The 115,343-nt window shown below is 55.9% G+C and carries 99 protein-coding genes, 2 other RNA genes, 2 pseudogenes and 1 riboswitch (1 of these 104 running past the window's edge); of the genes and pseudogenes, 34 read left to right on the top strand and 69 right to left on the bottom strand.

The genetic code is table 11. The features are described from left to right. Window positions 1–14, top strand: the 3' end of a protein-coding gene (locus FHS21_RS17445; protein WP_183663329.1) for a hypothetical protein. 181 nt of this gene lie to the left of the window's left edge; only the last 14 of its 195 coding nucleotides appear in the window; its start codon lies beyond the left edge, outside the window; its stop codon occupies window positions 12–14. Between the two features lie 1,146 nt (window positions 15–1,160). Here FHS21_RS17445 and FHS21_RS17440 read toward each other — a convergent pair. The 6 genes and pseudogenes from FHS21_RS17440 to FHS21_RS17420 all read right to left on the bottom strand — a co-directional run bounded on the left by FHS21_RS17440 (window position 1,161) and on the right by FHS21_RS17420 (window position 7,297). Beyond that, window positions 1,161–2,492: a sigma-54-dependent transcriptional regulator gene (locus tag FHS21_RS17440; RefSeq protein WP_183663507.1), complete on the bottom strand. Its 1,332-nt coding sequence runs from the start codon at window positions 2,490–2,492 to the stop codon at window positions 1,161–1,163. Continuing rightward, window positions 2,482–3,933 (bottom strand): sensor histidine kinase, encoded by a 1,452-nt coding sequence (locus FHS21_RS31375; protein WP_183663327.1) that lies wholly within the window; start codon window positions 3,931–3,933, stop codon window positions 2,482–2,484. Before FHS21_RS31375 ends, FHS21_RS17440 begins: the two co-directional genes overlap by 11 nt. Next, window positions 3,930–4,826: a substrate-binding domain-containing protein gene (locus FHS21_RS17430; RefSeq protein WP_183663325.1), complete on the bottom strand. Its 897-nt coding sequence runs from the start codon at window positions 4,824–4,826 to the stop codon at window positions 3,930–3,932. Before FHS21_RS17430 ends, FHS21_RS31375 begins: the two co-directional genes overlap by 4 nt. A gap of 161 nt (window positions 4,827–4,987) precedes the next feature. Next, a pseudogene (locus tag FHS21_RS30740) lies at window positions 4,988–5,080 on the bottom strand (EamA family transporter); the annotation flags it as partial. Window positions 5,081–5,082: 2 nt separating this feature from the next. Next, entirely contained in the window at window positions 5,083–5,466 is a 384-nt protein-coding gene (gene crcB / locus FHS21_RS17425; protein ID WP_183663323.1) for a fluoride efflux transporter CrcB, read from the bottom strand. A 10-nt stretch (window positions 5,467–5,476) separates the two neighbouring features. Then, window positions 5,477–7,297 (bottom strand): DUF190 domain-containing protein, encoded by a 1,821-nt coding sequence (locus FHS21_RS17420; RefSeq protein WP_183663321.1) that lies wholly within the window; start codon window positions 7,295–7,297, stop codon window positions 5,477–5,479. A gap of 89 nt (window positions 7,298–7,386) precedes the next feature. Further along, a riboswitch (Fluoride riboswitch) is annotated at window positions 7,387–7,463 on the bottom strand. A 189-nt stretch (window positions 7,464–7,652) separates the two neighbouring features. Here FHS21_RS17420 and FHS21_RS17415 point away from each other — a divergent pair. Further along, a complete protein-coding gene (locus tag FHS21_RS17415; protein WP_183663319.1) occupies window positions 7,653–7,916 on the top strand; it encodes a helix-turn-helix domain-containing protein in 264 nt (87 codons plus the stop codon). A gap of 68 nt (window positions 7,917–7,984) precedes the next feature. Here the strand turns inward: FHS21_RS17415 and FHS21_RS17410 are convergent, their stop codons facing one another. The 4 genes from FHS21_RS17410 to FHS21_RS17395 all read right to left on the bottom strand — a co-directional run bounded on the left by FHS21_RS17410 (window position 7,985) and on the right by FHS21_RS17395 (window position 12,328). Continuing rightward, window positions 7,985–8,422 carry a hypothetical protein gene (locus FHS21_RS17410; protein WP_183663317.1) on the bottom strand — a complete coding sequence of 146 codons (438 nt, stop codon included), beginning with the start codon at window positions 8,420–8,422 and terminating at the stop codon, window positions 7,985–7,987. A 98-nt stretch (window positions 8,423–8,520) separates the two neighbouring features. Beyond that, window positions 8,521–9,003, bottom strand: coding sequence for an Xre family toxin-antitoxin system antitoxin (locus FHS21_RS17405; RefSeq protein WP_183663315.1), 483 nt, complete (start codon window positions 9,001–9,003; stop codon window positions 8,521–8,523). Between the two features lie 363 nt (window positions 9,004–9,366). Continuing rightward, window positions 9,367–11,958 (bottom strand): AAA family ATPase, encoded by a 2,592-nt coding sequence (locus FHS21_RS17400; RefSeq protein WP_183663313.1) that lies wholly within the window; start codon window positions 11,956–11,958, stop codon window positions 9,367–9,369. Between the two features lie 22 nt (window positions 11,959–11,980). After that, complete coding sequence (locus tag FHS21_RS17395; RefSeq protein WP_183663311.1) at window positions 11,981–12,328, bottom strand: DUF6634 family protein; 348 nt, start codon at window positions 12,326–12,328, stop codon at window positions 11,981–11,983. A 373-nt stretch (window positions 12,329–12,701) separates the two neighbouring features. On the opposite strand from FHS21_RS17395, the gene FHS21_RS17390 reads away from it, so the two are divergent. Continuing rightward, window positions 12,702–13,010: a helix-turn-helix domain-containing protein gene (locus tag FHS21_RS17390; RefSeq protein ID WP_312879894.1), complete on the top strand. Its 309-nt coding sequence runs from the start codon at window positions 12,702–12,704 to the stop codon at window positions 13,008–13,010. 154 nt (window positions 13,011–13,164) lie between these two features. Here FHS21_RS17390 and FHS21_RS17385 read toward each other — a convergent pair whose 3' ends face one another. The 7 genes and pseudogenes from FHS21_RS17385 to FHS21_RS17355 form a co-directional block, all read right to left on the bottom strand. Next, a complete protein-coding gene (locus FHS21_RS17385) occupies window positions 13,165–14,610 on the bottom strand; it encodes a tyrosine-type recombinase/integrase (RefSeq protein ID WP_183663307.1) in 1,446 nt (481 codons plus the stop codon). A gap of 211 nt (window positions 14,611–14,821) precedes the next feature. Next, window positions 14,822–15,340 carry a hypothetical protein gene (locus tag FHS21_RS17380; protein ID WP_210283557.1) on the bottom strand — a complete coding sequence of 173 codons (519 nt, stop codon included), beginning with the start codon at window positions 15,338–15,340 and terminating at the stop codon, window positions 14,822–14,824. A gap of 37 nt (window positions 15,341–15,377) precedes the next feature. Further along, window positions 15,378–17,363, bottom strand: a complete 1,986-nt coding sequence (locus FHS21_RS17375) for a site-specific integrase (RefSeq protein ID WP_183663303.1) — start codon at window positions 17,361–17,363, stop codon at window positions 15,378–15,380. After that, the gene (locus FHS21_RS17370; RefSeq protein WP_183663301.1) at window positions 17,363–20,614 is read right to left on the bottom strand and encodes a hypothetical protein; all 3,252 of its coding nucleotides are present in this window, start codon (window positions 20,612–20,614) and stop codon (window positions 17,363–17,365) included. Before FHS21_RS17370 ends, FHS21_RS17375 begins: the two co-directional genes overlap by 1 nt. 1,561 nt (window positions 20,615–22,175) lie before the next feature. Next, entirely contained in the window at window positions 22,176–23,111 is a 936-nt protein-coding gene (thyA, locus tag FHS21_RS17365) for a thymidylate synthase (protein ID WP_183663299.1), read from the bottom strand. 163 nt (window positions 23,112–23,274) lie between these two features. Then, window positions 23,275–23,802: pseudogene (locus FHS21_RS17360) on the bottom strand (thymidylate synthase); the annotation flags it as partial. Window positions 23,803–23,941: 139 nt separating this feature from the next. After that, complete coding sequence (locus FHS21_RS17355; RefSeq protein ID WP_183663297.1) at window positions 23,942–24,253, bottom strand: DUF2853 family protein; 312 nt, start codon at window positions 24,251–24,253, stop codon at window positions 23,942–23,944. Window positions 24,254–24,398: 145 nt separating this feature from the next. Here FHS21_RS17355 and ssrA point away from each other — a divergent pair. The 3 genes from ssrA to FHS21_RS17340 all read left to right on the top strand — a co-directional run bounded on the left by ssrA (window position 24,399) and on the right by FHS21_RS17340 (window position 25,686). Further along, window positions 24,399–24,756, top strand: a transfer-messenger RNA (tmRNA) gene (ssrA, locus tag FHS21_RS17350). A 122-nt stretch (window positions 24,757–24,878) separates the two neighbouring features. Continuing rightward, a complete protein-coding gene (locus FHS21_RS17345) occupies window positions 24,879–25,232 on the top strand; it encodes an ArsR/SmtB family transcription factor (RefSeq protein WP_183663295.1) in 354 nt (117 codons plus the stop codon). Next, complete coding sequence (locus FHS21_RS17340) at window positions 25,213–25,686, top strand: SRPBCC family protein (protein ID WP_112530036.1); 474 nt, start codon at window positions 25,213–25,215, stop codon at window positions 25,684–25,686. Before FHS21_RS17345 ends, FHS21_RS17340 begins: the two co-directional genes overlap by 20 nt. Before the next feature lie 89 nt (window positions 25,687–25,775). On the opposite strand, the gene FHS21_RS17335 is transcribed toward FHS21_RS17340, so the two are convergent. Beyond that, the gene (locus tag FHS21_RS17335) at window positions 25,776–26,984 is read right to left on the bottom strand and encodes a multidrug effflux MFS transporter (RefSeq protein WP_183663293.1); all 1,209 of its coding nucleotides are present in this window, start codon (window positions 26,982–26,984) and stop codon (window positions 25,776–25,778) included. Window positions 26,985–27,198: 214 nt separating this feature from the next. Between FHS21_RS17335 and FHS21_RS17330 the strand changes: the two genes are divergently transcribed. From FHS21_RS17330 to FHS21_RS17310, 5 genes are all read left to right on the top strand, one after another. After that, the gene (locus tag FHS21_RS17330; protein ID WP_183663292.1) at window positions 27,199–27,897 is read left to right on the top strand and encodes a TetR/AcrR family transcriptional regulator C-terminal domain-containing protein; all 699 of its coding nucleotides are present in this window, start codon (window positions 27,199–27,201) and stop codon (window positions 27,895–27,897) included. Window positions 27,898–28,369: 472 nt separating this feature from the next. Beyond that, window positions 28,370–28,945, top strand: coding sequence for an SspB family protein (locus FHS21_RS17325; protein ID WP_112530042.1), 576 nt, complete (start codon window positions 28,370–28,372; stop codon window positions 28,943–28,945). Window positions 28,946–28,952: 7 nt separating this feature from the next. Further along, a complete protein-coding gene (locus tag FHS21_RS17320) occupies window positions 28,953–29,165 on the top strand; it encodes a DUF4169 family protein (protein ID WP_112530044.1) in 213 nt (70 codons plus the stop codon). After that, window positions 29,162–29,392 (top strand): ribbon-helix-helix domain-containing protein, encoded by a 231-nt coding sequence (locus tag FHS21_RS17315; protein ID WP_112530046.1) that lies wholly within the window; start codon window positions 29,162–29,164, stop codon window positions 29,390–29,392. Before FHS21_RS17320 ends, FHS21_RS17315 begins: the two co-directional genes overlap by 4 nt. Before the next feature lie 97 nt (window positions 29,393–29,489). Next, window positions 29,490–29,996: a VOC family protein gene (locus FHS21_RS17310; protein ID WP_246411078.1), complete on the top strand. Its 507-nt coding sequence runs from the start codon at window positions 29,490–29,492 to the stop codon at window positions 29,994–29,996. A gap of 5 nt (window positions 29,997–30,001) precedes the next feature. Here the strand turns inward: FHS21_RS17310 and FHS21_RS17305 are convergent, their stop codons facing one another. From FHS21_RS17305 to FHS21_RS17280, 6 genes are all read right to left on the bottom strand, one after another. Beyond that, window positions 30,002–33,814 (bottom strand): AsmA family protein, encoded by a 3,813-nt coding sequence (locus tag FHS21_RS17305; RefSeq protein ID WP_446686528.1) that lies wholly within the window; start codon window positions 33,812–33,814, stop codon window positions 30,002–30,004. Window positions 33,815–33,944: 130 nt separating this feature from the next. Further along, on the bottom strand, window positions 33,945–35,354 hold the full coding sequence (locus tag FHS21_RS17300) for an FAD-binding oxidoreductase (RefSeq protein WP_183663288.1): 1,410 nt from the start codon (window positions 35,352–35,354) through the stop codon (window positions 33,945–33,947). A 121-nt stretch (window positions 35,355–35,475) separates the two neighbouring features. Further along, on the bottom strand, window positions 35,476–35,850 hold the full coding sequence (locus FHS21_RS17295) for a DUF2185 domain-containing protein (protein WP_112530052.1): 375 nt from the start codon (window positions 35,848–35,850) through the stop codon (window positions 35,476–35,478). 8 nt (window positions 35,851–35,858) lie between these two features. Further along, window positions 35,859–36,809 carry a hypothetical protein gene (locus FHS21_RS17290; protein WP_112530054.1) on the bottom strand — a complete coding sequence of 317 codons (951 nt, stop codon included), beginning with the start codon at window positions 36,807–36,809 and terminating at the stop codon, window positions 35,859–35,861. Window positions 36,810–36,892: 83 nt separating this feature from the next. Further along, window positions 36,893–37,768: a dienelactone hydrolase family protein gene (locus FHS21_RS17285; RefSeq protein WP_112530056.1), complete on the bottom strand. Its 876-nt coding sequence runs from the start codon at window positions 37,766–37,768 to the stop codon at window positions 36,893–36,895. Between the two features lie 45 nt (window positions 37,769–37,813). Next, window positions 37,814–38,725, bottom strand: a complete 912-nt coding sequence (locus FHS21_RS17280; protein WP_112530058.1) for a DMT family transporter — start codon at window positions 38,723–38,725, stop codon at window positions 37,814–37,816. 146 nt (window positions 38,726–38,871) lie between these two features. Here FHS21_RS17280 and FHS21_RS17275 point away from each other — a divergent pair, with 146 nt between their 5' ends. Continuing rightward, window positions 38,872–39,342, top strand: coding sequence for an Lrp/AsnC family transcriptional regulator (locus FHS21_RS17275; protein ID WP_112530060.1), 471 nt, complete (start codon window positions 38,872–38,874; stop codon window positions 39,340–39,342). An 18-nt stretch (window positions 39,343–39,360) separates the two neighbouring features. On the opposite strand, the gene FHS21_RS17270 is transcribed toward FHS21_RS17275, so the two are convergent. Together FHS21_RS17270 and FHS21_RS17265 are read right to left on the bottom strand one after the other, a co-directional pair. Beyond that, window positions 39,361–39,894 carry a glyoxalase superfamily protein gene (locus tag FHS21_RS17270; protein ID WP_112530062.1) on the bottom strand — a complete coding sequence of 178 codons (534 nt, stop codon included), beginning with the start codon at window positions 39,892–39,894 and terminating at the stop codon, window positions 39,361–39,363. A gap of 191 nt (window positions 39,895–40,085) precedes the next feature. After that, the gene (locus FHS21_RS17265; RefSeq protein ID WP_112530064.1) at window positions 40,086–42,422 is read right to left on the bottom strand and encodes a glucose/quinate/shikimate family membrane-bound PQQ-dependent dehydrogenase; all 2,337 of its coding nucleotides are present in this window, start codon (window positions 42,420–42,422) and stop codon (window positions 40,086–40,088) included. A gap of 267 nt (window positions 42,423–42,689) precedes the next feature. On the opposite strand from FHS21_RS17265, the gene FHS21_RS17260 reads away from it, so the two are divergent. Then, entirely contained in the window at window positions 42,690–45,137 is a 2,448-nt protein-coding gene (locus tag FHS21_RS17260) for an ATP-dependent helicase (protein ID WP_112530066.1), read from the top strand. A 1-nt stretch (window position 45,138) separates the two neighbouring features. Here FHS21_RS17260 and FHS21_RS17255 read toward each other — a convergent pair whose 3' ends face one another. The 3 genes from FHS21_RS17255 to FHS21_RS17245 all read right to left on the bottom strand — a co-directional run bounded on the left by FHS21_RS17255 (window position 45,139) and on the right by FHS21_RS17245 (window position 47,216). Beyond that, window positions 45,139–45,807: an N-acetylmuramoyl-L-alanine amidase gene (locus tag FHS21_RS17255; protein WP_183663287.1), complete on the bottom strand. Its 669-nt coding sequence runs from the start codon at window positions 45,805–45,807 to the stop codon at window positions 45,139–45,141. Window positions 45,808–45,913: 106 nt separating this feature from the next. Further along, complete coding sequence (locus tag FHS21_RS17250; RefSeq protein WP_112530070.1) at window positions 45,914–46,396, bottom strand: CreA family protein; 483 nt, start codon at window positions 46,394–46,396, stop codon at window positions 45,914–45,916. Window positions 46,397–46,583: 187 nt separating this feature from the next. Continuing rightward, window positions 46,584–47,216: an LbetaH domain-containing protein gene (locus FHS21_RS17245; RefSeq protein WP_112530072.1), complete on the bottom strand. Its 633-nt coding sequence runs from the start codon at window positions 47,214–47,216 to the stop codon at window positions 46,584–46,586. Window positions 47,217–47,411: 195 nt separating this feature from the next. Between FHS21_RS17245 and FHS21_RS17240 the strand changes: the two genes are divergently transcribed. The 9 genes from FHS21_RS17240 to FHS21_RS17200 all read left to right on the top strand — a co-directional run bounded on the left by FHS21_RS17240 (window position 47,412) and on the right by FHS21_RS17200 (window position 56,166). Further along, window positions 47,412–47,816: a hypothetical protein gene (locus tag FHS21_RS17240; RefSeq protein ID WP_112530074.1), complete on the top strand. Its 405-nt coding sequence runs from the start codon at window positions 47,412–47,414 to the stop codon at window positions 47,814–47,816. A 334-nt stretch (window positions 47,817–48,150) separates the two neighbouring features. Then, complete coding sequence (locus FHS21_RS17235; protein WP_183663285.1) at window positions 48,151–48,744, top strand: SCO family protein; 594 nt, start codon at window positions 48,151–48,153, stop codon at window positions 48,742–48,744. A 151-nt stretch (window positions 48,745–48,895) separates the two neighbouring features. Further along, entirely contained in the window at window positions 48,896–49,780 is an 885-nt protein-coding gene (locus FHS21_RS17230) for a 50S ribosomal protein L11 methyltransferase (RefSeq protein WP_183663282.1), read from the top strand. 84 nt (window positions 49,781–49,864) lie between these two features. After that, on the top strand, window positions 49,865–50,935 hold the full coding sequence (locus FHS21_RS17225) for a hypothetical protein (protein WP_112530080.1): 1,071 nt from the start codon (window positions 49,865–49,867) through the stop codon (window positions 50,933–50,935). Then, window positions 50,932–51,630 (top strand): hypothetical protein, encoded by a 699-nt coding sequence (locus FHS21_RS17220; protein ID WP_183663280.1) that lies wholly within the window; start codon window positions 50,932–50,934, stop codon window positions 51,628–51,630. The genes FHS21_RS17225 and FHS21_RS17220 overlap by 4 nt, the downstream gene beginning before the upstream one ends. A 251-nt stretch (window positions 51,631–51,881) precedes the next feature. Next, window positions 51,882–52,511, top strand: coding sequence for a hypothetical protein (locus FHS21_RS17215; protein WP_158482267.1), 630 nt, complete (start codon window positions 51,882–51,884; stop codon window positions 52,509–52,511). Window positions 52,512–52,632: 121 nt separating this feature from the next. Beyond that, window positions 52,633–53,160 (top strand): hypothetical protein, encoded by a 528-nt coding sequence (locus FHS21_RS17210; RefSeq protein ID WP_112530086.1) that lies wholly within the window; start codon window positions 52,633–52,635, stop codon window positions 53,158–53,160. A gap of 259 nt (window positions 53,161–53,419) precedes the next feature. Beyond that, on the top strand, window positions 53,420–54,040 hold the full coding sequence (locus tag FHS21_RS17205) for a hypothetical protein (RefSeq protein ID WP_112551049.1): 621 nt from the start codon (window positions 53,420–53,422) through the stop codon (window positions 54,038–54,040). 284 nt (window positions 54,041–54,324) lie between these two features. After that, window positions 54,325–56,166, top strand: a complete 1,842-nt coding sequence (locus FHS21_RS17200; RefSeq protein WP_112530199.1) for an aminopeptidase P family protein — start codon at window positions 54,325–54,327, stop codon at window positions 56,164–56,166. A 7-nt stretch (window positions 56,167–56,173) separates the two neighbouring features. On the opposite strand, the gene FHS21_RS17195 is transcribed toward FHS21_RS17200, so the two are convergent. Both FHS21_RS17195 and FHS21_RS17190 read right to left on the bottom strand, forming a co-directional pair. Continuing rightward, window positions 56,174–56,467, bottom strand: coding sequence for a branched-chain amino acid transport AzlD family protein (locus FHS21_RS17195; protein WP_112530090.1), 294 nt, complete (start codon window positions 56,465–56,467; stop codon window positions 56,174–56,176). Next, window positions 56,467–57,213, bottom strand: coding sequence for an AzlC family ABC transporter permease (locus FHS21_RS17190; protein ID WP_112530092.1), 747 nt, complete (start codon window positions 57,211–57,213; stop codon window positions 56,467–56,469). Before FHS21_RS17190 ends, FHS21_RS17195 begins: the two co-directional genes overlap by 1 nt. Window positions 57,214–57,363: 150 nt before the next feature. Here FHS21_RS17190 and FHS21_RS17185 point away from each other — a divergent pair, with 150 nt between their 5' ends. Beyond that, window positions 57,364–57,708 (top strand): cupin domain-containing protein, encoded by a 345-nt coding sequence (locus FHS21_RS17185; protein WP_112530094.1) that lies wholly within the window; start codon window positions 57,364–57,366, stop codon window positions 57,706–57,708. Between the two features lie 196 nt (window positions 57,709–57,904). Here the strand turns inward: FHS21_RS17185 and FHS21_RS17180 are convergent, their stop codons facing one another. The 3 genes from FHS21_RS17180 to ligA form a co-directional block, all read right to left on the bottom strand. Continuing rightward, window positions 57,905–60,175, bottom strand: a complete 2,271-nt coding sequence (locus FHS21_RS17180; protein ID WP_112530096.1) for a TonB-dependent hemoglobin/transferrin/lactoferrin family receptor — start codon at window positions 60,173–60,175, stop codon at window positions 57,905–57,907. Window positions 60,176–60,390: 215 nt separating this feature from the next. Further along, window positions 60,391–61,095 (bottom strand): DUF2461 domain-containing protein, encoded by a 705-nt coding sequence (locus tag FHS21_RS17175; protein ID WP_112530098.1) that lies wholly within the window; start codon window positions 61,093–61,095, stop codon window positions 60,391–60,393. Further along, window positions 61,092–63,236, bottom strand: a complete 2,145-nt coding sequence (gene ligA, locus FHS21_RS17170; protein WP_112530100.1) for an NAD-dependent DNA ligase LigA — start codon at window positions 63,234–63,236, stop codon at window positions 61,092–61,094. Before ligA ends, FHS21_RS17175 begins: the two co-directional genes overlap by 4 nt. Window positions 63,237–63,268: 32 nt before the next feature. Here ligA and FHS21_RS17165 point away from each other — a divergent pair, with 32 nt between their 5' ends. After that, window positions 63,269–63,805: a hypothetical protein gene (locus tag FHS21_RS17165; protein ID WP_158482268.1), complete on the top strand. Its 537-nt coding sequence runs from the start codon at window positions 63,269–63,271 to the stop codon at window positions 63,803–63,805. A gap of 19 nt (window positions 63,806–63,824) precedes the next feature. Here FHS21_RS17165 and FHS21_RS17160 read toward each other — a convergent pair whose 3' ends face one another. The 4 genes from FHS21_RS17160 to FHS21_RS17145 form a co-directional block, all read right to left on the bottom strand. Continuing rightward, the gene (locus FHS21_RS17160) at window positions 63,825–64,280 is read right to left on the bottom strand and encodes a hypothetical protein (RefSeq protein WP_183663278.1); all 456 of its coding nucleotides are present in this window, start codon (window positions 64,278–64,280) and stop codon (window positions 63,825–63,827) included. 451 nt (window positions 64,281–64,731) lie between these two features. Then, window positions 64,732–66,411 (bottom strand): DNA repair protein RecN, encoded by a 1,680-nt coding sequence (gene recN, locus FHS21_RS17155; protein WP_183663276.1) that lies wholly within the window; start codon window positions 66,409–66,411, stop codon window positions 64,732–64,734. A 77-nt stretch (window positions 66,412–66,488) separates the two neighbouring features. Next, on the bottom strand, window positions 66,489–67,325 hold the full coding sequence (locus tag FHS21_RS17150; protein WP_210000402.1) for an outer membrane protein assembly factor BamD: 837 nt from the start codon (window positions 67,323–67,325) through the stop codon (window positions 66,489–66,491). Between the two features lie 269 nt (window positions 67,326–67,594). Next, the gene (locus tag FHS21_RS17145; protein ID WP_112530110.1) at window positions 67,595–67,984 is read right to left on the bottom strand and encodes a tautomerase family protein; all 390 of its coding nucleotides are present in this window, start codon (window positions 67,982–67,984) and stop codon (window positions 67,595–67,597) included. Between the two features lie 24 nt (window positions 67,985–68,008). Between FHS21_RS17145 and FHS21_RS17140 the strand changes: the two genes are divergently transcribed. Beyond that, window positions 68,009–68,830, top strand: coding sequence for a LysR substrate-binding domain-containing protein (locus FHS21_RS17140; RefSeq protein ID WP_210283556.1), 822 nt, complete (start codon window positions 68,009–68,011; stop codon window positions 68,828–68,830). 6 nt (window positions 68,831–68,836) lie between these two features. Here the strand turns inward: FHS21_RS17140 and lpxC are convergent, their stop codons facing one another. The 24 genes from lpxC to FHS21_RS17020 all read right to left on the bottom strand — a co-directional run bounded on the left by lpxC (window position 68,837) and on the right by FHS21_RS17020 (window position 93,601). Continuing rightward, complete coding sequence (gene lpxC, locus FHS21_RS17135) at window positions 68,837–69,796, bottom strand: UDP-3-O-acyl-N-acetylglucosamine deacetylase (RefSeq protein WP_112530114.1); 960 nt, start codon at window positions 69,794–69,796, stop codon at window positions 68,837–68,839. A gap of 261 nt (window positions 69,797–70,057) precedes the next feature. Beyond that, window positions 70,058–71,737: a cell division protein FtsZ gene (gene ftsZ / locus FHS21_RS17130; protein ID WP_112530116.1), complete on the bottom strand. Its 1,680-nt coding sequence runs from the start codon at window positions 71,735–71,737 to the stop codon at window positions 70,058–70,060. A gap of 66 nt (window positions 71,738–71,803) precedes the next feature. Continuing rightward, window positions 71,804–73,126 (bottom strand): cell division protein FtsA, encoded by a 1,323-nt coding sequence (gene ftsA / locus FHS21_RS17125; protein WP_112530118.1) that lies wholly within the window; start codon window positions 73,124–73,126, stop codon window positions 71,804–71,806. Then, entirely contained in the window at window positions 73,123–74,064 is a 942-nt protein-coding gene (locus FHS21_RS17120; protein WP_112530120.1) for a cell division protein FtsQ/DivIB, read from the bottom strand. Before FHS21_RS17120 ends, ftsA begins: the two co-directional genes overlap by 4 nt. Continuing rightward, a complete protein-coding gene (locus FHS21_RS17115; RefSeq protein ID WP_112530122.1) occupies window positions 74,052–74,978 on the bottom strand; it encodes a D-alanine--D-alanine ligase in 927 nt (308 codons plus the stop codon). The genes FHS21_RS17120 and FHS21_RS17115 overlap by 13 nt, the downstream gene beginning before the upstream one ends. A gap of 219 nt (window positions 74,979–75,197) precedes the next feature. Further along, window positions 75,198–75,536, bottom strand: coding sequence for a type II toxin-antitoxin system HicB family antitoxin (locus tag FHS21_RS17110; RefSeq protein WP_112530124.1), 339 nt, complete (start codon window positions 75,534–75,536; stop codon window positions 75,198–75,200). After that, window positions 75,533–75,814, bottom strand: a complete 282-nt coding sequence (locus FHS21_RS17105) for a type II toxin-antitoxin system HicA family toxin (RefSeq protein ID WP_246411077.1) — start codon at window positions 75,812–75,814, stop codon at window positions 75,533–75,535. The genes FHS21_RS17110 and FHS21_RS17105 overlap by 4 nt, the downstream gene beginning before the upstream one ends. 51 nt (window positions 75,815–75,865) lie before the next feature. Continuing rightward, window positions 75,866–76,840, bottom strand: a complete 975-nt coding sequence (gene murB / locus FHS21_RS17100) for a UDP-N-acetylmuramate dehydrogenase (protein WP_112530128.1) — start codon at window positions 76,838–76,840, stop codon at window positions 75,866–75,868. Window positions 76,841–76,886: 46 nt separating this feature from the next. Next, entirely contained in the window at window positions 76,887–78,287 is a 1,401-nt protein-coding gene (murC, locus tag FHS21_RS17095; protein ID WP_112530130.1) for a UDP-N-acetylmuramate--L-alanine ligase, read from the bottom strand. Then, window positions 78,284–79,411 carry an undecaprenyldiphospho-muramoylpentapeptide beta-N-acetylglucosaminyltransferase gene (gene murG, locus FHS21_RS17090; protein WP_112530132.1) on the bottom strand — a complete coding sequence of 376 codons (1,128 nt, stop codon included), beginning with the start codon at window positions 79,409–79,411 and terminating at the stop codon, window positions 78,284–78,286. The genes murC and murG overlap by 4 nt, the downstream gene beginning before the upstream one ends. A gap of 3 nt (window positions 79,412–79,414) precedes the next feature. Beyond that, on the bottom strand, window positions 79,415–80,572 hold the full coding sequence (gene ftsW / locus FHS21_RS17085; protein WP_112530134.1) for a putative lipid II flippase FtsW: 1,158 nt from the start codon (window positions 80,570–80,572) through the stop codon (window positions 79,415–79,417). Beyond that, window positions 80,572–81,975 (bottom strand): UDP-N-acetylmuramoyl-L-alanine--D-glutamate ligase, encoded by a 1,404-nt coding sequence (gene murD / locus FHS21_RS17080; protein ID WP_112530136.1) that lies wholly within the window; start codon window positions 81,973–81,975, stop codon window positions 80,572–80,574. The genes ftsW and murD overlap by 1 nt, the downstream gene beginning before the upstream one ends. Window positions 81,976–81,984: 9 nt before the next feature. Beyond that, window positions 81,985–83,067: a phospho-N-acetylmuramoyl-pentapeptide-transferase gene (gene mraY, locus FHS21_RS17075; RefSeq protein ID WP_112530138.1), complete on the bottom strand. Its 1,083-nt coding sequence runs from the start codon at window positions 83,065–83,067 to the stop codon at window positions 81,985–81,987. A gap of 24 nt (window positions 83,068–83,091) precedes the next feature. Next, window positions 83,092–84,525, bottom strand: a complete 1,434-nt coding sequence (locus FHS21_RS17070; protein WP_112530140.1) for a UDP-N-acetylmuramoylalanyl-D-glutamyl-2,6-diaminopimelate--D-alanyl-D-alanine ligase — start codon at window positions 84,523–84,525, stop codon at window positions 83,092–83,094. Beyond that, window positions 84,522–85,991 carry a UDP-N-acetylmuramoyl-L-alanyl-D-glutamate--2,6-diaminopimelate ligase gene (locus FHS21_RS17065; RefSeq protein ID WP_112530142.1) on the bottom strand — a complete coding sequence of 490 codons (1,470 nt, stop codon included), beginning with the start codon at window positions 85,989–85,991 and terminating at the stop codon, window positions 84,522–84,524. Before FHS21_RS17065 ends, FHS21_RS17070 begins: the two co-directional genes overlap by 4 nt. 67 nt (window positions 85,992–86,058) lie before the next feature. Next, complete coding sequence (locus tag FHS21_RS17060; RefSeq protein ID WP_112530144.1) at window positions 86,059–87,798, bottom strand: peptidoglycan D,D-transpeptidase FtsI family protein; 1,740 nt, start codon at window positions 87,796–87,798, stop codon at window positions 86,059–86,061. Next, window positions 87,798–88,256 (bottom strand): cell division protein FtsL, encoded by a 459-nt coding sequence (ftsL, locus tag FHS21_RS17055; RefSeq protein WP_112530146.1) that lies wholly within the window; start codon window positions 88,254–88,256, stop codon window positions 87,798–87,800. The genes FHS21_RS17060 and ftsL overlap by 1 nt, the downstream gene beginning before the upstream one ends. 3 nt (window positions 88,257–88,259) lie before the next feature. Further along, the gene (gene rsmH / locus FHS21_RS17050; RefSeq protein WP_112530148.1) at window positions 88,260–89,267 is read right to left on the bottom strand and encodes a 16S rRNA (cytosine(1402)-N(4))-methyltransferase RsmH; all 1,008 of its coding nucleotides are present in this window, start codon (window positions 89,265–89,267) and stop codon (window positions 88,260–88,262) included. Beyond that, window positions 89,267–89,725 carry a division/cell wall cluster transcriptional repressor MraZ gene (mraZ, locus tag FHS21_RS17045; protein WP_112530150.1) on the bottom strand — a complete coding sequence of 153 codons (459 nt, stop codon included), beginning with the start codon at window positions 89,723–89,725 and terminating at the stop codon, window positions 89,267–89,269. Before mraZ ends, rsmH begins: the two co-directional genes overlap by 1 nt. Window positions 89,726–90,112: 387 nt before the next feature. Further along, window positions 90,113–90,546, bottom strand: an RNA gene (gene rnpB, locus FHS21_RS17040) — RNase P RNA component class A. A gap of 91 nt (window positions 90,547–90,637) precedes the next feature. Beyond that, window positions 90,638–91,387, bottom strand: a complete 750-nt coding sequence (locus FHS21_RS17035; RefSeq protein ID WP_112530152.1) for a lytic transglycosylase domain-containing protein — start codon at window positions 91,385–91,387, stop codon at window positions 90,638–90,640. A 213-nt stretch (window positions 91,388–91,600) separates the two neighbouring features. After that, window positions 91,601–92,365, bottom strand: coding sequence for a peptidoglycan recognition protein family protein (locus FHS21_RS17030; protein ID WP_112530154.1), 765 nt, complete (start codon window positions 92,363–92,365; stop codon window positions 91,601–91,603). Next, window positions 92,352–93,071, bottom strand: a complete 720-nt coding sequence (locus FHS21_RS17025; protein ID WP_112530156.1) for a J domain-containing protein — start codon at window positions 93,069–93,071, stop codon at window positions 92,352–92,354. The genes FHS21_RS17030 and FHS21_RS17025 overlap by 14 nt, the downstream gene beginning before the upstream one ends. Before the next feature lie 152 nt (window positions 93,072–93,223). Continuing rightward, complete coding sequence (locus FHS21_RS17020) at window positions 93,224–93,601, bottom strand: hypothetical protein (RefSeq protein ID WP_112530158.1); 378 nt, start codon at window positions 93,599–93,601, stop codon at window positions 93,224–93,226. Window positions 93,602–93,840: 239 nt separating this feature from the next. On the opposite strand from FHS21_RS17020, the gene FHS21_RS17015 reads away from it, so the two are divergent. Together FHS21_RS17015 and FHS21_RS17010 are read left to right on the top strand one after the other, a co-directional pair. Beyond that, entirely contained in the window at window positions 93,841–97,476 is a 3,636-nt protein-coding gene (locus FHS21_RS17015) for a hydantoinase B/oxoprolinase family protein (protein ID WP_112530160.1), read from the top strand. 2 nt (window positions 97,477–97,478) lie between these two features. Further along, window positions 97,479–97,991, top strand: a complete 513-nt coding sequence (locus FHS21_RS17010; protein WP_112530162.1) for a GNAT family N-acetyltransferase — start codon at window positions 97,479–97,481, stop codon at window positions 97,989–97,991. 9 nt (window positions 97,992–98,000) lie between these two features. On the opposite strand, the gene FHS21_RS17005 is transcribed toward FHS21_RS17010, so the two are convergent. Further along, window positions 98,001–99,917: an LTA synthase family protein gene (locus tag FHS21_RS17005; RefSeq protein WP_183663273.1), complete on the bottom strand. Its 1,917-nt coding sequence runs from the start codon at window positions 99,915–99,917 to the stop codon at window positions 98,001–98,003. A gap of 273 nt (window positions 99,918–100,190) precedes the next feature. Between FHS21_RS17005 and FHS21_RS17000 the strand changes: the two genes are divergently transcribed. Both FHS21_RS17000 and FHS21_RS16995 read left to right on the top strand, forming a co-directional pair. Next, window positions 100,191–101,444, top strand: coding sequence for a BtaA family protein (locus FHS21_RS17000; protein ID WP_183663271.1), 1,254 nt, complete (start codon window positions 100,191–100,193; stop codon window positions 101,442–101,444). A gap of 4 nt (window positions 101,445–101,448) precedes the next feature. Beyond that, window positions 101,449–102,105, top strand: coding sequence for a class I SAM-dependent methyltransferase (locus FHS21_RS16995; protein ID WP_112530168.1), 657 nt, complete (start codon window positions 101,449–101,451; stop codon window positions 102,103–102,105). A 3-nt stretch (window positions 102,106–102,108) separates the two neighbouring features. On the opposite strand, the gene FHS21_RS16990 is transcribed toward FHS21_RS16995, so the two are convergent. Continuing rightward, on the bottom strand, window positions 102,109–103,131 hold the full coding sequence (locus FHS21_RS16990; RefSeq protein WP_158482269.1) for a Tle-like phospholipase domain-containing protein: 1,023 nt from the start codon (window positions 103,129–103,131) through the stop codon (window positions 102,109–102,111). 669 nt (window positions 103,132–103,800) lie between these two features. Between FHS21_RS16990 and FHS21_RS16985 the strand changes: the two genes are divergently transcribed. Genes FHS21_RS16985 through FHS21_RS16970 form a run of 4 tightly spaced genes read left to right on the top strand, consistent with a single transcriptional unit; the run spans window position 103,801 to window position 108,923 of the window. Next, the gene (locus FHS21_RS16985; RefSeq protein ID WP_112551053.1) at window positions 103,801–104,976 is read left to right on the top strand and encodes an acyltransferase family protein; all 1,176 of its coding nucleotides are present in this window, start codon (window positions 103,801–103,803) and stop codon (window positions 104,974–104,976) included. 13 nt (window positions 104,977–104,989) lie between these two features. After that, on the top strand, window positions 104,990–106,096 hold the full coding sequence (locus FHS21_RS16980; protein WP_112551054.1) for a glycosyltransferase family 2 protein: 1,107 nt from the start codon (window positions 104,990–104,992) through the stop codon (window positions 106,094–106,096). A 6-nt stretch (window positions 106,097–106,102) separates the two neighbouring features. Beyond that, on the top strand, window positions 106,103–107,137 hold the full coding sequence (locus FHS21_RS16975; RefSeq protein WP_112530175.1) for a glycosyltransferase family 2 protein: 1,035 nt from the start codon (window positions 106,103–106,105) through the stop codon (window positions 107,135–107,137). 4 nt (window positions 107,138–107,141) lie between these two features. Next, window positions 107,142–108,923: an ABC transporter ATP-binding protein gene (locus FHS21_RS16970; protein WP_112530177.1), complete on the top strand. Its 1,782-nt coding sequence runs from the start codon at window positions 107,142–107,144 to the stop codon at window positions 108,921–108,923. A gap of 91 nt (window positions 108,924–109,014) precedes the next feature. Here FHS21_RS16970 and FHS21_RS16965 read toward each other — a convergent pair whose 3' ends face one another. Then, window positions 109,015–109,674: a sugar transferase gene (locus FHS21_RS16965; RefSeq protein ID WP_312879893.1), complete on the bottom strand. Its 660-nt coding sequence runs from the start codon at window positions 109,672–109,674 to the stop codon at window positions 109,015–109,017. 548 nt (window positions 109,675–110,222) lie between these two features. Between FHS21_RS16965 and FHS21_RS16960 the strand changes: the two genes are divergently transcribed. Then, on the top strand, window positions 110,223–110,660 hold the full coding sequence (locus tag FHS21_RS16960) for a hypothetical protein (RefSeq protein WP_162701928.1): 438 nt from the start codon (window positions 110,223–110,225) through the stop codon (window positions 110,658–110,660). Window positions 110,661–110,696: 36 nt separating this feature from the next. Here the strand turns inward: FHS21_RS16960 and FHS21_RS16955 are convergent, their stop codons facing one another. From FHS21_RS16955 to FHS21_RS16940, 4 genes are all read right to left on the bottom strand, one after another. Next, the gene (locus FHS21_RS16955; RefSeq protein ID WP_112530181.1) at window positions 110,697–111,353 is read right to left on the bottom strand and encodes a response regulator; all 657 of its coding nucleotides are present in this window, start codon (window positions 111,351–111,353) and stop codon (window positions 110,697–110,699) included. Beyond that, the gene (locus FHS21_RS16950) at window positions 111,353–112,744 is read right to left on the bottom strand and encodes a sensor histidine kinase (RefSeq protein WP_112551055.1); all 1,392 of its coding nucleotides are present in this window, start codon (window positions 112,742–112,744) and stop codon (window positions 111,353–111,355) included. Before FHS21_RS16950 ends, FHS21_RS16955 begins: the two co-directional genes overlap by 1 nt. A gap of 437 nt (window positions 112,745–113,181) precedes the next feature. Further along, window positions 113,182–113,697, bottom strand: a complete 516-nt coding sequence (locus FHS21_RS16945) for a Holotricin-3 precursor (RefSeq protein ID WP_112551056.1) — start codon at window positions 113,695–113,697, stop codon at window positions 113,182–113,184. 583 nt (window positions 113,698–114,280) lie between these two features. Continuing rightward, complete coding sequence (locus FHS21_RS16940; protein ID WP_112530187.1) at window positions 114,281–114,781, bottom strand: hypothetical protein; 501 nt, start codon at window positions 114,779–114,781, stop codon at window positions 114,281–114,283. Between the last annotated feature and the right edge of the window lie 562 nt (window positions 114,782–115,343).

The raw sequence follows: 115,343 nt of genomic DNA, 5'->3' as shown, positions 1-115,343 counted from the left end.
TCACCAGCATCTGATTTGTCGGAAAGGCCCCAGTCTCGTTGCTTAGCGCCGTACAGCGGCGGAGGAGCATGGCAATCGCTTCCGCAGTCGACCACTTATCGAACGGTACAAGGGCAGTGACTTTGAGATTTGTACGGACAGCATCGGCGCGCGCCGATAATTCAACCAATCGCCTCCGATGCCCAAAGCACTCGTACGTTTGGATCCAGCCTGCGGGCCAGTCGCAAACGAAGCTTTCGGACGTATCGGCATCGAGACGGAGATGATTTTCCTATGGCATGCCGGATTAGTCAGCGCCAACGCGAGCGAGACGGAACCAGTTAAAATTCTCGCTGTTTCCGTCATCGACAACGATGAAACCCAGCTGACGAACCTGACAAAGAACGCGTCATGCCTGCAGCTCCTCCCCTCGAACCGCGCCGCAAAGATGGCACGTTCTAGGTGAGTTCAAGTAAAATCACAAAAGTAGGGACACGGCTTGAGGTGTTATCCCGATTTTAGGTCGTGGACTGACCTTGCTCGTGAATTGCCACCGAGGCTGTCTAGTTACTTTGGCTACCTCGTTCCGCAGTGATGGTGGCTTGTGATGGCTGCTTTTAGGCTGCATAGTCCGGGATTGAACGCAACGGGAGGATTTTATGGGCGGGAAAAGACTGGTGGCAGGAGCTACGGAACATAATATCGGCGGCGCTGGAGCCGGTGCAGCAGTAACTGCGACCGTTCAACCACCTTCAGGAGTTAATATGGCACAGGCCACTGTGAACGTAACGACTGCAGGAGGTGGCAATACCAACGCACAATTGCAGTTTCCGGGACAACCGAGAAGATTTACAGCTGTAACCAGTTTCAACAACGTCGGACCGGCCGATGTTCTTATAACCTGGTAACAGACCAGCGCCCCTTTTACGGAGGCGGCAATTGTGGTGCGGCGACATTGGTTGCCTGTTCCGCGTATCGCGGCGTATCAGTCGATATGCACTTCCGCCGATATTTCGTAGTCGGAAGGTTCATATGACCGAGCCCCTCACGTGAAGGCTTGGATTCGTTTATTTCAGAGAGACACAACATGGTCAGATCCACTGCGGACCTAGCTGTCCATATAGTACCCCAACCTTGACGCAGCGCGTCACTACTCGGTTACCGATGCTCAGCGGTGTTCGCTAGCGCTCCTTCGGAGCCATTCCAAAGCGGGCCATCTTTTCCCACAATGTCGTTCTCGAAATGGCCAGCAGGGTTGCGGCTTTCGAAATCTGGCCACCCGTTTGACCGAGCGCGCGCTCGATCTGCCGCTTTTCCGCCGCATCCCGGACGTCAGACAAGGGAGTGAAGCCCGTTGATGCCTTTGCGTCGCTGCCCTCTGGGAACAGATCGGCCGGCATGATCCATTCACCGCGGGCCAAAGCAGCAGCGCGCTCGACCCTATTGCGGAGTTCACGCACGTTTCCAGGCCACGGATGAGAGATAGCTGCGTCCTCGGCCAAGGAGCTGAAGCCGCGGATATCGGTATCGGTTCGTTGGGTTGCCTCATCAAGGAAATGATCCATCAATCCGATGATATCGTCCAAGCGTTCCCGCAATGGGGGAATCTCCACCGGAAGGACAGAAATTCTGAAATAGAGATCGTCGCGGAAATGGTTGCTCGGTGATTTGACGTTCAAGGTTCGGTGGGTCGCAGATACAATTCGGGCGTTGAACTGTACCGTCGCCTCGCCGCCGACACGCGTGAAGGTCCTCTGTTCAATCAACCTGAGCAGCTTGGCCTGAAGCCCCACCGACATGTCGCCAATTTCGTCGAGGAACAGTATCCCATTTCCTGCTCGCTCAGCGTAACCCAGGTGTCGCTGGGTCGCTCCTGTAAATGCACCTTTCTCGTGACCGAAGAGTTCGCTTTCCATCAGTTCGGCGGGAATGGCAGCGCAGTTGACCGCGACGAACGGTTCGTTTGCGCGGTTGGAGACATCGTGGAGAAATCGCGCGGCCACCTCCTTGCCCACGCCTGTTTCTCCCGTGATGAGGACCGGAAGATCGTTGTTGGCATAGCGGCTCAATATACTGGCCACATTTCGCATGGCTGAGCTGATGCCAAGCGCGGTTGGGTCCGCCGCCGAGGAATGATGCGGACGGCATCCCGTGCTGATGCGTCTGAGAAAGTCATCCATCGCGAACGGCTTCGTCATGAAATCGACAGCGCCGTAACGCATGAGCCGCACTGCCTGATCGATCTCGCCATAGCCCGTGATAAACATGAAAGGCGGAGTGCCGGATAGTTTGGACAAGCTCTGGAATACAGCTTCTCCGGACACGTCCGGCAACTGGATGTCACAGATGACCAGATCCAATGTCAGCGGCTGTGTCTCGATGGCGGCAATGGCTTCATTGCCCGATTTCCACCAGATTACGTTCCAGCCCTCGAGTTCCAGTCGCTGGACAATGGACTCGCCCATGATCGGATCGTCTTCGACAAGCCCAATTCGGGCGAAATCAGGCAGCATTTGCATGCGCAACGGTTCCCTGTTGATGGAAGACAAGACAAATTCTGGTGCCGGTCGAAAGGCGCTCGATAGTGGCAGATCCTCCGAGTTCGATTAATATCTGCCGAATGACCCAAAGACCCAATCCTTGCCCCGGGTTCATTTGATTCCTAAGATCAAGGTTGGTCAACATCGGTGATAGAGCATCGCTGATGCCGGCCCCCTCGTCCGTCACCTCGATCTTCAGGGATTCCGAGTTTGACGTAGCCCCAAAAGACACGCAGCCCTTTTCCGGCGTTGCTGCAATCGCATTCAGCATGAGATTAAGCGCAGCCTGTCGGATGGGACCGGCCGGCACGGAAAAGGTCCCGTCAAAATCGACCTCCCAAACGAGCTCCTGTTGTTTGCGCCGAAGTTCCGGCAAAGCCAATATTTGAATGTCGTTGAGGTCGTCGCGGCTGAGCCTGGTCTGGGACCGTTCGTATTTGTAGGTAGCCAGCATCGCCTTCACCACGTCCCGGATCCCGATTAGACCTCGTTCTATTAGCACAAGTGAGGTTTCCCGCACGCCCGGTTTCGACCCATGGGTTTTGAGCGTGTCGATCGCGTTGAACAGCCCACCCAGCGGGTTGTTGATCTCATGTGCCATCGAGGAGGACAGCCTGCCCAGGCTCGCCAGTTTTTCCTCTTCCGCCAGCCGGCGTGCGAAATCGCGCTGCTCGTGCTCCGACTTGACCAGTTCATTGAAACGATGGAAGAGCCGCGACACTTCAGGATCGCCTTTGGGAATCTCGCTGTTGTCGATCAAACTGATCATGCCCCCGGAGGAGTTCCGCATGTGGTTCTCGAGCGTCCGAATGGGCCGGATCATATAGCTCACCAGCCAGAAGCCGCCCGCTGCGAAAAGGCCCGCCAGGACACCGTTGGTGATGAGCAGCGTGACGAGGACATTCCGCCGCTCGCCCATCAGATGGGATACGTCGAGAATTGTGAAGATCGTCCCGACCTTCTGCCCCTGATAGAGCAGGTCTCGCCGCACGAACCCTTCCATCGTTTTTTGGTTCACCTCGACCATGCGGGAGCGGAACTGGTCCAAGAACTCCTGCGGCAATTGCGAAAACGACGGGCGGTTCGCGGGATGGTTGGATGCGATAACGCTCCCGTCGGATCCCGTGACGATGGTTTCCTTCAAATCGAGCGAGGCGTAACTGGAAGCCGATCTGTCGAGAACGTCGAAAACTTCCCAGACATCGCCCCGCATAATCGACGGCAGGATCGAGGCGCTCACTCCGTCCAGATAACTCTCGACCAGCCCTTGAAGGTTTCGCTCCTGCATTTCCGACAATCGCCTCAGCACCTGGTCGGAGATCACCGCACTTATAATGATCATCAACAGGGCGACCAGCAGCGGCACTCTCAAAGCGACCCGGCTCGACGTCACCCGGTGGAGCCACGTCGTCACGTTGCGGCTCTCACGATCGCCATCTTCGCGGCGATTTTATCGAACAGCGCTTCGTCCTCAACAGCAAAACCATCCAACTTCAGCATGCTTAAGATCATCCTGCCCTGTTCATCAGTCTTCATATCAACCAAGGCGGCTCTCAGCTTTGCAATTCGGGCATCTGAAGCCAGCAGCTTCGGCGACGCGATGGGAGGAAAGCCCAGCCACTCAGAACGACGCACAATCTTGGTTTGGTTGACCAACTCCGGTTCGAGCTGGCGCATGACCTCCCACACGTAACCGTCAACGCTGCCCGATTGTGCGAGACCGCGCGCAACTGCGCGAATGACGTTCCTATGGCCGTAAGTGAAGAAATAACGTGAAAAGAAGTTGCCTTTTCCCAATCCATTTTCCGTCAATAAAGCTTGCGTGACCAAGTACCCTGAGTTCGAATCCGGATCGGAGTAGGCATGGATATCACCACGCAACTGTTTCCAGTCGTCCACCTTCCGATCGTGCTCTGCAATGATGTACGACTGGTACAACGGTTTGCCTCGCCAAATCGGTGTCGCGACAAGGTCGAGAGCGGAGCGGAACTGAACAAACGGATAGCCGCATATCCATGCGGAATGGATCTGGCCGGAGACCAATAGTGCAGTGATCTCTTGGTAGGTCCTCCGCGTGACCAACTCGACCGGAGCGTTGAGTCTCGCCGAAAGATAAAGCTGCAGATTTCGCAGAAGTTCGAGGTCGTTTGAGAGGAAGACTGGAGTCAAGCCGAAGCGGAACGTATCCGCTTGGGCACGGAGCACTGCGGGAAAAGCCAAGGCGGCGATCGCGGTGAGACTACCCAAAACTATTGACCGCCTCGCAATGAGGCCAGTCCGTTTGTAACGGAGCTTTTCTGCGGGCATGCTTCCTCCCTGGAACGACCCTCAGCGCACATTACCCGATGCCACGAATAATTTCGCCGATATTTTGCAGCAGCGATTTCGGCGTCTACAGCAGAGATACTAACCACTAGGCGGCGGCTTCGTGCTCCTGCTGTGCTGCAGGACCACACTTCCTTCGCCGCATCGACGCCGACCTTCGCGAAAATTGCCGTCAGGGCCGCAAATCCCGCCGCAAGTAGCGCCCAGAGCGGCCAACTTGCCAGTAAGCTCTTCATGCTCAGCTCCTTTGTCCGCTGAAGCGGATCATCGACAATCCAATAAAAAGGCCTACCATCAACGCGACAAGGGACAGCGCCACGTAGACGGCCGCCATTCCCCATTGTCCGCGCTCCCACAGACTGACTGCATCGAGGGAGAAAGTCGAAAACGTTGTGAAGCCGCCAAGAAGTCCGGTCGTCATGAACAGGCGGAGTTCCTGTGGTAGGCCGGAGCGCACCACGAAGAACTCGGTCAGCAATCCCATGATGACAGAGCCGAGAACATTGACCGTCAAAGTGCCGAAGGGAAAGCCATAGCCGAATAGCCGCGCGGCTCCAGTGTTGACCGCATGGCGCAAGACGCCGCCGATGCCCGCTCCAAAGAATACGACGAGGTAGATCATTCCCATCTCCTCAAAGCGCAGCTTTCCTCAACGCATCTTCCGTGGCGATCTCGTGGCCCAGGATATCCCAGTGCTCAATGTGTTTGTATATGATCACCTTGTACTTCAGCAGCTCCCCATGCGTGCGGCAGAACTCTTCGAGCTGTTCCCGATCCGCTATGAGTTCGACGCACATGGTCAGGTCCGGATTGGGTATCTCGAAGCCCTCGTCCTGAAGCTTGCCGCTGTTGGAATAGCCGAAATGGGTATGATGAGCGACGGCGTTCATGATGCCAGCGGCCTTGGCCTGCATTACCAGCTCCTGGTAAAGCGGTTTGCCGCCTCCGAACCATCCGTCCTTGCCGACCGCCTTCTCGCGTGGCTTGATGTAGATGCGGACCATCCCGACTTCGCGGGAGGAAAGCTTGTGACTGGTCATGACGAGTGGCCTTTCTTGAAGGTTTGCGGTTGTCCGGATCGGGCGCAGCCTTACGCGGTTTATGAGGTCGCCCATGGCCTGAGCGTTCATGTCGCGCATGTGGCGAACGGAAATGTCCAGGGGAATATCGTTTGCGGCGGCCGTCTTCGGAACGCCGACACGCTGCGAGAGATAGATGCTGGAATGGCCGCTGCAGAGATAGGCGACGAAGCAGGCGACCGCGATATAGACGGAGTCCGTGGCCCCGAACAGTTCGATGCCCATGATCAGGCAGGCGAGCGGCGTATTGGTAGCGCCTGCGAACACCGCCACGAAACCGAGACCCGCAAACAGGTCCGGCGGCGCGCCCAGGACCCCGGCGAGCGCACTTCCGAGTGCCGCGCCGATGAAGAAGAGTGGCGTGACCTCGCCACCCTTGAAGCCTGCGCTCAGGGTGACGATGGTGAACAGCCCTTTCCAGGCCCAGCTCCAGTAGTCGGTATGATCAGGGCGGAAGAACCCAACGATCGTCGCGTCTTCCGGATTGGGAGACCAGACGCCGAGGCCGAGATACTCTGTGGTTCCGAGATAGTAGACCAGGCCAAAAAGGATGGCGCTCGCCAGCACGGGCCGCAGCGGCGCATAAGGCAGGATAGCCTTGTAGGCCGACGAGGCCAGATGCGAGAGTTCCGCGAAGAAGTGCGCGGCCAGCCCGAAGGCGAAGCCTGCAATTACCACCTTGAGCATCAGAAGCGCGTCGAGATGGAAACCGATTCCTTCGCCGACGCCGCCAAGATAGCCGATGGAATACTGGACGTGGCCGATACTCCAGGCATGGCAGGTCCAGTCAGCGACGACAGCCGCGAGCAGCGCGGGAAGCAGCGCCTCGTATTGCATCCGACCTATCGTGAGCACTTCCAGCGCAAAGACCGCACCCGCAATCGGAGTGCCGAAAACCGCGCCAAATCCAGCCGCAATTCCTGCCATCAGCAGTATGCGGATATCGGCAGGCGTTAGCTTGAACACCTTGCCGAAGGCACTGGCAAGGCTGCCGCCAAGCTGGACGGCGGTTCCCTCGCGCCCTGCCGATCCGCCGACCAGATGTGTCAGAACTGTAGTCACCAGGATGAACGGAGCCATGCGCAGCGGCACGCCGCCGCCCGGTTCATGGATCTGATCGACGATGAGATTGTTGCCGCCTTCGGCAGTCTTGCCGAATTTGGCATAGGCCCAGACCATGGCAAAGCCCGCGACCGGCATGAAATAGATCAGCCAGGGGAACTCGAAGCGCAGTTCTGTTGCCCTGTCGAGGCTCCAGAGGAACAGGGCGACGAGCGAGCCAACGGCAATCGCCATCGGAACGACGATGACGATCCAATTTGCAAGACTGCGGATTTGCTGAACACGAAGGCCGAAAATCGAAGCGAGCGTCATGCGTGAGACGCTCCGTCGAATACAGCAATCCAATGGAAAGACGATAGAAAATGAATTTTAGACACGACTCTACTCCTGCGCATGGTTAGCGTTGAGTAGGAGTCATCAGCTTCATCAAGGAAGCAGTTTGGCTTGATGCCCGGCAGAATCCATTACCGCGAGTAATCGATATGTCATCCCCTCCGGGTTTGTCAACGTCTCCCGCATCAGCGCGTCCACAGGCATCTCTACTTCGCCCTCGCGACGATCAACGAGACAACGTGGGGCTGGGACAGCGCTTACATTTCTGTTCATTGTTCGGTGACTAAACGTCTTACTTCTTTCCGCAATCGGGAACCTGTGAGAGGTTATTGGCATGTTCGCACCGTATCAACTTATCCGCGCAGCCAGGGTTGCGCTCGATCTCAGACAAGACGAATTGTCGGAACGGGCCGGCGTCAGCACCCGAGCCGTCCGACAAATTGAGAACGGATACCCGGTTGCCAGAAGCACCATGGAACAGGTGCAGGGTGCGCTAGAAGAAATGGGCGTCACGTTCGTCAGGGGCGGCAAGGGCTATGGCCCGGGCATGCGATTGCCGACTTCTATCGTCGCGAGGCAGAAATTTAACCCCTGTTGATCGCGATGCGACCGAGCCGACGATGATGGCAACGACCTACTCTTGAATGCTTAAGACTCCAATGTTGCCTATCTACCCCTCAGGATGGAAGCAAGAGCATTAGACTCGTGAAAATTGAACAGATCGGAGTACGTTGTTTGCGTGTCGTCGCTTGTAACCTGAATGTTTCTGACGCCATCTTGCTCAATATCGATCTCCAGCGAAATCTCAAAGGGTTCAGCAGTCTGAAGGTCAATGTTGTTGAATACGGATTTGATTTCTTCCCCAGCGTAATCTTCATCGATTGACGCGATGATTTCGTTCAAGCCTAGATCACCCCAGCGAATGAGCAAGATGACGTCATCTTGCATGAGGCAATGATGCATTTCACCGAAAATAGGTTCAGAAAATAACTTAATCAATTCAGTCCTCCCCGGGCAGACGTTCGTTTCAACAGTTGTACATTCTAGAGATTGTCGAAACAAGCGGCTGACTTCGATGGTGGGCGATCCGATAGAAGCGAACATGGCATCGTGAGATTCCGTGCGGTCGGGAGCACCTCGACGATGAGGGACCCTCCTTGATCCAGGCGTTGTGTGAGCTGCTAAAATGCCTCGCAACGCAATCACGCGTACACGCCATATTCAAGTCGCTCCAAGAAATCTTCGACAAGCCCAGCACCGACTGCCGTTGCCAACAAATCGATGGGACGACGTTGGTTTAGGCCGGTTGTCGGGTGTTCCATCCACCTCTCCGCCTCAGCTTGCGACCCAAACACAACCGTCGCTCTAGAAAGTATTACGGCGAACTTCCACGCGCGACCGCTCTGCGCTTGGTTCAGCGGTTTCGGGGAATACTTGTGCCGCCGAAACGTCAGCAAAGTCATTCCGACGACCTTTTCAAGGACTGCCGTTTTGTGGATGACTGAGAGGTTGTCGATCAAATGGGTCAGAGCCGCAAGGGGCAGTCCCTGCAGGAGCATTTCATGAACGTCGAGCGCTTCATCCAGGGAGTGTTGAAGCACCTTCTTGCCGCCAAGCAGTGCTGTAGCACGGTGCATTTCCACAGCACGGTTACTGTCAGGTTCATTCTTTGCGAAGGCTGCCATCGGTCACTCCGTCATCTGTCGTCTGTTTTCGGACTGCCGACCCCGGAAATCTCAACGGTCCACCGACGTCTAACGCTAGCCACGATATGGTAGTCAAAGTACCGGATCGAATGTGTATCAGCATTAGACAACTACGATATCAATGGTGCGAGTTAAGGCTTCCGGAGAAGACTTCATCACTTATAGTCGCTCGGCGAGCAGGAAGAAGCTGTTGATCCGTGGTGCCGTGATCCTGACGCAGCCGATAACGGATCGCCAAAGCAATGGAGTCGGGCCGCCCCGGCATTCGGCATCCTCGTCTGGCCACTCTTGTCTTTCAGCATCGGATGCGACGTCCACCGGGTTGCCCAGTAGTCAGAACGTTTAGGAGACGATCAGACCATCAAGCGTCTTGCCCAGGATCGCACCCTCCAGGGTTTCATGCACCAGAAGCATATCAGCCAGTCCCTTCACCGCGTCCTTGTTTCGTCCAATCAGTTCCTTGGCGATCTGGTAACAAGCCTCAAGACGCTCGTTCACGGCAAACGCGATGTCCTGACGGCCCGCCAGCAGGCTGAATGGCTCGATTGATCCGAGGTATATCAGCGAGTTTTGCGAATTGAAGCCGTATGACGTTTCCAACGTACAGGCCAGTTCCGTGGCTTTCGCCAGATCACTTTCGAGGCCGCCCCCCGACCCGCGGCTTACGCTTCCCAAAATCATCTCCTCGGCCGCGCGTCCCGCCAAACAGATGACGATTTTATCGCTGATCGATTGGAGAGTGAGATCCTCTATGCTGCTGTCGTTTGCCCTTAAATAGGCCCTGCCATCCTTTCCATTGAGGGTGATTGTCGTTATCGCTTTGTTACCCAACGCGAGACAAGCAATGGCATGCCCTGCTTCGTGGACGGCGGAAATCTGCTGCGACACAGGTTGCCGTTTTGGTTTGCCCTTGACTAACATCGCCTCCACGTCGGCGAAAACCAACCGTCGTTTGTCGCGGCGCGCGACCCCTCGGGCTTCGCGGACAATTCGTTCGATATCTGCACCCGTCATTCCGCTGGCCAAGCTCGCCAGCCGTCTAATACCTACCCCCTGGCGATAAAGGTCTTGGGCATTCGGATTTTGTTCGACACTATTGCCAGGAGAGAGATCTGGCTCATTCGGGATATCTCCAGAAACATGAAACCGCAGAATTTCAGCGAGCGCGTCGATGTCAGGCAAAGGAATCGTGACTTGTTTTTCAAGCCGACCCGATCGAAGCAAGGCTGGGTCGATCGCGTCCGGCTTGTTCGTCGCCCCGACAATAATAACGCCTGTGGATTTCACCGTACCGTCGAGGAGCTCCAACAGCCGGGTGATGACATTGTTCCAAAAGTCGGATGACTCCTTATCACCGGATCGGCGACCGCCAATGCCATCGGTTTCGTCGATGAACAGAATGCAGGGCGCTGCGGATTTTGCCTCGACAAACGCTGCTCGCATTCGCTCCAGCACATCGCCGAGATGTCCCGCTTCCAGCCAGATGCCGACCGACGTTGCATAGAGTGGAATGCCGAGAGAATTGGTCAACGCCTTGGCGAAGAGTGTCTTTCCTGTTCCCGGTGGTCCGCACAGGAGAATCCTTGATAACAAATCAGTCCAAGGAACTTGTCCTGCTTGCCACTGGTCAAGATCTTTCTTCAGATTCATTGCCCAGGTTTTCGCGTCACCGTATCCGGCCAAGGTTTCGATGGTGGGAACGGCATCGTTTGCGTCTGATCCTAGCTGGGGTTGAATGATCTCCGATCCGGAATGGATTGGCTTTCTATGGTTGCCCGTGAATACTTGTCCGGTTTTCGGGATTTGCGCAGGTCCCGAAGTCCCCGATGAATCTGATTTCAGAGGTCCATCGCCGGCGCGGGAAAGGGCAAGTTCTTTCAAGATTGCCATTGCGCGATCGGGTGCGATGCCCGGGCGGATCGCCAGCGCCAGATCGGATAATGTCAACAATGTGGAAGATCGGTCGCCCAATGCCTCATGCGTCGGCATCCCCAGTACGAAGCCAATTGTGTCGTGGACAATGGAAGCCGTGAGAGGGCCCGTCGCCAAACACAGGTGCGAAGCCGGAAGCATGCGTTCCGGCAGTAGTGCTGTTGCTTCCGTCACGCCAAGGACTGGCACGCCAAGTTCTGCGGCCCTACCAAGTTGCCAGTCGGCGAGCTCCGCATATTTCGGATCGGTTTCACTGCCAAGGAACGTGATCACCAGCCGCTTGTTTGCTACCTCTTTAGGGAACACGAACTCGCCGCGCTTGCCTATCGTGGTTCCATCGAAAGTCACGACCGATGGAGGCCCGAAAATCCCGCGTTTCAGCAGCGAAATGAAACTTCGCTCGAATCCTTCGACGCCGCCGAAAACGCCCACAATGAGTCCTGGTTCTGAAAGCATTGCGGTAAGCTGAGTGAATGGGAGACCTAACTTTTCGATCGTCTCGGTAACCAGAAGGATCGTTGCGACATCGACAGGACTCAGCAATCGCCCGGCAGTACGAATGCGGTGAAGGACGGAAGCGTTTTGGGCCGACAGTCCGTATTCCGGCTGCGATCCTCTCCGCTTCACAATTGTTGACATATTTCCAGTTTGGTCATCCCGCCCATGCGATCCCGGGCGGTAGCCCGTAAGTTTTTTGGTTCCGACATCGGGCTCGATCCAAGTGCCTGTCCAGGCTTGACTATCCAGCAATTCAAGTTCGTCAAGTTCCCGAGCCGCCACGCATTTATTTTGATTGGCATTGAAGCCACCGAGGAGCGATTCTAACTTGCGCAATCCTGCCTCTGGAACCGCCGTGCAGGAATGGAAGAAACGCACTTTGAATCCCTCGACGAATTTGTCTTCCTCTTGAATGAACCCGGCATCGATCGTGACCTGGATTGACCGGTGCCAAGCCTCGTGGCGCAAACGTGCCATCACGTAACGGAACAGTCGGTTTTCCATTTCGAATCCTTGAGAACTGAATTTATTGAAGCGGTCCACCATCGTCGATTTTTCGGCCCAGCCGGTACCAGCGCGACTGGGTCCGGGCCAAACTGGCGCTTTCCGAAAAGAGCACGAGATCGGACGTAATGATCGGTCTACCTTCGCCGGTGAGCTTTGGGTGGCCGGTGGAAAGCCCCATCAGGCAGGGCACGGTTCTGCTTGCGAGTTGCCAATAGTCAAGCAAGGGAGCGTCAATTGAGTCCAGGCTCTTACAGAGGCGCGCAAGTGAAACCCTCCACAAATCGTCGATCAGTTGCTCATATCGTTGGATTTCCTGTCCAACGGCATTCATATCCGTCTCACCCTTGTTGAGTCCAAACAGAAGCATTGCTGAATCCTTTCGTTCAATTTGGTCGTGCACATCGTTGGAAAAATCTGAATGACCATCTACGAACCCAGCATGCGTCAGACCGAAGCGAGATGAGCGCATCCCGCAGTTCTAGAACGGAGCGTCGGCGAGCATGCTCAGGCTGGTTGCCTAGCGAAAAAGACAACGGATCACGGCGTAAGGATTCGAGTCGTTTGAGTTCGACGCTCAAGACCGAGGGATCAGTAAGGGTGGCACCAAATTGAACGGCCATTCGTCACCTCCGTGTTGGGGCTTCGATTTAGATCCTACGAATCAACCCATCAGACATAGACCGAAGAATTCATTCAGATATGCATTCAGTACGTGATTCGCTCCAAAAAGTCCATTGTATATGCATTATGCATATTTGTTGACATCGCATTCAAAGGATTCGCCATATGCCTTCATGGATTCCACACATGAGATAATGATGTCTCTCAGAGCCGCGCGTGCCCTCTTAGGGATTACTCAAGATGAATTGGCGGAACGCACGGGTGTTGGTCGCAACATCCTTCAACGAATCGAGAATGGAAAATCGGTACCGACTGCTCAAATTGACGTCATTCGATCCTACATGGAAAAGCGCGGCATCGTTTTTCTGGAATCGTCCGTAGAGCATGGACCAGGAGTCGCACTTCGAAGACTTCAGGCACCGCTTTAAAGGCTGAAGGTTGGATACCCTTTTGAGCGGTGTAAGCACTCGACAATGTATAGAGTTGAAAAGGCAATGGACTTATTGAATCCGCGAAGCACGTCCAGGGTGGATTTCAATAGGGCGTTAAATTTTTCGAGGGCGATTCAAAGGATGGTCTCGGCTAATTGCCGATCTGCTCCAAACTATTAGCTATCTGGCGCAACATACTTGCTGCATCCAGGAATTTCCCCTCACCCAATAACCTGTCCGCCGTCGCGAGATCTCCACTGTGTTTGATGCGTTTGCCAAGTTGACGGGTTAACTGCTGGAGCGATCGTTCTCGGCTCTCGGTAGAACGAGGTTCGATCTTGCCATCTTTTGTTATACGGCGCTGCAAAATCTCATTCAGATATGGACGCAAAGACACTAGGTGTGTATGCCCCATCAACTGCTGCGCCATAGTTAAGATTGTTTCCTGCCAACTCGACATTGAATCGACGCTTTGACCGGTTTCAGCTAACAGATCCAATTGCCGCTCAATGACTTCCGTGATGTAACGCGCACGCAGCCGATGAATATTAGCTTTTTCAATTTCAGCCTCACGGAAAAACTTTCCGCAAATTCTGGTTGCACTGTCCGTCGTGAGGACGCCTCCTTTCTCCGAAAGGAACACGAAATCCTCCTCTCCGGACATCTTCCGGACTCTCGTGGCCACAATCTTTGCCCGCTCTTCGTCGTGATACGCGAAGTCAAGCGTTCGCAGCACCAGATCGGCCGGTACCCGGAGCTGACTCGGGCCTCGATTTTTGCGCAGCACAGTTATTTCTACGTAGCGCGGACCGTCGTCACCCCAAAGGTCCCCCAGCTCCGCTTCAGAGGGAAGATCACTAATCTTCACCTGCAGTACTTCACTGACGCGTGCACCGGTCTCCAAAGGCCACGACATAATGAGGCTGTTGCGTGCGCTATTTCGCGCATGCGATTCCGTTCTAAGGAAGAGACGCTCAATTTCTATTGGAGTAGGCGTGTGCCGCATACCATAGCTACTGTGGTTGCCTGGTTCGATCAGGGTAGAGACCCAACGAATGTAGGTCTGACCATGTGGCCCGTTTGTCAGTATTTGACTGCTTGATATCGGGAAATCATAATCCCTCATATCGTCCGCATATTCATGCTTCGAAGCGAGCTGGACATGGTTCTTCAGACGTCCCTGCGTTTCCGCCCACACAAAAAAGTTGTAGACGGTCGAGATGCAATCATTTCGGCGGCGCAGTTCCGTGTCGGCATTTGTCATCGTGTTCTGCCAGGCCAATAGTACATCGTCGTTGACGCGGTCGTATGCCAAGCCCTGGGCCCGCTGGATGCGCCGAAAAATCCGGAGTTTTTTAGCTACCTCTTCGGCGCTCGAATAGGCTTGCTTCCTTATTACGACAAGATAGCGCAGATAGTCGGAAACCCATTCATCCAGATGATCATGCCAAATCAAAGTCGGTATAACGTAAACGCGGCCTTGAATGGACGCTTCCGACGGCAGAATGATACCGTTGATCTTTCTTTTGAATGGGACCACATTAGCATCGCCATGTAGTTTGTGGGTTTCGTTTCGAAACTCTTCATCAAAATTCATAAGATGCTCTCGTTCCCACTGAGCCAATCTGCTGTGCAGGCCGAACCCGTCAGTTCTGAAGGTGCGCGGCCCATCTTTTCGGCAAACCACTGCCTTAGGCGGAAATGGTACACAGGAGCACCTACGCGGTTGCGTGTTCTCAGGCCCCCGTGAAAGCGTTTCAAAAGTTGACGGTTCTGGAGCGCAGCCGGGGGCGTGGCTGCTCTGGACATCATTCGACTACTCGTAGGGGATTGCTTTTGTTGCTTAGCTCCCGCTTTAACTTCGCTAAGCTTTGCGCCAGCTGTTGATTTTCCTGATTAAGCCTCTTTGAATCTTGTCGCTCAACAACGAGATCACGCTGGATACTCTCCAAAGCAAATCTCGTTTCGTGCCATTGCTTGGTGATTTGCTTCAGCATCTCCTTGTACTGCCGCGATTCATCCTCTGCAGCGAGACGCCTCGCCTTTTGGGACTTATAGACTCTGGGGGAAATATTCTTTGGGGGTCCAAGCTTTTTGATAAGTGCATTAATTTCTCTAACAGCGGCACCATAAACTGGATGGGTAGTGGTAAAGTCTCGCTTCGAACCAACTTTAACTATTCCAAGTGACTCGTTGCTCCAATTCCGCGCCTGGTTAAGGGATTTCGGGTAATCGACACCCGAGGGGACCCCGGCAACAGCCCATTTACTGAACAAGTCCCTCAAGGAGGTCAGACGATCGGCGACGGAAGATGTGCAAGTGTTCATTTTCAAATTCTGCGGTTGCCTCGACATCGCTCTGCCCTCACCTGATCCCCAGACTTCCACGGAACGCGCTCAATTGTACGATATTGGCAGCTTGTAGCTCGCCAAATATCGTATACTCATGATTGTCCGCCACCCTCATCGCCTGCAGTTCCTCGTCGATGTAGGCCAAATTCTCTGCGGCGATCAGCGCCCAAGGACAGCTCGGGCAGACTGTCGGACCGGCGGCTGAAAAATCGGGCCCGATGGCATTCGCTTCAAATCCGGCAATTTTTCTGCACGCCGCCTTGTGACAGCCGTGAAGGTTGTGGGGGCAACTGCACGTGACCCAGGGTTTGGGGGTAAGGACGAGCTGGTTCTTTTTCATCGACCGCATAACGATCCTGGCCATGCGTTCCGGAACGATGATTATATTGTCGGAGAACTTCTGTTTGAGCCGCTGGACAAGTTTGGTTAGTCGGTCCCCCATTGGGCCCGTGTAAACCGTACGCCCATCTACTAGATCCCGAGCAATCTCGATCTGAAAATTCCATATTTCTCTCGTCCAGACGCGCGCGTTGTCAGGGTCCAAAGTGACGTAGTCGTTCGTCATCTGGAGATTGAAATGCCTTAGATGATGGGCCAAAGTTTCCTTCTTGCCTTTGTAACGATAAATAAAGAGAACAGCAAAGAACCTCCGGAACTGGCGCGTGGTCCAGTGCCACGGAAGTGTCTCGTTTTTCTCGTTAGTGTATTCATGGGCACCGACGAGTTTTGCGAAGTCGTTGAGTCTGCTCTCAGGCTTAAGCGATGTCCGTCGCCTCGCAACCGGATCAAGATATTCAAAGAGACTCATCCCGGGGTCTTCGAAATTACCAGTATCCAATGAACAGAGTATCTGTACTGCGCGGGCCACAATAGAAGGTATCGGTATCCATGTGCGTCGGCGATCCGTCTTCTCGATGTAGACCTTCATCCACCATCCGTAATCGTTGTTGCCGGCGATGCAGTCCCGCTCAAGCATCTTGATCTCCTCACGCCGGCGAGCAGTGAAAGCTGCAATCAGGATGTAGCAAGCGGTAACGAACGTTTCGATGCGAGCACGCATCGCTTGAGCTTCTGGTCTCTTCGACGTTTCGCGATTATCGACGTCAAGAAGAGTCTTATAGCCTGTTTGGATAGATTCGCATTGGGTCGCCACTATCCGCACACTCTCTTCCAGAAGCGTGAGAACCAGGTCAGGGGGAGCAATTGGGGTCCGTTCAGTCGTGCTGCCAAGGTCTTCGGCTTTTTTCGCAGGTCCCTCGGGAAAGGGCCGAAAGCCGATAGTTGGGGCCACTATGAAATGTCGGAGCGCATAAAGCGCGTCAAACAGCATAGTAACAAGTTGGATGTTTTGGATCGTGATTGGCCGCTCCTTCATGTCGGCCACTGAGGCGAGAAGCTTTCCGTTCAACCTTGCCGTGGCGACTAGAAGCTCGGATTTGATCTCCTTCCTAGCCCAGGTGGACGGAAGGTGGAATGCAGTGATAGCCTCCCTCAAGTCCAACTCTTCATTTTTTATCAATGAACGTGGCACGTGTTGCCACGTCTGATATTCTGCAAGCTTCTCCTTCAAACTTTTCGATGCTCGCGTCAGTCCGTCTACTCCGAATGCGGCGTCCTCGCAGATCAATTCAATATCGACTGCCGTAAGATCAGCAAAGGAACTGAAACCACGAGCGGTGAGGCCGTAACAAGCCCGTATGATTGCATCACCGTACTGCTTGTGGCGATATGCGTCGTCTATCCTGGTGTAGTTCCCCGCCCGGATCCAGAACAACAGTTCTTTCGCGCTCGCGCATAGATCCCTGTGCTCGATCAACGAGCGGCCATCGGCCATCCTGACATCGAACGAGACGGTTTCATCTTTTCCTTCGCCCGCACCGTCAGCAACAACCCAGATGTGGTCTGCATATGCAGATCGCAACCAACTTCGCGTGCGATCCTCCAGTTGGATTGCGGAGGAGTGCTTGGCATTCAACGCGTGACTAAGTTTGACCGGCATCAGAATAACCTCATTGGTTGGAAACCTGGGGTGGCCATTGTCAACGCGGCCAGCTCCGAGGCGGCGCGCCAAACCTGTCGGTGGGACGAACGCATTTTTACCTCAATGGCATCCACAAAGCACAACCAGGGAAGCCAAACGGCCGCCCATCTCTCAGGATGATCCCGTATCCAATCCCCTTCGACGGCGCGAAGGGAATGCTGCCAAATTTGTAAGATTGCGATATCTTCCTTCCTTGCAATCACGATGAGTTGTGGACAGTCGTTCCAACAATCGACCGATTTGCAAAGGCTGCCCTCATTGCCTGGCCGCCCCATCCGATTGGCGCATATGGTCCCCAAGCCAGTCTTCATCACGGCTTCGATCCTGCGCTCGAACCCCGCGGGGGACACGCCAAGAAGCTCATGCGCCTCTTTTACATTTCGGATGACAGCTGTTTCGAGGGAGTGCATGAAATGCCGAATGTTAACGTCATGGAGAAACTGATAAGGCAGCTTGTTTGTGTATTCCTGATTCACGTTTTCGGTGTGCTGCCCGATTGCGATCGAAAGCCGGGTACGCCCATCGGTTTCCAGTGCCGCTTTTAGTAAGATGGATGGTCGAAGCATATTTGGCGTGATGCGAAGTTCTGACAACTCGGGGATAGAAGCGATCAGACGCTTGAACTCGCTTCGATAAGTCCATTCCTCAAGTAGTTTGAAGCCGTCGCCCTTGCCGCCATTGCAAATGAAGAGCTGGGACGCCTGCGGTCCTTTTATGATCCGCCTAACTTTTTCGAAGGCCTGTTTTAGCCACTTCATTCCTACAATTGCCTGACCTCGATCTTCCAGTATGGAAAATATTGGTTTGCCCCTTGCCCTTGATTTGTACCCGGTAACTTTGCTGTGGTGCGGCTCTTCGGAAGTTTCGAGACAGTCATGATATAGACCGCGGCCAACCGAAATGTTGCTGCCTGATGCCAAGAGATAGAGAGTCAATGTTGCGGAAACCGCCTCAGAGGAAGGCGTCAGATAGGATTGGAGCAATCGTACTCCTCCGTACTCCAACGCCCGTTTGCTAAAAAATTGTCCCACGTCACTGTGAGAGACTCGGTAAGTTGGATAGAGATAACCATAGCGCTGAGCCACAACGGCCAAAAGATTCGCGATCCCTTGGTCCGGATGGGTACTCCCAGACGGAAAGTGCTGTCGCATCAATGCTAGGCGATCATGCTTATTGATACTGGTGCTGCGAAGCAGTTTTTCCCAATCAGCACCCGGATCGCGACCGCGCCCAAGTAGCGATCTGCCAACCTCCAAAGTTCGACGCGCTGACGCGACAATCCGCGCAGCGGCGGTTTCGATCGCCTTCAGGCGGCGGTCGAGGATGCGAATAATAACCCTTGCCGGATCTTCGCCTGCGGTGAACTGCTCTGTCTGCAATTCTAATCGGAGAACGCGGCTGAAATCGCTCTGATCTTCTGAGGCAATTTCAACCTCATACAGTTTTGCTGCTTGCTCCAGCATAGAAGTCGCAAAGTGCAGATAATCATCAACATGAGACTCAGAGCGTTTACGACTTGAACTTGGTGTGAGTTCGGCTATCGAACGGAGGTGGTGCTTGTGGTCCTTACGAAATTTGATGAGGGGCAAGCTAAGGACCGGAACAACGCCGTCGTTGCTCAGATGCTTGATTACAGCATTGGTGGAGGACACATTCGAGTTTCGGCTGAGCACGTTCTTGTAATGGGCGGCGAGATGGTCGCGATATTCTTGTGTTACGATTGTCCACTCACGCATGAGAGTTTTGGGAGAGACATAAGCGTTTAATCCATCGCGTAAACTGCGACATGCGGTCGAGCTACCGCTCGCCAAGAAAGCGAAGAGCTTGAGAAGTGAGGCAAAGTGCTTCTTGGCCGATGGCTTCCCTTTAGTGCGGAAGGCGCGTTCAAAGCTGGCCTTCATCCGTAGTACAAGTTTGAATGGCCAGCCCTGTTCTGTGAAGACGATGAATTTGAAAATCTGGCCGCCTATTGTGCAGATTAGAGGATCGAGTTCGCGCTGTTTCTGGAGTGCGTTCTCTGCCGCAATGATCATTTCGATATAAGGCGATCGAGCTGCGGTACCAAGCGGCAGGTTCAAAGCCCTCTCTATGGCCTTCCTATTTATGGTGCGCCCGTCTTTCCCCACAGGTGGATTCCGAAGCAGAGCTTTCAATTTGTTCAAATTTGCCGCGACGGCGCTATGTTGATAAAAGGTGTCCCGCACAAGCTGGTCATATTCATTGACAAGCTCAGCAACCCTCGGATAGCGAAGCAAAGCCAAACTGTTTTTTGGAAAATCAAACTGTTGGAACAGTTGGCCACGACTGATTTTTCCGTCGCGTATTTCAAGCGACCCGTCTGCAAGAGCTTCATCCAGCCATAGGCGCATAGCTGGTATTTTTTTTTCGTGGACGGACTCCTTGCCACCGATCGCTTTTTCGTAATCCTTAATGATTGTCAGATACGGAACCATCGCGCCTTTATGCACACCAGTTCGTTCGGCAAGCACTTTCCGGCTGATATTTCCCCCTCTGCTTCGCTTGATCCAACCAGCGGTGATTTGACGGTTCAGCACGTCCACGATCGTTGCGGCATTACTTTTCGACGGATAGTGCTGATGCTTTGAAAGTTCCGGATAGAGCGCGATTACATCATTGCCCGCTTTGTCGAGTGGCCCTTTCAAGTGCGGATTGGCACCAAATCGAAGATTGGGAACCGTTTCCAATGGTTCCACAATGAACAGGATCGCCTCATAGTCGGTTAGTATCTCACGCTCAAGGGTGATTGCCGATTCGGATACGCCAAGTATATCAGCAAAATTCTTCCTGCTTATTTTGGTTGGTGATCGTCGGCTCCTCGGAACTCGCCCGCGCTCAATGCACTGGTTCAACTCGGCGACAAGACGTGCTCTTATAAACTCTTCACGATAGGACTGATGTTTTGCGAGTGATGGGAACCGCGTTTCAATTCCCACTACGCCATGCGGCAGAGTTGCAGAAGATGTCGTTTCCGCCTTCGAGAGGTTTTCACTTCTAGTATGTGCTGCTCTAGCCGGTACAGCTGTGACAGACGGATCGGCCCCACTTAAAGGAGGGGGTGAATTAGGTTTCTTCCCCGACGGCAGCTTTAATGAAATTTGTCGCTGGTGATCAAGTTCGCTCTCTTCTGGTGGAGCGATATCAACCGTTCCGCATGGATTTGCATTTTCTCCGGACTTCTTTCTGGACATTTGAATCACCACCTGCGCTTGAACAAGTGCGACGATGAAACAAGGCAGCATCTCCGATCAAGATAGGCCGAAAATGGGAAATTCGGGTCAATCGGCCGAAAAACGCGGTCCTCCAAGGACTCGATACCGCTAAAAAGGATTCATTTGCGGTACTAGCCAAGGGAGTCCTTAAACTGGACTCTCAATTTTTTTTTGCTGCAAGACCCAAAACTGTGGATAACTTTTTGAGTTGACGTCCTCAGGTTGTAAAATCAAGTCAATGGACGAGTAGCTCACCACGAGTATACGAATCAGAACTCCTGAAGTTGGGGACTTCTGTGCTTTCAGTTTGAAATCGTGGTTATTCAGACTACAGACGGTTTCACGAGATTGTCTCGAAGTGCGTCCATCGGGACGTCGTTCTCGACCAGTTGGCCGGGAAGTTGCCGGAATGCCCCGGCGCTGCTCAACCTCGATCTCTACGAGGCTCTCACCGAAGTCAAGGGATTTCGCCGAGCAGATGTACGAGTTCAGTTGCAGCTAAATAAGACTTAATGTGTCAGTGATGCAATGCCACCGGATATCAGCCTCTATTGACGGCACCACCATGATGAAGCGAAGGTCAATGCGTCTGTTCGCATCTCTTCCGGACAGAGCATCGTTTGTTTGGATTGGCCGACCTTCTCCATATCCAGCAACGGACAGACCAAGCTGACCTTGTCTGTTCGCATAGAACACCAGATCAGGTTCTTGTTGCGTCATCAGGCCATAGATTGAAGCTGCTCGCTTCGCACTGTGGTCCATATTAAGATTGTCCCCACCAAGATGTCCCTCGACCTGAAGGGCATCGATTAGGGCATAAGCATCGTTGCATTCAGTGCTAAATGCAGCCTGCAGGCCAAGAGAATAAGCATCCCAGCCTCTTGTCGAGTATTTGAGCTATTAACCTCATTCTCGTTGCCCCGGTAGAGGTCGGGATATCGCGTCCGGATTGGAAAACCCCGCACCCGACAACTGCAGAGCATCGAAGTTGGCACTTATCGGGACATCCAACCCCTTTATCGACCGTCGATTTCATCTCGCAGTCCGCTAAGGAGTTTCTTTCGTGTTTCTGCAACCGCGGAATTGTAATTCTCCATTGGGCTACCCAGCGTCAAATGAAAACGTTGTCCAATACTTCTGCCTGAGTAGGGGTTATATGTCCCATTTATAAATCGTCGCCATCCACTGAAAACGCTCACGCGCGTGCCAGCCCTACTTTTATGTTGTGAACCGTCCAACGGTGCAGCGAAGCTGACAGAGTTTGGAGAAATACCTCTGCCCTGTGGAGGCTGCACCTTCCGCGTTTTGTCGCAGAACCGCAAGGCGCGTCATCAAGTGTTTTCAGAAACCGTTCCGTGCGCCGGAAATCTCACCCCTGCCCGACTTTCTCGCTCTTTTCGCTTCCCGCGCTTCCGGACCACGGAATCCCTTATTTTTAGCGCCTGCCGTCTCTCTGCCTATTCCGCGTGAAAGACCCAGCGATCGTTTAAACTCGCGTTGCGGGTCATCAATTTGAGCGAAGCACCTTGTTGGCAACGATTTAGACTGCGACAGGTGCTTCAATCGGGGGATATGGATCGTAATCCGTGACTTCAAAATCTTCGATGCGATAGTCGTCGATCGAGGCGGGATGCCTCAGAAGACGCAGCTTCGGAAAGGGGCGAGGCTCACGGCTGAGTATCGTCCGAGCCAAATCAATATGATTGAGGTAGAGATGCACATCGCCTCCAACCCACACCAACTCTCCCGGAGTCATATCGACCTGCTGGGCGACCATATGCACGAGAGCAGCTTGCTGGGCGATGTTGAATGGGTTTCCCAAACCAACGTCACAGGATCTTTGCCCAACCAGCAAGGAGAGCTCACCGCGAGATCCACCCCCCAGGGCATCTCTCCCTTCATCAAGCTTACTCGCATAGAACTGGTACGTCATATGGCAAGGGCTAAGGGCCATCTGATCCAGTTCCCCAACATTCCAAGCGTGAAACAACATCCGGCGGCTCGTGGGATTCGACTTCAACGTCTGAATGACATTCGCAATCTGATCGTGCTCAATACCATGAGTATCGACCCACCTACGCCATTGTTTGCCGTAGACGGGTCCAAGGTCACCCCATTTGGCAGCAAACGCTTCATCCGAGATTATCGTGGATTCAAATTCTTCCTGTGAAATGTTTTCACCGGTGGCTTTCCGATATTTATCTAATGGCCAGTCAGTCCATATCCGTACGTTATCCTCTAACAGCGATCGGATGTTCGTTTGGCCCGTAAGGAACCACAGCATCTCCTTTATCGCAGTTTTCCAATATACGCGTTTGGTCGTGTAGACTGGAAAGCTTCCATCCGTCAGATCGAAACGCATCACTGCCCCAAATGTCGAAAGGGTTCCGACTCCCGTCCGATCAATTCGTCGGTCCCCTCTTTCAAGTAGATGCTCGAGAAGGTCTAGATACTGGTATTCGGGGTGACGGGCCATTCGAAATCCCTGTTGTCCAAAAAGATAGTCCGACAGTAACAAGAGTGCGGCGCTAAGCTAACACCAATCGTGAACATTGAGGTACTGGTACCACTGAAAAACGCTTGAATATCTTTCCAATACAGGCACTTAAAGCAAAAGGTACACGTCGCATGTCGGAAAAGAAGGGTACCCCCAGGAAAATATCCGCCGACCGCTGGTAGAGCTGGCACGAGAGCTTGCCATCGGCCACATAGAACTGGAACAGGCAATGGCAGGGCGGCAGCGCCATCTCATCGACCAAGGCCGGATTCCATGCCGAGACGATCAAACGTCTTGAATGAGGATTCTTGCGTATCTGATTCAAAAGATTCGCAATCTGGTCGATATGCCGGCCATCCGGAGCCGGCCATGAGCGCCATTGAGCACCGTAGACGGGACCGAGGTCGCCGTTCTCGTCGGCCCACTCGTCCCAGATCGTGACGCCGTTTTCCTTGAGATAAGCGACGTTCGTGTCGCCCCTCAGGAACCACAGAAGTTCATAAATGATGGATTTCAGATGCAGCTTTTTCGTCGTCAGCATCGGAAAACCGGCTGCCAGATCGAAACGCATCTGATAGCCGAAAACGGACCGCGTACCGGTACCGGTGCGGTCGCCGCGATCGGCGCCCGTATCGAGCACATGCTGAAGAAGATCGAGATAAGTGCGCATAATTTCTTTTAGCAGATTCGGGCTACGAAACACTTAAACTTGTGCGTGATCCACAGGACCGCGCCAATGAAATTCATGCACGCAATGAAAAATCCCCGGTGATTCGCCGGGGATGATTCGGATTTGCCGATTAAAATGGTCAGAGCTTGCCGAGTGCGCCGAGGGCCTTGGCGGTCAGGTAATAAAAGGTAACGCGGCTTTTTGAGCTGTCCGCCTTCATGGCCGTGCACACGGATTCGATGGCGGCATCGGCCTTGGCCGTATCTGTGAGACCGAGCTTCTTTTCGACCCAATTGGTGCGAACACGCTTCAATTCGTCCGGATCTGTGCAGGAAACCAGCGAAGAATCCCTGTTGCGCAGAGCAATTCCGAGATGTTTGACGATTTTCGCGACAGTCGCTTCATCGGCAGCCGCATCGTAATGACGAACATCCTTTAGATAGTCACTCATCGAAAAATCCCCTGATTGCTAGGCTCAATGCGTGGCATTGCAACCTCCCTGACAATGAAGACATCGCACAAACTGGCAGATGCATGAGGCGATGGCTCTCTAGACACCCTCGAAACATTCCCCAGCATCAGTTCCAAGTCAATCCACTCTTTCAATTCGGCTAAACAGCTCTTATATAAGGACTGCTGGCTTCGGCCAGCTATGGTGATAAACGGACGATGTAATAAGCTTATTGGACCCGGGGGCGGTACCCGGCGCCTCCACCACAACGCAGCTGGTTTCGCTGCTTTGTGGCGGGGGCGAAATAGGATCGACAAGAGTGTAAAGATCGAACTTTTGCCCGGCATTGTACCACCGTTATCGGGCTAACCTAGTAGTTGCAAACGACAACTATGCGGAAGCACGTCTCGCCGCTTAATGCGGTGCGATAGCTTCAAATCAAGTCCTAGGGGTTCGCACTTCTAGGCGGGGTTCGGAGGCACCTGGCAACAGAAGCCTTCACTTCTCCCCTCCCATTCATTTCGCTTCCCTCGCCCCTTCCGCTCAGCCTCAAGCAAGGCTTGACGCTCCCTTTATTGCGGCGTATAAAACCAAACAGTTAAATAACTGAATGGTTCAGCATAGAATGACACCTAATCGTCTCGACAATATCTTCTCGGCACTGGCAGACCCGACACGCAGGGCGATCCTGGCACGTCTGGCGCTGGGCACGACCTCGGTGACGGAACTCGCCGAACCGTTCCGCATGTCCGGACCAGCGGTATCGAAGCATCTCAAGGTGCTCGAACGTGCCGGACTCATCATTCGCGGCCGCGAGGCGCAATGGCGTCCATGCAGTCTCGACGCGGCGCCGCTCAAGGAAGTGAGGGACTGGCTCGAACATTACCGGCGTTTCTGGGAAACCAGTTTCGACCGGCTGGAAGAATATCTGCAGGAGGTTCAGACAAATGGAGATAGCGATGGCACAGACCAACGTTGAAACGAACGCCTCAGCCGGTCGCGTTCTGACCATAACGCGCATCTTCAGCGCGCCGCCCGCGCTTGTTTTCGATGCCTTCTCAGACCCAAAACGCATGTTGCAATGGCTCGGCCCGCGCGATTATCCGGCAAGCTACGTTGAATCGGACATGCGGGTTGGCGGCACGTGGCGCGCTTGCCTCGATAGCCAAGCAAGCGGCGAGAAGCTGTGGCACGGTGGCGTTTATCGCGAGATCGTGCCGGGCAAGCGCCTGGCGTTCACCTTCGCCTGGGATCAGGCGGACGGTCGGCCAGGCCTCGAGACGCTCGTCAAGATCAATTTCGAAGATCAGAACGGCAAGACACTAATGACATTCCAACAGAGCGAATTCGATACGCCTGAAGATTGCGACGGTCACCGGGAAGGCTGGAACAGTGCCTTCGATCGGCTGGAAGAGCTGCTCGCGCAGGACTGACATATCTCCCGATCAAACATTCGACATGAAAAAGGCCCGAAACGATGTCCCGGGCCTTTCTCTTTGCATCTGATGGAGGATCAGAGTTCCTATTCTGCGGCGGCTTCCGCCTCGACAACGCGGCGGCGAGCGATTGTTGTCTGCGTGACGATCAATGCACCGACGGCGCAAAGGGCAATGCCTGCCGCCATCGGCAAGGCGGTGCCGTCGAAGAACGCGCCGGCGATACCCATGGCGACAGCGGCGGTAACGAACTGCAGCGTCCCCATCAGTGCCGATGCCGTGCCGGCGATTTCGCCGTGATCTTCAAGCGCAAGCACACCGGTTGTCGGAAGAACAAGGCCGAGGAAGCCATAGCCGATGAAGAGGAAGGTCGCCATGACCGGCAGCTGATTGAAGCCAAGGCTCATGACGACGACCATGACAACCATGGCCAGCGAAAAGCCTGTCACAGCGTTGCGCATCACGCGAACGAGGCCATAACGAGCCCCGAGCCAACCCGTCAGCTGCGAGACAGCAAAGAACGATACCGCGTTGATCGAGAAGGCAAAACTGTACTGTGTCGGCGTCAATCCGTAATGATTGATCAGCACGAAGGGCGAGTTGGCCAGGTAGACGAGAAAGCTGGACAGGCCAAGACCACCGATGAAAGTGAGCGTCAGGAAGTTGCCGTCCTTAAACAGCAGGCGATAAGCTGCCATGGCGGTGCCAAATCCGCTTTCCGAGCGGGCTTCCTTAGTCCGTGTTTCTGTCAGCTGCGTCGAGAGCAGGATCAGACCGAGAAACGCAGCGATCATCACCGCCCAGAATACGCCGCGCCAGCCAAAAAGGACGATGACGGCACTGCCTGTCAGCGGAGCAAGGATTGGCGAGATACTAAAAACCAGCATCAGCAGCGACATCAGCCGTGCGGCCTGTACGCCCGTATGCATATCGCGAACGATAGCGCGGGGGATAACCATGCCAGCGGCGCCGCCAATGCCTTGAAGGAAGCGGAATGCGATCAAAGTCTCGACATCGCTCGCCAGCGCACAGCCGATGCTCGCAACGGCGAAAAGTCCGATGCCCATGTAGAGCGGTGCCTTGCGCCCCCACATATCTGAGATGGGCCCATAGAAAAGCTGGGCAACCGCAAATGGAATGAAGAAGGCCAGAAGGCTCATCTGCACGGCATTGTTTTCCGCGCCGAGATCCTGTCCGATTGAAGGCATCGCGGGAAGATACATATCGATCGCAAAGGGACCGATAGCTGTCAGAAGGCCAAGGATGAGGGCACTGCGAAAGAAGGAGCTCGTCATGATGGTGGTCTTTCAGAAAACCGCGGCGCAAAAACCGGATTGTCTTCGCGCCAGCTCTCGGAGGGGTTCAAACTGATTTTCGGGGGCCGATATGAGTGCGCGAGCTTGGGAGGATAGCGCATCAACACGGCAAAGTGCTGTGTCAACAAATTTGGACACAAATGTCAAACTAGACACTGTTGTCTAAAACGTCAAGACGCATTATCTTCAGTTCATGAAAAATCGCAACGAACCAAGAGCCGGAATGGGCCATACCCAGCGCGGTCAATGCGCAAAACGCATTTCAATATTGGATGCCGCCGCCGAGGTGTTTTGTCGTGAAGGTTTTTCAGGAGCGAGTATCGACGAAATTGCCGTAGAGGCCTGCGTTTCCCGCCAGACCATATACAACCACTACCGTGAAAAGGAAACTCTGTTCACCGCGGTTGTCGAGGATGTCATGGACCGTGCCAACGCCATGCTGTTTTCGATATTATCAACCTTTCCAGACAAGTCGGATCATCTTGAGGACGATCTGACAGCCTTTGCCATTCGCTTCACAAAAAATTGCCTGTGCAATCAGGATGGCAAATTCCTGCGCAAGCTTGTGCAGTCCGAGGGCGAGCGTTATCCGCACCTCTTTGAAACATGGCGCCAGCATGGCCCGGGCAAGATCGGCACGGCTCTGGGCGCTCTTTTTGCACGCCTCAGCCACAAAGGTGTGTTGCGTATCGACGATTTCGACCTTGCTGCCCGCCAGTTTCTTGCCCTGGTCAACGCCGATCTGCAAATGATCACGCTGTTCGGCGGTACGCCGACCGATGAACAATTTGAAAGTGCTGCGCGCAACGCGGTGCAAACTTTCATCCGCGCCTATGCAGGGCCTGCGAGCGAGGCGGCGCCGCGAACACCTGCCCTTGCGGTCGTCAGCTAGGTCGTAAACTCATAAATCTGATGGAAATGGTAGGAGGCCATTTGTTCGGGTACGAGGAGCAAAGGCAAAGGCAATGTCTATCCATTGTCGAGCCTTTGCGACGATGTTGCCGGGCAAATGGACCCTATCCTGCGGACGCCGAAACGGCTGCAAGCTGCAATGTCGAACCGCTCGGCCGGGGGAAAGACCCCGCCCTTCACGCTTCTCCTCGCATCTTCTTGCCGTTTCAGGCGCCATTTCTACCAAATTTATGAGTTCACGACCTACCTACTGAAGTTGATATTTCATCTTAAAATTCGCCGCAAACGACGTTTAAATTGTATTTTACGTTCGTCAATTTTTCCGACGAACGTTAAATTTTTTTGTGCGGCAGACAAGCGGTCGCAATTCCGCTAGCCATGCGCCATAATGGGTAAATGATGATAGCCATCTCCGCTTGACAGGGAGGGGTGAATCCATGGGATAAGAGTGCATGCCACAAGATATGATCCGCTACGATATACTTGCCCAGGAAGCGCTTCGCGGCGTTATTCGTAAGGTGCTTGGCGAAGTCGCCAAGGCGGGTCTTCCCGGCAACCATCATTTCTTTGTCACTTTTCTAACCGGTGCGGCAGGTGTTCGCATATCGTCGCGTCTGCACGAAAAATATCCGGAACAGATGACGATCGTTTTACAACATCAGTTCTGGGACCTGCAGGTTACCGACGTGCTTTTCGAAGTCGGGCTTTCCTTTGGCGATGTACCCGAACGTTTGGTCGTCCCCTTCTCGGCGATTCGCGGCTTCTACGACCCGTCAGTGAATTTCGAACTGGAATTTGATGTCGAGGTCGAAGAGGCAGTTGGCGATAATGATCAAGGCATAACCAGCATTACTCCGATCCCCCAAACCGACAAGCCCAAGCTTGCAACGCCCAGCGCCAAGCCGAAGCCACCAGTGAAAACGGTGAAAAAGCCGGTCAAGGCTGGCGACAAGCCGGATACTGAGGGGAGCGGAGACAAATCCACCGCATCCGTGGTGTCGCTGGATTCTTTCCGCAAGAAGAAATAGCTCGGCTATGGCCGAGATCGTCAATCTTCGACTGATCAAGAAGCGCAAGGGCAAGGAGGCTGCGGAGAAGACCGCAGCCGAAAACCGGGTCCTGTTCGGACGGACCAAAGCCGAGAAGCAATTTGACCGGGAAGCCAATCGCAAGAAAGCGCGCTTTCTTGACGATCACCGCCTTGAAACAAACCCCTCCTCCACAGAAGACGATACGGACGGCAAGTGAGCGGTGTCCGCAAACGTTCGGTCACCATTCGTGGACACCGCACGAGCTTTTCGCTCGAAGACCCTTTCTACGACATCATGATTTCGATCGCGACCAGCCGCGGCATGACGCTTGCGGGCTTGATTGCCGAAATTGACGAAAGCCGTGATCGCAGCTCCAACCTGTCATCGGCGTTGCGCATCTATGTGCTGGACTGGGTGAGGAACGACAACAATAAGCGGCGATAGCCACCTGTTTTGACTCATCAATCGCTTGCGGAAAAAAATTATCCTGCCGTGTCGGAACGGCAAGCCCTCATTCGTCTTACAGATAGTGCAAACCGCTATGAAAGGGAAAGCGATGCCTGCCAAACAAAAGATCACCCCCTGCCTTTGGTTCAATGGAAACGCCGAAGAGGCAATGGATTTTTACATGTCCATCTTCGAGGACAGCAAAATTATCAATAGACTCAACTGGGGCAAAGAGGGGGGAAGCAAGGAAGGCTCGCTGCTCGTCGCCACTTTCCAGCTTGCAGGCCAGGAATATATTGCCTTGAATGGGGGGCCGGAATTTCAATTTTCCGAGGGTATTTCGCTGTCCATTGACTGCAGTACCCAGGAAGAAGTGGATAGACTGACCGAAAAACTGACGGCCGATGGCGGGCAAATTCGCCCCTGCAGCTGGGTCAAGGACAAATTTGGCCTGTCATGGCAGATCGTTCCTACCATTCTTCCCGAGATGCTGCGGGACAAGGACCAGGCGAAAGCCGACCGTGTCATGGCAGCGATGATGAAAATGTACAAAATCGACATCCAGAAGATCAAGGACGCATATAACGGCACCAGCGATTAATGGCGTTACTGAATCTTCGGGTCCAGGGACTTGGGCTCGAGCGTTTTCAGGAACTCATCGACTGACTGCTTGTCGAGCGCACCAGTGCCCTGCGGCGCCGCTGCAGCGCCACCCGGTCCGGGGGGCGTTTGCGGCTGTGGCGCGGCGGGGGCTGGTGCCGGTTGCGATTGTTCGATCGCTTTTTGTGCCGCCTGCTCGGCTGCACGTCTTTCCGCTAAAGCCCGCTGCTCTGCGGCGAGCCTTTCAGCTTCGGCGCGTTCAGCAGCTGCACGTGCTTCCTGTTCGGCCTTGAGCCGGGCTTCTTCGGCAAGCCGCACACGCTCATTCGCGCGGGCCTGATAGAGTTGGACCTCGCGGCGCAGACGCTGCTTTTCGACAAGCGCGGCCTGCATGGTTTCCACGCGCTGTTGTTCGCGCTCCAAGGTGCGCTGGGTCAGGAACTGTTCAAGCGGCTGCCGGTTCAAAGCCAATTTTGGATTGTCCAGTCGACCGGCCAGACTGAACTCGACAAGCGGGTCGGCTCCAGCAACCACGGCCTTGCCAGGATCGAAGGTAAAACGCCCTTGCGATGCAATACTCATGTCGGAAAAATTGAGCCGCAGATCGGCGGCCAGCGTTGCGGCTTCGCTTTGAAGCTGGAATGTCGAGGTCCGCGCCATGCCGCCGGCAATCGTGAAGGCAAATTCCGCAGTGCCGGCATTGAACGTGCCCTCATGCAAATATTTGCCAATCGTGGCAGTCACAGCAGCGGCGGCGACCGGTCCCTCCATCGCGTCCGCCGCTTGGAGGATCGGCTTCAACGCGCCGGGGTTGATTGCGTTGATCGCAAGATCGGCGACAGAGACCACGCCCGAACCGGCGACAGATTCCATCATCTCGGCAATCGACGTACCAGTCGCATTGACAGAGGCCGATATCTTCGCCTTGCCCTTCAGCGGCGTCTGGTCCTCATCGGGCTTGTAGAGGGCCTCGAGAGCCGTCTGGTCGAGCGTAAACTGTCCGGTCGCCAGACCTGTACCGCTGGTATTGCGCAATTCGAACATGCCGTGGACCTGGCCGCCAAGCAGATCGCCTTTTACATCGTCGAGACGAAGCGAGCCGTCTTTCAGGGTAGCAATCGTCTGGAATTTGCCCATCGTGCCAAGAATCCCCGCCGGGGCTTCCGCAGCATTGACTTTCACGTTGAAATTCACCGGGAAAAGCGGTGCGGCCGCGAAGTTCTCCGTCGGCCAAATATTGCGACCTTCAGTTCCGAGCGCATTCGTGCCCAGCATGAATTGCGCCAGTGACGGAAGGTCGAGTTGAGCGAGCGTCAGATCGCCTTGCGCCGCCGGTATACCGTTCTCGACATCGAAGCCCAGTCGGCCAGCGATCTTCCTGCCGCTCACTTCGCCGTTCAAATCGGGCAAGGTCAGTTTACCCTTCGAAAGCTGGAAACTGCTTGCGATGTCAACGGGCATGCCATTGCCAAAGCCGGGCAATGAATAACCTGCCGTTGCGATATAGGATTCGAGATCCGCTGCCTTGATCGAGGCACGGCCCTCGCCGCTTAGCTCGCCGCCAATGTCCCGAAAACTGCCGTCGACAAGCGCCTGTCCATCCGAGGACTTCAGCGAAAGCTGTGTCTGCAGGCCATCCTTTTCATTCCCCTTCAACGCGAGGTCGGCCTCCAGCTCACCTGCCATGCCGAGTGGCAGCGCAGGAAGTCCTATCAATGCCATCAGCGTCTCCGCCTGTGCGCTACGCGCATCCATCGTCAGCTCGAGCGAGCGCAACTTGTCAGCGTTTTCCGTGGTCGTACCGGAGAGGGTTACGTCCATCCCTCCGGTTTTACCGGCCGCGCTTAAAGAGAACTCGGATCCGCCTTTGCCATGCAAAGTGTTTGCAATGACATTGAGATTGGTCTCCTCGAAGAGACCCGGAAACCGGGCGGCGTTCTCGCTCAAGGTCGTGATGAACGGGAAATCCGGAAACCGGGTAGCCATAGCCGCAACAAAGGGGGCGAGATTGTCGGAGAGAATGGTGGAGTCGAGCGAGCCTGAAGGTTCGGCCTTGAAGGGTGCAAGCTTGCCGGTCGCGGTTATGGTGGTACCTGCAACATTACCGATTGTCAGCCGATCGATATCGAAAACGCCGTCGCGCAGGCGGAAAGCTGTGTCCAGAGTTTCTGCCACGAGCCGGTCATGTGTGACGGGGCCCGCTTTAAGATGCACATCGAGATCCTCGCCGCGCAACTGCGGCGAACCGTTTGCGGATGGCGTTCCAGTATTGCCGAAGATCGCCGCGAAAGCCTCCAGCGCATCGGCATCGAGCGCCCCGCCCTCAAGCGTCAGTTGCGTCAGCGGCAGGGACTCTCCTTTGGCGCTGCGTACCAGCGAGCCTTTGAGCGATGCGCCGCCAAGTGCCAATTCCAGATTGTCGACCTTCTGCAACTCGTCATGCAGGCTCACATCACCGGAAAAACCGGCTCCGGGCAAGCGCCGGATCGACTCGTCAACGGAATCCGTCAGCCATGCGGCGAGCCCCGAGGGCTGACGTGATGCAATCAGCAACCGCCCGTCGAAACCAAAATCGTCCCCAACCTGCAATGTGCCCTTGGCTTCGAACTGGGTTCGCCCCGGTAGTTCCGCCTTGACCTGGTTGATCTGCCAAGCCCCGTTCGACGGCGCCGCGTCGATCGTCACCGAGCGGATCGTCGTGTCACCTGCAACGATCGCTGGAAGTTTGAGATCGATCGTACCGGGAACAGTTGGTATTGGCAGTTGATCCATCAGACGCCGGAACACACCCATCCGTTCAGATGCGGTGGCCGGTTTGGGCGTCGTGCCTTTGGCTTGTTCATTCTGATTGGCAAAGGTGACCTGCTGTCCGTCCGCCTTGATTTCAAAATGCGGATCATTGCCGTAATCGAAGAGCGCGTTGCCATTGACGATGTAGGGATCATCGACGGTCCCCTGCTCCATGCGAAATTCGGGGATGTTGATCTTGGCGTGATCGGCTTCAAAACGCCCGGTGACGCGAACGCTGGAAAGCAACGGCTTTTCGGTTTTCCCGGCAGTCTTGACACCGTCGGCGGCAGCCACCTCGTCAGCCGAACGAATGTCGATATTGCCGGCATATTTCAGCACGCCTTCATTCACGGTCAACTCGCCGTCGGTCTCGAATGCCGCCGGAATGCGGTCCGGGGAAACGCGTGCATGAACATTCAGCGTGCCATCGGGCTTCACAGCCCCCGTTGAAGCGGAGACAGCTGTCTTTGCGCCGTTGAAAAACAGCGTTCCATCAAATTTCCAGGGCCCGGAAAGGTCGGTTGCCGACAATGACGCGTTGAGGTTTCCAATCGTCCGGGTGGTTCCTGTCGAGGCATCGCGAATGACCACCGAGCCATCTGTGATGCGCATATCCTCCAGCCTGACCTGCGCCGAATGGAAAGGGGGACGGGGACGGATCGCCCAGTCGATGACGCCGTTCTTGTCGATGGCCACCTTTGCCGTCGGCTTATCGATCCGCATGTCGAAGATCAGGATTTCGCCGCGCACGAATGGCGCAAGTTCGGCGTCCATCGAAAACTTCTCGATCGTCATCACCGGCTCGGAACCGGGATCACCAACCTTGACATCGGAAAACGTCACTGACGGAAATGGCAGAAGCCGCGCGCTGGCGCTGCCTGCGACTGTCACGGGCCGCCCGAGCAGCGCCGAAGCTTCTCGCTCGAAGGAGGAACGGTAACCGGCCCAATCGACAAAGTACGGCACAACCAGCGCCGCAGTCAGCACCAGTACCAGTAATCCGCCGATAAATACGAACAGGCGTGCCAGTGTCCTACTCCGATCGATACGTGCCGGGCACCATAAGCACCAGTTTTTGGCGGCGGCAAGACATGACAGTCTTTCTGGTCAATTTGCAACGCTCACACAATGGTTTAGCGCTAGGAATCAATTCGTGAGCCTAAAGGCGTAAGATCTTGCCGGGATTCATGATATTGCCCGGATCGATTGCGCGCTTGATCGCTTCCATCACATCGACAGCACCACCGAGCTCTGCCCGAAGGAACTTGATCTTGCCCTGGCCGATGCCGTGTTCACCCGTGCACGTTCCATCCATCGCGATCGCCCTCAAATTGAGACGCTCGACAAAGGCCTCAACCTTCTGGATCTCGGCCGGGTCTTTCTCGTCGAACAGCACGAGCACGTGGAAATTACCGTCGCCGGCATGACCGACGATCGGCGCTATCAGCCCGCTCTCCTCGATATCCTTCTCGGTCTCGACGATGCATTCCGCCAAGCGCGAGATTGGCACGCACACGTCAGTCGAAAGCGACTGTTTTCCAGGCGCGAGCGTCATGCAGGCGAAATAGGAATTGTGGCGCGCCGACCAGAGCTTCTCACGCTCTTCTGCATTGGCTGTCCATTTGAATTCACCGCCGCCATTGGCAGCGGCAATTTCACCGAAGAGTTCCGCCTGCTCGGCCACGCTGGTTTCGCTGCCGTGAAACTCGAGAAAGAGATAAGGTGCAGGCTCATAATCCAGCTTGGAATAGGCGATAATCGCCTGCATTTCGAGCTGATTGACCAGTTCGATGCGCGCGACGGGAATACCCATCTGAATCGTCTCGATCACCGCATTGCAAGCGCTTTCAAGATCCGGAAACGCGCATATGCCGCCGGAAATTGCTTGCGGAATGCCATAGAGCTTGAGCGTCAACTCCGTGATGATGCCGAGCGTGCCCTCCGACCCAACGAGGAGACGCGTCAGATCATAGCCTGCCGATGTTTTCTTCACCCGCTTCGACGTGGTGATCAAGCGTCCGTCCGGCATCACTGCCTTCAGTGCCAGCACGTTCTCGCGCATCGTGCCATAGCGCACGGCATTAGTACCCGAAGCGCGCGTCGCCGCCATGCCGCCGAGGCTGGCATTCGCGCCGGGATCGATGGGGAAGAACAAACCCGTGTCGCGCAGATATTCGTTGAGCTGCTTGCGCGTAACCCCTGGTTCTATAACGACATTCAAATCTTCGCTGTAGACCTTGAGAATGCGATTCATACGCGAAAGATCAATGGAAATGCCGCCGGCTGGCGCGTTGACATGGCCTTCAAGGGAAGTGCCTGTTCCAAACGCGATCACCGGAACGCCCCATTCGCTGCACAGGCGCACTATTTCCTGAACATCCTCGGCGGACTCAACGAAAACGACCAGATCCGGTGCCTGGTTGGGCACGTAACTCGTCGTATGCGCGTGCTGTTCGCGAATGGACTTGCCCGACTGCGCATTATCGCCGAAGCGTTTCTTCAGAATAGAAACGACCGTCGCGATACCGTTTTCGTTGCGTAGCAAAGCGCCCGCGTCTGCCAATGCCATTCCAGTTCCACCCTTCAATATACGTCTTCCACGCGTGCATTTTCGGGGAATGCACACGACTTGTCCAGTTGTAACTCTGTGTGATTACCGTGACGACTTCCCGCATGCGAAAAGGCGGGATCTAATTGTCGTCGTCATCCTCGTCATCGTCTTCGCCCGGCTGCCAATCAGTGACGGGGATGAAGCGTTCCTGCTCACCGGTCTTTTCAAACACACTGCCGACAGGAGCGTCCAGAAGCGGAATGATACTGGGATCGTAATTGGCGATGGTATTGACCTCGAAGATGCCGCTGTTGTCCGGGTCTTCCATATAGTCGTCGCTCTCGAAACCGGAGAGAAACCGCCAACCGCTATCCATCTCGTTGTCAGGATCCTCGCGGTACATGAAGCGTACCGGATAGCCATCGATCGTGATCGTATCCGTCGCAATGCAACCGCCATAGTTGCGGATCAATGGCCGTATCTCGTTCTTGGTGAGTCGGTAGCTTTTCTCCATAGCTAATTTTAGTTGATCGTCAGGGATTTGGCTAGTTTTCGAAAACGATCGGAAAACTTGTCCTTCTCGCTGCTCCGCACGATCAGGATGGCGCGCACGTAACGGCTTGTTTCAAAACGAGCAATTTGCGCGACGTACAGCGCATCTCCGCTGGCAGCATCCTTGGCACTCCCGTCGATCTCGACCCATTCCGCGCCATTTTCTTCAGAGCTCGTCTCGTTGTCCGACTGCACATCCTTGATGCCAGTCAATGAGGCGAATGCCTGTTTGGCAAAGGACATTCGCGCCGGCGCTTCCGGTGCAGTATTGAGATTGGACGCAATGATGATGATGGGCTGCATCGAGTTTGCCGCGACATCATTCGGACCCTCGGTCAAAAGAAAAGTCGCCCCTGCTATCACGCGCACCGGGCGAAATCCGGCCGTATCGGACACCTTGAACGGCAAGGCGGCGACCTGCTCGTCGAGGCTTGGCGGGTTGCGGATCGTGATCGTGCGCAGGGCGGTCTCGACATCCGCGTCCGACAAGCCTCCCTGGACGCCGTCGGGTATTTGTACCGTCACCATGGCAGTTGTCGTCTTCGCACCGACCAGGACCACCCATTTCCGGTATTTGATCCCGGCCGCGACCTGGCTGCCGCGAATGAGTTTTGAGACCACAGCGCCTTCGACAGGCCAATCTTCCGGTTGGCCAGCCTCGATACCGGTCGCGCGCAGACCATCGGGATTGAATTTTGCCGCGAGCTCCGCATAGGCGTCCACCGGCAGTTCCGTCAGAACGATCGATGTACCTTTGGCGGCATCTTCGAACCCGCTGAAATTGGTAGACAGGACCAGACCGGGAGGAGGCACAAGCCCGACACCCGAACCGCCGGGAAAAACCCGCTCTTGTGCAAGTCCCAACTGGACGCTTGCCAGCATAAAGAGCGCGAGGCTCAGGATCAGGGTAACAATTCGCATCGGGTCATTCCTTCTTTCAGCAGAAGTAATGGCCTTAGAACGGTCCCGCAAGCTTTTGGTTTCCCTTTTGTTTTTCGTACTCCTCACGCCAAATTCTTCTGGAAGAACGCTACCGTCCGGCTCCAGGCGAGATCCGCCGCTTTCTTGTCATAGCGGGCTTCGGACGTATCATTGTTGAAAGCGTGGTTCGCGCCATCATAAATATGGATCTCGAAACTCTTGCCGTTTTGTTCGAGGGCTTTCTTGTAGGCATCGATACCTGCATTGATCCGCGTATCGAGACCGGCATATTGCAAAAGCAGCGGTGCCTTGATTTTGGCGACGTCTTCGGCTTTTGGCTGCCGGCCATAATATGCGACCCCGGCGCCGAGATCGGGTGCGTTGACGGCAAGATCATTGACCATGCCACCGCCCCAGCAAAAGCCGACGACGCCCACTTTGCCGGTGGTCCCTTTGTCCTGCTTGAGATATTCGATGGTTGCAACGCCTTCTGCAATCGCAGTTTTTGAATCCAGCGCTTGGATCATATCCCGCGCCTTGTCCTCATCGCCCGGCGTTCCGCCAGATGCGGAAAGCAGGTCCGGCGCCAATGCGACAAAACCTTCGAGCGCCATGCGGCGGGCAACGTCACGAATATGCTCGTTCAGGCCGCGATTCTCATGGATGACAATAACAGCCGGGAGCTTGCCCGAGCGTTCTGCCGGGCTTGCCCGATATCCCTTGATGTCTCCTGCGGATGACGAAAAAACGATGTCCTTGGTGCGAAGCCTTGGGTCATCGACCGCAATGATTCCGGCTTGCGCAGCGTTTGCCGCCAGCATAGGGGCGATGACGGCGGCAGCAGCCCCGGAACCTGCAAGCTTGGTCAACTTTTCCATGAAGGCGCGGCGATCAAGCGACAGGTGAGTATATTCGTCGTAGGCCTCGACCATCGCTTGGGTGATTGTCGGCTTGTCCATAACTGTTTCCTCCAAACGTGGAGGACGAGGCGCGTGTCCCTCGCATCAGCCCTTGGCTCGATGCGAAAGGATACCGGTTGAAAGGGCAACGCCAAGTCCGGTGATAAGTGCTGCCACAATCTCCCAGACGCCGACCGGCTCGTCAAGGAATATGGCACCGCCAAGGGCAGCCAGAACAGGCGTCAGTGCACTGAAGGCGGCTGCCTGGCTGCCACCAAGGGAACGGACGGCGATGCCATAGGCCAACATCGCGGCAAGACCCGACAGGACACCCTGGCTCAGGAACTGCAAACCGAGCTCAGGCAGTGGAACCTCGAGAATCGTGGAGCCGAAGGTGAGCGCGAGGCCAACGTGAATGAGGAAAGACCAGACCGCGATCAGCGCACCGCCCTGCAGTGCCGTCAAACCGGACCGCTTGAATGCATGGGTATAGCCTGCCCACAGTAAGGCACCAAGCGGCAGGAAGACGAAGCTGACCCACGTGATTTCATGACTGTTGAGGGCAAGCACGAGAAGGATGGCAAGACCGGCGACAATGGAGCCAAGGCCCAGCCAGCGCGTGAGATCCGGCCGTTCGCCGAAGACAACGACACCGATCAGTGCAGCAGCAAGCGGCATGGAGCCGCCGAGTAGAACACCGACGGCCGAAGCGGGCGTCGAATGAATGGCGAAGGTGGTGACCTGAAAGAACAGCGCACCAGCACCACAGACCATGATCGTCAGAAGGGCGAGCGGAACATCGCGAGGGATAAGTCCCGTCTTCAACCACACCGGTGCGAGGACCAATGCCGGAACACCGTAGCGGATGAGGCCAAGATCGATCGTGCCGAGATGCGTGCCGCTACTGTGGCGGGTGGCAATGATCCACGTCGCCCAGATGAAAACGGTGACCAGCGCACCCGCATAGCCTGTGGCGAGGGAATTGGATTTCCTGAATTCTGGACTGAGAGCAACCATCGGAACTTCCTTTCAAAAATGCCCGAACATCTTCGGTTGAAAGTCAGGATAGCGCCTATGGCATGAGCATGTCCTTGCAAGTTGATGCCACCGTTGATACGCTTTCAGCAATATTCAGTAAGTTAAACAGAAGTATGAGGCCGTTTATGCCAAATCTGGATAAATTTGATATTGGAATACTCGAAGCGCTGCAGGAGGACGCACGGGCGACCAATGTCGAGATTGCAGAGAAGGTGAATCTTTCGCCCTCACCTTGCCTGCGCCGTATCCGCAATCTGGAAAAGGCCGGAGTCATCCGCGGTTACCGCGCTGATATCGACCGCAAGGAAGTCGGTCTCGGCTTGACGGTGTTCGTGGAAATCAAGGTCGGGCAGCACAGCCGCGAAAATTCCGACGCGCAACAGGCGGCGCTCATTGCCATGCCGGAAGTGACAGCTGCATTCCTCATCTCCGGAACCGCGGATTTTCTCGCCGAGGTGGTTGTCGAGGATCTGAGCGCCTATGAGCGGTTCCTCACTGAAAAGCTGTTGTTGCTTCCTGGCGTTGCGGACATCCGTTCGAATTTCGCCATTCGCACCGTGAAAACGGGAGCTCCTTTAAAGCTCCCGCAGAGATAATAGATCTGTCTCGTCAGACTACTCGCAGAACGAGATACGATTGCTGAAAGGATCGATGACCATCACCTCAAGTCCCCAATCCTGCTGTTCAATACCGGGCTTCATGAAGCGGTAGTCTTTCGAGTGAAGTTCTTTATGCAGCGCATCGATGCCATTCATGCGGACGAAGACGCGAGCGCCCGGACTGGCGTCGCCGGAATGCTCGCTGAGATGCAAGGTGAGTCCAGAGCGCGAGACCTGACAATATAGTGGGAAATTATCGCCGAAGCGATGTTCCCAATCGAGCGTGAACCCGAGGAAATCAAGGTAGAATTCCTTGGCCTTGGCCACGTCGAAAATCCGCAGGATCGGAATAGCCGGGCCAAATGAAACGGCGGCATTCGTCGTTGGCGACTCATTCTCGATCTTCGCGGCAAGCACGTTCCAACTGTCGAAACCGAATCCCGCCGCGACGAGTTCCAGCCCCTCGCTGTGGGAGATCTCGATATTCTTTTGCTTGAGTGCCTGGCGCAACGACTTGGCGATCGCCTTGGCGTCATTGAATGTACGCATCGTTTTTCCTTCGCATCCGGTGAACGAGGAAAGTCAGTGCCCGCATTGCCGACCCGTTCACCTATCAAAGGATGAAACGACGTTTTTGTACGATACATTCACCTTGAGCCGTGGGGCCCGCGAGCGGCCGGCTGCATCTGCCGCCTCAATTGTTAGAGGCGGTTTGAAGCGCAGTCAATCCGGCCTATACCCTACTTCGGCAGGGTATAGGCGATGACATAGTCGCCGGGTTTTGTCCCGACAGAACCGTGCCCGCCGGCGACCATGACTACATACTGTTTGCCGTTCAAAGCGAAGGACATGGGCGTCGACTGGCCGCCTGCCGGAAGGCGTGCCTCCCAAAGCTGATTGCCGTTCGTGACATCATAGGCGCGCAGATAATCATCCACAGCAGCACTGAGGAAAGCGACGCCGCCGGCGGTGATCATAGGACCGCCAATGCCCGGAACGCCGACCTTGAACGGCAATGGCAGCGGCGACGAATCCCGCACTGTACCATTCCGGTGCTTCCAGGTGACCTTGCCGGTGCGCAGGTCGGCCCCGGCCACATAGCCCCATGGTGGAGCCTGGCAAGGCAGGCCGAGCGGCGAAACAAAGGGTCCCATGATGACCGCATAGGGTGCGCCTTCATTACGATTGAGGCCCTGCTCACTGCCCTTGGTATTGTCGCCCGGCGGCGGAACATCGGCACGCGGAACCAGTTTTGAGGTAAAGGCAAGATAGGTCGGCATGCCGAACATGATCTGGCGCCCGGGATCGACAGCAATGCCGCCCCAGTTGAACACGCCGAAATTGCCCGGATAGATCAGCGATCCCTGCAGCGATGGCGGCGTGTAACGGCCCTCGTAGCGTAGCTTGAGGAACTCGATGCGGCATGCCAGCTGGTCGAACATCGACACGCCCCACATATCCTTGCCCGTCAAACGCTGCGGTATGAAGTTGAGAGCAGATACTGGCTGTGTCGGAGCGGTATGATCCCCCTCGATGGCACCTGTCGGCGCCGGGACTTCCTCTATCGGCAGGATAGGTTCGCCGGTACGCCGGTCGAGAACGTAAATGTCGCCCTGCTTGGTCGGCCCGACGAGTGCTGGAATGGCGCCCGTTGCGGTATTGATATCGAGGAGCGTCGGTTGCGCGGGAACATCCATGTCCCAGAGATCGTGATGAACCGTCTGGCGTACCCAACGCAATTGCCCGCTGTTGAGATCAAGCGCAACGATCGACGACGAGAACTTCTCGACATTTTCCGACCGTCCCGCACCAAGCTGGTCCGGCGTCTGGTTGCCGAGCGGAACGAACAGCAGTCCTAGTTTTTCATCGGCACTTGAAACCGACCAGCTGTTGGGCGAGTTGTGGGTATAGGTCTGGCCCTCCGGCAAGGGCGTCGTCACGTCGGGATTGCCTGAATCCCAGTTCCAGATAAGCGCGCCTGTATTGATATCGTACGCACGAATGACGCCGGACTGCTCATGTATCGAGTAATTATCATTGACCGCACCGCCGACAATAATCTTGCCGGCAGCGACAACAGGCGGCGAAGTAGAATAATAATAGCCCGCCGGATCGTATGGCATGCCCTTTTCAAGATGGAGGGTGCCTTTGTCGGCGAAGGAGGGGCAGATCTGGCCGTTTGCCGCATCAAGCGCAATCAATCGCGCGTCTGAGGTCGGAAGATAGACCCGTTCGGCACAAGGCTGGCCGGGCTGCAAAGCCGGGTCCGCATAGTAGGAGACGCCGCGGCATGTCTGGTGCTGGCGATCGGGATTGAGCCCGACATTCGGGTCGAACTTCCACTTTTCCTTGCCGGTTGCTGCATCGAGCGCGATGGCCCAATTGTGCGGCGTGCAGATATAAAGCGTGTCGCGCACTTTCAGTGGCGTTACCTGATAGGTGGTTTCACCGATATCATCGGGCAGTTTCACATCGCCGGTCTGGTAGGTCCAGGCAACCTGCAAACTATTGACGTTGTCTGGCGTAATCTCTTTCAGCGGCGAATAGCGTTGGCCATAGGGTGTGCGACCATATTGGTGCCAATCGTCGGCGGGAACGTTGCCGCCAAAATCAGGCTCGGTTGCGATAACCTCCTCGCTGAGTTCGCCCGTGATTTGCTTCGGATCCCCCATCATGGAGTAGCCGGCAACAACAAGTGCGGCGAGAACGGTGAGCAGCAGAGGAACGGCCGGACCCCACGACGTCCGCTGTGCGTCAGCGCCAGTATTCAGGCCAAGGCGAATCCACGGCGTCAGCAACCATAGCCCGAGCAGGATGATGACACCGCCGCGCGGCGCGAGCTGCCACCAGTCAAAGCCGATCTCCCAGATAGCCCAGCCAAGCGTAGCGATCACCAGGACCGCGTAAACGAGTAACGCCGAGGCGCGTTTCCGGAAGAGAAGATAGGACGTAATCAGGAAAGCCAGCCCAGCGAGGATATAATACCAGCTGCCACCAAGCACCGCGAGCCAGACCCCACCAGCACCCAGTGCCGCACCGATCAGGAGGAAAACAACGGCTGTCAGAGTGATTGCCATGGGGCGGGAGTCCTTTTCCAAGCTCAATCAGGATCGAATGATCTCTGACATGCGGCTGCGAACGTGCCGGCGGTTGTCAGGGTGTGCTCAAGTCAAAGAGTCGTCTCAATCAAAATGGGTATGCCGTAAATCCAAAGGACGCAATATCGCTTGGCGTATATTTCAACTTCAAGTTTAGGTGTAGAAGATTGTGCCTAAGCCTCGCCGTTCTCTTTTTGTATCGCATTTTTCTGGTTTTTCGGTACCGAATCACTACATTGGGTTCAAATGTCCGGATTACCTGACGATATGCCGTTTTTCGACGAAGCTGATGTGCCACCGCGCCAGCCTTCGGGTATAGCTGCACGCGCCATGCAAGCGCGTGGAGCGCCACCCTACCTGAGCGGGCTCAATCCTGAACAGCGACTGGCGGTTGAAACGACGGAAGGTCCGGTGCTCGTCCTGGCTGGTGCCGGTACGGGCAAGACGCGCGTTTTGACCTCCCGTATTGCGCATATCCTTTCGCTGGGCAAAGCCTGGCCAAGCCAGATCCTGGCGGTAACCTTTACCAACAAGGCCGCCCGTGAAATGAAAGAGCGTATCGGCGTTCTGGTTGGCGGTGCAGTCGAGGGCATGCCATGGCTCGGCACCTTCCACTCGATCGGCGTCAAGCTGCTGCGGCGTCATGCGGAGTTGGTTGGCCTCAAGTCCGATTTCACCATTCTTGACACGGATGATGTTGTTCGCCTGATCAAGCAGATCATCCAGGCCGAGGGCCTCGACGACAAACGCTGGCCCGCCAAGCAGTTTGCTCTCATGATCGATGGCTGGAAGAACAAGGGCCTTGGCCCTTCCGAAATACCGGAAGGCGATGCGCGCGCCTTTGCCAATGGCAAGGGGCGCGAGCTTTATAGCGCCTACCAGAACCGCCTGAAGACGCTGAACGCCTGCGATTTCGGCGACCTGCTCTGCCATCCGATCCGCATGTTCCGCGCCTATCCGGATGTGCTGAAGGAATATCACGCCAAGTTTCGCTATATCCTTGTCGACGAGTATCAGGACACCAATACCGCGCAATATATGTGGCTGCGGCTGATCGCGCAGGGTTCGAAGAATGTCTGCTGTGTCGGCGATGACGACCAGTCGATTTACGGCTGGCGTGGCGCGGAGGTAGACAATATCCTGCGCTTCGAGAAGGATTTTCCCGGCGCGGTTGTGATCCGGCTGGAGCGCAACTACCGCTCGACGGCGCATATTCTTGGTACCGCCTCGTTCCTGATTTCGCACAATGAAGGCCGTCTCGGCAAAACCCTCTTCACCGATGCGGCCAATCCTGAAGATGCGAAGGTCAATGTGCATGCCTCCTGGGACTCGGAAGAGGAAGCACGCGCCGTCGGCGAAGAGATCGAGCAAGCCCAGCGCAAGGGCCACAATCTCAACGACATGGCGATCCTTGTGCGCGCCTCTTTCCAGATGCGCGAGTTTGAAGACCGTTTCGTCACGCTCGGCCTGAACTACCGGGTGGTCGGCGGCCCGCGGTTTTATGAACGTCTCGAGATCCGCGATGCGCTGGCCTATTTCCGCGTCGTAGCGCAAGGCGCTGACGATCTCGCGCTGGAACGCATCATCAACACGCCCAAGCGCGGCCTCGGCGAAGCGGCAATCCGGCAGGTGCATGATTATGCACGGGCCCGCGACATCAGCATGCTCGACGCGGCGGCCGACCTCGTCCAGACGGAAGAGCTGAAGCCCAAGCCGCGCTCAGCGTTGCGCGAGGTGGTGGAAAATTTCCAGCGCTGGCAGGGGCAGATCGACACGACCCCGCATACGGAGCTCGCCGAGAAAATCCTCGACGAATCCGGCTACACGGCCATGTGGCAGGCGGATCGCTCCGCCGAGGCACCGGGCCGGCTGGAAAACCTGAAAGAACTGATCCGCTCGATGGAGGAATATGAGTCGCTGCGCTCTTTCCTCGAACACGTCGCGCTGGTCATGGATGCCGAGCAGAACGAAAACCTCGATGCCGTGAATATCATGACGCTTCACTCGGCCAAGGGCCTTGAGTTTGAGACGGTCATCCTTCCAGGTTGGGAGGAAGGCCTGTTTCCGCACCAGCGCGCGCTGGATGAAGGCGGCCGCTCGGGCCTCGAAGAAGAACGCCGCCTCGCCTATGTCGGACTGACGCGCGCCAAGAAGAACCTGCATATCTGGTTCGTTTCAAACCGGCGTATCCATGGCCTGTGGCAATCGACGATCCCTTCCCGGTTTCTCGAAGAGCTGCCGGAAGCGCATGTGGACGTGGTGGCGGGCGGCGATAGCTACGGAGGGTATGGCGGCCGAGGCGGCGGTTACGGTCAATCGCGCTTCGACCGCGCCGACCCATTCGAGAACACCTATTCAACGCCTGGCTGGCAACGCGCCCAGCAAAACCGCTCCGACGCGACACGCAACAACTGGGGCTCGCGCTCCGGCGCAAAGGTGGAGCGTATCGGCTACGGCGAAACGGATTCCGTCCTCGGCGCAGGGCGCGGTTCAGTGAAGGGTCGCACGATCGATGGCGAACTGGTGGCAAAATCCGTCAGCGAAACGCCCTCGAATTTCGACGTGGGCGACCGCGTGTTCCACATTAAGTTTGGCAATGGCAATGTCTCATCGATCGAAGGCAACAAACTGACGATCGATTTCGACAAGGCCGGGCAAAAGCGTGTGCTGGACAGCTTCGTGAAGGGGATTTGAGCTATCGCTCAGTCCGTTGCAGCATCCGAGTACCATTGATTCTCTTAAATTCGGCCCCGCCCTTCACGCTCGCCTTGAACATTTCCATGTCCCAAGCCGGACCCGGATCGGACTTTCGGCCAGGGGCGATATCGTCATGACCCATGATGTCCTCGATGGCATATTCGCGGCAGATGGCTTGCGCTATGGCAATCACGGTCTCGATCTGCGCGGTGGTGAAGACTTCCCAGCCGCAATCGGGCACACCGAACTTATGGCGGGCTTCGATGACTTTCGAGCCATCAACGGCCACTCCGGTCCACGACACCCAGCCTCCAGAACGCTTGTTAAGCGGCCCCCAGTTTTCGATTTCTATGCCGATAGCGGAACTGTTCAGCCCCGAATATTTGATACCGCCCTTCCCCGTCCACTGGCTCTTGCCGGCCTGCCAGGCCACAACATTGAATGGCACGCATTGCGTGACTGGCCCATCGCGGCGGACAACGAGATGTGCCGAAACATTGGCTGCTTTTTGCGAAAAATACTTGGCGATATCCGCGTCCGGACCGCTCGCGGTGTAGTGAATGATCAGGAATCTGGCTTTCAATTCGCCGCCAATATTAGGCGAACCGATGAAATTCACATTCGATGTAGCCGTGCCGAGCCTGTGGTTTTTAATGCGAAAACTCATGATCAAACCCTTCAAATAAAAGCCCGATCCATCCTGCATGATATAAGATTAAATTCCTATTAGCCAATGGTATAAGATTATTTACCAATCGCGAAAGCCAGGATGATTACTCCGGCTTGCCTTTGGACCAGCTGACATTCCCCGCAAAGAGCGGGATTGTCGAGATCGAGGTTTTGGCCGAGCCATCCTGAACCTGCGTGGCATGGGCAAGATAAATGAGCGTGTTGTTGGCCTTGTCGTAGATGCGCGTAATAACGAGCTTCTTCCAGATAAGGCTGGTGCGCTCGGAAAAAACCCGCTCGCCACCTTCGCCCAATTCGATATCAGCGATGGTTATAGGACCGGTCTGCTGACAGGAAATCGAGGCATTGGACGGATCCTCGAACCAGTTGCCTTTCTGCAGCCGGTCGATCATACCCCGCGAGAACGACGCGAGATGGCAGGTAACGCCTTGCACCTTCGGATCGGTTACCGCATCAATGACGATATCATTGCCGAGCCAGTCGACACCGACCTTGCCGACTTCTTCGGCGTGTGCAGGAAGAACTGCGGCGCCTAGAAGGGCCAGTGCAGCAAGGGTGCGCTTCATCAGAAAACTCCCGAGGGTTTGACGTTGGGGCAAAACACAGTTGGATACTGCGCGGAATGATTGCAAGCAAAACGGTGGGCGATGTTTAGAGCATTTCCGTTTTTAATCGAGTCACTGCAATGCTCTAACTCTTTGTTTTTACGCAATTCCGGACGCAAAACCGGTTCCCACTTTTGCTGGAATTGCTCTAACGTTCCCATTTCGCCAGGAAATCCTCAATGCCGAGTGACTGGATGTCCGGGATGGCTTCGAATAGCGTCTCTGACGGCCAATCCCACCAGGCAAGTCGCCGCAGCCGCGCCGCAATCTCCTCGGGGAAGCGAAGACGGATCAGCCGGGCCGGATTGCCTGCGACGATCGTATAGGGCGCGACATTCCTGGTCACCACCGCGTTGGAGCCAATGACTGCGCCATGACCGATCTGGACTGCAGGCATGATCACGGCGCCATGCCCGATCCACACGTCATGGCCGATCCCGACGCGTTTTGCTTGCCGGCGCGCGCGAAAGACGTTGTCGATGCCCTGGTATTTGAAGAATTCGTTGGGCCGATAGCTGATCTTGTGCGTCGTCAGCCGCTCCATCGGGTGTTCGAGTGCGTTGATGCGAACGTTCGAAGCAATCGAGCAAAACCGCCCGATATCGGCATAGATTCCCTCACTGTGCCGTTCGAAATAGGTAAAATCACCGGCTGTCACATCGCGCAGGACAACGCGCTCGCCAACTTCGGTATATTTGCCGAGCTTGACGCCTTTCAGCTGCGCGGATGGATGGATGCGCGGCTGGTCATTCTGGAAGCGCGGATCGTCGTTATCGGCCATGATCTTTCTCAATTGTTCAGCCAACTCTTTTGCACAAAAAGTGAACCCGAGCCAGATCCGTCAATAAAATCAAGTCGGTTTGGCTGCCCAGTCCTCAATTCACACAAATTTTGCAAGAATGCGAGCAAGTGAGCCATTAAGGGTAAATGGGCTAGCTGGTGTCGAGCACCAAAAAAATATGAGATAGTACCTGCCATGTCCAATGCCGCAGAAATCGATCATCACTTGCGCCGCGCCTTGATGAGCGTTCTATGCGGCAAACTGCTCGCAGTCCTGAGCTTTGGCCGCCGTATCGAAAGCATCATTGTCGCCGACCATCCTTCGTTGAAAAGCGCCCCCGTCGATTTTGGCCCCGGCGGCTTTGCGAGCTTGTCGTTCGATGAGCGAACTTTTACGGAATTCTGCGGCTATATTGCCGGGGCGCAGGTATCGGGAAGCAGCCTGAAGCCGTCCGATTTTCCCGATGCTGAAAGGCAGGCCTTCGCACGCGCCGAGAAAATCCTCACCCGTTTCGGCGATGAAAAAATGGAATTGCTGATCGGGAAGCTATGCGGCATGCGCGAGCATGGCACGTATCCCTTGCGGTCGTTGACGAGTTGAAAACGATGGCTCGCCATCTGTTGGCGTCCGACAAACGCCGGAACCGGGAGAAGTCCGTATTTGCTTGGTTTTTCATAGTCAGACGACGTGACAAGTCCCCGTCACTTGTTTGCATAAACCAAAGCGAAATCCTATAATCGAACAATGAAAACGTCATCCTCCATCAGCACACCGAGAATGGTGCTATATGCTGCCCTTGCGCTTGCGGCATCCGTAGCTTCGGGGCTCACCTTTGCTGCATGGTTCAACAAGGGCGATTCCATCTTCCTTTCCCTCATCAATGCGGGCTTGGCCTGGTGTATGTAGTCGCTTGGCAGCCTCTGAGTAATCATCCATGAACAAACGTCTGCTGCCTTTTTTGATCGTAGCGATTGCCCTTCTTGCCGGGGCTGCGGGCTGGATCACCTTCCAGTCATCACGCCAGACGGCGACGACCGGCAATCAGGGGCCATTCGGCACGTCTTTTGAGCTTACGACGATGAACGGCGAACCGATCACGGAGGCGGCATTCCGGCAAAAGCCATCCGTCATATTCTTTGGCTTCACCCATTGTCCGGAAGTCTGTCCGACGACATTGTTCGAGCTTGACGGCTGGCTCAAGAAGCTCGGCACGGAGGGCGCGGACGTAAACGCCTATTTCGTGACGGTAGACCCGGAGCGGGACACTGTCCCCGTCATGAAATCCTATGTCGGCAATGTGTCTGACCGGATCACGGGTGTGACAGGCGATCCCGACAAGATCGCAGCCATGCTGAAGGGCTATAGCGTCTTTGCGCGCAAGGTTCCCGTCGAAGGCAGCGACTATACGATGGACCACACTGCCTCGATCTTTCTTCTGGACAGCAAAGGCCGTTTCTTCGGCACCATTGCCTATGGCGAAAATCCTGATACGGCTGTCGAGAAACTGAAACGCCTCGCCAAGAGCTAGATTTCACGTCAGGGCGGACTGCAAACGGCGTTTTTCTGCACTCCGGTGCTCACGTACCTTAAAGTACGCTGCGCTCCAGTGCTCGAAAACCACCGTTTTCGCCTCGCCCTGACATGAATCTCGATAGACCCTAGAGCAGAAACATTTTTGAATGACCACGCAGACCCGCCTTTTCGTTACCGCCGGCAAGATCGAAGCCGAGCGTATCTTCACCATGCTCGAACGTGAATTCGAGGACGATGGTCTGCCGGTCTCCAACGCCGAAATCGACGAGGATCGTGAAATATTCGAGGTTTCGGTCTATACATTCGAGCCCGACGAAATCGAGACACGCATCCGCGATGTTCTCGGCAGCGACACCTTCGGCCTTGAATTGAAACGTGAGCAGGTGCCGGACATCGATTGGGTCGCGCATTCGCTGGAAGGGCTGAAGCCGGTGCGCGCGGGACGCTTTTTCGTGCATGGCTCGCATGATCGCGACAAACGCCGCATCAATGATCTCGGCATCGAAATCGATGCAGGACAGGCATTCGGTACAGGCCACCACGGCACCACTTCCGGTTGTCTCGACATGATCAGCCAGGTGATCCGGCGCGAACATCCGCGCAATGCGCTTGATCTTGGAACGGGAAGCGCTGTGCTTGCCATCGGTATCGCCAAGCTTGCGCCCATCCGTATTCTGGCAACGGATATCGATCCGGTCGCAGTCGCGGTGGCGCAGGAGAATGTGGTGAAGAACGGCGTTGCCGCCCGGATACAGACAGAAACCGCAACGGGGTTTCATCATCCGGCAATGCGCGCCGCCGCTCCCTTCGATCTCATCGTCGCAAACATCCTTGCACGGCCGCTGATGCAGCTTGCTCCCGAGATGCGCAAACACCTCGCCTGGGGTGGTTCGCTCATCCTCTCGGGCATTCTCGAGACGCAACGGGAGAAAGTCCTCGCCGCCTACCGCGTCCAGGGCCTGTTTCATATGAAGACACTGCGCCGCGAGGGCTGGGTTACCCTGCATTTGAAAGCTAAAGCCGCGTATTAGAACCTTTTCGGAGTGGCATTGCCACATTCCAATTGACAGTCGCGATCGATTATAGGAATATATTCTTTTTAAAGGATTTATTTCATGAGAGATTACGAATATGACCTGTCCCAAGTTTACCACCACAGATTTCGCGTTGAGGAAGCCGCCGCTGAACTGAAAGCGATGCGGCAAGCGCCGCCAAACACCTATCTGCCGAAGGATATCCGGGGAGCAGAACTCGGTTACGATTTCTGGCGTAGCAGGCTGCGTATCACGGAAGATATCTTACGACGGTATCACCCCGATCAGCCCCGTGTGCCAGCGGGAAATCCGGATGGCGGGCAATGGACCGATGGCGGTGGTGGGTTTGGCTCTGGCCGATCCAGCTCATCTGTCGATCCTATCAAAACCGGCGCGACGGCGGATGCTGCTACCAATAGCCAGCCTGCCACAACCGCTCCCGCGAAGGGGCCTTCGACCGGTTCCTGGATTGGCGAGGCGATGCGCGCTGTACGCCCACTTGTGCGCAGGATTCCCGGAGTATCGGCCCTTTCTGAAATCATCGACGGCATGGATTGGACCGATGACATCGACAGCCAGATTCAGGAATACAACCGGCTGGCTACGGAGATTGGACCCGACACCACCCTGATACCCGTTATATCGGCGCGCCCCCGTTCCTATTCGCTGGACAAGGATAAGACGAAGGTAGCCGTTGGAACTCTGTCACGTGATGAGGTAATAAAGTACTGTCCGAACTACCTGACAGTGCAGGAACTGCTCAATCAGGCGACCGAGGAGGTCGACGCGGCTTCGAAATTTGATTCGATGGCAAATCGGGGCACACGCATCCATTATGAAGTCGCGCTGAAGGTAAGGAGTATAGGGAATCCAAATTTGAAGGCGGAGAAGTCGCTACTGAAATCGGGAGTTGCACAGGTTGGAGGGACTAATCGTTCGACCGGGAAGGAACCCTGGGTGCCGCACGGCCCTGATACGATACGAATCGACGTGTATGACGGGGCGTCCGACAAGCTTGTCTGCGTCTACGATCCCAAGACCGGTGACAACGAAATCACCTTCCCCCGGCTTGACGAAATCGGGGGCATTGTGGCCCGCAATTTTGGCGAGGGCATACAATTCTTTGTCGTCGGCATGAGGCCGTTCGAATGACGACAATCGCCCACGTCCGCCAAATCGTCCAGCCTCTCCTCCAGCGCCACGCGGACCTGGCGCTAATTGGGCGCTATCTCCTTATCACGCCGGTGCATCACTTCACCCGCGGCATCATCATCGACCGTGGCAGCGACCCGAAACTGTTCGTTCCATCGACCAGTGTGTCATTGATATTCGATGCTTCCGCCAGACTGGGCATGGGCTGGGGAACGGACCTTGCGTATTTTTCGTTCGAGGGACTAGACGATGATCTGGCGAAACAGAGAAAAGCGGACCCGAAATTCATTCACTGGATGATCGACAATTTATCCAGCCTGGAGCATCTGGTAAGAGTTATGGACGTTGCGTTGGATACCCTGCGTTCCATTATAACGCTCGATCAAATGATCGCATTTTGCGCGCGGCCCGAAAACAATCCGATGCCATTGAGCGTCTATCCCTATGCCCGGCTGCTCATGGCCGTCGCCATCAGCGATCTCGATCAGGCAATCGAAATCGTCGACGCGCCGCTGATGAACCCTATGGAAATTCGGCGGGCCATGGACGTGTTCTACCCTACATTCTATCCGGCGCTGGTGGCCCATGACCGGCAGGAATTGGCGCGAATCCTGCATGAGCTCGAAGCGAAAACGGTCAAAAACCTGAAATACGGCAAAGTCTGGGAACCAACGCCCTTTCCGCTGGAGCTATAGGGAACGTGGAGTGGAGTTGAGTAAAATATACCTGCACAATCATCCTAGACGCGTGTTTCGACGGTGCTAATTGCCGACCCATCGCGAGCCCGCAACGTTATCGTCGGCATGAGGCCGTTCGAATGACGACAATCGCCTGGAAAAAACGGTCTCACTCCGGCAAGAATGAAAGAGATTGGTCGGTCAGTTTATAAGAATTTTGGACAGCAGTATCGAATTCTCGTCATACCCATCCAACCGGATTTGATCGATTGACAACAATCGCCGATGTAAAACGGGCAATGATGCCCTTGCTTGAGCGCCATGATGATCTGGCGCTCGTCGGACGTATGTTGGTACTAAAACCAGTGCACAATGTTCTGCGCTTCATCTGTATCGATCGCCGGTCGAATGTATACGCCTTTGAGGTCTGCACCTGCATGAACCTCACCTTCTTCAATATGGGTGACTGGCCGCTTGGCGGCGGCTGGCGGCTTGCCGCCGATCGAGGAAATTGGGATATCCGTTACCCTGAGTCGCTCAAACTGCTGCGCCAAATGATTGAAGAAGCGCTGCCGGAAATGCGCCGTGTCACCACTATCGACGAATTCGCGACCTACCAAACCAACAGCATAAAATCGCTATATCGTTCGTCTCTTCGTCCAAACGGTCTTGCCCTCATCGCAATTGCCAATGGCGATCTCGATAAAGCTCTTTCGATCGTCGAGCCAGCCATCGCCAGCCGCGAGATCAACTGGACACCCAAATACTACGAGCCCTTGAAGCAAGGAGATCGTACCGCGCTTCTCGATCTCCTGCGCGAACAGCAGATGCGCACGATCGGGGCGCTCAAACTGGCGAAATATTTTGAACCCGAACCTTTTGGACTAGAGAAGGGATGAGGGCAAGTTTGCTTCCCGTTGTCACGCAGGACGATGTCGAACGATTGGTTGAGCCAATCCTTGATCGTCATAAGGATCTGACGCTCGTTGGTCGCCACCTGGTCGTCAGGCCGGTGGGCATGTGCTGCGCTTCATCCGCCTTGGGAACACGATATTTGACGATCTGTTCAGCGTCATGGCAGTCATCGACCTGACATTCCTGCGCTATTGCAATTGGGCAACGAATGGCGCACGCCCGCTCTACGAGAATGGGCGGGGGCCATGGAACATTTTTGATCCCGAGGAGATTGAGCGCTTACGCCATACACTTGAAGAGGTAACATTACCTGAACTGCGCCGTGTCAACACGATCGACGACTTTGTGGCCTATCGGTCGAACGAGCCACCGCCGCACAATACCTTTTCCTTTGATTTTAAACTTATGGCCCATATCGCCATAGCGAAAGGCGATCTCGACGAGGCCGTCTGCATTGTGGATGCGGCTATCGCCAAGGGCTGGGTCGATCATTTGCCGGCATACTACGAACTCCTGAAGAAACGAGACCAAGGCGCCCTTATCACTTTTCTGCGCAAGCAGCAGGCGAGCTCGATCGCAACCCTTGGCCTGACAGGCTATTGGAAACCAACGCCTTTTCCAATTGAGCTGTAAGCTCCTCAAGACGAGCTTTCCATTAAGCCGGAGTTGTTAAGGGAGCCCACACCTTTTTCCCATCGAACGACTGGGCAAGCACCTCAAGAACATAACCGACTGGTCAAAATCAACACGCGTTACCACATTCGCCAAAAGAAGGGCGAATTTCACCCTGGCAGAATGCGGATTAGCATGGGTCCGAACGCATCTTACGACGAACGTCGCATTGCCGTGCGGCGTTCATCGTTTAGACTATGGTTTCCTCTGGATGAAGCCAATGCAGAAAAATCTGGCCGCCCGTCTCTGTATGCTGATGATGCTCGTGTTCGGAACTGCGTCCTTTTGCAGCGTTGCATTGGCAGCCGAAGACTACCCATGCAAGCCTGAAGGTGACATTAGGTCCGCTTGGTACAGAAAAGAGAATATGGACCTCACATATCTCGTTTTTCGCCGCCTGGAAGGTGGGGGGCAGGCTTTCAACATTCCCTATGCGTATTTGAGCTACAGACCGACGCCGGAACGTGTAAACTGTTATTCGGAAAGAGAAGGTTTTGAACTTGCATTCTGGATGCCGACCCTCGTTCCTTCGAAGAAAGAAGCATTCTATGCCAATGGCTGGCCTCCTGGAGAACTGGACCCTCCGGACGGGTCTTACCTTGTTCTCGTCCCCTACGTTCGAGTCATTCCGGACGGAAAGGATACCCCGGGATTTCCGTTCTCGAGCATTGAATTCATCATGGACATGTACAAGGAACGCATCCCTTTCGAGAGCGCGTTGACGCGAATTACGCCTCTCGATTTTTGGCTCCAAACTTATGTGAACGTGGAAGAAGAAGCGCTTCTTGAATGCCTCAGCTCAGCGACGGATGCGACTTTACTTTCTATTTCAGAGATTTGAAGCTTGCCGTGCAGGGCTCCTTGGCAAAGGATAAGCTCTCGCAATGGAAAGCGATCAAAGACGGCGCACGCACTTTGCTCGAACGCTGGATGGTAAGGTAGCAATCAAATGTTCGTTCAGGACAAGCATCTGAACCCCGATTAAATCGGTTGCCAAATGCACTCCTCCATTGCGTGCGTGAAAACGGGAGGCTAGGTTTCGACCCAATCATCAGGCACATGATCCTCTATTCAAAAATCGAAGAAATTTGGGGTCGTATGCTAAGCAAAGAGGTCCAGATTCCCATGTTCCAGTCGTTTGAGGTCACAAGCAATCCTGCTACCGGAGGGCCCCGTGTCGCCAAGCTGCGCGCCGAACTCGAAAACCTTGGCCTCGATGGTTTTCTTGTGCCGCGCGCCGATGAACACCAGGGCGAATACGTGCCTGCCCGCGCCCGCCGTCTGGCTTGGCTGACGGGTTTTACCGGCTCTGCCGGCGTTGCTCTGATCATGAAAAGCAAAGCCTATCTGTTCGTCGACGGGCGCTATACGCTGCAGGCAGCTGAGCAGACCGACCCTGAAGTCTTCACGGTCGAAAGCCTTGTCGATACGCCGCCGCCAGTGTGGCTGCGCAATGTCGACAAGAAGCTCACCATTGGGTTCGATCCCTGGCTGCACACGATCAGCGAAACCAAATCTTTGCGCGAGGCTCTGGAGAAAAACGGCGGCACTCTCGTTGCGGTCAAAGACAATCTGGTCGACATGATCTGGGATGACCAGCCCGCCCCGCCGCTGGAAGCCGTCACGATCCAGCCGGAAAAATACGCAGGCAAGCTGGCGAGCCAGAAGCTGCATGAACTGGCCGGTGCCGTTACCAAAGCCAAAGCCGATGCGACGATCCTCACGGATCCATCTTCTATCGCCTGGGCTTTCAATATTCGCGGCAATGATGTCAGCAACACACCCCTTCCCCTCGCCTTCGCGCTGATTCCGGCATCGGGCGAACCGCTGCTTTTCATCGACAAGCGCAAGCTGCCGATCGAAACGGAAGCCTATCTCACGCAGCTTTCAACCTTGCGCGCCCCTTCAACATTGGAGGGCGACGTTGCGGCCTTTGCCGCTGAGGGCAAGACGGTGATGCTCGATCCGGCGCTGACAGCGGAAAAGCTGCGTCTGATCATCGAAAAAGCCGGCGGAATAGTCGTGGACGGGCTCGATCCAGCACGGTTGCCGCGAGCGCTCAAGAACGCTGTCGAACTTGAAGGCGCGCGCAAATCGCACGAGCGCGACGGCGTAGCAATGGTATCCTTCCTTTCCTGGATCGATAGCCAGGCGCCCGGGACAATCGATGAGATCATCGCGGCAACAAAACTGGAAGAAACCCGTCAGACTGTGGCGGAGAGCTTCCAGATGCCGCTGGAAAATCTCTCGTTCGACAGCATTTCAGGTGCTGGACCGAATGGAGCCTTTGCGCATTACCGTGTCAGCACAGCCTCAAACCGCACCTTGGAGGACGGTGAGCTTTATCTGATCGACAGCGGCGGCCAATATCGCGACGGGACGACCGACATCACCCGCACGCTGCCGGTCGGCAAGCCGTCGGATGATATGAAGCGCAAATTCACACTGGTGCTCAAGGGCATGATTGCCATCTCCACCGCGCGCTTTCCGAAAGGAACGCGCGGTATGGATATCGATGTGCTTGCCCGCATCGCTCTGTGGAAACAGGGATATGATTATGGCCATGGTACCGGGCACGGGGTGGGTTCATTCCTGTCTGTGCACGAAGGGCCGCAGAGCATCTCGAAGCGCGGCGTGCACGAATTGCTGCCCGGTATGATCCTTTCCAACGAGCCCGGCTATTACAAGCCCGGCACTGGCGGCTATGGCATCCGCACCGAGAACCTGTTGATCGTCACAGAGCCGGGAGTGCCGGAAGGTGGCGATATCCCGATGATGGGCTTTGAGACGATTACGCTCTGCCCGATCGACAGACGGCTGATCGATACCAGTCTGTTGATACGGGACGAGCTCATCTGGCTGGACGCCTATCACGCGCGGGTCCGCGAAGCGCTGCTGCCGCACACCAATGGCCCGGCGCGCGAATGGCTGATCAGCGCGACCGAGCCGTTCGGTCATGAGAGCTAGTTTGTAGTCAGGAGAACTGGCGCAGCAGGATGATCACCGCTCCGCCAGCGAGAAACATGGTCAGCGCATTGAAGCGCAGCGCCACAAGACCGGCGAAGGCAAGCGCGATCAATCCGCGCCAGTCGGCTTCTGCCGCGGCAGGGGCAACAAGCGTCGTTAAAACCGCGGCAGGCACCGCATTGAGCGCGACTTCAACGCGAGGGTGAATACGCTCGAAGCGCGACAGCACCAGATGACCGCCGATACGCGTCAGGAACGTCAGAACTGCACCGGCGATTATGATCCACGTTATCGAGGACATCAGCTCCGCTCCTTCGCTTTTTCTGGTTTGGCGACAATCACGGCCATCAGAATGCCAGCGAGAGCACCAATACTGACATGCCAGGGCGAGCCAATCGTCTTATAGGCAATGATTGAGACTACGGCGCTGGCGGTGACGATCGCCGCCCAGTTATCGCGCTTGCGAAACCCCATGACCAAGCCAAGAAAATAGATCGGCAGCAGCATATCGATACCAAGGGCATGCGGGTCGGATATCAGATTGCCGAACAACCCCCCGATCCAGGCTTCTGTGACCCACATCACGTAAATCGGCGTGGCGACGCCAAGGTACCAGATGAAGGTCACCGGTTTCCCGGATTCCGCGCGCTTCTCGGTTTCCGCATATTGAGGATCGGTCAACAGGAAATAGCTGAGAGCGCTCTGGAGCGGTTTGAAGTGGCAAATACGCCGCCCCACCGCCGCCGAATAGAGCACATGGCGGAAATTTACGGCGAAAATGGAAAAGACGATCAGCCAGGCAGGGACATTGTGGCCGAATAGTTCGATGCCGACCATCTGGCTTGCACCGCCAAAAATCGCGGCGCTCATCAGCACCGCCTGAAAAACGGTGAACCCATTGTCGACTGCCAGCGCGCCAAACAGCAGCCCGAACGGCGCCGAAGCTATCATGATGGGCAGGCCTTTGGCGAAGCCTTCCCAGAACTGGGTGCGCGCACGGCCTGGATCGGCGAGAACCGATTGCCGCTGATATATTTGTTCGTCCATTGGTCTGCTCTAGGCCAGCTTCAACTGGCTGTCACGTCACATTTGTTGATTGATACCATCAATGTCACTGCAGTGATCGGGAACACATCGGTTCTTGTCAGGTGAGTTTGCCACGATTATTTTGCATCGACGAGACAAGGGAGACCAAAAATGCCGCAAATAATAGAACGCGATGTCTGGGCGACCGATCCCGAGAATTGGCAGGGAGAGGTCACGGGCAAGCCTTACGGAACCAACGTCTCGGTGATTTTCAACCATCAGGAGCGCGTCGGCGCTGGACCGCGGTTACACAAACATCCCTACACGGAGACATTCATCATCCGCAAAGGTCATGCACGATTTACCGTCGGGGATGAAATCATTTGTGCCCATGAAGGTCAGATCGTCGTTTCACCCGCCAACACGCCGCACAAATTTGAAAACCTCGGGCCGGGCACGCTGGAGACAATCGATATCCACGCCAACGAGGTGTTCGTAACGGAATGGCTTGAGTAATTTATGATCTGCTCAAGTGCTGTGCGTGGTTCGACGGGGCTCACCATGAGGGAGGGAAGTTGATTGCAGGGAGCCAAGTATCTTCTAACAACTGGCTATGCGGCAGCAACTTGCCTCGATCATGCAATCGACCCACCTCCCTCATGGTGAGCCCCGTCGAACCACGCACAGCAGATTTGCCATCCGCCGCTATAGCTCAGAACTTCTGTGTCAATGAAACACGGAAACTGCGGCCAACTTCCGTATAGCGATCTGCTATCGCAGGCGAAATTGAATCCGGCACATCGAGCGCATTCCAGTATTTCGTGTCGAAGACATTGAAAATGCCCGCCTGCAGCTTCATTCCCTTAGCGAATTTCGGTTCCCACCAGAGGGTGGTATCGACCAACGCATAGCCGGGGGCAACGAAACCGCCGTCGCTGACTTTGTCACGGCGCGAGGCCATGGTCAGCGACACGTCGCTGCCCCAATCCTCTACCGCGTATCCTAGCCCGACGATCGCACGAACCGGCGGCACCGAATTCAGATATTCGTCATTCTCGGTATCCTTGCCGACTGTCCATGCGACGGAGGCCCAGGTGCGCCAATGATCGGCAAAGTTCACGTGGCCACGCAGTTCCGCGCCATAGATCTGGACGCGATCGAGATTGGCATAGCCAGTGATACCGCCGACCGGAAATTCCCCACCAGGAGGCGCGATGGTCACTTCCTCGATGAAGTTGCGGTAGTAATTGTTGAAGATGCTGCCGCCAAATCCATATGTCTCGTTTTCGAGTTTCGCACCGATTTCAAAACCGTTGCTGGTTTCGGGCTTTAGATCAGGATTGCCGATTCTGGCATAGGAGCCGGGCGCACCGTAATTCTGGAAGAGTTCCAGCGCGGTCGGAGCGCGGAAACCCTGTGCCCACTGAGCATAGAAATCGAGATCCGGAGCAGCGTGCCACGTTGCGCGGAGCTTCGGAGAGAAGCGCGAGTCGCTGTTGGAGGAAGGTATCGTACCGTCGAAATTGGGACCAGCCTCATAAGCAGCAGTCGATTGCGGGCGATGATCATACCAGTCAAAACGTCCGCCGGGTGTGATTGTCACACGGCCATTCAGGACATCGATGTCATCCTCGGCATAGAGACCGACTGCGAGAGATTCGACGTCTGGCATATCTGATGAATTCGAATGCAGCATCCGGCACGATTGCGGACCGAAAGGTTGGGGGATCGTTGACCAATCGACATCGGGACAATTGTCGACGCCCGCGGAATATTGGTGCAGATCCTGGCGGTAGATTTCCCCGCCGACACGGAACGTGTGTGTAAGATTGCCGATCTCGGTGCTTTTTAGGACATTGCCGGTGAGGCCGTAACTGTCCTGCTTCAGCTCATTGTCACGCGTATAGATGCCGGAGGGATAGCCGTAAAAGAATGGATCTCCGCGAATTATTCGCGCCCGGCTATCAGGCAAACGAACGCCGTCTGTTGTCTTGGTGAGGATCTGCTGCTGCCAATAGGCTATGGCATGCGCCTCATCGATCCAGCCGGTCTTGTCAGGCGATATATAGTCGTAGCTCGCGGATATCCGCTTGCGCTCGACATCGTCCCCCGATTCGAGACTTCCTCGAACGTAGCTTGCCGTCGAACCGATCTTGTCGTCGATGTCCGCATCGCGCTTGAAATATTCGCCGGTTATGCCAAACCGATGGCCGCCATCGACGTTCTGATAAATCTTGGCGAGAAAATTGCCTTGGTCGAAGTCTAATGGATTGGCTTCGGTTCGCGTTGCGCCATAACCGCCAACGTCTCCCATGTTTTCGAATTCATGGCCTTGCCTATAGCCGCCCTGGATCAGGAATTCCGTATCGTTGGCGCGCGCTGCCACCGCAGCATTCGTGCGCCAGCTCCGGTCGGCACTGTCATAGACGCCCTTGGTTATAGCACCCCAATTGCGTCCGTCCGTCAAAAGGTCCTCCGGATCAAGCGTCTGCAGCTGCACGACACCGCCCAAAGCGCCCGAGCCATAACGGCTGGAATCGGCACCCTTGGTAATGTCGATCGCCGAAAGCCCGTCGAAATCCACGGCGTTGAGCCCGCCCGAATTGCTGCGCGGGTCGGTCAGCCACGGCACACGTATGCCGTCGATTGTCGTCAGGACACGATTCTGATCAAGGCCCCGCAGGTTGATACTATTGTTTTGCGTGTCGAAATTGACGCCAGCATCGACGCGGCGGCCAAGATCCTCGAAACTCTCGACCATGCGCTCCTGAATCTCTTGCCGGTCAGTCACGGTGGTCAATGGCGATTTTTCACCCTCGGCGGCTTTCGGCCGAGCGCCTTTTACGACGATGGTTTCGAGTTCGATATTGTCGCCAGCGTTTGTGGTGTTTTGCGCAATGGATGCCCCGGCGCTCAACCCAACCATCACCAATGTACTGGCGCCGCCCCACATGAGGCGCGCAAGCAGATTCTTTTTAGCCATGTCCCAGTTCCCCAAACCCAAAGAGAATGCCTGGCTGGCTTACGTCACACGAAAATATCGTTGTGGGTCAGTGGCTTGCTGAGCAAATAAACAGCGCGTGTCCACGCTGTACAAATGTTCACTACTAAAACTAGACTATAAAAGTCAACATTAATTAATTACACATTGTCACAATCCGGCATTTGCAATCTGAACTGCGGCAAAAATGATATGAATCAGGAGGTTGCAGTGCCTTCGATTACCCTGCCCCAATCGATCAGCGGCTTGGCACGCACCGCAAAATCGAGAAGATCATCCGCAAGCTTTGGCGACGTGATATTGGCGGGATCGATCGGATAGCGGACGACGAAATTCCGGTTGCGCAAGGCTTCGATCAAATCAGCATCCGTGACCGATTCAAATCCGCGCGGCGTACGCTTCAATGCATCCGTATCTTTCATCGCCAGCCCATTTTTCTTGAGCGCCTTGACCATGGCGCGATAGTTCTCCGGCTTGTCGACAATGGCCTTGCGCATCGCGAGCAGGAGTTCGGGCTTCTGCTGCCACCATGCGACAGCGGCATAACAGCCACGATAATCTTCGTGGCCGATGCAGACATAGAAACAGCCGCTTTCGGCCCACTTCGTGCCATCTGGTGAAAGCAGCGCGGACAAGTGGCGGTTATACGGACTTTTGTCTTTGGAAAAGCGCACATCGCGCTTGATACGGAATTGCGACTTCTTGCGATCTCCCCGGAACGGCAGACCTGCCTTTTCGAACCGGGCCATCAGATCTTCGACCAGATCGCCCAGCGGTTCGTAGAGATGAGCCTCGAAAATATCCTTGTTCTCGAGAAACCATTCGCGGTTCTGGTGGAAATCGAGCGCTTTCAGAAAGGGCAGTGCCTTTTCGCCAAAGCCTTTGAAAACCACGTCGCTCATGCGCCCACCAGTGTAAACCAGGAATCCTCATCGATGACTTCAATGCCGAGTGTCTGGGCTTGTGCAAGTTTCGATCCTGCGCCGGGGCCCGCCACCACGAGATCGGTTTTCTTGGAGACGGAACCCGCCGTCTTGGCGCCATAACGTTCGGCCATTGCCTTGGCCTCGTCCCGCGACATCCGCTCAAGCGACCCGGTGAAGACGATGGTCTTGCCTGCCACCGGCGAGTGGCTCACGGTTCTGACTTCTTCATCGAGCGGCGTGACCTCGGCAAGGAGCGCATCGAGAGCGTGGCGATTGTGCTCCTCGGCATAGAAATCAACCAGCGCCTCGGCGACGATACTGCCGATACCCTCGACTTCGTTCAATTCGCGCCACGCATCGTTGCCCTTGTCCGCTTTGTCCTTGGGCGGTTCCGCGGCCATGGCAACACTGGCAAGCGCCTCATAAGAACGGTAGGCCCTGGCAAGCCGCTTGGCATTGACCTCTCCCACATGGCGAATGCCAAGCGCGTAGACGAAGCGGCTCAGCGAAACTTCGCGCCGGTCATCGATCGCGTCGTAAAGTTTCTTTACCGAAGTCGCGCCGAAACCATCGATGTTTTCGAGCTTCGCCAACGAAGCCGCCTGACGCTTACTCAGCGTGAAAATATCTGCAGGCGTGCCGATATGCAGCGCCGGATCCTCCGACTTGAAGAAGAACTCCACCTGCTTCTCGCCGAGGCCCTCGATATCGAAGGCATTGCGCGAGACGAAATGCCGGATGCGCTCTACCGCCTGCGCCGGGCAGATCAACCCACCCGTGCAGCGCCGCACCGCCTCGCCTTCCTCACGCACCGCGTGGGAACCGCAAGCGGGGCAAATATCCGGGAACTTATAGGGTGTCGTTCCGCGCGGCTTGTCGGCGACGATATCGACAATCTGCGGGATGACATCGCCGGCACGCTGCACCACGACCGTATCGCCAATGCGCAGGTCCCGCCCCTCGCGGATGGGCTGGCCATTCTGGCCGATACCCTTGATGTAGTCCTCATTGTGCAAGGTCACATTGGTGACGACCACCCCGCCAACCGTGACAGGCTCAAGCCGCGCGACCGGCGTCAGCGCACCGGTACGGCCAACCTGAATGTCGATGCCCTTGAGGATGGTCATCGCCCGTTCAGCCGGGAATTTATGTGCGATCGCCCAGCGAGGGCTGCGCGAGACAAAGCCAAGACGTTGCTGCAGCGCCAGATCATCAACTTTGTAGACCACGCCATCGATATCGTAGCCGAGCAGCGCCCGCTGTTCCTCGATCTGGTGATAGTGCTTCACCAGTGCTTCTACCGTCTCGAACCGTTGCATCAGCGGGTTGACGCGGAAGCCATAGGATTTGAACGCTTCGACCATGCCCATTTGCGTCTTGGCGGGCATCTCGCTGACCTCACCCCAGGCATAGGCAAAGAATTGCAGCGGCCGCGAAGCAGTGATCGTGGGGTCGAGCTGGCGCAAGGAGCCCGCCGCCGCATTGCGCGGATTGGCGAAAATCTGCTTGCCGTCCTTGGCCTGCCGCTCGTTCAACGCTGCGAAATCCGCGTGGCTCATATAGACCTCGCCGCGCACCTCCAGCGCCTCGGGCGGCTTGCCGCTGAGCACATTGGGGATACTCGCAACTGTCCGGGCATTGAGCGTGACGTTTTCGCCTGTGGTCCCGTCGCCGCGGGTTGCCGCCGTCACCAGCCTGCCAAGCTCGTAGCGGAGGGAAAGCGACAGGCCATCGATCTTGGGTTCCGCCGTAATGCCAATCTTCGCGTCCGCCCCAAGTTTGAGAAACCTGCGGATGCGGCCGACGAAATCCTCGACATCGCTGTCATGAAAGGCGTTGTCCAGCGACAGCATGGGAATGGAATGGGTTACCTTGCCGAACTTCTCCGATGCGACGGCACCGACTTTGTTCGATGGCGAGTCCTCACGCCTCAGATGCGGAAAACGCTGTTCGATTGCGAGATTGCGGCGCCGCAGCGCATCATACTCCGCATCCGAGATGATCGGGGCGTCTTCCGTATTGTAGCGGTAGTCGTGCTGGGCAATCTCGGCAGCAAGGCGGCCAAGCTCCTCAGCGGCATCCGCCTCGCTCAATTGTTCTACGGGAATATCTGCCATATCTAACGTCTAATTGTTGCGCATTGTCATCCGTGCAACGTTATCCATCCTTTGGCGGAAGAGAAAGCGATTCCAGCATCTTGGTGAATTATTGGTTCTGGCTTCTTATCGTCCTGCCACCTGCGCTGATTTTCAGTGTCAGGCCTGAGGCGAAATCTTGGTTGCGTGCGGGGCGATTGGTTGCGGCCATTGGCCTTGGGTATGTGATACTCGTTGCTGCGATAGGCTGGTATCAAACCTTAGGATGGCACGCTTACAATTCCTGCCAATCACACTTTCGAGATGGTTTCGTTCAAGAGCATATCGAATGCAAAGGCCTGGTCCCTCGCGGTCGCCTAGGTTTTTTCCTGCTGCTGGGTTGGATTCCGGTCATTGGATTTGTGGGAGGATTGGAATCATTATGGCGCATCTGGCACCGTCGCCGAATTCGAGAAACGGATGAATCAGTCGGTGAATGGATCAGCACTGTTCTGCTAGTGCTGAGCATTCCGACATGGGTATTGGGAATGTATATAGTTTACAATTTTTTCATGGATATTTGGATAAGTCCCAATCTGTCTAGCTATTGAAACATACTCTCGGCTGCATTCAACTTAACTTCACTTTTGAAGCTAGTGACCCAAGAACCAGCGATCGGAAATGTGTACCTCCTGCCTCTGTCCACTGCGAAGAGGAGGGTTTAAGGGTGGATGAGCCGAGTTCGCCTTCGCGTATATCAAAAGGATCGGTAAATTCATCTGAATATTGGTATGATATCTCACCTTCGATAATCATCACTCCATTCCCATGAAGAATATTTCCGGAAAAATCACCACTAACTACACTACCTCCAAAGACGTAAAGATAACGCACGAAGTCATAGGAGTTTGTAAAGCTCCAATGAAAATCACCCGAAGATACTTTTCTTGCCGCGTCTACAATTTGTGCATTGATACGATCATAGATATTTAATGTGTAGAAGAAATAGTGGACTACGTCGGCCAAATGTCCTATTTCGGCCAACGTTAGTCCTCGGCCATGACCGAAATAATAGTGCCAAACCAAGTCTACGTCCGACCATTGATTCGGCCAGTCATCGATGTCGCTGGTGATTGTCTGATAGGCATATTCGCTGTCCCCTCGTTCATAGGGCTCCGCTGTACAGCGGCAGCCGTAATCTTCACCCGGGTGTCCGGTTTCCGGTGGACTATCCAGGCAAATAGTTTTCCGTTGTTTTCAATGTGAGAAGGGCGCACCTGCGGATCGCCGCGCGTGCGCCAGATATAATGTGTGGTCTGGTGGCCCAGGTCTTCCGCCTTTAGCGACAAGCGTATGGGAGTTCCACGGCGGAGATAGTCGTTAAAAGCCTTGCGGTATTCCAGTGAATTGAGAGGGTTCATCGTGTCGTGTCCCGTTGCGTTGAGACAATGATACGGCGGCAAAAGTGAGTGTGGATAAGTGACCAGTGAGAACCACTGGAATGCCATCAATACCGCGCGTTCAGGAGCTTCGGTGCCTAAGGTGCGTGGGCGGCGTTTTCCCGCAGCAACCGCAGCGCTGCGGCGCGCGCTTCGTCGGTGACGCTGGCGCCAGCCAGCATGCGGGCGATTTCTTCCTGCCTGTCGCCGGTTTCCATTGCCCGTATGGATGTCGCCACGCGGTCATTGCCAGCGGCCGCCTTGGCGATAAGGAAATGTGTCTGAGCCCTTGCAGCAACCTGCGGCGCATGCGTGACGGAGAGAACTTGAACTGTACCCGCAAGGCGCCGCAGACGCTGGCCAATAGCGTCGGCGACCGCACCGCCCACACCCGTGTCGATCTCGTCGAACACCAGCGTCGGCGCCGAGCCGCGATCAGCAAGGGCTACTTTCAGCGCCAGCAGAAAGCGCGAGAGCTCACCGCCGGACGCGACCTTCATCATGGGACCGGCGCGTGTGCCCGGATTGGTCCGCACCCAATATTCGACCGTGTCGATCCCATCCGCTGTGCGGCTCTCTGCATCCGTCGTCATCTCGACGATGAACTCGGCGCGCTCGAGTTTCAGGGCGGGCAGTTCCGCCATGACAGCCTGTTTCAAATGCTCGGCAGTCTCACGGCGGTCTTTTGAAAGTGCGCGTGCCGCCAGATCATAGGCATCGCGTGCGGCCTGCGCCTCTTTCTCTAGCGCTGCCAGCCGCTCGGCTCCCGCGTCGATATCGGCAAGATCCGCATCCATCCGGTCACGCAACGCGGGAAGGTCATCGACGGCAACGGAATACTTTCGCGCAGCGGCACGCAGAGCGAACAGCCGCTCCTCCGTTTGCTCAAGCACACGCGGGTCAAAATCAATGGCGCGGATCGCCTGTTCGATGCCATTCTGCGCCTCCGCCAACGCATTCAGGGCCTCGTCGATGGCCTTGACGACCGGCTCCAGCAGCTGCGGAGCTTCCGGCACCTTGCGTTCCAGCCTGCGGACGAGGCTGGCAAGGGAAGGCACGGGAGACGCGCTGCCGGACAGCACCTCATTGGCATCATTGACATCGCCCGCGATCTTTTCCGAACGCATCATGTCCGTGCGCCTGATCGCCAATGTCTCTTCTTCCAGCGGTTCCGGATCGAGCTTTGCAAGTTCTTCAACAGAGGCGCGCAGATAGTCGGCCTCGCGGGTCGCCGCTTCCACCTTGGCACGGTGGCGGACCAGCGTGTGTTCCGTATCGCGCCAGGTCTTGTGAAGTGTACGCACGAGCGCCGCCTTGATTTCAAGCGCTCCAAAGGCATCGAGCAAGGTACGGTGGATATCGAGATCGACAAGCGCACGGTCGTCATGCTGGCCATGGATTTCGACAAGCCTGCGTCCAAGTTCTTTCAGCAGCGTGACACTTGCGGCCTGATCATTGATGAAAACCCGACTGCGGCCATCGGCATTCTGCACACGGCGCAGGATGATATCGCCATCGTCTTCAATGTCATTTTCACGCAGCAGCGCGCGGGCCGGATGGCTTCCTACGACATCGAAGACAGCGGTAACTTGACCCTGTTCAGCGCCATGTCGCACGAGCGAGGCATCGCCCCGCGAGCCCAAGGCAAGCGACAAAGCATCGAGCAGTATGGATTTACCTGCACCTGTCTCGCCGGTCAGCACCGACAGACCTTCGCGAAACTCGATGTCGAGCCGTTCAATCAGAACTATATCGCGGATCGACAGATGCGAAAGCATGGTTGCTCAGGTTAGGGTTTCTTCGTTTTTACGCAATTCCGGACGGAAAACCGGTTCCCACTTCTCCTGGAATCGCTTTAGACGCCGTCTTTACCACCGGTGATAGCCTCTGCGGCTTTGGATAGCCATGAGCCGGCGTTCTGTCGAGGTTCAAGCCCGCCACTTTGCAGCAGTTTGTAGCTGTCTTTGTACCACTCGCTGTCCGGATAATTCTGGCCGAGAACCGCGGCCGCTGTCTGGGCTTCATTGGTGATGCCCAAGGCGTAATAGGCTTCAACCAAGCGGGCCAAGGCTTCCTCCACCTGGCGCGTGTTCGAATATTGCTCGACAACGCCGCGGAAGCGCTTGATCGCTGCCAGATATTCCTTGCGTTCGAGATAATAACGGCCGACCTGCATTTCCTTGCCGGCGAGCTGATCGCGGCCGAAGCGGATCTTTTGCTTGGAATCCTCGACGTACTCGGAATCGGGGTAACGTTCGACGACCTCGTTGAACGCAGCAATCGAGCGGCGAGTCATGCTCTGCTCGCGTGTCACATCGGGAATCTGGCGATAGTAGCAAAGGCCGGTGATGTAATAAGCGTAAGCCGCCTCTGGCTGCGTTGGATAAAGCGCAATGTAGCGCTTGGTCATGGCAATCGACTCGTCATATTTGCCTGCACGATAATTGGCGAACGCACCCATCACCAGCGATTTGCGGGCAAATTCCGAATAGGGATGCTGGCGGTCGACAGCATCGAATTTCTTGGCAGCCTCATCGAGACGGCCGGAATTCAGATTGGCCAGAGCCTGGTTATAAAGAACGTCTGCAGGTTCGATCGTGTCGACATAGGCGTTGAGATCGATGTCATCGTCCTTCGAAGCACAACCGGAAATGGCTATAGCGCTGGCGACTGGAAGGAGTAGAAAGGCCATCCTGGCCTTGCCCCCAAAGCCCTTATTCATCGACATTCTGCTATTCGCCATGCTGTTTCCGGCCCCACATAATAATTTAAGAGCAATGATCGCAAACCCGATATCACGTTTGCAGCCCACACTCTAGGCATAGTCAATCTACCGTCGGTTGGGCGGTCATAAACCACAAGCGACGAGAATCAGCAATCTTATTGCCATGTAATCGTCCAATTTTGTGGCGGAGCCGAAAATGAACTGTAAATCCCTAAGATTCGCTTATTTTGCTTAGACTATTCGTTTTCAAGCAACTGGGCTTCACCATTACTGAAAGACAATTCATCCCGGCTTGAAGTGCTGATGATTATCATGACGTCCTCCGGTCTGACGCCGGGCGCCTCACCAAGCAGCTTGACCAAGCGTTTGTAGAATGCCTGTTTCGTCGCGGCATCACGGGTTCTGGCGATAGTAATCTCGAACACCATAAAGTCGTCTGAACGCGGACCGCCAAAATAATTGCGGTCGAACACGAACTCGCCTGGGCGATGCTGGTGAATGGCCTGGAAACGATCCGCAAGCGGAACATTGAATGCCTCGACCATGGCTTGATGCAGGCTATCGGAAACGGCTGCCAGATATTCGGGTGATTTTCCTTCGAGAAGCGAAATGCGGGTGAAGGGCATGGAACTATCCTTTCTTTAAAAGACTTGACGCCGGCGCGGCTTGGCCGCTCCACCTCGGCTGTCAGTGCGCAACTGAAGAAACTCGAGCAGCAGACGGAAACGGCGATCTTCGTCAAGGCGGGGCGCGGGCTGGCGCTAACGGAAGCCGGCGAAACAATGCTGGCCTATGCTCGCAGGCTGCTCGACCTGAACGATGAAGCCGCGACGGCGATCCAAGGCACCGAGCTTGCCGGGTGGGTGCGGCTCGGATTGCAGGAGGATTTCGGCGAAACCATTCTTCCGGAAGTCCTCGGACAGTTCGCCCGCGCTCATCCAAAGGTAAGGATCGAGGCACGCGTGGCACGCAATGCCGAATTGATCGATCGCATCACTACCGATCGCCTTGATCTGGCGTTGGCCTGGAATGATGCATCTGTGACGACACCGCACTCCGACCACATCAAGGATTTACCAATGTGCTGGGTTGGCCCCGCCAGCGAGCCAAGAAACTGGCGAGCATCCGCAGACGAACCATTGCCTCTTGCGTCGCTGGAAGCACCCTGCCTCTTGCGCACCGCCGCCACGAGCGCACTCGACCGCGCCGGCATACCTTGGCGGCAGTCGTTTGTCAGTCCTAGCCTGGCGGGATTATGGGCTGCAACGGCAGCAGGCCTAGGCGTAACCATTCGCACCCCGTTCGGGCTACCGCCAAGCGTACAACCTCTGGTGCCGGCTGACAGCGGACTGCCACCGCTGCCTTCTCTCGGACTTGTTCTTCATCGATCGCAAGCGCAATCAGATCCGGCAACCGCACGCCTCGCATCGATCATGCTGCAAGCGGTGCACGATGCGGTACCAGCGTACTGACAGGCTTCAGATCGCCCAAGGTGCAAAAACGGGAGCGTTTACGGCAACAAGCGATGCGCCGCGCGACTGGCCACGTTTACCGGCCATTTCGACGATCTCGAACGCCGTATGATCGGAGAGGAGTGCGCGGAGCGCCGCCGCATTCAGCCGGTGCCCGCCGCGATACGAGCGGAAGCAACCAATGAACGGCGCGCCAGCAAGGGCAAGATCGCCGATGGCGTCCAGCGCCTTGTGACGAACAAACTCATCCTTGTAGCGAAGGCCACCCGGATTGATGACGGAGTGATCATCGCCGATGACCAGCGAGTTATCGAGTGATGAACCCAGCGCCAGGCCTGCCGCCCAGAGCTTTTCCACGTCGCGCATGAAACCGAAGGTGCGCGCCCGCGAAATTTCCTTCCGGAAAACCGTCTCATCCATATCGGCGGCAAATCTCTGACGACCGATGACTGGCGTTTCAAAATCGATTTCGACCTCATAGCGCGTTCCATCATAAGGACGGAACTCGGCCCAGGATGCCCCGGCCTCGATACGCGATGTCTTGAGGATGCGGATGAAACGGCGTTTCGCCGCTTGCCGCACAAAACCGGCCTGCTCGAATGCGTCGAGGAACACCGAGGATGTTCCGTCGAGAATTGGCACTTCGGGGCCGTCGATCTCGATGATCATGTTGTCGATGCCCGAACCGGCGATGGCTGCCATGACGTGTTCGACTGTGCTGATCGTCACCCCTGCCCTGTTGGCAAGCGTGGTCGACAGATCGGTCGTCCCGACTTCCGATACAAGCGCCTTGATTTCGTGGCTGGCGCCACTTCCGTCGAGCCTGTGGAAAACGAGGCCCGTATCGGGTTCGGCCTGGACGAAAGTAATCGTCACCGGCGCACCGCTGTGCACACCAGCTCCTGAAAGCGTTATTCGCTCGGCGATTGTTGTCTGGTAGTCGCGCAATTGAAACCTCGTGCCCATGTACCGCCCCGGATCATCTATCCGGTTTTCGACATTAACTTGCGGCGCTGCACGTTTCTGGAATCAGCATCGCTCATCGTTATTTTGCGGCGCAAGATACAGTCGGCATCCCATGAAGCAAAATCACGGTTTCGCGACGTTTGTAACGAAACCATTGCGCCATCAGCTAAGTCGTTTCTTTGGCCTTTCAATGGCTTGAAAGAAAAATTCCGCCATTGAGGCAATGGCGGAATTCATATCCTTTAACAATCCGTGATCAGATCAGTTGGCCTGACGACGAAGGAAAGCCGGAATTTCAAGCTGATCGTCTTCGGAAGCCTGGCGTGCCTGGGGCTGAACTCGCCCCTGCTCATCGAGCTGTCCACGGCGAGGCGCATAGATCGACGCATCTTGCGAAAGCGGCCGGCGCTGTTCTACCGGACGCATCGCGGGTTCGCGCGGTTGCGCTGGTTCGAGCCGGGCGGTCTCGTCTTCGCGGCGAGTCAAACCGGCAGTGAGGCGCTTGAGAAGACCCATCGGACCACGATCTTCCTGGCTGTCATAGGAAGGTTCGCGATTGCTCTCACGGCTTCCCATGTCGCGGGCATTGAGTTCTGCCTGAACCACAGGCGGGAAATCAGCGACATTCGGCATGCGTGGTGCAGCCGGCTGCGGTGCGGGTGCAGCCTGCATCTGCGGAGCGGGCTGATGCACCGGAGCCTGGGGCGCGGCAGCGAATGGAGCATCAAAGACTTCCGGCGCCGGAGCCTGGAAAATGCGGCTCTGTGGACGGAATTCCTCGGCGGGCTGTGGAGCACGCTGCACCACCTCCTGCTCCGCAGCGCGGATCGCGTCGGCCACAGGGTCCGCTACCCGTGCGGCCGGCTGCTGGACAACCGGACGTACGTTTGAACTTGCGGCGGCCTGCTGCGCGGGCTTGGCAATGGGCTTCAGAGGCTGGCGAAATTCGATCGGCGCGGGCGCCGACTCTCCAATCTGCTTATCGATGCCAGTTGCCACGACAGAAACGCGGATGATGCCTTCGAGGCTTTCGTCAAAGGTAGCGCCGAGGATGATATTGGCATCCTGGTCAACTTCCTCACGGATACGAGTTGCAGCCTCATCGACTTCAAAGAGCGTCATGTCGCGACCACCGGTGATCGAAATCAGCAGACCCTTGGCGCCACGCATGGAGGTTTCATCAAGCAGCGGATTGGCAATTGCAGCTTCAGCGGCAGCCATTGCGCGGCCATCACCGGATGCTTCGCCGGTGCCCATCATCGCCTTGCCCATCTCGCGCATGACCGAACGAACGTCGGCAAAGTCGAGATTGATCAGGCCTTCCTTCACCATCAGATCGGTGATGCAGGCAACACCGGAGTAGAGAACCTGATCGGCCATCGCAAAGGCATCGGCAAAGGTTGTCTTGTCATTGGCAATGCGGAAGAGGTTCTGGTTCGGAATGACGATGAGCGTATCGACGTTCTTCTGCAGATCAGCAATACCCATATCGGCGGTGCGCATGCGGCGCTGACCTTCGAAATGGAAAGGCTTGGTGACGACGCCAACGGTCAAGATACCCTTTTCGCGTGCCGCCCGGGCAACGACTGGAGCGGCGCCTGTGCCGGTGCCGCCACCCATGCCGGCAGTGACGAAGCACATGTGGGTGCCCTGGAGATGATCATTGATCTCGTCGATGCATTCTTCGGCTGCTGCGCGGCCAACTTCCGGCTGCGAGCCTGCGCCAAGGCCTTCGGTCACAGCGGCACCAAGTTGAACCAGACGTTCAGCCTTCGACTGTGACAGCGCCTGTGCGTCGGTATTGGCCACGACAAATTCAACACCGCGCAAACCGGCATTGATCATGTTATTGACCGCGTTGCCACCACCACCGCCAACACCGAATACGGTGATCCGTGGCTTAAGCTCGGTAATGTCCGGCTTTTGCAGATTGATACTCATTTGTTTCGTTCCTTTTCGTCTCTACCGCCTCGCCGCTGCGGTGTTTTTTTGGGTTTCCCCGATTGATTAAAAACTCTCTTTCAGCCATTGGCTGATACGCTGAAAACGCCCACCTGTGCCTGTCATCAACGAAGATGAACCAGCCTTTACAGAACGCTCCTCAATTCCTGCTACTTGCGGATAAATCAGAAGACCAACCGCTGCAGAGAAAGCCGGACCCTTGGCGGCTTCGGGAAGCCCCGTGACACCAAGAGGACGGCCAATACGCACGTTGCGGGCCAGAATGCGGCGTGCCGCCTCCGGCAATCCCGCCAACTGACTGGCGCCGCCCGTAAGCACCACGCGCTTGCCGACAATCTGGCCGTAGCCGGACTGATTGAGGCGGTCACGCGCGAGTTCCAGCGTTTCCTCTACGCGAGCGCGTATGATGCGGGTCAGTACCGCGCGTGGATATTGATTGGGAACATCGCGTGCATCGTTGCCGAGCGGCGAGACACTGATCATGTCCCGGTCATCGGCAGCACTTGGCAATGCAGACCCGTGCATGACCTTCAGACGCTCCGCGTCGTCCATATGAGCGGAAAGGCCCCGCGCAACATCCATGGTCACATGGTTGCCGCCAATGGCGATGGCATCGGCGTGAATGAATTTGCCTTCGGAGAACACGGAAATCGTCGTCGTTCCACCGCCCATGTCTATGCAAGCAGCGCCCATCTCGGCCTCATCATCGACCAGCGCCGAAAGACCGCTGGCGTAAGGCGTTGCGATCATCGCCTCGACAGACAAATGACAGCGATTGACGCAGAGCTCAAGATTGCGCAGCGGCGCTGCGTCGGCAGTCAGAACATGCATTTCGACGCCTAGCGTATCGCCGATCATGCCGAGCGGATCGCGAATGCCGCGTTCACCATCTAGGCCATAGGCGATGGGGAGCGAATGCACGAGATGACGTTCAGCGGCAAGCGCCTGCTTGGCACCGGCTGCAAGCACCCGGCGGATATCCGCTTGGTCGACCTCATGGCCACCAAGATTGATACTGGCCGAAAAGCTTTCACTCTTCAGGCGGCCCGCCGAAATATTGACGATCATCGAGTCGACCGTAAGGCCCGCCATACGCTCCGCGGCATCGACGGCAAGACGGATCGCCTGCTCGGCAGCATCCAGATTGACGATGACGCCCGACTTGATGCCGCGCGACTTCTGATGGCCAATTCCCAAAACTTCGATGCGATGTGTACGGCCTGGCAGATGCGCGCTTTCCTCACGCGGACGCAAACGCGCGATGATGCAGCAGACCTTGCTCGAACCGATATCCAGAACTGTCAACGAGCGCGTCCGCTTGGCGGATGGCGCTCCTGTCGATGTACCTTTTCCGTTCAGAATACTCATACACGCTTCTCCGAACGCTTGGGCGCCTTGTCACGGGCCTTCAAATACTCAACACGCTGTACCATTGCTTCCGGTGTCAGCCTGACAACTACGCGGTCCGTCAGACGCATATCGACCGATGCAATATCGCGAGACAAAAGCCCCGCCTTGCTGTCCATATTGGCAATATCAGTCAGGGCCTCGTCGATACGCGTTTCCGGCAGCATCAGGCTGACGCCGTTTTTCAGCACCAGATCCCAACGGCGATCTCCGACCCGCTGATAGGCCTTTACCTCCGCAGCGATTTGCGGGAAGGCGGCCATCTGCGTCAGGAGAAGCTTTGCCTGCTTGTCAGCACCTGCACCTATGACAACCGGCAATGAAGCACTGCGACCGCCATTGAAAGGTACGATCATGCGGCCATCAGCATCGATCACCGAAAGCTGATCGCCATTTTGCCACACCGCCAATGCGGTGCGCTCGTGGATCGAAATCTGGATCGTGTTCGGATACACCTTGAACACATCGACGGATTCGACCCAAGGCAATCCTGCTACGGCTTTTTGGGCGTCCGCAGCACTCAAGCCGACCAGAGACGTCTCGCCGTCAAGGCCAAGAGCGCCGAGAACGTCGATTTCCGACGTCTCCTTGTTGCCGACGACCTTCACATCTTCAATGGCGAAGCCGAACGTCGAGGTTGTAACCTTGACCACTTCGGGCGCATGACCGCCAAGGATTGCGCCGTAAGCTCCGGTCAAAGCCAGGAAAGCCAAGGCACCGAATGTTCCGACATGGTTCGGAATGGTGACTTCGCCTTCGATGGTGCGCGCAAGAACGCGAACAGGCTTGCGCAGGATTTTTGGCAGGACGATCCGGAAGCGGCCAAAAGTCGCCGACCTGCCCGAAGACACCGGCACAGCACCTCGCGGGTGCACATTTTTGCCCTTCAACGCAAACACGATGCGTCCTCCACCATCCAACTCAACAATTCACCGAAGGTATGCCCCGCAGCTTTGGCGATATCAGGCACGAGAGAGGTGGGAGTCATGCCTGGCTGGGTGTTGACTTCCAGCCAGATCAGCTCGCCATCCTCGGAAAAACGGTCGTCGTAACGGAAGTCCGACCGGCTAATCCCTTTACATCCAATTGCCTGATGCGCCTTGAGTGCCAGTGTTTGTATTTTTTGGTAAATTTTTAGTGAAATTTTAGCGGGAACAACATGATTTGATCCGCCTGCAACATATTTTGAATCATAATCGTAGAACTGGTGACCGACCGGGATGATTTCACACACTCCAATGGCCACATCGCCCATCACAGCACAGGTCAATTCGCGCCCATATATGTAGCGCTCAACCATGACGCTATCGCCATATTTCCATTCGGCTGAGGTGATGATCTGCGGTGGATGCGGCTGATCCTCCTTGACGATGACGACACCAAAACTGGAGCCCTCGCTCACGGGCTTCACGACGTAAGGCGGCTTCATCGGATGCTTTGAGGTGAAGTCCAGGCGGTTCATGGTCTTGGCTTCAGCCACAGGAATACCAGCTGCCTTGGCAACGATCTTCGCCTGCTCCTTGTGCATCGCGAGAGCAGACGCGAGCACGCCTGAATGCGTGTAGGGAATTTCGAGGTACTCCAGAATGCCCTGGATGGTGCCGTCTTCGCCGAACGGACCGTGCAGCGCATTGAAGGCGACATCGGGCTTGAGTTCATGCAATACACTGGCGATATCGCGAGTAACGTCGACGCGGGTTACGGTATAGCCTTCAGCCTCCAAAGCATCGGCGCATGAATTGCCGGAAGACAGCGACACCGGACGCTCCGATGAAAAGCCACCCATCAGCACCGCAACATGCTTTTTCGCCATGAAGGCAACCCCTCGAACACTTCCCCATCAAAGCTGAAAACAGACATGAGTCCGCGCACATCCGGCGGCCAAGACCGCAGATACCCGAGACTGGCAAAACCAGCCGACTCAAATCAGTTAACGCTTGTCCCTAAAGAATCAGAGAGTTGATTCGCTGACAAGTCCCCAATGATTCAACAATGGAAATTCAGGTAAAAAAATATGTCAGGAGGAGGCAGATCATGCGGCGCGAGCAGCTGCCTCGATTGCGTCGGCTACCCATTCATTGAGACTTTTGTTTTCTGCAGCAGCTGCCAAGACTGCAGCTTCGTGAAGTTCCGCAGCAAGGCGTACATTGAAACGACCAGAGAATTCGCGGAATGGAGGAATGCCTTTCTCAACACACATCTCAAGGAAAACCTTGAGCGACTTACGACCCTCGACAATCAGATCATCGACGCTCCTCGCGTAAAAATCGGCCCCACCGGACAATCCGAGAAATTCGCCACGGATCATGCCGATTTCCGGATCAAGAGAAACGACAGCTTTGTGACCGTCGATATCAATCACATTTTTCATGGCTTCACTCCATGGCTTTCCAGCCATTTTCTGATGCTCGCAATTGCACCCTTGTCGGTATCCGGCGATGGATGCGGGTGGTGAAACACTCGAACTTCGCCGAATAAAACGACACCGACACGCGAGCCTTCTCTTTCGCTGACTTCAGCACCGAGACCGACAAACAATGCTTCCACATCTACCCAGCGAACTGAACCACTGACTGGACGAGCGAAAATCTGCACCAAGGTAATATGGTGTTTACGCTTCATAAATTGAGTACCATTTTTCAGTACCATTCACAATGAAATTCAAGCAATGAATTATTTGAAAAAGCTATTTGATCCAGCTCAGAGCAGCTGGCCCATAAACTCGTGGACTTCATGGCCGGGGCGGAAAAGCCCAAGGCGTTTGATTTCCCAATGCAGGCGAACACCCGAATTCTGCACGACCCGCGAACGGATGGTTTCGCCAAGCGTCTCGAGGTCATGCCCCGAGGCGGTGCCGGTGTTGATCATGAAATTGCAATGCATGGGTGACATCTGAGCGCCACCGATCATCAGGCCGCGCCCGCCGGCTTTGTCGATCTCTTTCCAAGCAGAGGAGCCATCGGGGTTCTTGAACGTCGAACCGCCGGTCTTTTCCCGGATAGGTTGTACCGTTTCACGGTGCTGCTGGACCGCATCCATCGCCGTCTGGATTTCCCCGCGATCACCCGGCACGCCTTCGAACAGCGCCGAAGTGAAGATCAGATCATTTGCCGCACCGGAATGGCGATAGGCGTAGCCCATGTCGGCGTTTGAAAGAATTCGAACCTCGCCCTTGCGGTCAAGGGCACGCACTTCCACCACACGCTCACGCGTTTCAACGCCGTTCGCACCGGCATTCATGCGCAGAGCGCCGCCGATCCCGCCAGGGATACCGTGATAGAAATGAAACCCGGCGATGCCCGCCTCCAAGGCTGCAGCAGCCACGCGCTTGTCTGGCGTAGCCGTGCCCGCACGCAACTGCGTATCGCCAACCCGCTCAACCTCGCCGAAACCCTTGGCCGAGAGGCGGACGACGAAACCCGGAATACCGCCGTCGCGCACCAGGAGATTGGAGCCGATACCGACGACGAGGATCGGATATTCTTGCGGGACAGCTTTGAGGAATGCCGACAAATCTTCCTCGTCCGCAGGCTGAAACATGACTTCAGCTGGACCGCCGGCGCGGAACCATGTGACCTTTTCCATGCCCATATTGGGTGTCAGCCGTCCGCGCAGACCAGAGAACCGATCTCCCAGCTTTTTCAGCAAGGCTTCGCCATCGATAAGTGAATACATTGTATCCTTCCCGCCCGAACCATCCCTGTCGGAGCAACCGCCAAATCTAGAGCGCTGCGAGTTCCTTTGGCAAGGCATAGGCCCATTGGGTAATGTTGCCCGCCCCAAGAAAGATCACGAAATCATCCGGCTTGGCGATCTCGGCGATCAAAGGAGCCACCTCCTGCGGACCCGCGATATAGCGTGCGTCACGGTGTGCGGCGGTTTTGATACGCGAAACCAGCGCCTCAGAAGTCACACCCGGAATGGGGTCTTCGCCAGCCGCATAAACGGGCGCCAGGACAACCGTGTCGGCGTCGTTGAAGCAAGCTGCAAACTCATCGAAGAGGCTGGCGAGCCGTGTGAAGCGATGCGGTTGAACGACTGCGATCACACGGCCTTTCGCGGAATCCCGCGCCGCCCGCAATACCGCTTTGATCTCGACCGGATGGTGGCCATAATCATCGAATATCTCGACACCCTCCCATGAACCGGTATGGGTAAACCGGCGCTTGACCCCACCGAAGGATGACAAGCCCTTCTTGATATCGTCGGGTGAGATGCCAAGCTCATGTGCTACGGCAATCGCCGCTGTGGCGTTGGAAACATTGTGCCGGCCCGGCATGGGCAGGCGCAGCCCCGTAATCTCGGTGATCTCACCTGTCTTGCGCTTCGCGATATGAACATCGAAACGCGAGGCAGCGCCGTCAACGACGAGATTGACGAAACGAACATCCGCTTGCGGATTCTCCCCATAGGTGATGACCCGGCGATCCTCAATCCGCGATACCAGCGACTGTACTTCCGGGTGGTCAAGGCACATCACACCGAACCCGTAAAACGGTACATTCTCGACGAACTGCCGGAAAGCCTCGCGAACCCTGTCGAACGTGCCGTAGTGATCGAGATGCTCGGGATCGATGTTGGTGACAACCGCCACATCAGCGGGAAGCTTCAGGAACGTGCCGTCGCTCTCGTCTGCCTCGACGACCATCCAGTCGCCCTCACCCATGCGGGCATTCGTACCATAGGCGTTGATGATGCCGCCATTGATCACCGTTGGATCGAGATTGCCCGCATCGAGCAAAGTAGCGACCATGGACGTGGTCGTCGTCTTGCCATGGGTGCCGCCGATGGCAACTGCCTTGCGAAAGCGCATGAGTTCGGCCAGCATTTCGGCGCGGCGGACGACCGGAAGCAGCTTCTCTCGGGCCGCGATCAATTCAGGGTTGGATTTCTTGATGGCGGTTGAAACAACGACGACTTCGGCGTCGCCTACGTTCTCCGCCTTGTGGCCAACGAAGATCTCGATACCCTTTTCGCGCAAACGCTGCACATTGGCGCTGTCAGCCTGATCGGAACCTTGAACCTTGTAGCCAAGGTTATGTAATACTTCGGCAATACCACTCATACCGATACCGCCGATACCGATGAAATGAACAAGGCCTATATTGAGCGGCATCTTCATGGACGCACTCCTTTTTTGAAATCTTCAATCCGTTGACCGGACGCAATAGCTTCTGCGAGGTCCGCAAGCAACCTTGTGGCTTGCGGTTTGCCGGTGGTGCGGGCTTTTTCCGCAATAAATGCCAGACGGGTGGGTTCGTTCATCGCACTTGTCAGGATGGACGCAATGCGCTCCGGGGAAAGCTCGGACTGTTTGATAACGTCCGCTCCGCCGGCGGCCTGGAGCGCCGCTGCATTTGCCGCCTGATCATGATCGAGGGCATGCGGGAACGGCACAAGAATGGCTGGCCGGCCGATGGCGGCTATCTCGGAAACTGTGGAAGCGCCCGAACGCGAAAGAACGAAATGGGATTCGGCGATGCGACGCGGCATATCAAGAAAGAACGGCGCAACCTCTGCTGTGATACCAAGCGATTGGTAGGCCGAGCGCACATAAGACTCATCTTCTGCGCGAGCCTGCTGCGTCACGACAAGACGTGCGCGATCCTGCGGCGCCAGAAGTTTGATGGCAGCCGGCACGGCAGTGGAGAAGTATTGCGCACCCTGACTGCCGCCAAAAACCAGAAAATGGAAGGGCTGGTGCGCTTGCGAGGCTTTATAAGGCTTACCCACCTCTGCCAGGACCGCCGGGCGCACCGGATTTCCGGTGGTGATTGTCTTTTGCGCAAATGGTCCACCGGTATCGGTCAAGAAGCCGCCAGCAATTGCATTGACACGAGCCGCCAGCGCCTTGTTGGCACGTCCCATCACTGCATTCTGCTCGTGGATGAGTGTCGGTATTTTCATGCTGCTCGCCGCGTAGAGTGGTGGCAATGTTGGATAACCGCCAAATCCGGCAACCAGTTTTGGCTGAAACGTCCGGAAAAACCTGCGCGAATCGAGGTTGCCGAGCCAAAGGGTCCAGAAGGTCTTCGCCAAGGAAACTGGATTGCGCCCCGCAATAGTGGCAGATCTCACGACATGTATCTGCTCGGCTGGAAACGCGCCCGTGAAGCGTTGTGCACGTTCGTCGGTCGCCAGATGGATATCCCACCCACGCTCTATCAATTCATGCGCAAGCGCTTCGGCCGGGAAAAGATGCCCGCCAGTCCCCCCGGCAGCGAGAAAGATAACCCCCTTGGACATCGATCAGGTGCTACCTAACATCGAATGCATTTTCGAATTTGCCAATGTTGCGGACCGGCGTGCCTCTGGCCGGCGGCGTGTCAGCGCGAGCAAAAGCCCTGTCGAAATTGCTACCGCGATCAGTGATGAACCGCCGTAGGAGATGAATGGCAGCGTCATGCCCTTCGCGGGCATCAGGTGCAGATTGACCGACATATTAATGATCGACTGGAACCCGAACAGGATCACCAGACCCGATACAGCAAGGCGAGTGAAATCATCGCGTTCTTTCAGGGCGATCGACAAACCACGGATAACGATGAATCCGAAGATCAGCACTATCAACAGGCAGAGGGCGATACCGTATTCTTCTGCGGTCACGGAGAATATGAAGTCGGTGTGGCTGTCAGGAATGATGCGCTTGATAGTGCCCTCGCCCGGACCCTGGCCAAACCAGCCACCGCGAACGATCGCCTCACGCCCTGCATCTACCTGGAAGGTATCGCCCTCGCCGGTCAAGAACCGGTCGATACGGCCGGCAACGTGCGGAAAGACCGTGTAGGCGCCAAAGAATCCGCCAACTGCGAGAATACCGAGGAGGATAATCCAGAACCACGGTACACCGGCCATGAAGAACATCGCGCCCCAGGTAACGGCTGTCAGGATGGTTTGGCCAAGATCGGGTTGTGCAACCAGCAATGCCGCAACGACTCCAAACAGCACCATGGCGAAGAAGTTGCCGGGAATGTCCTTGCGGCGCTCGTTTTCTGCAAACAGCCACGCACAGATGATGACGAAGGCCGGCTTCATGAATTCGGATGGCTGAATGGATACGCCGGCAAGCGAGACCCAACGCCTCGCGCCCTTGACCTCGATACCGAAAAACAGGGCGCCAACCATAGCCACGAGGGAAATACCGAGCATGATCATGGCAAAGCGCCGGATGGTTTTTGGCGCCATGAAGGAGACTGCAAACATCACCATGACCGCCGGCACCATGAACAGCGCCTGCCGCTTGACGAAGTGAAAGCTGTCGAGGCCGATACGCTCGGCTACCGCGGGGCTCGCGGCGAACGATAGCAGAATGCCAAGCCCCATGAGAGCCAGGCAGGCGGCGAGGAGAAACCGATCGATTGTCCACCACCAATCGGCAACGGGACCACGGTCAACACGACTAACCATTAGCTTCTAGCTCCCATGATTGGTGCTGCGCCCTCAAGCGCAAGGACGGCGGAGCGGAATGCGTCGCCGCGCTTTTCAAAGTTCTGAAATTGGTCGAAACTGGCACAGGCCGGCGACAGCAGCACCACGGGTTCACTCGAACCGTCCCTGGCGGCATCGCGCGCGGCATGATCCACAGCAGCACCGATTGTGCCGGATATCTCGAATGGCGCAGCGTCGCCCAGCGTTGCCGCAAATTGCGGTGCCGCCTCGCCGATCAGATAAGCCTTGGCAATGCGCGGGAAAAAACCGGACAACGAAGCGATGCCGCCTTCTTTGGGTAAACCTCCAGCAATCCAGTAAATACGCGGGAAAGATGAGAGAGCTGGGGCAGCAGCTTCCGCGTTTGTTGCCTTGGAATCGTTGACGAACAATGTCTTGCCGAGCCGCGCGACCTGTTCCATGCGGTGAGCGAGACCTGGAAACGTTTTCAGCCCTGCATTGATTTCTTCTGCCGTGAGACCGACCGCGCGGCAGGCAGCGAAGGCAGCGAGTGCATTTTGCGCATTATGTTCGCCGCGCAGCGACCCGATGCCCGCAAGCGATGCAACAACTGTTTCGTCGCCCTTTCTGGCAAAGATCAGTTCGGGACCGTTAGCAAAATACCCGTCACCAACGGCTAAGCGTTTTGAGATGCGAATGACGGGTTTACCTGTCCGCTCCAGCCGGTCGGCGATTGCTGCTGAAAAGCTGTCATCCACGCCGACGATTGCGGTTTCGCTTCCGGCGACCAGACGCTCCTTGATCTCGGCATAATGTTGCATCGTGCCGTGCCGGTCGAGGTGATCCGGCGTCAGATTGAGCAGAATACCTGCGGTCGGGTTGAGTGAAGGTGCGAGATCGATCTGATAGGAAGAGCACTCGACGACATAGAAGCGTGCATCTGTCGGTGGCTCCAAAGTCATGACTGCCGTGCCGATATTGCCGCCAAGCTGCATGTCACGACCCGAACTCTTGATGATATGAGCGATCAGCGCAGTTGTGGTCGATTTGCCGTTGGTACCGGTAATCGCAATGAACGGGCTGCGTTTGTGAGCCAGGTTGCGCTCGCGCACGAAAAGCTCGATATCGCCAATGATCTCGACGTCTGCCGCCCTCGCGAGATCCACCGTCCAGTGTGGCCGCGGGTGAGTGAGCGGCACGCCGGGTGACAACACGAATGACGAGAACTGCTTCCAATCGACCTGACGAAGATCGGTTGTATCGATTCCCGCGTTTTGCGCGCGCGCCACACTCTCCGGATTATCGTCCCAGGCAACAACCTTGGCTCCGCCCGCGACGATCGCCTGCGCCGTCGCGATGCCCGAACCGCCGAGCCCGAAGAGCGCGACGGTCTTGTCCTTCATGGAATGGGCGGCGATCATGCAAGAAACCTATCTCAATTTGAGTGTGGAGAGGCCGATCAGAGCGAGGATCACGGCAATGATCCAGAACCGGATCACGACCTGGCTCTCCGTCCAGCCCTTCTTTTCGAAATGGTGGTGAATTGGCGCCATCAGGAAGACGCGCTTTCCAGTCATCTTGAACGATGCCACCTGGATGATCACCGACATTGCCTCCATAACGAACACGCCGCCGATGATGGCGAGGACGATCTCATGCTTTGTGGCGACTGCGACTGCACCAATGAGGCCGCCAAGCGCAAGCGAGCCAGTATCGCCCATGAAAATGGCGGCGGGAGGCGCATTGAACCAAAGAAAACCTAGCCCAGCGCCGATGACCGATCCGAGCACAACGGCCAGTTCACCCGTGCCTGGCGTAAAGTGAATCTGCAGATAATCGGCAAAAATCGCGTTGCCTGCGAGATAGGCGATGACGCCGAACGAGGCAGCCGCGATCATCACAGGAACTGTCGCCAAGCCATCGAGACCGTCGGTGAAATTCACCGCATTGCCTGCGCCGACCATGACGAAGGCCGCGAACGGGATGAAGAATATGCCGAGGTTGAGGATGAGTTCCTTGGCGAACGGGAATGTCAGTGAGGATGAGAATGGCTCCTGCCCAGCCCGCATGATGGCAAGGCCGGCTATGGCAGCGACAAGGAATTCGATGCCCAGACGTGCACGCGCAGAAAAGCCCTTGAACGACTGTTTGCTGACCTTGAGATAGTCATCGTAAAAGCCGATCGCTCCGAAGAACAATGCGACCAGAAGAACAATCCAGACATAGACGTTCGACCAATTTGCCCAGAGCAATGACGAGACCACAATGCCCGTCAAGATCATCAGGCCGCCCATCGTCGGCGTTCCGGCCTTTTTGAAATGGGTCTGCGGACCATCGGCGCGGATAGGCTGGCCACGTCCCTGCCGAATGCGCAGCGAGTCGATAATGCGCGGGCCAAACAGGAAAACAATCAGCGCAGATGTGATCAGCGCTCCGCCGGTTCTGAACGTGATATAGCGGAACACGTTCAGAAACTGGATATGTTCCGCCAGCCCGGCGAGATAGTACAACATACGTTAATTCCCCATACACGCAGGCTATTCGGCAGGACCGAGCGGCTCTACGGTGTTGTATTTTTGCAGGAGCGTTTTCACGATCTGCGCGAAGCCGGTCCCCTTGGATGACTTGACCATGATCACGTCACCGGCTCTGATGGTGTTCAGCAATTGCGGTTGCAATTCGTCTACGGTCTGCCTGTATTCGGCATGAAATTCAACCGGCATGGCCGATTTCAGCGCAGCCATCTCCGGTCCGCCGAGAAAAACCATATTGATTGGATTGGCCAGGATCACCGAAGATAACTCGGCGTGAAGCTTCGGTGCCTGCTTGCCCAATTCCAGCATGTCGCCAAGAACCGCGATGCGGCGGCCCTTACCATGAGGCGTTGCGGCCGCCAAAAGCTCGATTGCCGCGCGCATCGACGCTGGATTGGCGTTATAGCTCTCATCAATCAATGTGAACGTTCCATTGGCGATCTCAAGGAGATGGCGCGCGCCGCGACCACTCTCCGGCCGCAAGGACGCGAGCGCCAGCGTTACCTTGGTCATGTCCGCGCCTGTCAGGTGGGCAGCACCGAGGACTGCAAGTACGTTCTGGACCATATGCCTGCCTGGAGCACCTATTTTGACGACTGCTTCCTCGCCCGCAAGACGCGCCGTCAAACAGGAACATTCGTCGTGGAGTTTAAGCTTCATCAGGCGATAGTCGGCCCGCGCATTCTCGCCAAAACTCTTTATGTGTTCGACACCTGCATCGTGTGCCAGCTTTTCTAGAAGTTTGAAGTGCTTATCGTCGCGGTTGAGCAACGCATAGCCGCCCGGGACAACTCCTTCGAAAATCTCGGCCTTGGCGATGGCGATTTCCTGCAAATTCTTGAAGTGCCCGAGATGTGCAGCAGCAATCAGGGTAATCAAAGCGACGTGCGGGCGCACCATTTTGACGAGCGGGCGTATCTCGTCGGCATGGTTCATGCCGATTTCAAAGATGCCATAATCCGTGTCCGCCGGCATACGCGCGAGCGTTAGCGGTACGCCCCAATGATTGTTGAAGGATGCGACAGAAGCATGCACTTTTCCGGCTTGCACAAGCACATGCCGCAGTGCCTCTTTGGTGGTTGTCTTGCCGACCGATCCTGTGACGGCCACGATCTGCGCATGCGAGCGTTCCCGCGATGCAATGCCCAGCCGGGTCAACGCCGCCAGCACATCGTCAACGACGATCATCGGCGCTTTCAATTTGCCGAGCGCCGGCAGTTTTGCTTCGGCGACCACGAGGAGTGCTGCGCCAGCTGCAACTGCAGCCGTTGCGTAGTCATGGCCATCGAGAGCATCGCCCTTGATGGCAAAGAACACTTCGCCGGTCCGCAGGGTGCGCGTATCAATGGAAATTCCGGTGATCCCTTCAGGCAATTTGCCGACGGGCCTTCCATTCATCGCTTCGACCATTGCATCGGAAGTCCAGAGCAGGCTCATGCGCCCTTCTCCCGCGCCAGCCGGTCTTTAAGCGCCTGAGCGACTTCGACGTGGTCAGAAAACGGGAGCACAACATCGCCGATGGTCTGGCCTTCTTCGTGCCCCTTGCCCGCAACGATCAGCGTATCGCCGGTCTTCATCATGGCGACGGCTTCCTGGATCGCCTCACGGCGGTCTGCGATTTCGCGGGCACCGGGAGCCGCGGCGAGAATTTCGGAACGGATGGTGGCAGGAACTTCGGAACGCGGATTGTCATCGGTCACGATGACCACATCCGCGAGGCGTGTTGCGATTTCGCCCATCATCGGGCGCTTTCCCTTGTCACGATCACCCCCGCAACCGAAAACAACGATAACACGGCCCGTCGTGAACGGCCGAACTGACGTCAGCACATTTTCGAGCGCGTCAGGCTTGTGTGCGTAATCAACATAGGCCGGAGCGCCATCTTCGGTCGCACCCACAAGATCGAGCCGTCCCGGCGCCCCCTTCAACCGTTCAAGCCCGCGCATGGCAGCTGCGGCAGGTACACCAGAGGCCATTGCGAGACCTGCTGCGACCAAACCATTGGCAACCTGGAAATCACCAGCGAGCGGTAGCGTAATCTCAAAGATCTCACCGGCGATGTGCACTTCAACGTGCTGGCGGAACCGCTCGTGCTCGACCCGCTTCAGGGTGATGAAATCGCCCTTCCGGCCGACGGTCAAAACCGTACAACCAGCCTGCTCTGCTGCGGCGATGGTGGGTTTGGAGAACGGATCGTCTGCAAAGATGATAGCCGGTGCGCCCTTGGGCAGAAGCTCTGTGAATAGCCGCAGCTTCGCTGCATGATACTCCTCGACGGTCGCATGATAATCCATGTGATCGTGGCCGAGATTGGTGAAGGCTCCGGCGAAAAGCCGGACGCCGTCGAGCCGGCGCTGGTCGAGACCATGAGAGGAGGCCTCCATCGCCGCGTGGGTCACGCCCTCTTCCACCAATTCGCGCAGCAATTTATGCAGTTCGACCGGATCTGGTGTGGTCAACGAACCATAATCATCGCGCTTCGGCGAGACGACGCCAGTGGTTCCAATGCTTGCCGAAGCAAAGCCCGCCTGCGCCCATATCTGACGCGTGAATGACGCGACAGACGTTTTGCCGCTGGTGCCGGTAATGGCAACCATCACATCTGGCTGTAGTTTATAGAAACTGGCAGCGGCTAGTGCCAATGTCCGGCGTGGATCATCGACATAAATGATGGGTACGGAGACGTTGCCAAGTTTTGCCCCGCGCGACGTCACGATCACGACGGCACCGCGCGCCACCGCATCGGCAGCATAGGCAACGCCATCGGCCTTCGAGCCCTTCAATGCAGCAAACAGAAATCCACGCTCGACCTGACGGGAGTCCGACGTCAGGCCACGGATTGTCTTCTCTCCGAGTTCGGAGATAGCCAAGGCTGGTATGCCGTTCAGATCTTTCAGTTTCATGGCCGGACTGGACCCATCTTCACTTTAAAACCATCGAAAACGCGACGGTACGATTCGCGTTCTACCGTTATTGATCAAAATTAACCATTAATGGAGCGGATTCTTGTTCTTCGCGGAAATCAGGCTGGACCCCCAGAAACGATGCCGATCTGCGAATGATATCCGCAACCATTGGTGCTGCGTTAAAACCTGCCGTGGCGCCTACCTTGCCTTCTTCCGCCTTGGGTTCGTCGATAATTGTCAGAACCACATATTCCGGCTTGTCGATCGGAAAGGCTGCGACAAAGGCGTTGAAGCGTACGTCGCTAGAGTAGCGGCCGTTGATCACTTTTTCCGCAGTGCCGGTCTTGCCACCAACGCGATACCCGGGAACCGATGCCCGGTTACCGGAACCACCTGAGCCTTTCTCAGCGTTCAGGCGATAAAGATAGCGCATATCCTCGCTGGTCTTTTCGCTCACCACCTGTTTTGCGACCTTGTTTGCCGCTTCGATTGTGCGAGGCAGGAAAGTCGGTTCAATGAGCTTGCCGCCATTCATCAAGGCGGCTGCACCAACCGCCGTCTGCAATGGTGTTGTGGCCATACCGTGACCGAAGGCGATCGTAATGGAATGCACCTTCTTCCAGACCTTCGGTTCCATCGGACGCGCGACTTCGGGCAATTCCGTCTGCATTCGATCAAGCAGTCCCATGCGATGCAGGAAGGCACGGTGTCCTTCGATACCAACAACGTCCGCTTCCTTGGCCGAGCCGATGTTCGAGGAGTAGATGAAGACTTCCGGCATGGTCAGGATGCGATTTTTCCCATGGAAATCGCGGATCGTCTGTCGACCGATGGTGATCGGGCGTCTCGCATCGAACGTACTCTGCAGATTGACCTTGCCGGAATCGAGCGCCATCGCGGTGGTAAAACTCTTGATGGTGGAACCCATCTCGTAGGTACCGGCGGACATGCGATTGAGATGGTCTTTATCCAGCGCGTTGAATGGATTGTTCGGGTCGAAATCCGGCGCTGAAGCCATCGCAAGCACTTCGCCGGTATGCACATTGATCACGACCGCACCGGCCGCAATCGCCCGGTATTTTTGCATCGCGGTAACGACCACATCGCGCACGACATGTTGGACACGCAGATCGATCGACAATTTCACCGGCTCAAGGGAGCGGCTATCGGCAAGACCGACATCACGCAGGTCCGACAGCCCCTGCTCGTCGATGTATTTCTCCATGCCGGCAATGCCCTGATTGTCGATATTGACGAGACCAAGGATATGCGAAGCAGTGGGGCCGCCCGGATAGAAACGGGACTTCTCAGTGCGGAAGCCAATGCCTGGAATTCCCAGCGCCATGATCTGGCTCTTCTGCTGCGGCGTCAGGCCGCGCTTGAGCCAGGCAAAACCTGTCCCGCTCTTGAGGCGGCTATAGGTCTGTTCGAAGTTGAGATCCGGCAAAACTGTCGAAAGCAATTCGATGGCTTCGTCCGGGTCGACGATCTTGCGTGGCTCGGCATAGAGCGAGGCGGTCTTGATATCGGTGGCCAAGACTTCGCCGTTGCGGTCGAGAATATCGGGACGCGATGCAAGTACCGCGCCGGTCGGGCCATTGTAGCCCGTCGTGTCTTCCTGCATCCCGTAATAGACCAAGCGTCCGCCGATGATCCCGTATATGCCGACGAAACAAGCTATCGCCATGACAACGCGATTGCGGGCGCGATTGCCCGATTTTTTCTTTTTGGCGTCAAGCGCGAAAACAGGCGCGATGCCCGTCACCAATTCAGCTTTCTTCTGTTTGATCCAGATCGCAGCCATCAATAGAGCCCCGCTGCCTTTGGCGCTGCAATCGGAACAATTCGCTTGGGCGGCTTGGGCGCCGCCTTCGGTTTGTTGATGCTGCCGGTCATAGTTGTGTCTGGTTTGATTTTCTCACCTGCATCTGCCTCGGTGATAATGTTCGCAACGTCATCCAAATCTTGCGAGACAGGTTTCGGCTGCGGCAATTCATTGATGTTGATGATCTGTTGCGCCTCCACCTGTTGCAGATCGAGTTGGCCTTGAAACGTCTCAACCAGCTTTTGCAGACGGTTCGGCTGGGTCAGCAGGCTCCAATCAGCCTTGAGCAGATCGATGGTGTCCCTCTCATCCGTTATCATGCGTTCGAGCCGGGTCACCTGCGTCATCTGGTTTTCAGCATCGTGCTTGATCTTGTAAGTCACGGCGGCCGCCAGGATCATCAGCCCGATCAATATGATGTCGAAGGTACGCAGCACGGATCAGCCCCTCGCTGTTTCATGGAACACTGGAAGATTCGGCAAGCCATAGATCGAATGATCTTCGGCCAGCGGCGGATTGTCTGTGCGGATGCCGGCGCGCAATTTCGCCGAGCGGGCTCGCGGATTGCGGAGAGCCTCTGCCTCGCTCGGTGCAACGATGCCCTTGCCGACAGGGGTGAAGCTTGCCAGGCGCTGTTCGAGTTGCGGCAGATGACGCGAGCCGCCGCCAGTCCCTGAGCGGTCGGAAAAGAAACGCTTGACGATACGGTCTTCGAGGGAATGGAACGTGACGACGACAAGCCGCCCGCCAGGTTTCAACACGCGTTCAGCGGCATGCAACGCGCGTACGAGTTCGCCCAATTCATCGTTGACGAAAATGCGCAGGGCCTGGAACACCCGCGTCGCCGGATGGATCGGCACTTTCGGGTTTCTGCCGACAAGTGCCTCTATGGCATTGGCAAGGTCGCGCGTGCGGGTGAACGGTTCGGTCACTCGGCGCTTGTCGATCATACGGGCGATGCGCCCGGCATGGCGCTCCTCCCCGAGAAAGTTGAAGATTCGCGCCAGATCACCGATTTTCAGGCGATTGACGACGTCGGCAGCACTCGGACCGGTACTCGACATACGCATGTCGAGCGGGCCATCTTTCTGGAACGAAAAGCCCCGCTCGGCCTCATCGATCTGCATGGACGAAACACCGATATCGAGAACGATGCCATTCGGTGCACCGAGCAACGCGACCTGATCCAATGTTGAAAAAGTACCCTGCACCAGGGTCAATCGCCCGGCGTATTCCTTTTCCATGGCACGGCCGGCCTGGATGGCTGTTGGGTCGCGATCGACAGCCGTTACGGAAGCGCCTGTCTCCAGAATTCGCTTTGTATAGCCACCTGCGCCGAACGTACCATCGATGATCAGCTGCCCCTTTTCCGGCTGGAGCGCAGCAACGACTTCATCGAGCAGGACCGGAATATGACGGCCATCGCCCGCATCTGGCGAACCCGCCATCAACTTTTCCCCGCGGTCAGATTTTCCTGACGGCGCTTTTCCGCCAGTCGCTGCCGGACCTTTGCCCGATGCGCCTCGAACCGGTCCGGGTGCCACATCTGAAAATGCGTGTTGGCGCCCGCAAAGGTCACATCCGATGAAATGCCCGTATGCTCGCGCATGAAATCCGTAACCGTTATCCGCCCATCCCCGTCCAGCTTCAGGAAACCGCCATCCGCGTGAAGATAAAACGACATGTCGTCTGCCGTCTCCGCGAAAGGATCCTCGCTGTCCAGATGGTTGTCGAAGCGCGTCAAGAGTTCCGGACCGCCCGCATCGAGCGCAGGCAGATGCAGAGAACGCAGGGCGTAGAGTTCCGTGTGTCCGGCCGCCTGGATGATCGAACGAAAATGCGCCGGAACGGACACCCGTCCCTTCGCATCGATCCTGTTCGTCACATGTCCGAGGAACCGGTTCAAAACGCAACTCCGCCGTTTCCGCCCCCAGGGCTTCGATCATATCTACCTCTGCCTCACCCTTCGATCGCTTCGAAGCGCGAGCCCCACCAATAGAAGTCCAAGCACCGGCAAACTGAGCCGAACGCCAGCCTTGGCATGCCAAATCGTATTTCGGGAAACACCGTGTCGACTGAACGCTACTGATGAAATCAATCGATATCATGGGGCACTATGGGCGTCAATGGGATTACAAGACACAGAGTGGGAATGAGCCGCTATTCCGGCACACTTCCGGCGATTCTGAATTTATCGCTCATTAAGCTTAATGAAGGGTTAGGACTCTTCGGGAAGTCGTAATTGACAAAGCACGACCGGACCGCTCGAAAGCAGCGAAATCAATAAATTGAAAATGCCAGCTGGCCTGTAAGCCGGGTTCTGTATGGCTGGATTTTCATCCAACGCGGCAGCCATTCATCTTGGACGGATGTTGCCATCCGCCTCCTGCAACCCACCCGGACGACTGACCCGGAAACTGATCGCCGGACTTTCGCCCGGCACGCCGTCCCTATTCGGTTTTGCTCCCGGTGGGGTTTGCCATGCCGCCCCTGTTACCAGTTGCGCGGTGGGCTCTTACCCCACCCTTTCACCCTTACCCCGTCATTCCTTGCGTCCGATACGAGCCGTATCCGGCGCAACGAAAGACGGGGCGGTTTCCTTTCTGTGGCACTTTCCCTGGGGTCACCCCCGCCGGACGTTATCCGGCACCGTGTTTCCATGGAGCCCGGACTTTCCTCACATGCCGCCTTTCGGCGTATGACATGCGCGGCTGCCCGGCCAGCTGGCGATGCGTATAAATGCGTTTCGGAGGAAAAACGCAAATGAAAAAGGCCGGAAACTATCCGGCCTTTGAATTCATCAAGGGATTGACCAACCTTACATGGAGGCCATTTGCAACTTCACCTTGCTGCAGTAGTTGGCAGAAACCGGGTTCATGCGCGTGGCGCCATGACCGGCGTTGTAACGAAGGATGGTGCCGCAGGTCGTGCCGTTACCAAGCTTGTGCGCGCCGGCAAGATACTTCATGCCCCACTGGATATTTGTTTCCGGGTTGTAGAGCGCCTGCCGCGAACCCGTATAGCCAAGGCCACGCGCTGTCTCGAGCTTGATCTGCATCAGTCCGATTTCGCCGGCGCTGCCGGTCATGTTCGGACGATAATTGCTTTCCACCCTGACGACCGCGTTCGCCAGCGCAAAAGGAACACCATAGGACGACGCGTAAGAGCTGATAATCGTCGCATAGTTCGACGATCCGATCGCTGAAGGGACACCGCCCGTGGTCATTGTATCGACACGGTTGATGGTCTGGTTACGAACGACGGTTTTCACCCGCGCTTTAGCATGAACCACCGGGCGTTTGTGGGTTGAAGCCTTTTTGCTCACCCGCTGCGGCTTGACTGCGCTTTTCTTGACCGCCGTCTTTTCAACACTGCGCTTGGCCTGGATCTTTGCCTGTATTGGCTTCGTAGACTTGTTAACGGCTTTCTGTTTCGCCGCTTCGGCCCGTTTCGCCTTCATGTAGTCGGCGAGGTTTGTCGGCTCCTTTGGAGCGCTGAATGCTGAATTTGTGCCGAAGAAGGCCATCGCCCCAAGGAGGGCGAAAATCATACCAAATTTTTTTGTCATCTTTTTCCGTCTAGAAGCTTGGGCCGCACGAACGTGCACGCCGGGACCGTTCCGCGCCAAAAAACACAAGGGCAATGCCCGGAACATTGGCCAAGGATTTGACGGCGCAATGCAGCCGAATATTGATCGGCCAAATAACTTTGTGTAACCCATTGAAATATATATGCTGCAGCGCACAAAGCCTATCGGGAAAAGACTTTTTCGTTCAACAACTTATGACGAGACTACTGGCAGTGCAGAAAGTAGCTTGTGCAGGGTTTCGATGGTTGATACGTCCGCTACTCCATCGACTTTTTCAGGACGAAAGTGACGCTGGAAGGCCAAAATGCCCAATTGTGTCGACGAACCGAACACACCATCGATAGGAACGCCATAGCCATAAAGAGCCAGCATTGACTGCAGGGCCTCGACAGGTTGCCCCTCATCGCCAAGCGAAAAGAACCTTCCGCCGCGTACCGGCGAAGGGCCAACCCAATGGCCAATGCCCGCATCGTAAAGTGCTGGCCATGGAAATTTTTCGCCGGGATCGATCTTGCGCGCCGGCGCGATATCTGAGTGCGCCAAAACATTCTCCGGCCGGATGCTGTGGCGCGTCACGATACCTTTGCAAAGGTCGATCACTGCCTCGATCTGCCGTTCAGGGAAATCGGGAAACCCGAGCAGCGGACCACCGTTGACGATCTCGATTCCGATGGAACAGGAATTGATATCGGTCTCACCCTTCCAGGAGCTCTGCCCCGCATGCCAGGCGCGTTCGCTCTCCGGCACCATCTGTACGATACGGCCATTCTCGTAAACGACGTAGTGAGCGGACACTTCACTTTGCGGATTTGCCAGCCAGCTTTCTGCTGCCTCGCCGGTTTCCATGCCGGTATAGTGCAGGATCAAGATGGAGGGACGTTTGCCATCCTTGCGTGGACCGAAATTCGGCGAGGCATGAACATTGGCCCGCGGTTGGTCCGGCTCAAACGTGCTCATATGCCTTAAGGTCTTTTTCGACTTTATCCCAAGCCGCATTGATCGCGGCGATGCGCTGGTTGGCAATGGCGATGAACTCTTCCGGCACTCCGCGTGCCATCAACATGTCAGGGTGGTTTTCGCGAACGAGCGCGCGATACTGCTTGCGCGCGGTTTCAAAATTAACGTCCCGTGGAAGACCGAGAACGAGATATGGATCCGCGTGACTGCGCCCGACATGCCGTGCCAATATGATGTCGAATTTCTCCTCATCAATCGCAAATATCTCAGCGACTGTTCCGAGAAAAATCAACTCCTCGTCGTGCAAGGCACCGTCCGACTTGGCAATGTGGAACAACCCGTCAAGGATGTCTTCCAGCATCTTGCAATTAGGCTTGCCCGAGCCGCACAGCGAAGCCAACTGGGTGGCGTAGGCTTCGTAGCCCGCCACATCCTGCTTGGCGAGGTTATAGAGGCGCGTCACCTGATCCTGATATTGTGCCGGCACATGGAAAATGTCATTGAAGGCGTTGATTTCCACCTGCGTCACGACCCCGTCGGCCTTCGCCATCTTGGCCGACAATGCAATCATGGCGATGGAGAAGGCTACGCGCCGCCGCGTTTCCGGATCGCCTTCAAACGCAGTACGCACCGCCTCGATGATGCTCGAAAAGGCATCGATCGCTGTGCTGGTAATGAAATCGCTGATGCGGCGCCAAATCGACATATGTTCGTTTTATTCAAATTCGTTCGCAATTGCGAGAGAGATAGTGTGTCGAAAAACGCGTTTTGCCGGGACCGGTTGACGCAGCATTTGCGTGCGTTTGGCAAAGCGGCCAGCGCATGGCTGGCCGCTTACCCATGACTGGGATTGTTTTTTTACTGAACGCCGAGTGCGTCCTTGATGGCTTTTTCTGCAGAGTCCGCAGCCGCCTTGACCTGATCCGCCGTCTGACCGGCTGCCGTCGCGGCATCCTCAGCCGCCTTTCTGGCGGTGGCGACTGCAGCCTGCTTTTGCTCAGCCGTCATTGTCGCGGCCTGTTCCTTGATCTTTTTCAAGGTCTCTTCCGCGTTCATTGGCGCCGCCGGCGCTTCCGTAGCCGCGGGCGCTGGGGCCGGAGCTGGTGCTGGTGCTGGAGCCGGTGCCGGCTGTTCGGCTTTTGCCGGCGGCTGTTCCGACTTCTGCTCACTCTCGCCGCAACCGGCTAGCGCCAGAAGCGAAACCGCCGCCAGCGAAACAACAAATTTACTCTTCATGGTTTCCTCTCCGAAATTGCTAGATGGCCCCTCGATTCCACCTTATCGAAAATAAGGCAAAGTTGGATTTTGTTTTTGCTTTCGGTTAATTCCTGTGTGGATAACCACACATACGCAGAAAATTTAATCCAAATGCTGCAGCCGATTGCGCTTGCTAACCGGGCCTGTTTATTGTGGCAGGCGGCGCGCAAGCTCGCCGAAATTTTGCAAATCACTAATTTTGAGATCGGACGAATATTATGAGCGACAAATGGGATTTCTGGATCGATCGTGGCGGTACGTTCACGGACGTCATCGCACGTGATCCTGAAGGCGGTATACGAGCCCACAAGTTACTTTCGGAAAACCCTGAAGCGTATAAAGACGCAGCAATTCAAGGCATTCGCGATTTGCTTGGTGTCAAAAAGGACGACCCCATCCCCTCGCAGCGGATCGGAGAGGTCAAGATGGGCACGACCGTTGCAACCAACGCGCTCCTCGAACGTAAGGGGGACCGGACAGCCCTCGTGATTACCAAAGGGTTTCGTGACGCATTGAAGATCGCCTATCAGGCGAGACCGGACATCTTTGCCAAGGAAATCATTCTCCCGGAACAGCTCTATGAGCGCGTGATCGAAGTCGACGAGCGCGTCCGTACAGACGGAACAGTGGAAATCGTTCCTGATGCCGAACAAATCCGCGTCGCTTTGATCGATATCAGGCAGGCCGGCATCGATGCCGTTGCGATTGTCTTCATGCATGCCTGGAACTATCCGGCGCATGAACGGACAGCGGCGAAAATTGCGCGCGAAATGGGCTTCGGTCAAGTCTCCGTCAGCCATGAGGTCTCGCCGCTGGCCAAGCTCGTTGGTCGCGGCGATACTACCGTGGTCGATGCCTATCTCTCGCCGATCCTGCGCCGGTACGTCGAGCACGTCGCGCGCGAGCTTGGTATCGAGGGCAAGTCCGATAACGGGCCTCGCCTTTCTTTCATGATGTCCTCCGGTGGTTTGACCGCGGCAGATTTGTTTCAAGGTAAGGACGCGATCCTCTCCGGTCCAGCTGGTGGCGTCGTCGGCATGGTAGAGACAGCAAAGCTCGCCGGTTTCGACAAGGTGATCGGATTCGACATGGGCGGCACCTCGACCGATGTCGCGCACTATGAAGGAGATTACGAACGTGCCTTCGACACCGAAGTCGCGGGCGTCCGTATACGCGCGCCAATGATGCGCATTCATACGGTGGCGGCGGGCGGCGGATCGATCCTGCACTATAGCGCTGGCCGGTTTCAGGCGGGTCCCGATTCTGCCGGCGCCAATCCTGGCCCAGCCTGCTATCGTCGCGGTGGCCAACTGGCCGTGACCGATGCCAATGTCATGCTCGGCAAACTGCAGCCCAAGTATTTCCCGGCGATTTTCGGACCGGGGCAGAATGAACGGCTTGACCGCGAGGTGGTAGTCCAGAAATTCACTGCCCTCGCTGCCAAGATCGGTGAAGGCAAAACACCGGAAGAGGTTGCCGAGGGTTTCATCACCATCGCGGTCGAAAACATGGCCAACGCTGTGAAAAAGATTTCCGTGCAGCGTGGCTACGACGTCACCCGGTATCTGCTGAATTGTTTCGGTGGCGCAGGAGGCCAGCATGCCTGCCTCGTTGCCGACGCCCTTGGCATGGAAGCCGTATTGATCCATCCCTTTTCCGGCCTGCTTTCCGCCTATGGTATCGGCTTGTCGTCCATATTCGCCTCCCGCCAACAGGCGTTGGTGAAAGCCTTGTCGCCAAACACATTGAGCGACATACGCCAGCTATCCGACCGTCTCTCCGAAACCGTCATCGCGGAAATCACCGAACAGGGCGTACCACCTGAACACATTATTTCACGCCCGATTCTGCATCTGCGCTATGACGGTACCGATACGACGATCCCTGTCAATTTCAGCGACTACTCCCTCGACAACGCTCGAGCTGCATTTGAGGCAGCACACAAGGCGCAATTTGGCTTCATCTACGACGACAAGGGTATCGTCGTGGAAGCAGTCGGCGTCGAGGGCTCGGATAGTCGCGGACACAAACAGACTGAAACCGAGCAACGCCAGGACAATTCGAAGCCCGAGGCCGGTGACACCTGCGTGGTCTACACCGGTGGAGCCTTCCACGATGCTGTCACCTTCCCGCGCGCCAATCTTAGGACTGGGCACAAGGTCAGTGGCCCGGCGCTGATCATCGAGACGCATCAAACGATCGTTGTGGAACCCGGCTGGCAGGCGGAAATCACCGCGCTCAATCATGTTCTGATGCGGCGGATCGAGAAGAAGGCACGCGCTGCAGCATTGGGCACGCAAGCCGATCCGATCATGCTGGAGGTGTTCAACAATCTCTTCATGTCGATCGCCGAGCAAATGGGCGTGACGCTGCAAAACACCGCTTATTCGGTCAACATCAAGGAGCGGCTGGATTTCTCCTGCGCGGTTTTTGATCGCAATGGCGCGCTGGTGGCCAATGCCCCGCATATGCCTGTGCATCTGGGATCGATGGATCGTTCCGTCGAAACGATCATCAAGTTAAATGAAGGCGATATCCATCCGGGCGATGTTTTCGCGCTCAACGCACCCTATAATGGCGGCACGCATCTTCCCGATATCACGGTAGTTACTCCGGTTTTCGATGACGCGGGTAAGAACATCCTCTTCTATTCGGCGTCGCGTGGTCATCATGCGGACATCGGTGGATCGGCGCCGGGATCGATGACGCCGCTGGCGACGACCGTGGACGAAGAAGGCGTCTTGATAGACAATTTCCGCCTCGTTGAACGGGGCCGCTTCCGCGAAGAGGAACTGACCGAGCTTTTGACCAATCATCCATGGCCTGTGCGCAATGTTCACCAGAATATCGCCGATCTGAAAGCCCAGATCGCTGCCAATGAAAAGGGTGTGAATGAACTCAGGAAGATGATCGCGCAGTTCGGTCTGGATGTGGTCGAGGCCTATATGGGTCACGTGCAGGACAACGCGGCAGAAAGCGTCCGCGGCGTTCTCGACCGGTTGCCTGAACATTCCGAATGTTCCTATGCGACCGATACGGGCCAGACGATCAAGGTCAAGATCACTGTCGACAAGCGCGAGCGCCGGGCGACTGTCGATTTCACAGGCACGTCGCCAGTGATGAAGAACAACTTCAACGCGCCAGAACCGGTGGCGCGCGCGGCGGTCCTCTATGTCTTCCGCGTCATGGTTGAGGGCGCGATCCCGATGAACGCAGGCTGTTTGCGTCCGATCGACATCATCACTCCCGATGGTTCGATGCTCAAGCCTGCCTATCCAGCAGCTGTCGTGGCCGGTAATGTCGAGACGTCGCAGCATGTTACCAATGCGCTTTTCGGGGCGCTTGGTGCCATGGCGAATTCGCAAGGAACGATGAACAATCTGACCTTTGGCAATGATGAGTACCAGTACTACGAGACAATCTGTTCGGGATCTCCCGCCGGTCATTTCAACAATGGAGCCGGCTTTGCCGGAACCTCCGGCGTTCATACCCATATGACGAATTCGCGCCTCACTGATCCGGAAATACTCGAAATGCGATTTCCCGTCCTGCTTGAGGACTTTCACATCCGGGCAAATTCCGGAGGCATCGGGAAGTTCCCGGGCGGTGGCGGTACCAAACGCACCATCCGGTTTCTAAGGCAGATGGATTGCTCGATCCTCTCATCCCATCGCAATCGTCCCCCAGAGGGCCTCGATGGCGGCGGCGACGGCGAGGTTGGCAAAACCGAAGTGCGCCGCAACGACGGAACTATTGAAACATTGAAGGCGTGCGATCAGACTGTGCTCGAGGCAGGTGAAGCCGTCATTGTCACAACGCCAACGCCCGGCGGTTACGGCAAGATCGGAGCCTGACAATGGTGCGCGCCGCCACTCCCTTCATCAGGATTTTGGACGGCGCCGATGCCGAAGCCTTTCACGCACTGCGCCTGCATGGGTTGCGCAGTGCGCCAGAGGCTTTCGGTTCGAGCTACGAAGAGGAACGCGAACTCGGCATCGAAGACGTCCGCCGGCGCCTCGATGACCAGCCCAATGCTGTCTTTGGTGCATTCGCCGACGATGTCCTTGTCGGCATTGCCGGGTTCGCCATGAACACCAAAAGCAAGCAAAGACACAAGGGGCTGCTGTGGGGCGTCTTCGTCGACAAGGACTGGCGCGGGCATAACCTCGGAAAGCGATTGACGGAGGCAGTCATCGATTATGCTCGGGGTCATGTGGATACGCTGCACGCAACCGTAATGGCCACAAACATATCGGCACGCGCTCTCTATCTGGGGCTTGGCTTCACCGTGTTCGGCTTTGAAAAAGATGCCTTGCGTGTCAACGATCAATCCTATGACGATGAACTATTGCGGTTGGACCTGAGATAAACAGTCGCCTTAACTGCCGTGAACATTCAACTCGGGAAAGAATTTATCCTGACCCGCCCGGTTCCCGAACATCATGTCATATTGCAGCAGCCGGAAATTGTTGATCAGCGGGTCGGTGCCTGGTTTTTCCATCCAGTCAGGATTTGACATGTCGTCTGTAGACAATAGCAGATGGCGGTCTATGATCTTGTAACGGTCGCGGATCGCGCCAAGAAAACCTGTGTAATATGGATGGCTTAACCCAGCAAGCTCAAGCACGTGCAGAGGCAGGAAAGCCGGGCTGACAGTACCGATGCCATGATCCGTTCCCGTTTGATTGGACCAGACGACCAAAGGCGTTTCATGCTGCTTGAGCATCTCGTCGAGCGGCGCGCGCCTGTCTGCAACGCGGCCTTTCATATATCCCGTGGAGATGTAGGCGTCGCCAAGGGGTGGCAGATGATCGCCGAAAAAGACGAGGATCGTCTGGCGTTTGCGCTTTGACGCCCAGTCCATCAGTCTCTTCAAACCACGGTCAGCATCGGCGACACCTTCAGAATAAGTGCGGATGGCTTCGCGCTCGGCAACACCTGTTTCTGTCGCCACGTCAATAGATGGGTCTTTGTAACGATACGGTTCATAAGGGCCGTGACCCTGCAAGGTCACGGTGAAGAAGAAGAACGGGCCTTTGGTCTCGTCCGCTTCCCGAATGACTTCCTCCATCAGGGCCGCATCCGATACCAGCGGTCCTCGCGACGCGAGTTTCGGCAGATTCTCCTCCGATCGGAATGCGTCGAAGCCGAATGCCTGATAGACATTCCGGCGGTTCCAGAACCACTCGTGATAGGGATGGATTGCTTTCGTAGCGTAACCCTTGCTTTTCAGAAAGGTGGCGAGCGAAGGTAGAGGATGGCGGACATATTGCTGATAGGGGATGCTGCCATAGGGCAAAAATGCGTTGGAAAAGCCTGTCAACGCCTCAAATTCCACATTGGCTGTCATCCCGCCGAACTCTGGCGAGAACACCGAGCCAGATTGCCTCGCACGCACCGTCGGGAGCGGATCACGATTGAAATTCACGCCGCGTAACCGTGTCGGATCCCAGAAGGACTCGCTCATCACCATAATGATATCGGGCTTTTCGCGTGACTCCATAGCTGTTGCAGGGACCGATATCGCGGTGATCGCTTCGGAGGAATAGCCTTGAGGAACGGATAGATCGGCCATGGGCAAATTGAGCGCGAAGGCCATCGTAAACCCGTTATGGGCATAGTTCTCCTTCTGATCCCACATGATTGGTTGTACGCGCAGGCGGTCCCTCGCCCAGGAAAAATTGTTGTAATCCATGATCGAAACGAAGAAGACCAGAGCCGGTATGGCGACGGCCAGTCGCCATAGGCGTCCCCTGCCGTTGAGCCTGAAGGCATGTTGGCGCCAAAACCGCCAAGCCAAGACCAGTCCCGCACTTACCAAAATCGCTATTGCGACGATGCCGGCGGCACTCCACGGACGTTCCCTGACGAGCAAGGGCAGAAGATCTACGATCTGGCGAGAATACAGAAAATCGGTGGGGTAAAGCGGGTCTCCGAGATACAGCGCTTTCTGTCTTCCAATCCACGTGAACAGTAATACGCAGGGAGCGACAACCAGCAGTCCATTGTGGGAACGTCCGAGAAGCGCATCGAACGCGATCATCACCAGTGCATAGAAACCGACCGTCGTCCAGGCAGGTCGGTAGAGTTCCTGAAAGAACAGCACCGTTTCCGAAACTGAGCCGCGCGATACCAGTTCAATGGCAAACACCAAGACCGTTGAAAGAACGCAGACAGCGATCACATAACCCGTGTGCCGTAGGTAGATTGCAAATATGGAGGGCTGAGTCGCAGCCGCATCGGCCTGCCAGGCACTCTCTGTCTCAAGTTCGACTTGCTCGATCTGCCTGACCAACGCTATCTCCACAATGCGCGGGCGGTTGTTACAAAACCGTCACTAAAACGTCATATATCAGCTGGCGGTTCCGGGAAAAGTGGGAAAAACAAGGAATTAGCCGAATTCGATCACTTATGCGGCAACAGTGTCACATTGCGCGAACGAGCAAACCCAATGGGTTGCCGCTATAAGTTGAATCAATTTGATAATTCGTTGGACCGGCACCGTCACCCGTCTGTTACATCGAAATGTTAGGCGAGCAGGAATTTCCAACAAAGGGGATTCGATTAGATGCCGTTTGCTCGACAATCCACAAATGCCCCTCTCCCGCGCAGTGAGAAGCTGAACAACGCGGTCCGCCAGAACAGGTTTCTATCGCGGGCGGGGATGTCCGAGCGGCTTTTCGCTCATGTCTTCAAGGGATTGGTCTATCCACAAATCTGGGAAGATCCCGAAGTCGACATGGAGGCGCTGCAGATCCGCCCCGGACATCGCATCGTCACGATCGCATCGGGCGGCTGCAATGCCATGTCCTACCTGACGGCTGACCCTGCCAGCGTCGAGGCCGTAGATTTGAATACTGCCCACGTCGCTTTCAACCGCCTGAAGCTCGCGGCAGTGGCAAACCTGCCCAACTACGATGCGTTCTATCGTTTTTACGGCACGGCCGATGACAAGGCCAATCTTGCTGCCTATGAACGCTTTATTCGCAACCATCTGGACTCCACAAGCCGCGCCTATTGGGAAAAACGTATGTTGTCGGGGCGCCGGCGTATCACGATCTTCTCCCGCGATCTCTATCGCCATGGCTTGCTCGGTCTGTTCATCGGCATGGGACATCGCGTGGCAAAACTTTACGGCATCGATCCGCGCGATATTCTGAAATCCTCGACCATGGAGGAGCAACGCGCCTATTTCGACAGCGCCCTGGCCCCGCTCTTCGACAAGCGCATGATCCGCTGGGCGACGAAGCGAAAATCGTCACTCTTCGGCCTAGGCATTCCACCGCAGCAATATGATGCTCTTGCAACGGCCGGAAACGGCAATATGGCACAGGTCCTGCGCGGCCGTCTTGAAAAGCTCGCTTGTGGCTTCCCGCTTTCGGAAAACTATTTTGCCTGGCAGGCGTTCGGTCGTGGCTATAGCGACAACGCTGAAACGGGCCCGCTGCCTCCGTACCTCTCTCGCAACAACTTTGCCACCGTGCGCGATCGCGCAGGTCGGATGAGCGTTGTAAATGCGTCCCTGACAGAGTTTCTCGCAGCAAAGGCCGTCGCATCCGTCGACCGCTTCATCCTCCTCGATGCACAGGATTGGATGAACGACACCCAGCTCAACGAACTCTGGCACGAAATTACCCGCACCGCCGCACCAGGCGCTCGCGTCATATTCCGGACCGCGGCCGAGCCGACCATCCTGCCGGGTCGTATCGACGATGCTCTGCTCGAACGCTGGTCCTATCAGGATGAAGAGTCACTCGCCCTTCATGCCCGCGATCGCTCGTCAATCTACGGCGGTTTCCACCTCTACACGCTGAAGGATTAGTTCGATGCTCGCCAAGATTGAACATGGTCCGCTGATGGATCGGGTCTACCGGCATCAGCGTCATTTCTATGATGCCACCCGCAAATATTACCTGCTTGGACGCGACCCCATGATCGCTGGCCTCAATCCCCATGGGAAAGGCAGTATTCTTGAAATTGGTTGCGGTACCGGCCGGAATCTTGTTTTGGCTGGCGAAGCCTATCCCAACACTTCGCTCTATGGCATTGATATCTCGAATGAAATGCTCGCGACAGCAACCAAGAAAATAGCCGCAGCGGGACTGGACGAACGCGCGCACCTCGCTTACGCCGATGCTGCGGATTTCGATCCGGACGCGCTTTTCGGACGGCGTGAATTCGACCGGATCTTCATCTCCTATGCGGTTTCGATGATTCCGCAATGGCAAGAGGTGATCCGCGAGGCTGTGAGCCATCTGACGCCTGGCGGCGCATTGCATATCGTGGATTTTGGTGACCTGAAGGACCTGCCCGGTTTCACCAGGACTGCCCTGTATAAATGGCTGGAATGGTATCACGTCACGCCGCGCAACAACCTGTTCGATGTAGCTGACACGATCGCTGCGCAAACCGGATGTACAAGCGAAGCGCGGCGGCTCTATCGTGGCTTTGCCTGGATTTCAGTTATTCGCCGCAAGAAATAGACCCTATTTGCACAGATCGCTCTTGGAGCCTTCTGAGTTCGGACCCGCGAGGCAATAGAGCATCGACATCTCCGCAGCCGTCCGGGTGTTTTGCGGATTTGTCTCTTGGGCATCGCCACTCGTGGTCTTGTTCAACTCGCAATCGGCGCGAAGCAGGCACATAACGGGGATCCGGGCCATGGCAACGGCGGCCCTTTGCATGCCTTGCGGCCCGGCGAAGTCTCCGGCATTTCGCACGCGATACCACTGATGGACGCGCGAAATCCGGAAGAATGCGCGCGGGTTGGACAGGATCGCCAATCTCGACGGAAGGGTATTGTCGGAAAAAAGATCAACGACCTGGCCATCATACGGCTCCGCCAGACGGCGGTTGTTGGATATGAAGGTCGAATTGAAGACGATAGCGGCGGTACATGGAAACGCAGCTGCCATGTGACGGGCGAGCCCGCCCCCGAGGCCATGTCCGACCATTATATACTCAACCGGCAGGCCGGCCGCGTTCTGCTGGGCTTCCCTGCGAACTTTGGCGAACTCCTTGCGCGCGGTGCGATATTGATCCCAGGGATTGATCATCTGGGTAAAATAGGTGTTTTCGCTGATGAGATCGTTGAGGCTTGTTGAATTGTCTTTGCCCCGGAACACCATCATCACCGACAGGCGATCAGCCGCGCGACGATAATACACTTCGGCGTCGAAGCCACCTGGCCTTACGATCGGTTCGCCTTGCGGAGCCCAGCCGAAATAGTCGGGCTGCAGTTTGAAGCGCTCGCGTGGGATCGGTTGATAAACATTCGACGCATAGGCAGCATAAATGCCGAAATAATCGGAGATCAGTTCATTGTCATAGTCGGGATAGCCGCGGTAGTTTCGCCAGAAACTCGGGATTGCAGGGCGGATACAGCTTCCGGTCTGGCCGACGGAAACACCCAAATCATTGCGATCGATCGTTACCCAGGAACTCAAAAAGGCGTTTGCGAACGCGACGAAGCCGACGAGCAAAACCAGCAAGCCAAGTCTTCTGATCATTTCTTGCCCCCAAATGGCAAATGCTGCAACCAATACGTCTCAAACATAGGTTGCAACGAGTAACACGCGCCAAGAATTCGTGCAGCTAGGAAAATGGGGGCATGATCTGGGCCGTTGGAACCGCGCCGAGCGCACTTTTGGCCGTCGTGCTATTGCGAAGTGCCTGTACCCATTGACGCCGCTGCCCAATCTGCGTCTCAGAGGCCCGCAGGTGCTCCGCTAGCACAAATCTCAACGACGGGATGTTTGCAATGGCCACCGCTGTTGTCGGTCGTTTATTGCATGTCGTGCCCGAATGGGAGAATCTGCGCGCGGTCAGTTCTCGTTCATCGCAGCATTATTGCGTCGGACCTAGATTGATTGAACCGCGCCCGACTTATGCCGCACCGTAATCAGACCAAAGTCTGATTACGGTGCGGCCTATGTTTGATATGGAGGGATTTGGACGACAGGCGAGCACTTTTGCGCTTTCTGCCACGTGCCAAATAGCAGCAGCCACAATTGTTGCGCCGAACGAAGCTTTGGTACGTCCGCCGATCGAGGTGATCACGCCCGAGAGAGCTTATTTGTTGGGTCAATGAGGGAGGCCACTCGGCAAGAACCGTCGCTGATTGGAGGGTTGGCGCGGTCCAGGAGCTTGCCCGCATAGCTGAACGCTGAAGGATCCGGATGTCGAATGTGCGTTATCGGCAGTTGGACGGTCTGAGAGCCGTTGCCGTCGCCATGGTATTGTATGCGCATTTTTTCGCTGCCGATGGCTCTTATTGGGGCCACGTCGGAGTGCGCCTGTTCTTCGTGCTGAGCGGGTTCCTGATTACGCGGCTTCTCCTGGAGGCGCGCTCCGCCGCGGAATTCGAACCCGTTGCGGCACTCAAGTCGTTTTACATTCGCCGGGCATTGCGCATTTTCCCCCCATATTTTGGCATGTTGGGCTTCGTCTGGCTGGCTGGGCTAGAGGAATCCAAACTGGTCCTGGCCTGGCACGCGTTTTACCTTTCGAACTTCTGGTATGCCCTTCGCGATGCGTGGACGCCGTGGATCTTGTGTCATACTTGGAGTTTGAGCATCGAAGAGCAATTCTACGTCATCTGGCCGTTAATTATTCTGTTGGCATCGCGCCGTTCGATTGAACGGATTTGTATTGGCGTCATCCTCTTTTCGTTAGCATTTCGCTTATACTGGCCTGTTACGGGAACGCCCTCTCTTGCGCGTGATCTGCTACCTCCGGCATCGATGGACGCACTGGCATCCGGTGCATTGTTCGCTGCCTGGCGATCGAGGACTGCGCTCCTGCCGCGATGGATGTTGATGAGCTGGGTGCCGCTCGCCGCCACCTTCCTCATTCTGTTGTGGCTCAGACCGACGCCGCTGCCCATGACGCTGGATTGGGCACGCTGGATCGGGCTGGAGATCCTTCCTCTCGTTCCGCTCGTGATGATTGTTGGCTACTGTTCGGCAGGATTGGGCGGTTATCTGGGTCGGCTCGTTGAATGCCCGCCACTGACTGCCCTTGGTCGCATCAGCTACGGCGTTTATCTTTTCCACGCGATCGTTCTTGCTTTTGTCGTCAAAGCTCAGCCCTGGATACCCATCAATGTCTCGGAGCAAGGATTCGGCCGGCTCCTCATTGCAGGTGCCGGCACACTGGTGCTCGCCTCGATCTCGTGGCTGGTCCTGGAAAAGCGGATCAACGCGCTAAAAGATTTCTTCCCTTACGTCGTTCCAAAAGAGCGCAGCACCGCTCAAGCGCTACACGGGACGAAAGCCCCGGGGATTCCCGCCTATCCTCACCGTGCAATCGATGACAGCGACGCTCTCCCAAACCCTCAATCGTCAACGAACTGATCCCAGGTGAACCATGCCCACTCCACTGGTCTCCGTCCTGCTGCCCGTCTACAACGGCGAACCATACCTCGCCGCGGCGCTCGCCAGCATTCTGCGTCAGGACCATAAGCATCTGGAGGTCATCGCGATCGATGATGGCTCGACTGATGGCTCCTTGCAAATTCTGCAGCGATACCAGAAGGCCGACGGTCGTATATCCATCGTCTCACGAGAGAACCGTGGCCTCATCGCGACCTTGAACGAGGGTCTGGTTCTGGCCAAGGGCGAGCTTGTCGCCAGGATGGATGCAGATGACGTCTGCTACGCGGCTCGCTTGTCGCGCCAAGTCTCGGTATTTAAGGAACAACCGCACCTCGCAATCTGCGGGACGGGTATCGACACACTCATCGGCGACCGTCTTGTGCGGGGCACGCTTGATCCGCTCTACCTGTGGGCAAGTTTAGGGATATTATCGAAGTTCTTTACGATCTTCATGCACTCGACCGTGGTCTACAACAGAAAAGTCATCCCGGATGAGATGCTTTTCTATGACCCACGTTACGTCCACGCAGAAGATTTCGATCTTTTCAGACGGATTACAGATCGCTTTTCAGCGGCAATGATCGGTGAGAGTTTGGTCGCCTACCGTATCCACGGCGAAAGCGTCACAAACAAGCACAAGCGACAGATGCGCAAGACGCATCTGAAAATCGTTGCTGAGAACCTCGAGCGAGAAGGTCTGGTCGACAATCCTGACGTCTTCGACGACATCGCCGACGCCGTGACGACGAACAGTGTTCAGCGGGTTGCGGAATGTATCCTGGGGCTCGAAGAGAATATCTCGACACAGCCCGAGGCGATACGGCCGAGCTATGAAGAAGGCGCTTTGAACCTTTTTTACTTTCTCTATCAGCTCATCAGTGATGAACAGCGACCGGAATTAACGCATGAGTTCTTAACCCGCACGGAAAAGTGGGGGCTCATTCGGCGCCGCGAACGATACAGTCTCCGCCCCGGTGCTTACATGCCGTGGTTCAGTGGCATTTCCATTGCGGCCAACAGGCAGGTCGACGCGTTATCCCGGTACTTGCAGTCCGTGCCCGCCGCGACCGTCCTTCCCCATTTTGAACTAATCGGCTGAGCTAGAATGGATACAGAACTCCACCAGGCCGCCCAACACAGTTTCAAGACGGCGCGTGCCCTGTCAACAATTGCTCCGTCGGAGTCAGAAAACCCGGTGCATGCAAGTTTCATTGTGTGTACGCGAAACCGCGCTGCGGCTCTTGCGGCCTGCATTCGATCGATTGAGGCAGCGTGCCGGTTCCATGCTGCCTTCACGAGCGAACTCGTCGTTGTCGACAACGGCTCGACTGATAATACGCCAAAATACGTGACCGGCGTGGCCGCTACCTCGGATATTGTGATCACACTGCTTGTGGAAGCGCGTCCGGGCTTAGCCGCCGCACGCAATCTCGGGCTACAGCACGCTCGGGGCAGCATTGTCATTTTCATCGACGACGATTGCGAAGTTCACCATGGCTATCTCCGTGACCTGGAGCGTCATTATGCGACCGGTGAGCAGTTGGTCATCCGCGGCGGCCGAGTTGAGCTCGGCAACCCCAATGATTTACCATTCACGATCAAACGATCGCCGACACGCGCGCGGCTTACCCGCGACGTCCATCCCGGTGGCTTCGTGGTGGGCTGCAACATGACGATGCATCGCAAGGTCGCTGCTCGTGTCGGCCAATTCGACGAACTGCTTGGCGCGGGCGCCCCGCTGCGAGCCGCAGAGGACACCGACTACCTGATACGTGCATTTCGGCACAGCATACCAGTCGAGTATGTGCCCGACATGACCGTCTTCCACCACCACGGACGAAGTGCGCGCCAAGATGTGGAGAAACTTCACCGAAATTACAGCCTGGGCAATGGGGGGCTTTACGTGAAGCATATCCGATGCGCTCCTTGGCTGCTTCGCCATTTCTTTTGGTCCGTGAGATCGGCTTGCAGGGAGCTTTTCGGCGGCCCTCGATTCGATCCTGAGCTGCACCTGTCGCACTGGCCAATTGTATTCATGAATTTGCTGGGCGCTGTCGCGTTCGTGGGTCTTCTTTTAACAAAACGGCGGCGTCGCCGAGAGGTGCGTCAAGACAAACAGACAGCTCTTCAGCTAAGGTGACATCATGTTGCAATTCGTATTGCCAAGCACGCAGATGCTCCGAGACGCGCTGGGGCGCCAATTGCCCCTGCTTTCCGCTGTGGTCATCCTCGGCCTGAGCAGCGCTGCGCTTGAAGGCGCCGGTATCGGCCTCGTCATCCCCATGCTGAGCATCATTGCCGGTCATGAGAATGACGCGGGAATGGGCGGCCTCTCTGCTGTCTTCCAACAAGTCGGATCGGGATTGGATGATGGAGAACGACTCGTTGTAATCGCGGTCATTGTCCTCGCCTTGATCACGCTGAAGAACGTTTTGGCATTCTCAAACACCGTGCTCACGACATACATCTACGGTAAAGCCAGCCACTCCATTCGAAGCGCGCTCTCACAGCAACTCCTGAGCATAGGATACCCGTTCTTCCTGCAACAGAGCCCGGGGCGATTGCTGAATATCATCTCCAATGAGTCGTGGCGGGCTTCGGATGCCATCCAGACCGTCCTCGCGTCGATTGTGAGCGCGTCGGCCGCGATCATTCTATTGGGGTTCCTTCTGCTTCTGTCCTGGCCGATGACACTGTTCGTGGCGCTGGGTTTGGCGCTGGTCCAACTGGCGCACGCCATTCTTTCGGCCAGTTTGAAAGACCCGAGCCGTAGTGTCACCTCGCTCAATAGCGAACTTGCATCAAGAATGCTCCACCTCGTACATGCCGGCCGGCTGATCCGTATCTTTGGGCAGGAGCGGCGTGAAAAGGCGGTTTTCGACAAAGCATCCGACGCCGTTCGCCGGGCTGGCTTTGTCCTCCAAACCCGGCAGGGGGCACTACCGCCGCTGACCGAGGTCCTGCATGCGATGCTGTTCTTGGCAGTGGTCGTGGTTGCCTGGTTCGTGAACGTGAGTTTTCCGGTTATCGTCGCATTCATCGTCCTGCTCTACCGGCTGCAGCCGCATATGCGTGCCCTGCAATTGTCGTGGAGTCAGATCCAGGGTTGGAGCGGGTCACTGGAAGAAGTGAGATGGTTGCTGGATTCGTCGGACAAGCCGAAGCCTCCAGCAGGCGCGCAGCCGGCCCAAGGCTTGCGTCAACGGATGCAGTTCGACGGCGTGACCTTTAAATACCCTGGTTCAGGTTCCCGCGCCGCGGTGTTGCATTCCGCGACATTCGAAATCCGCAGCGGCTGCTCGACAGCAATCATCGGTCGATCAGGTGCCGGCAAAACCACTGTAGTGAACCTTCTCTGCAGATTTGTGGATCCGGATGAGGGGGATATCATCGTTGATGGCGTGCCCTTGAGCCAGATCGACCCGATCCAATGGCGAAGCCAGATTGCATTGGCCAGCCAGGATCTGGAACTTGTGGATGGCACGATTTTGGAGAACATCACCTACGGGCAAGACCTAGCGACAGCCGCCGAAGCGGAGGGCGCTGCAAAATTGGCCGAGGCACACGAGTTTATAGAAAACCTGCCTTATGGATATCAAACGATCGTTGGCTACAGGGGTGTCAATCTGTCGGCCGGACAGCGGCAACGCATTGCACTGGCAAGAGCAATGGTGCGCGATCCCGACATCCTGATTCTGGACGAAGCCACAAACGCTGTGGATGGTCTCTCGGAAGCGGCGATCGTCGAGACGCTTAAATCGAGGGCAGGACGGCGTACAACGATCGTGATCAGTCATCATCGGAGCACGATTGCATTTTGCGATGATGTTGTGATCCTCAGTGGCGGTCACGTGAAGAGCCAGGCTCGATTTGCCGAAGTAGCCTCATTGAGTATGGACCAACTCTACGAGCACAAAAACGCCTGACGAACTCAACGCACTGTCTTTTTCTTTGGCGGAATCGTTTCCCTTTGCGGTGCGCGCTGACACTCGATTCTATCCGGCCCACCAAGCTGTTTTAATACGATCCGCGAGACGCACATACGGCGGGAATGGTCTTGAGAATGATTATGATATCCTTCTGAAAGGACCAGTTTTCAACGTAATGCTTATCGAAAGCTATCCGTTCGTCATAATTGACATCATTGCGTCCGCTGATTTGCCACGCGCCAGTCAGGCCCGGGCGCGATTTGAAATAGTAGGTTGCGGCGGAACCATAGAGCTCGATCTCATCCCTCACTACAGGACGCGGCCCCACCAGACTCATCTCGCCGCGAAGAATGTTTACCAGTTGAGGTAATTCGTCGAGGCTCAATTTCCGCAACACGATGCCGAGTGTGGTGACGCGTGGATCGACCTGCAGCTTTCGCGCCGCCAACCATTCTGCGTGTGCCTCCGGATTTGCAGCGAAATGGGCTTCAAGGACGGCATCACCGTCTGTAACCATGGTACGAAATTTGAGGCAATAGAACGCATTCCCGCCACGCCCGACGCGGCGATGGCCATAGAGAACAGGTCCACCATCAGACAACTTAACCAGACAGGAGAGCAGTATAAACAGCGGGCTGAGCAGGATGAGGGCAAGGATCGCAGCGAGCACATCGAACGATCGTTTCAAGAGCCCTCCAATTGGAAGTTTTTCAAGTTCTTCGGATTCTCGAATTGTTTTCGTCGTCACAAGAAGTCCTTTCGAGTGGTTCTCAAGAAGCTGGCTCGTTTCGTGTTTTGGATGGCTAAACCAACTCTTCATAGGCGCGGCAATTCCCCACGCCAACCCAGGACTGGCGACTTCGTTCCTCCGTTGGGCTTCAGCCCTAGGAAGCGTCGGACTTATGCCAAGCCCGAGATCAGACCAAAGTCTGATTGCTGTTCAGCAATAAAGAGGCTCGGCTCGATGGACCCTAAGGGCGGTCGCGTTCCTCTCGGACTTCAGACCAGCGAAGGATGAGTCTTATGACAATCGATGATCGGACCAAAGTCGGAATACCGCGAGGCGATCGTTTGGTATGGAAGGTATGTTGACACGCGAACGCGACATGCCAAATTCGGGGAAGCCCTCTTGAGGCCCGCCACTTCTGTGACTGCAGTTGCTTTGAGCCGCAACAGAGACCAAACCTTCCCTTTGTCTTGCGTTCTGTTATGAGGACAGAACTTCTAGGAGGCACTATGCATACCCGTTTTGGACTGGCTCGCGTCCTTTGTAGCGCTTTCGTAGCGGCGGCATTGGTGGCAACGCCCTTTGAAATCACCTTTGATGGTCAATCTCTGAGTTTGCACGCACAAGCGGCGTGGGCAAAAGATGGAGGCAATGGCGGCGGCAAGGGTGGCGGTAATGGAGGCGGCAAGGGCGGAGGCAATAGCAACGGCGGCGACAGTGGAAATAGCGGCGGGGGAAACGGGAAGGGTAACAACGGCAAGGACGGGAAAAACGACAATGCGGGCCAGAGCGGCGATGAAAAGGGCACTACAGTCAATCAATCCAAACCCGCTACCCGCGAAAACGTGGAAGTTGATGACTCTTCGATTGAAGTTCGTCACAAGAATGGAATGAGCGAAAGGATTGAGGCCGGGCGCTACACAATGAAGGACGCGAGGGGGCGCACCATCATTAACCGCACAGCAACAATTTCTGATCAATCGAGATTACAGTCGTTCGCCCGCTGATCGTTTTGCACGCTGAGTGCGCCATGCAATGACCAATTATCCCAAGCGGATATCGTGACCAGCGTCACGCAGGGCCATCGCGGCTTCCGTCCTGTTTGTGACGTTTAGTTTCGCAAATATGCGTCCCATATGGTGCTTCACAGTTTTTTCGTGAATGTCGAGCTTCAGCGCAATCCGCTTGTTGCTCAAACCGGCCGCGGCAAGATCCAGGACCTCATACTCGCGACTGGAGAGTTCGGAGATCAGATCAGTCTTATTGGACGCATTGGAGATGGATGACAGATCCGATAGCATCCGGGCCGATAGGGCCGGAGAAACGTAACCCTCGCCAGAGGCGACAGCTCGGATTATTTCGGCCAGCGCCCGTGAGCCGACGCCTTTGAGGACATATGCTTTCGCGCCGCTGTTCAGAGCCTTCGTCACATCGTCACTCCTCTCTGACACAGTCAGCATGATGATCTTTTGGTCGGGGAAATGGTCGAGGATCGGAGAGATCGCGTCTAGACCACCGCCGGGCATAGAGATGTCCATTAGAATAACGTCCGGGCGGTGATCATGGGCAATCCGGATCGCGTCCTCCTTCGTGCAGCCTTCTCCAACGATCTGGAAGCCGTTGATTTCACCGAGGCTGCGCCTGACCCCCTCCCTGAATAACGGATGATCGTCGATCACTGCAATACTTAGTCCAGTCATTACGCCTGCTCCAGTCCGTCCAAATTCAGTGACATCCGTACCCTAGTCCCCCGTGACGAAGACTCTATTGTAAAATGGCCCCCAAGACTTTCCACTCGATCTCTTAGCCCGGCAAGTCCGATACCGGTACGACCGACAGTGGCTGGATCGAATCCCGGCCCGCTGTCAGAGACCTCGACTACAACGCGTTCGCCTCGCAAAGTTTCCACAACCCGTTGTTCAATGCCTCCGCCATGCTGGAATCCATTATTCAAAGCTTCTTGTATAAAGCGATAAATGCAAATTTTTGCCGAAGGTTCGAGCTGCGCCGGGGTGCCTGACATCGATAAATCAACGCTCGACCCGGTACGATACTCGTGGGCTTTAACCGCCCGCTGGATGATTTCCGGCAAATCGGCCGCCTCTATATGTGGCAGCACAAGGCCGTCGCAGATGTTCCTGATTTCACGCATTGCCTCGTCCAGGCTTTCCTTTATCGCCATCACTTCGCCCTCACGCGTTGCTTCCGAGACAGCAGGATTAACCAGGACATCGCTGTCCAACCTAAGCGCAGCGAACGCCATGAGTTGTGCGGGGCCGTCATGAATATCCGCCCCTATGCGCCTGAGATAGCTTTCGTTCAGTGCCGCAGCGCGTTGAGAGGCACGTTGGACGCGCGCATGCAACGTCTTGTTCTGCAGGAGCAGGTCGGAAAGTTCGCTCACCCGTTGCTTTAGGTCCCGACGTTGGTCGTCGATGGTCTTGCTTCCACGAAACACGATAACTGACAAGACCAGAAAAAAAGCCAGTGTAAAGAAGGCGACAGCAAGCCAGCTGCGCAGGCGCGCCTGATCCAAACTGTGCTGAAATTCGTCAGCTATCTCATAAAATTCCGATACGGCGACCACTTTGCCCGACCAAGGTTGGAGGACCGGATTATAAATCTCCAGAAGTGGCTTGCCGCTCGCCCGCTCAGCTTCGCTTTCCACATCGTCAACGTTGTTAAAATTAGCGACCATCTTGCCAGCAAACGCTGTCTTCAGGTCATCGCTGACGGCAAAGCGCTTGCCCATAAGCTTCTTGTCGTTGGAATAGAGAACCAGTCCGTCGCTTCGCCAGAGCCTGAAAGACATTAGCCTGCTAGCCAACGCCCCCTGTCCCAACGTCTCATCCAACGCATGCGTAACCGTCTCGTCGAGCATCTGATTGGTTTGCATGTCGGGAAGAATGGGCGCGATAACGCTGTCCACGTACAAAGCGGTCGCCGCCGCCGAATTACGAGTGACGGCAGCTTCAATCAGACCCGCCACAAAAGCGCCAATCAAAATCATCGCGCCCACCGAGACTAACCCTCCAATGAGCAGAAACTGCCTCGCAAGAGACTGGGAATTCCAGCGGGTCAGCAGATTCATGGCTGTGTACGGTGCGTTGGTCCAAAGCCATTTGATCGAGGCAATATTCGAACGTTACGTAGGCACCGATACCCCGATGCTTTCATTGTTTATCTCCATTCTGGGTGCCTGTGCGGTCGTAGCACTTGGTCTGCCCAAAGCGGTCGCGAGCCACCGTTTTTCGTTTCTACGGTGATATGTTGCCGTGGTCACCGTTACCGCAATGTCTGTCATCGTGCAATTATGCACGAGCCAGGAGACCCGGCGCAATGTCTACCCCCAAGAAACTTCCTCACGCAATCAAAACTTGAATCCAGATTCATCCCGATGTTCGGCTACTCCGCGACTTCTGAAGATTTGGAATTCCTCCCAACATGACGCCGTGTTAGCTGCCCGTGAAAACAGCGACCCGAAGGCCGCTGTTGAAAGATTACCGCAGATATAGGTTCAATAAGATCTTATTGGCGCGCATCCAGCAATGCATCAATGCGATCGACCTGCGCTGGGGTGAGCGTGCGGCCAAAGGCCGTTTCAAGCTGTGCAACCGCATCGTCAAGCGCCTGCTCCTGTAGCGCAGGGTCAGTCAGCGCCAATGCCTCCTCCCGGCTGCGCTCGTAGGTTGCAATCTTGCCTACGGAAGAGTTCGGTGCGGCCCGTTCCCTTGCCCGTGCAGATGCATGCGCAGCGTTCAGCGGACCCAATCCAGTTTTGTCGTCGTCAGTGTCCAGAGATGATTTCTCGACTTTGGCTTTGTCGTGGGCATTTACAGAATTGCCGCGGTCGGACGACTTGCCATGGCTTCCACCGTTGTTCCCGTTTCCACCGCCATTGCCGTTCCCACCACCATTGCCGCCGCCGTTTTTGGCAAGGGCCGAACCTACGGGATTGAACTGATCGGTGGTTGCACATATTGCGCCGGCAAAAAACAAACCAAGACACGCTGCTGCGACGAGACCAACTTTAAATTGAACCATTATCCACCTCCTCAATAAATTACATGCCGACAGAGCCGGACCAACAGTCCAAAGATAGGCCTCTTCGGGGAAAGAGAAATCGGACTAAAGACCTACCCGTAAAAATCAATGGGCCTAACGCGTATATGCTCATTAACCTCGCCGTTGGCAGCATAGCAGGCAGAGCTCACTGAATAGAGCGAGCCGGCTGATACGCTGCAAAGGTGGTGTCCGATGAAATGAGTTAGCCTTTGAGGAGAAAGATATCATGCCAATTCCGCGACCACACTATTCTAGAAATCATCCCGGGCGCTTTGATGCATGTCAGTTGGTGATTGAGGACAAACTGATAGAACTTATTGGCCAAGCCTCGGATGTGGCGGGCACAGAGACGAAATACTGTCGGCCATTATCGAGATTGCCGACAATCTGTCCTTGACGCGGCGCAGCGCTTCCAAGGCCGTTGGCGTGATTTCGGGTATGTCGTTGCCGTACGGAGCGATGTACTCCATGTACTCCGCAACGTGATGTAAAGATGCGGAATCGACATAAACTGAAGCAGGAAGCTTTGACCCGCTCCTCTTCTCCCTTCAGACGGACGCCGCTACTTCTTCTGAGCGGCTTGACAAGCGCGCAATGCCTTGAACGCAGCGTCGGTACCGGTGAGGTCAACCACTAATTCATTGCGCCCTTTCGCGGTGATCGTCAGTTTCTTCTTCTTGGCAAGGCCATAGATAAAATCAAGGTCGTTGAAAGGAACGGTTGCACCGTCGAATCCTTCAATCTCCTGGCCGGTAGCCACGCCCGTGAACTTTTCACCATCGACGTCGAATACTACCGAGAGCTTTTCACCTGCGGTAATCTTTTCAGGTTTTTTGGAGTAAAGCGCCAGATAGCCGCGCAGATCTGCGGTTGCATCGATACCGATCTCCACCTGTGCGCCATCGTCGGGGTTCTGCCGGGCGATAAGGCAGCCGGGGCCCGTCTTCTCATTAACAAATATGTCCCAACCGGCCGCCTTGCCATATTTCTTGAACATATCCTGGGCCTCACATGGAACGGTAAGGACAGCAACTGCCAGGGCAGTCCGAACTAATAAATGCATGATCTCCTCCTATGTTCTGCTTTCAATGAAAAAAAACGGCGATGTGTTCGACGCATCAAAATCTCTAAGATGTAGGTACGTCACAAGAATTCAATCGCCGAGAGCGTTCTTCCCGACATCAGGACCAAGAACCAACGGAACCCGAGCTTGTGGGCAACGGTACCGTTTGATTTGATCGTGAGTATTTTATTTTCGGCCAGTGAAATCCTACGGTGGGCAATTAACAAGTACGTAACTGTAACGATGCGGGAAGTGGTGGGTTCGCACGGCCTCTCAAGAGTCCGCCGAACTAGTCGCGCCGCTCGGCCAGCTGGCAGCGACCATTACGTGCAGAATGCAACCATAACCCGACGCCAGATCTTCATCGAGATGATCGCAGGCCCGCTCCCCTTGAGGCCCGGCCACTCTCCAGAGGCGCCCTGCCCACGGTTGGGCCTCTCTTTCAGCATAGGACCGGAAGCGTCGAGCCCGCGGGAACTTCAAGCACGCCGGACAGTTTAGCTTCATCGGAGAGTTTCGCCGATTCTCCGAGGAGGCTCGGAGGCAAGCCGGCCACGCACTT

Origin of the sequence: Phyllobacterium trifolii, from assembly GCF_014192095.1 — a bacterium.
In the GTDB taxonomy this organism is placed as follows: Bacteria; Pseudomonadota; Alphaproteobacteria; order Rhizobiales; family Rhizobiaceae; genus Phyllobacterium; species Phyllobacterium trifolii.
This window is presented reverse-complemented; position numbering and strand designations above follow the sequence as displayed.

Excerpts from the sequence above, each read along its gene's own strand:
- FHS21_RS17015 (WP_112530160.1), top strand. The coding sequence starts at position 93,841 with ATGAGCGACAAATGGGATTTCTGGATCGATCGTGGCGGTACGTTCACG.
- FHS21_RS17150 (WP_210000402.1), bottom strand. The coding sequence starts at position 67,325 with ATGGCCTTTCTACTCCTTCCAGTCGCCAGCGCTATAGCCATTTCCGGT.
- ftsZ (WP_112530116.1), bottom strand. The coding sequence starts at position 71,737 with ATGAGTATCAATCTGCAAAAGCCGGACATTACCGAGCTTAAGCCACGG.
- FHS21_RS17070 (WP_112530140.1), bottom strand. The coding sequence starts at position 84,525 with ATGAGCCTGCTCTGGACTTCCGATGCAATGGTCGAAGCGATGAATGGA.
- FHS21_RS17185 (WP_112530094.1), top strand. The coding sequence starts at position 57,364 with ATGCCGCAAATAATAGAACGCGATGTCTGGGCGACCGATCCCGAGAAT.
- FHS21_RS17250 (WP_112530070.1), bottom strand. The coding sequence starts at position 46,396 with ATGAAGCGCACCCTTGCTGCACTGGCCCTTCTAGGCGCCGCAGTTCTT.
- FHS21_RS17325 (WP_112530042.1), top strand. The coding sequence starts at position 28,370 with ATGCCACAAGATATGATCCGCTACGATATACTTGCCCAGGAAGCGCTT.
- FHS21_RS17285 (WP_112530056.1), bottom strand. The coding sequence starts at position 37,768 with ATGGACAAGCCGACAATCACCCAAGCGATGGTCGAGGCCTACGACGAA.
- thyA (WP_183663299.1), bottom strand. The coding sequence starts at position 23,111 with ATGGCCCGTCACCCCGAATACCAGTATCTAGACCTTCTCGAGCATCTA.
- FHS21_RS17405 (WP_183663315.1), bottom strand. The coding sequence starts at position 9,003 with ATGGCAGCCTTCGCAAAGAATGAACCTGACAGTAACCGTGCTGTGGAA.
- FHS21_RS16985 (WP_112551053.1), top strand. The coding sequence starts at position 103,801 with ATGTCGAATGTGCGTTATCGGCAGTTGGACGGTCTGAGAGCCGTTGCC.
- FHS21_RS17415 (WP_183663319.1), top strand. The coding sequence starts at position 7,653 with ATGTTCGCACCGTATCAACTTATCCGCGCAGCCAGGGTTGCGCTCGAT.
- FHS21_RS16945 (WP_112551056.1), bottom strand. The coding sequence starts at position 113,697 with ATGGTTCAATTTAAAGTTGGTCTCGTCGCAGCAGCGTGTCTTGGTTTG.
- FHS21_RS17280 (WP_112530058.1), bottom strand. The coding sequence starts at position 38,725 with ATGGTTGCTCTCAGTCCAGAATTCAGGAAATCCAATTCCCTCGCCACA.
- FHS21_RS17175 (WP_112530098.1), bottom strand. The coding sequence starts at position 61,095 with ATGAGCGACGTGGTTTTCAAAGGCTTTGGCGAAAAGGCACTGCCCTTT.
- FHS21_RS17290 (WP_112530054.1), bottom strand. The coding sequence starts at position 36,809 with ATGCGAATTGTTACCCTGATCCTGAGCCTCGCGCTCTTTATGCTGGCA.
- FHS21_RS17400 (WP_183663313.1), bottom strand. The coding sequence starts at position 11,958 with ATGGAAAACCGACTGTTCCGTTACGTGATGGCACGTTTGCGCCACGAG.
- FHS21_RS17115 (WP_112530122.1), bottom strand. The coding sequence starts at position 74,978 with ATGGCGAAAAAGCATGTTGCGGTGCTGATGGGTGGCTTTTCATCGGAG.
- murD (WP_112530136.1), bottom strand. The coding sequence starts at position 81,975 with ATGATCGCCGCCCATTCCATGAAGGACAAGACCGTCGCGCTCTTCGGG.
- ligA (WP_112530100.1), bottom strand. The coding sequence starts at position 63,236 with ATGGCAGATATTCCCGTAGAACAATTGAGCGAGGCGGATGCCGCTGAG.
- FHS21_RS17035 (WP_112530152.1), bottom strand. The coding sequence starts at position 91,387 with ATGACAAAAAAATTTGGTATGATTTTCGCCCTCCTTGGGGCGATGGCC.
- lpxC (WP_112530114.1), bottom strand. The coding sequence starts at position 69,796 with ATGGGCACGAGGTTTCAATTGCGCGACTACCAGACAACAATCGCCGAG.
- FHS21_RS17025 (WP_112530156.1), bottom strand. The coding sequence starts at position 93,071 with ATGTCGATTTGGCGCCGCATCAGCGATTTCATTACCAGCACAGCGATC.
- FHS21_RS16950 (WP_112551055.1), bottom strand. The coding sequence starts at position 112,744 with ATGAATCTGCTGACCCGCTGGAATTCCCAGTCTCTTGCGAGGCAGTTT.
- rsmH (WP_112530148.1), bottom strand. The coding sequence starts at position 89,267 with ATGGCGGGTTCGCCAGATGCGGGCGATGGCCGTCATATTCCGGTCCTG.
- FHS21_RS17270 (WP_112530062.1), bottom strand. The coding sequence starts at position 39,894 with ATGCGTACATTCAATGACGCCAAGGCGATCGCCAAGTCGTTGCGCCAG.
- FHS21_RS17220 (WP_183663280.1), top strand. The coding sequence starts at position 50,932 with ATGACGACAATCGCCCACGTCCGCCAAATCGTCCAGCCTCTCCTCCAG.
- FHS21_RS17020 (WP_112530158.1), bottom strand. The coding sequence starts at position 93,601 with ATGAAGAGTAAATTTGTTGTTTCGCTGGCGGCGGTTTCGCTTCTGGCG.
- FHS21_RS16975 (WP_112530175.1), top strand. The coding sequence starts at position 106,103 with ATGGATACAGAACTCCACCAGGCCGCCCAACACAGTTTCAAGACGGCG.
- FHS21_RS17430 (WP_183663325.1), bottom strand. The coding sequence starts at position 4,826 with ATGCCCGCAGAAAAGCTCCGTTACAAACGGACTGGCCTCATTGCGAGG.
- FHS21_RS17110 (WP_112530124.1), bottom strand. The coding sequence starts at position 75,536 with ATGAAAAATGTGATTGATATCGACGGTCACAAAGCTGTCGTTTCTCTT.
- FHS21_RS17225 (WP_112530080.1), top strand. The coding sequence starts at position 49,865 with ATGAGAGATTACGAATATGACCTGTCCCAAGTTTACCACCACAGATTT.
- murC (WP_112530130.1), bottom strand. The coding sequence starts at position 78,287 with ATGAAGATGCCGCTCAATATAGGCCTTGTTCATTTCATCGGTATCGGC.
- FHS21_RS17205 (WP_112551049.1), top strand. The coding sequence starts at position 53,420 with ATGCAGAAAAATCTGGCCGCCCGTCTCTGTATGCTGATGATGCTCGTG.
- FHS21_RS17030 (WP_112530154.1), bottom strand. The coding sequence starts at position 92,365 with ATGAGCACGTTTGAGCCGGACCAACCGCGGGCCAATGTTCATGCCTCG.
- FHS21_RS17300 (WP_183663288.1), bottom strand. The coding sequence starts at position 35,354 with ATGGCATTGGCAGACGCGGGCGCTTTGCTACGCAACGAAAACGGTATC.
- FHS21_RS16955 (WP_112530181.1), bottom strand. The coding sequence starts at position 111,353 with ATGACTGGACTAAGTATTGCAGTGATCGACGATCATCCGTTATTCAGG.
- FHS21_RS17000 (WP_183663271.1), top strand. The coding sequence starts at position 100,191 with ATGCCGTTTGCTCGACAATCCACAAATGCCCCTCTCCCGCGCAGTGAG.
- FHS21_RS17310 (WP_246411078.1), top strand. The coding sequence starts at position 29,490 with ATGAAAGGGAAAGCGATGCCTGCCAAACAAAAGATCACCCCCTGCCTT.
- FHS21_RS17195 (WP_112530090.1), bottom strand. The coding sequence starts at position 56,467 with ATGTCCTCGATAACGTGGATCATAATCGCCGGTGCAGTTCTGACGTTC.
- FHS21_RS17145 (WP_112530110.1), bottom strand. The coding sequence starts at position 67,984 with ATGCCCTTCACCCGCATTTCGCTTCTCGAAGGAAAATCACCCGAATAT.
- FHS21_RS17380 (WP_210283557.1), bottom strand. The coding sequence starts at position 15,340 with ATGAACACTTGCACATCTTCCGTCGCCGATCGTCTGACCTCCTTGAGG.
- murB (WP_112530128.1), bottom strand. The coding sequence starts at position 76,840 with ATGTATTCACTTATCGATGGCGAAGCCTTGCTGAAAAAGCTGGGAGAT.
- FHS21_RS16995 (WP_112530168.1), top strand. The coding sequence starts at position 101,449 with ATGCTCGCCAAGATTGAACATGGTCCGCTGATGGATCGGGTCTACCGG.
- FHS21_RS17065 (WP_112530142.1), bottom strand. The coding sequence starts at position 85,991 with ATGAAACTGAAAGATCTGAACGGCATACCAGCCTTGGCTATCTCCGAA.
- FHS21_RS17010 (WP_112530162.1), top strand. The coding sequence starts at position 97,479 with ATGGTGCGCGCCGCCACTCCCTTCATCAGGATTTTGGACGGCGCCGAT.
- FHS21_RS17180 (WP_112530096.1), bottom strand. The coding sequence starts at position 60,175 with ATGGCTAAAAAGAATCTGCTTGCGCGCCTCATGTGGGGCGGCGCCAGT.
- mraY (WP_112530138.1), bottom strand. The coding sequence starts at position 83,067 with ATGTTGTACTATCTCGCCGGGCTGGCGGAACATATCCAGTTTCTGAAC.
- FHS21_RS16970 (WP_112530177.1), top strand. The coding sequence starts at position 107,142 with ATGTTGCAATTCGTATTGCCAAGCACGCAGATGCTCCGAGACGCGCTG.
- FHS21_RS17245 (WP_112530072.1), bottom strand. The coding sequence starts at position 47,216 with ATGGCCGATAACGACGATCCGCGCTTCCAGAATGACCAGCCGCGCATC.
- crcB (WP_183663323.1), bottom strand. The coding sequence starts at position 5,466 with ATGATCTACCTCGTCGTATTCTTTGGAGCGGGCATCGGCGGCGTCTTG.
- FHS21_RS17230 (WP_183663282.1), top strand. The coding sequence starts at position 48,896 with ATGACCACGCAGACCCGCCTTTTCGTTACCGCCGGCAAGATCGAAGCC.
- murG (WP_112530132.1), bottom strand. The coding sequence starts at position 79,411 with ATGTCCAAGGGGGTTATCTTTCTCGCTGCCGGGGGGACTGGCGGGCAT.
- FHS21_RS17340 (WP_112530036.1), top strand. The coding sequence starts at position 25,213 with ATGGCACAGACCAACGTTGAAACGAACGCCTCAGCCGGTCGCGTTCTG.
- FHS21_RS17265 (WP_112530064.1), bottom strand. The coding sequence starts at position 42,422 with ATGGCAATCACTCTGACAGCCGTTGTTTTCCTCCTGATCGGTGCGGCA.
- ftsA (WP_112530118.1), bottom strand. The coding sequence starts at position 73,126 with ATGAGTATTCTGAACGGAAAAGGTACATCGACAGGAGCGCCATCCGCC.
- FHS21_RS17235 (WP_183663285.1), top strand. The coding sequence starts at position 48,151 with ATGAACAAACGTCTGCTGCCTTTTTTGATCGTAGCGATTGCCCTTCTT.
- FHS21_RS17335 (WP_183663293.1), bottom strand. The coding sequence starts at position 26,984 with ATGACGAGCTCCTTCTTTCGCAGTGCCCTCATCCTTGGCCTTCTGACA.
- FHS21_RS17355 (WP_183663297.1), bottom strand. The coding sequence starts at position 24,253 with ATGAGTGACTATCTAAAGGATGTTCGTCATTACGATGCGGCTGCCGAT.
- FHS21_RS17190 (WP_112530092.1), bottom strand. The coding sequence starts at position 57,213 with ATGGACGAACAAATATATCAGCGGCAATCGGTTCTCGCCGATCCAGGC.
- FHS21_RS17275 (WP_112530060.1), top strand. The coding sequence starts at position 38,872 with ATGCCAAATCTGGATAAATTTGATATTGGAATACTCGAAGCGCTGCAG.
- FHS21_RS17330 (WP_183663292.1), top strand. The coding sequence starts at position 27,199 with ATGAAAAATCGCAACGAACCAAGAGCCGGAATGGGCCATACCCAGCGC.
- FHS21_RS17345 (WP_183663295.1), top strand. The coding sequence starts at position 24,879 with ATGACACCTAATCGTCTCGACAATATCTTCTCGGCACTGGCAGACCCG.
- FHS21_RS17260 (WP_112530066.1), top strand. The coding sequence starts at position 42,690 with ATGTCCGGATTACCTGACGATATGCCGTTTTTCGACGAAGCTGATGTG.
- FHS21_RS17375 (WP_183663303.1), bottom strand. The coding sequence starts at position 17,363 with ATGCCGGTCAAACTTAGTCACGCGTTGAATGCCAAGCACTCCTCCGCA.
- FHS21_RS17410 (WP_183663317.1), bottom strand. The coding sequence starts at position 8,422 with ATGTTCGCTTCTATCGGATCGCCCACCATCGAAGTCAGCCGCTTGTTT.
- FHS21_RS16980 (WP_112551054.1), top strand. The coding sequence starts at position 104,990 with ATGCCCACTCCACTGGTCTCCGTCCTGCTGCCCGTCTACAACGGCGAA.
- FHS21_RS17060 (WP_112530144.1), bottom strand. The coding sequence starts at position 87,798 with ATGGCTGCGATCTGGATCAAACAGAAGAAAGCTGAATTGGTGACGGGC.
- FHS21_RS17420 (WP_183663321.1), bottom strand. The coding sequence starts at position 7,297 with ATGACGCTCGCTTCGATTTTCGGCCTTCGTGTTCAGCAAATCCGCAGT.
- FHS21_RS17320 (WP_112530044.1), top strand. The coding sequence starts at position 28,953 with ATGGCCGAGATCGTCAATCTTCGACTGATCAAGAAGCGCAAGGGCAAG.
- FHS21_RS16940 (WP_112530187.1), bottom strand. The coding sequence starts at position 114,781 with ATGCATTTATTAGTTCGGACTGCCCTGGCAGTTGCTGTCCTTACCGTT.
- FHS21_RS17385 (WP_183663307.1), bottom strand. The coding sequence starts at position 14,610 with ATGAATTTTGATGAAGAGTTTCGAAACGAAACCCACAAACTACATGGC.
- FHS21_RS17105 (WP_246411077.1), bottom strand. The coding sequence starts at position 75,814 with ATGGTACTGAAAAATGGTACTCAATTTATGAAGCGTAAACACCATATT.
- FHS21_RS17240 (WP_112530074.1), top strand. The coding sequence starts at position 47,412 with ATGTCCAATGCCGCAGAAATCGATCATCACTTGCGCCGCGCCTTGATG.
- FHS21_RS17295 (WP_112530052.1), bottom strand. The coding sequence starts at position 35,850 with ATGGAGAAAAGCTACCGACTCACCAAGAACGAGATACGGCCATTGATC.
- FHS21_RS17440 (WP_183663507.1), bottom strand. The coding sequence starts at position 2,492 with ATGCTGCCTGATTTCGCCCGAATTGGGCTTGTCGAAGACGATCCGATC.
- FHS21_RS16990 (WP_158482269.1), bottom strand. The coding sequence starts at position 103,131 with ATGATCAGAAGACTTGGCTTGCTGGTTTTGCTCGTCGGCTTCGTCGCG.
- FHS21_RS17370 (WP_183663301.1), bottom strand. The coding sequence starts at position 20,614 with ATGTCCAGAAAGAAGTCCGGAGAAAATGCAAATCCATGCGGAACGGTT.
- FHS21_RS17200 (WP_112530199.1), top strand. The coding sequence starts at position 54,325 with ATGTTCCAGTCGTTTGAGGTCACAAGCAATCCTGCTACCGGAGGGCCC.
- ftsW (WP_112530134.1), bottom strand. The coding sequence starts at position 80,572 with ATGGTTAGTCGTGTTGACCGTGGTCCCGTTGCCGATTGGTGGTGGACA.
- recN (WP_183663276.1), bottom strand. The coding sequence starts at position 66,411 with ATGCTTTCGCATCTGTCGATCCGCGATATAGTTCTGATTGAACGGCTC.
- FHS21_RS17395 (WP_183663311.1), bottom strand. The coding sequence starts at position 12,328 with ATGCTTCTGTTTGGACTCAACAAGGGTGAGACGGATATGAATGCCGTT.
- FHS21_RS17255 (WP_183663287.1), bottom strand. The coding sequence starts at position 45,807 with ATGAGTTTTCGCATTAAAAACCACAGGCTCGGCACGGCTACATCGAAT.
- FHS21_RS17390 (WP_312879894.1), top strand. The coding sequence starts at position 12,702 with ATGCATTATGCATATTTGTTGACATCGCATTCAAAGGATTCGCCATAT.